This is a genomic window from Dickeya chrysanthemi NCPPB 402 (assembly GCF_000406105.1).
GTDB lineage: Bacteria > Pseudomonadota > Gammaproteobacteria > Enterobacterales > Enterobacteriaceae > Dickeya > Dickeya chrysanthemi.
In genome coordinates this window covers 171,050-286,392 of sequence record NZ_CM001974.1, presented here as the reverse complement: position 1 = coordinate 286,392, position 115,343 = coordinate 171,050, and the positions used below count along the sequence as shown (strand labels likewise).

Genomic DNA, 115,343 nt, shown 5'->3' with positions numbered 1-115,343 from the left:
GTTCGCTATGGGTGGCCTGCCATAGCCGCAACGGTTGCACCTGACCATTGTGGTAACCGATAACCGGGATATCAGTGGCTTCGCCGACGACGACCTGTTCCGGGATCCAGCGCTCGCTGCCGTCCGGCTGGGCGACCAGTTCGCCGCCGAAACCGACCTCTACCGCCAGTTCCGGACGGGGCCGCGCCCACGGGTAACTGTCGCGCAGCCAGTCATCCGGTGTTTCCCGTTGGAAGCCGGCGTCGAAATGCTGGCGGAATAAGCCGTACTGATAATGCAGACCGTAACCGATCGCCGGTTGGCCGACGGTCGCCATCGCGTCCAGATAACAGGACGCCAGCCTTCCGAGCCCGCCATTGCCAAGCGCCGGGTCGGTTTCCTGCTCCAGCACGTCGCTCAACGCCAGCCCATGCTGGGCCAGTACCTCCGCCACCGCGTTATACCATCCCAAGTTGAGCAGGTTATTCCCGGTCAGGCGGCCGGGCAGGAACTCCATCGACAAATAATTAACGTGCCGTACCCCAGACGGCCCGGCATCAGGCGGAGCTGACTCGGCAGACGTCAACGCATCCAGTTGTTCCGTCAGCGCGGCGCTCACCCATTGCCAGCACTGACGCAACGACAGCGCCTGTAACGACGGCTGAGCGCACGCCTGCAACTGACGCTGCAAGGCGGCGGCAAACTGGGAAGAATTGAATAAGGGTGACATCGTGCCTCTCTCCTCTACGGGTGATGGAAAAAGGCACGTCGGGATCAGCACAACTCCAACTGTACCTTATGTTGTTCGATGATTTTCAGCACACTGGGTGGCGGTAACTGATCGGTAAAAAGATAGTCGATCAAATCCATGTTGCCCAAATTGACCATCGCGTTACGGCCGAATTTCGAATGATCCGTCACCAGCATCACGCAACGGGAATTTTCGATAATGGCGCGCTTGGTGCGAACCTCGTGATAGTCAAACTCCAGCAACGAACCATCCATATCGATGCCGCTGATGCCCAAAATGCCGAAATCGAGCCTGAACTGGGAAATGAAATCCAGCGTGGCTTCGCCGATGATGCCGCCATCGCGGCTGCGCACCTCGCCGCCGGCCAGAATCAGGCGAAAGTCCTCTTTCGCGGTCAGTAACGTTGCCACATTCAGGTTGTTGGTGACCACCCGCAAATCCTTATGATTCATCAGCGCATGGGCCACCGCTTCCGGCGTCGTGCCGATATCTATAAAAAGCGTAGCACCATCCGGGATTTGGCTGGCGACTTGTCTCGCAATCCTGGCTTTTTCATCTGACCACATCATCTTGCGGTCATGATAGGCGGTATTGACCGAGCTGGAGGGCAATGCCGCCCCGCCATGATGACGATGGATCTTATTTTGTTCCGCCAGATCGTTCAGATCACGGCGAATAGTCTGCGGGCTGACTGCAAAATGCTCCACCAGCTCTTCGGTACTAACGTATCCCTGCCGACGCACCAGATCGATAATCGCGTCGTGCCGCTGTGTTTGCTTCACATTGTTCCCCTAAAACGCCGACATGACCTCATGCCGGCCAACCAAGAAAGCGCGCCCATGGTAAAAACGCACACGGCGATAGCCACTGCGGCTTGACGCCACGTTTAGGGCTGCAGTAAATCCGCGATCACATTGAACGACGACGCGTATCCCACCACGCCATCAATACCCCCATGACCAATCCCGCGACGTGCGCCGCGTTGGCGATAGACATGCCCAACACATCGAAATAGCCGGCCACCAACCATATCAGCGCGAACGCCATCAAACTGCGTTGAAAGTGCAGCGGTCCGTCCGGTTCACGCTCGCCGCGCAGCCAGACATACCCCATCAGGGCGTACACCACACCGGATAAGCCGCCGAAATACACACCGCTGAACCAGGACTGCACCCACCCGCTGAATGCGGACGACGCCAGCAGAATCACGCACAATCGCCGGGAGCCCAATACGCGTTCTACCGGGCCGCCGAGATACCACCACCACATCAGGTTGAACAGCAAATGCAACAGCGAGAAATGCAACAGTGCATGGCTGAACCAACGCCAGAGCTGCAGGTTCTGGGTGCTATCCGGAAAAGCCAGCAGCATCATCAGGCGATCCACGCCATACACCTTCATCAGCAGGTATACCGCGATCGCGACCACCAACAAACTCAGCGTCAGCGGTCCTGCGCGCTGGCGCAGCGTTTGCAGGTAAGAAAAGGACGGGTAACGTAGCCCGCTATTGGTCGTCCCGCTCTGCCAACTGGCGGCCTGATAGCGCTCATGCCAGGGCTCCTGCAGAAAACGCTCCAGTTCCTGCTTCACCCGCTCCTGCTGGCTTTCGTCCGGCAGCCAGATATCCACGTCGTCTCCGTTAATGCGGGCAACCAGCCTGACCTGGTGCGTGTGCATATAGTCGACAAACGCCTGTGCCAGACGCGGATTGGATAGCGCAACAATTCGGATCATGACAATAGCCCAACGCATTCCGCCAATGAATTTATGTCTTCGATTCTAAAACATTTATTGCCCGGAACGCAGCGCAATAACCGCGCATAATCTTGCTTATTTCAGTATGCGTGTGACGGTTTTCACATCGTTTATTCATATAGGATGCAAACAATGTCATCGCACTGCGCTTATCGGGTATGCCAATGTGCGATTACCCTGCCGCCACATCCTGCGGAAAGCGTTTTTGCCAGGCATCGAAACCGCCATCCACGCTATATACGGCTTCAAAGCCTAGACTAATCAGGTAACTCGCCGCATTGCGACTGCTGATGCCGTGATAGCACATCACCATCACCGGCTGCTCAAAATCAGCGTCGCGCACAAAATCCGACAGTGTTTCGTTGGTCAGGTGGGTTGAGCCTGGGACATGCGCAGCACCGAAACTCTGCGGATCGCGGATATCGACCAACGCATGACCTTGCTGCCAGCGCTGATACGCCTGCTCGATATCGATTGACTGAAACTGCTCCATTGCCTGCCTCATATTTCTTGGTGAACGAATTGCTATTAAACGAATTGTTATTAACAGGTATGCCTGAAATGACAAACATTGTAACCCACCCATTGCATGGATAGACCGGATAAACCACATGGATATAGGGCGACACAGCAGGAAGCGCGATCGCGCAGCCCAGTACAGAGACACTATTTTTTAACCAAATCAGGCGCGAAACTGTTAGCTCTATCACGCGCAAATGTTTTTAATTGGTTAACGCTTGGCTAACATGTTTGTTTTCGATTAATATCATGAGCGAAAACGAACATTATAACTTTAACGGCTATACCGCTTTTGACGTGGTGGAGGAGAAAACGTGGAAACCCAAGATCTGATCGTGATCGGCGGAGGCATTAATGGTACTGGCATCGCAGCAGACGCCGCCGGGCGCGGGTTATCCGTCTTGCTGCTGGAAGCACAGGACCTGGCCTGCGCCACCTCTTCCGCCAGCTCAAAGCTGATTCACGGCGGCTTGCGCTATCTGGAGCACTATGAGTTCCGCCTGGTGGGCGAAGCGTTATCCGAACGCGAAGTGCTGCTGAAAATGGCGCCGCACATCATTTTCCCGATGCGTTTTCGTCTGCCGCATCAGCCACATCTGCGCCCGGCCTGGATGATTCGCGCCGGTCTGTTCATGTACGACCATCTGGGGAAACGCGTTAGCCTGCCGTCCAGCCACGGGCTGCGATTCGGTCGCGAATCCGTGTTGAAACCGGAACTGACGCGCGGTTTCGAATATTCCGATTGCTGGGTGGACGATGCGCGTCTGGTGGTGCTAAACGCGCAGGAAGTGGTGCGCCGCGGCGGCGACGTGAAAACGCGCATGAAAGTGACCCGCGCTCACCGCGAAAACGGTCTGTGGATCGTTGAAGCGAAGGATACGCTGAGCGGCGAAATCCACCGCTGGCAAGCGAAAGGGCTGGTCAATGCGACCGGGCCGTGGGTACGCCAATTCTTCGACGATGGTCTGGCGCTGCCATCGCCGTACGGCATCCGTCTGATTAAGGGCAGCCATATCGTCGTTCCGCGTGTGCATCAGGAAGAGCAGGCCTACATTCTGCAAAACAAAGATCACCGCATCGTGTTCGTGATCCCGTGGCAGGACGAGTTTTCGATCATCGGCACCACCGATGTGGAGTACCACGGCGATCCGCATCAGGTGAAGATCGACGACAACGAAATCCGTTACCTGCTGGATGTGTATAACGACCATTTCAAAAAACAGCTGACGCGCGACGACATCGTCTGGACTTACTCCGGCGTGCGCCCGTTGTGCGACGACGAGTCGGATTCACCGCAGGCCATCACCCGCGACTACACGCTGTCCGTTGCGGATGAAAACGGCAAAGCGCCGTTGCTGTCGGTATTCGGCGGCAAATTAACCACCTACCGTAAGTTAGCGGAACACGCGCTGGAAAAGCTGGTGAAATACTACCCGCAAGCCGGACAAGCATGGACCCGCAACGCGATTCTGCCCGGTGGCGACATCAGCGGCAGCCGTGAAGATTATGCCGCCACATTGCGCCGCCGTTACAATCTGCCGGAAGCGCTGGCACGCCGTTACAGCCGTACCTACGGTAGCCAGAGCGAGAAAATCCTCGGCAACGCGCAAAGCCTAAACGATTTGGGCGAACACTTCGGCTATACCTTATACGAAGCCGAGTTACGCTATCTGGTAGAGCATGAATGGGTGGTGTCGCTGGAAGACGCTATCTGGCGCCGCACCAAGCTCGGCATGTGGCTGGACGACGCGCAACGCCAGCGTGTCGCCGACTGGCTGGTCAGCTACCGCAGCCAGTTAGCCAAAGCCGGTTAATCCCCAAAGTTGGTTAATACTAAAGAAAAACGGCTTCCGTGAGGAAGCCGTAGCTGTGGGCCCCACTCGATACCAAACGAGGGGGGGTTCGGCGTCAAAAACTGTGCTGAGGCTACAACCGTATCGGCTTGATGTGCCAGATGTCGTCGGCATACTCCTGAATCGTACGATCGGCAGAGAAATAGCCCATATTGGCGATGTTTTGCAGCGTTCGGCGCGTCCATTCATCTTCGTCGCGGTACACATCGTCCACCTTGTCGTGACTATCCACATAACTGCGATAATCCGCCAGCAACTGATAGTGATCGCCGAAATTGACCAGTGAATCAAACAGGTCGGCATAACGGCGCGGGTCGTCCGGGCTGAATACGCCGGTCGCTATCTGCGTCAACACCCGATGCAGCTCTTCGTCCTGATTGTAGAACTCCCGCGGGTTATAGCCGCTACGACGGAGCGCTTCCACCTCCTCCGCCGTGTTGCCGAAGATAAAGATATTGTCTTCACCTACCCGCTCACGCATTTCGACGTTGGCGCCATCCAGCGTACCGATAGTCAGCGCACCGTTCAGGGCGAACTTCATGTTACTGGTGCCGGACGCCTCGGTGCCCGCCAGCGAGATCTGTTCCGATAGATCGGCCGCTGGAATAATGATCTGCGCCAGGCTGACGCCATAGTTAGGGATGAAGACAATCTTCAGCTTGTCTTTCACCTCCGGATCGTTGTTGACCACGCTGGCCACATCATTGATCAGGTGAATGATGTGCTTGGCCATGTAGTAAGCGGAGGCCGCCTTACCGGCAAAGATGGCGACGCGCGGTACGCGATCCAGCTCCGGGTCGTCTTTGATGCGGTTATAGAGCGTTATCAGGTGCAACACGTTGAGCAACTGACGTTTGTACTCGTGAATCCGCTTGATTTGCACATCAAACAGCGCATTCGGGTCGACCACAATATCCAGATGCTGCGCGATATAGATAGCCAACCGCTTTTTATTCTCCTGCTTGGCCTTGCGCACTTTTTGCAGGAACGCCGGAAAATCAATATGCGGTTTCAGGTCCGCCAGTTGGCTCAGGTCGGTACGCCAGGTTTTGCCAATGGTGTCATCCAGTACTTTCGACAGCGACGGGTTCGCCAGCGCCAGCCAGCGGCGAGGCGTCACACCGTTGGTTTTGTTGCAGAACCGATCGGGGTAAATACGGGCGAAATCGGCAAACAGCGACTGCACCATCAGGTCGGTATGCAACTGCGATACCCCATTCACTTTGTGGCTACAGATCACCGCCAGCCACGCCATCCGGACTTTACGCCCATGCTCTTCATCAATGATGGATACCCGCTTGAACAAGTCGTGCTCATTGGGGAAACGTTCCTGTACTTCGTCCAGAAAACGGTCGTTGATTTCGAAAATCAGTTGCAGGTGACGCGGCAGAATCTTGCCCATCATGTCGACCGGCCAGGTTTCCAACGCCTCGCCCATCAGGGTGTGGTTGGTATAGGAGAACACCTTGGTGACCACATCCCAGGCCACATCCCACTTGAACTTGTGCTCGTCGATCAACAAACGCATCAGCTCGGGGATCGCCAGTACCGGGTGGGTATCGTTGAGGTGGATGGCGAATTTCTCCGTCAGATTGGCGTAGGTTTTGTGCATCGTCCAGTGACGGCTGAGGATATCCTGCACCGTGGCGGATACCAGAAAGTACTCCTGACGTAAACGCAACTCGCGCCCGGAATAGGTGGAGTCATCAGGGTAGAGTACCCGCGATACGTTTTCGGAATGGTTTTTGTCCTCCACCGCCGCGAAATAGTCGCCCTGATTGAACTTACCGAGATTGATTTCGTTACTGGCCTGCGCCGCCCACAGCCGTAAGGTGTTGGTGGCGTCGGTATCAAAGCCGGGGATTATCTGATCGTAGGCGCAGGCAATGATCTCCTCAGTTTCCAGCCAGCGGGTTTTACTCCCCTCTTGCTGGATGCGGCCGCCAAAACGCACCTTGTAACGGGTGCTGTGACGCACGAATTCCCATGGGTTGCCGTATTCCAGCCAGTAATCCGGCGATTCCGCCTGCTTACCGTCAACGATATTTTGCCGGAACATACCGTATTCATAGCGGATACCATAGCCCCGCCCCGGCAGCGCCATCGTCGCGAGCGAGTCGAGGAAACACGCGGCCAGACGGCCAAGGCCACCGTTGCCCAACGCCGGATCGTCTTCTTCTTCCAGCAGTTCGTTCAGGTCCAGCCCCATCGCTTCCAGCGCGTCGCGCAGGTCGTCAAACATGCCCATCGCCAGCAAGGCGTTGGACAAGGTGCGCCCCAACAGAAACTCCATCGACAAATAGTAAACCTGCCGAACATCCTGCGATAACTGCGCACGACTGGAACGTAACCAGCGCTCGACCATGCGATCCCGCACCGCCAGCACCGCCGCATTCAGCCAGTCATGTTTACTGGCGATGCTGGGGTCCTTGCCGATGGTAAACATCAGCTTGTAAGCGATGGAGTGTTTCAACGCGTCTACGCTGAGCGTAGGTGAGTTGTAGATAAATGGAGAGTTCATAATGTCATTCCCACTGATGCGTACTACCACAGACGTTGATAAAGCGCACGATAGGCCTGGGCTGCGACCTGCCAACTAAAATCCATTGCCATTGCCTGACGCTGAACATAACGCCAGAGCGAAGGGCGCGACCACAACACAAAGACCCGACGAATCGCCCGCGACAGCGATGCTACGTTACAATCGCTGAACACAAAACCACTCGCCAGGCCATCGGCCAGATTTTCCAGCGAGCAGTCAGCCACGGTATCCGCCAGCCCGCCAGTACGCCTGACCAGCGGTAACGTGCCGTATTTCAGGCCGTACAACTGGGTCAAACCGCAAGGTTCGAACCGACTAGGAACCATAATCACATCCGCTCCGCCAATAATGCGGTGCGAAAACGCTTCGTGATAACCAATCTGGACGCCGACGCGACCGTGATACTCCGCCGCCGCCGCCAGAAAACCTTCCTGTAGGGTGGCATCGCCCGCCCCCAGCACCACCAGTTGCCCACCTTGTTCAAGCAAATTCGTGACGGTTTGCAACGCGATATCCAGCCCTTTCTGGCTGGTAAGGCGGCTGACGATGGCGAACACCGGCACCCGGTCGTCCACCTTCAGCCCCATCGTCGTCTGCAAATGCCGTTTGTTCTCCGCCTTGCGCGCCAGCTCATCGCGGCTATACGTCGCCGTCAGCAGCGAATCGTGCGCCGGATTCCAGATATCGTCATCCACCCCGTTGAGGATGCCGGACAAGCGGCCGTCCTCTTCCCGAGACTTCAGTAGCCCTTCCAGACCGTAACCGTATTCGGGCTGGGTTATCTCATGGGCATAGGTCGGGCTGACGGTAGTGATGTGATCCGCATAGTACAGCCCGGCTTTGAGGTACGAGATCTGGCCGTAGAACTCCAACCCGTACATGCTGAAGTACTCCGGCGGCAACCGCAGTTGCGACATGTGACGAGCATCAAATAATCCCTGATAAGCCAGATTATGAACGGTAAATACCGATTTTGCCGGTCGGCCTTTCGCCGCCAGATAGGCACAGGCCAGCCCGGCGTGCCAGTCATGGGCATGAACAATGTCGGGACGCCAGAACGGATCCACGCCGCTGGCCATTTCCGCGCCCATCCAACCCAGTAAACCGAAACGCACGACATTGTCCGAATAGGCAAACAACGAGGTATCGTGATACGGGCTGCCGGCCCGGTCATACAGATGAGGAACGTCTATCAGATAGATGCCTACTCCGTTGTAATGACCGTAACGCAGCGTGACATGACCGCCAAACGTATCCAGTTCCCGCACCACTTGCGCATCCGGGATACCTTTTTTCACATCGGGAAACGCCGGCAACAGCACCCGTACATCCATCCCCGCCGCGATCTGCGCGCTGGGCAATGCTCCCACTACATCCGCCAGTCCCCCGGTTTTCAGCAAGGGGAATAGCTCTGAACACACGTGTAATACCCGCATCTTGTCTCCCATTCCGCCGCCCGCGCCAGCTCGCGGGCAGCATCAATCCTCCGGCCGACCACGGCCGGTTACGTTCAGATCAGGGTTTGAGCCTGGCCAGCATGGCGCGCGTCACCAGCACGATTCCCTCTTCGGAACGATAAAAGCGACGGCTGTCTTCTTCCGCGTTTTCGCCGATCACCATCCCTTCCGGAATATCGCAGGCGCGATCGACGATGCAGCGATGCAGGCGGCATGAACGCCCTACGTTGACATCCGGCAGCAGCACCGATGAATCAATGCTGCAAAAGGAGTTGATACGCACCCGCGGGAACAGCACCGAGTGCGTAACCACCGAGCCGGAAACGATGCTCCCGCCGGATACCAGCGAGTTCATGGTTAGCCCGTGGCTGCCGGAGCGGTCCTGGACGAATTTAGCGGGCGGCAGCGCCGCCATCGCCGAGCGAATCGGCCAGTTATGGTCGTACATATCCAGTTCCGGCATCACCGACGCCAGGTCAAGATTGGCGCGCCAGTAAGCTTCCAGCGTGCCGACATCGCGCCAGTACGGCGGCGCGTTATCCGAAGAGGTGACGCAGGAGAGCGTGAAAGGGTGCGCCCAGGCATGTCCCTGCGCGACGATTTTCGGGATCAGATCCTTGCCGAAATCATGGCTGGACTCCGAGGTGCACACATCCGCTTCCAAAATTCGGTACAGGTATTGCGCGTTGAATACGTAGATCCCCATACTGGCCAGCGCCATATCGGGGTTATCCGGCATCGGCGTTGGGTTGGCGGGTTTTTCGTCGAAACTGATAATGCGATTGTCTTTATCCACGCTCATCACGCCAAACGCGTGCGCTTCCTTGATAGGCACCGGGATGCAGGCCACTGAACACTCGGCGCCGTTCTCCACGTGGTCAAGCAACATGCGGGAATAATCCATCTTGTAGATGTGATCGCCGGCCAGAATCACGATGTACTCCGCCCCATAGCGCCGGATAATATCCAGGTTATGGCACACGGCGTCGGCAGTACCGCGATACCAGTGATCGTTTTCATCGTGCCGTTGCTGCGCCGGCAGCAAATCGACAAATTCATTCATTTCGGTATTCAGGAACGACCAGCCGCGCTGGATATGCTGCACCAACGTGTGCGACTGATACTGGGTAATCACGCCAATCCGGCGAATACCGGAGTTCAGGCAATTAGAGAGCGCAAAATCGATAATCCGGTATTTACCGCCGAAATGTACCGCGGGTTTAGCGCGGTGCGCCGTCAAATCTTTCAGCCGGGTCCCTCGTCCTCCCGCCAAAATCAGCGCGACGGATTTCAGGGGCAACTGTCTGGCCAGCATTAGAGGATCGTGTTTCTCGGTACTCACCATGTCAGACTCCTTTTTTTTATTTTTTTACCAGTACACACACCGCATTCGCCTGTCCGCGCCAAACCCGCTCATTGAGCGGATGGTCGGTAGCATCGAACGGTGGAGCGACCCGCCACTCCCCTTCGGGAAGAGAAAAATCACTCGCCTGTGACGTGGCGTTGATCAATAGCAGCCAGTATTTAGATAGCTGAATTTGTAACCGGTGTTCACCCTGTTCCCATTCGGATAGCGTCAGCGGCTCTCCCTGTGCATTCAGCCACCGTACGTCGTCTTCGCCGTCACGCCACCATCCCGCCTTCTGTAACGCCGGGATAGCACGGCGTAAGCGGATCAACCCGGCGGTAAACGCAATCAACTCGGTATCCGCCGTTTCCCAGTGCAACCAGGCCAGCGCGTTATCCTGACAATAGGCATTATTGTTGCCTTGCTGGCTGCTGCCGAACTCGTCGCCGGCCAGCAGCATCGGCGTACCCTGCGATAACAACAGCGTCGTCAGCAGCGCCTGTTGGCTGGCGCGACGCCGCGCCTGCGTAGCCGCGTCCGCCTCCAGCCCTTCGATGCCATGGTTGAAACTGAAATTGCTGTTGGTGCCGTCCCGGTTTTGTTCGCCATTGGCCTGGTTATGCTTGTGGTTGAAGCTCACCAGATCGCGCAGGGTAAAACCGTCATGGGAAGTCAGCATGTTGACCGATGCCCAGGGTAAGCGGCCGTTGCGTTCAAACACTTCGCTGGAGGCCGCGAAACGGCGGGCAAACACCCCGACAGGCAGATCGCCGTGCAGCCAGAAACGACGAATATCGTCACGAAAACGGTCGTTCCACTCGACAAACGGCGACGGAAACCTGCCCAGTTGGTAACCACCGGGGCCGATGTCCCAGGGTTCGGCAATCAGCTTGCAGTTGCGCAGCGACCGATGATTACGCAGGGCGGTAAAGAACGGGGCTGAAGAGGAAAAGTCCGGCATACGCCCCAAAATCGTCGCCAGATCAAAACGAAAACCATCCACACGGCAGGTTTCATGCCAGAACGTCAGGCAATCAATCACCCACTGCAACACGGCCGGATGTTCAAGCCGCAACACATTGCCGCACCCGGCCCAGTTGTGATAAGCGCCGTCCTCCGTCAGCCAGTAGTAGCTGGCGTTGTCGATGCCGCGCAGCGTCAGGGTCGGGCCGTCGGCATCCAGCTCCGCGCTGTGATTGAACACCACGTCCAGAATCACCTCGATCCCGGCATTATGCAGCGCCCGCACCATGTCGCGGAACTCGTTGAGCGGTTCGTCGCCGGCCGCCAGGCTGCTGTCCACCGCGAACGGCAACAACGTGTTGTAACCCCAGTAATTGCGCAGTCCCATCGCCTGCAAACGCGGTTCATCGGCGTGTTGCTGGACAGGCATCAACTCCAGCGCCGTCACGCCCAGCCTGGTCAGATAATCCAGCATCACCGGGTGAGCCAGCGCGGCGTAAGTACCGCGTATCGCCGCCGGAATACGCGGATGTCGCCGCGTCAACCCGCGCACATGCGCTTCATACAACACCGTTTGGCTCCAGGGCGTGCGCGGAAACGCATCGCCCTGCCAGTCGTAGCGCTCATCCACGACCACGCTGCGCGGCATCACCTCGGCGCTGTCTACCGCATCGGGATAGTCATAGCCGCCATGCAGCCGCTCGTCATCCACCACCCAGCCGTCCATCTGCCGAGCGCAAGGGTCAAGCAGCAATTTGTTGGCGTTAAAGCGCAGACCGCGTTGCGGATCGAACGCGCCGTCGACCCGGTAGCCGTAACACAACCCCGGTTGCGCATCCGGCAGATAACCGTGCCAGATATCGCCGGTACGGGCCGTCAACGGCAGACGCTGCTCCCGCAGCCCGTCAAAAATACATAACTCCACCCGCGATGCCCTGGATGAGAACAACGCGAAGTTCACCCCTTCGCCATCAAAATGAGAACCTAACGGTCGCGGCCGACCCGCCAGCAGCTCAACCATTACGCCTCCTTCACCAGATACAAGGTGGAGAGCGGCGGCAGCGTTAACACCAGCGACTGTGGGCGGGAATGGCTGCCCACCGCTTCGCTACGCACTAATCCCTGATTGCCAAGGTTACTACCGTGGTAATGCATGGAATCGGTATTCAGCACTTCGCGCCAGTGTCCCGGCTGGTTAATGCCGACGCGATATCCCTCTCTGGGGACCGGCGTAAAGTTGCTGATAATCAATATCTCGTTACCCTCGGCATCACGCCGGATAAAGGCGAATACCGAGTTCTCGCGATCGTCTACCACCACCCATTCAAATCCCTGATGCAGGTAGTCGCATTGATAGAGCGGCGGGTGTTGGCGATAGCAATGGTTGAGGTCGCGCACCAGTTGCTGCACGCCGGCATGCCAGCCTTCGGGCTCATCCAGCAGGTGCCAGTCCAGGCTGGTGTCGTGGTTCCATTCCCGCCCTTGTGCAAACTCGCAGCCCATAAACAGCAGCTTCTTGCCGGGATAAGCCCACATGAAACCGTAATAGGCGCGCAGGTTGGCGAATTTCTGCCAGGCGTCGCCCGGCATCCTATCCAGCAAAGAACGCTTGCCGTGCACCACTTCATCGTGCGACAGCGGCAGGACGAAGTTCTCGCTATAGGCATACAACATGCCGAAGGTCAGCAGGTCGTGGTGGTATTTACGATGCACCGGATCCTGCTGCATGTAGGCCAGCGAGTCGTGCATCCAGCCCATGTTCCACTTATAGTGAAAACCCAACCCGCTATGTTCCGGCGGCAACGTCACCCCGGCATAATCGGTGGACTCTTCGGCGATGGTGACCGCTCCGGCACGGTTCTGGCCCAGCATCTGGTTGGTGTAACGCAAAAAGCCGATCGCTTCCAGGTTCTCCTTGCCGCCGTAATGGTTCGGCACCCATTCGCCGTCGCGGCGGCTGTAGTCGCGGTAAATCATTGATGCCACTGCGTCTACCCGTAACCCGTCGACGCCAAACCGCTCCGTCCAGTACAACGCATTACCCGCCAGATAGTTACGCACCTCATGGCGATCGAAGTTATAAATCAGCGTATTCCAGTCCTGATGGTAGCCCTCTTTCGGGTCGGCATATTCATACAGCGCCGTACCGTCAAACCGCGCCAGACCGTAGCTATCCGTCGGGAAATGGCCGGATACCCAGTCCAGCAACACATTGATGCCCGCGTCATGAAAGGCATTGACCAGATAATGGAAATCCTCCGGCGAGCCGAAGCGGCGGGTCGGTGCATACAGCCCCAGCGGCTGGTAACCCCAACTGGCATCAAACGGATGTTCATGCACCGGCATCAGTTCAACGTGAGTAAACCCCATGTCTTTAACGTACGGCACCAGTTGGTCCGCCAGTTCGCGGTAACTGAGCCAGAAATTATTGTCGCTATGCCGCCGCCATGACCCCAGATGCACCTCGTAAATGGAAATCGGCGACTGTAAATCGTTGGCACGTTGCCGCGCCTCATCCACCGGCAACGCGGGCGGTAACGCACTGACCACCGAGGCGGTATCCGGCCGCATCTGGGAGGCAAACGCATACGGGTCTGATTTCACCAGCACATTGCCGTAGCAATCGATGATTTCGAATTTGTACAACTGCCCGACCCCGACGCCCGGTACAAACAGCTCCCACACGCCGTTCTCGCGCCGCAGCCGCATCGGGTGGCGGCGTCCATCCCAAAAATTGAAATCGCCCACCACCGACACCCGCTGAGCATTCGGCGCCCAGACGGCGAAGCAGGTGCCGCCGATGCCATCCAGCGTGGACGGGTGCGCGCCCAATGTTTCAAACGGCCGCAAATGGCGCCCCTCCGCCAATAGCCAGATATCCAGTTCCTGCAACAACGGGCCAAAACGATAAGGGTCGTCAATCACATGCGTATCTTGCTGCCAGGTCACCGCCAGCCGATAGCTGAACGGCTTTTTACGACGAGGGATCACCGCAGCGAAAAAACCGCGCGGGTCCAGGCGCTGCAGGTGTGCGACTTTACGTCCGCTGTGTGCGTCTACCACGTGTACATCGCTGGCCTCCGGAAGCAGCGCACGAACTTCCAGACCTGACGATGTGACGTGCATACCCAATACTGCAAAAGGATCGGCATAATGGCCGGAAAAAAGGAGATTAATGATGTTCCGATCGGAAAATCCTGACATGGCATCCGTCCTCTGAATTAACCATCTAAATAAAGTAAAGATGTTAAAGAGACAGGTCATTTCTTCATCACGCTTATTGGTATGCGAATGCCCTGCGTCAATAACAAAAAAGGAACCAGCCTGCCCCATAAAAAAGAGAACCGACCTGAAAAAATGAAACATCACAGTAATATCCAAGGCTGCGAAGTATTCTTCAGGTAAGCCTAAGATTCAGCTTAGTCAAGAAAAGGGAAAATATTTGAGATATTGGATAAATTTTTACGCCTGATAACCATAAGAAAAAATAATTAATCATAGCGTTAGCGAATATTGATCTCGTTTGGGTTACCCTGAAGCCCAACGCGTAGAATGACTTGATCAAACAGGGAGGTAGGTCGTTTATGGTCAGTCAGGTTGAGTTAATTCTGTCATTACTGCAGCAGACATGCGTCTATCTGGTCATCGCCTATCTGTTAAGTAAAACGCCGCTGTTCACTCCGCTAACGCAGGTCACGCTCCATCTGCCGCACAAGCTGATCTGCTATCTGACGTTCTCCATATTCTGCATTCTCGGCACCTGGTTCGGCCTGCATATCGACGACTCCATCGCCAATACCCGCGCCATCGGCGCGCTGCTGGGTGGTGTACTGGGCGGCCCTTCGGTCGGTATGCTGGTCGGATTCACCGGCGGATTGCACCGCTATTCACTGGGCGGCATGACGGCGATGGCCTGCATGGTGTCCACCACGGTGGAAGGGCTGGTCGGCGGGTTGCTGCACCGCTATATGATTCGGCACCACCGCATCGACCTGTTATTCCAGCCGCTGGTTATCGCCGCCGTCACCCTGTTGGTGGAAATAGTGCAGATGAGCATCATCCTGCTACTGTCGCGCCCATTTGGCGACGCGCTGATGCTGGTCAAAAGCATCGCCTTGCCGATGATGATTACCAACAGCATCGGAGCGGCAATGTTCATGCGGATCCTGCTGGACCGCCGGGCAATGTTTGAAAAGTACACCTCGGCATTTTCAGCCCGCGCGTTGCAAATTGCCGCCCGGGCGGAAGGTATACTGCGCCAGGGATTCAATCCGGGAACCAGTATGCGGGTCGCCCGCATACTGTATGAAGAGTTGGGCGTCGGCGCCGTCGCCATCACCGATCGGGAAAAACTGCTGGCGTTTATCGGCATCGGCGACGAGCACCACAGAGTCGGCGCGCTGATTACCTCGTCCTATACCCATCAGGCTATCGACAACAATGAAGTGGTGTACGCCGATGGCAACGAAATACCGTTTTGCTGCTCGGTTTCGCCGCAATGTAAGCTCGGGTCGACGCTGGTGATCCCACTGCGTGGCGAAGAACAGCGAGTGGTCGGCACCATCAAGCTGTATGAGCCGAAAAACAAGTTATTTTCCACTATCAACCGGACGCTGGGGGAAGGTATCGGCCACCTGCTGTCAGCCCAAATTTTCGCCGGCCGTTTCGAACAACAGAAGCAGTTGCTGGCGCAATCCGAAATCAAGTTGCTGCACGCGCAGGTCAACCCGCATTTCCTGTTCAATACCCTGAATACGCTATCGGCGATTATTCGCCGCAATCCGGACCAGGCCCGCCAGTTGGTGCTGTCGTTGTCGACGTTTTTTCGCAAAAATCTCAAGCGCAGCGGCGACGAAGTCACACTCGGCGATGAACTGGAGCATATCAGCGCGTACCTCGACATTGAAAAAGCGCGGTTCACCAACCTGTTGACCGTGGAGATCGCCGTTCCTTTATCGCTCCGATCCGCCAGACTACCGGCTTTTTCTTTACAGCCGCTGGTGGAAAACGCCATCAAACACGGTATTTCCCACATGCTGGATGACGGCCGCCTGCGTATCGACGCACGCACCCACGCCAATATGCTGGAACTCACGATAGAGGACAACGCCGGCGCTTATTACCCGCGCAACGGCAGCGACGGACTGGGGATGAATCTGGTGGATCGACGCGTTAAAGCACGTTACGGCCATCACTACGGCATCACCGTCACCAGCGAGCCGAATCGCTTTACCCGCGTAAAGGTACGCGTACCGCTACGGATGGCATAAGCGTGCAACGGGTCAGGGTATGGCAACTATCAGGGTGCGACAGCTATAGAGTAGCAATTTATACCCTAAATAATTCGAGTTGCAGGAAGGCGGCAACTGAGTGACAAATTCGTCTGGAACGAATTTGAACAGCCAACGGCTGGCCTGCGGTGAGAGACAGGATGTCTCTCATTTCATCCCCAGGAGCTTACATAAGTAAGTGACTGGGGTGAGCGAGGGAGGACAACGCACCTGCAACTTGAAGTATGACGGGTATAGCGACAATAAAAAACGGCTTCCCTTGTGGGGAAGCCGTTCTCAGGCTAATCTCGGCATCACATCACGTCACTGCTCCGGCTAACGCCATCTTCGCTATCGTCGGTGAGGATGACCCGGGAAATTACAGCCCTACCACGTTTTCAGCAGAAGGACCTTTCGGGCCGTTGCCGATAACGAATTCTACTTTCTGACCTTCATACAGGGTCTTAAAGCTATCGCTCTGAATCGCAGAGAAATGCACGAATACGTCTTTGCTGCCATCAGCCGGGCTGATAAAGCCAAAACCTTTAGATTCGTTAAACCATTTTACTGAACCAGTCATTTTATTAGACATCATACTACCTCGTAATTTTTTTCCAGCCCGTTCTGAGGGCAACATGGGTCTGCAATGCAGGAAATACTTATGAGCAAGAAAAAAAGAGATTCAGGGGAAGTGATATCAGGGATAACGCTTGGACTGAGTACTGCTTTAGTAAAATGCTTTGCATAAATAGGTCTGACTAACAAACCGTGGCGCTATTAACGCATTCATCCGCAATGAATGCAAGCGTTATATATTATTTCGGCGGGAAAATATTTTATATTATTTATAATTCATGGAGTTAATGGGTCGCTCCGGCGATTTTTCGCCACGCGTCGACCGCCGTTGATGCCAGCCTGACCCGCAAACCGGCTTGACGATAATACCGGTGTTGCTGCATTTATTCTTTAGCGGCGGCCTGCTCCATCGGAATCAGGTTCAGCCGGCCGTGGCGCACGCCGGTCTGGGCGATAACCGATGCGGCAAACTGTTCCACACGCTCAGTGGGGCCGCGCAGGATCACGGTTTCCACACACTCGTCATGGCTGAGATGCGTGTGCATGGTGGAAACGGTCAGGTGATGGTGTTCATGCTGCATCCCCGCCAGCCGGCTCGACAACTGGCGTTCGTGATGGTCATAAACATAGCTCAGCACCGCCACGCACTCGGCGTTTTTATCCTGCGCCACCATCATTTCACCCAGCTCGCGCCGCAGCATATCGCGAAACGCTTCCGACCGGTTGGCATAGCCTTTGCGCAGCATCAGTGCATCCAACGCCTCAGCCAGCGGGTCATCCAGAGAAATCGTCAGTCGTTGCATGTCAGTGTCAGCCTCACAAAAAAGCGAAAAAGGTCTTCCGGCGCGGTGCCGCGCAGGTCGCCCCATTATGCCGGGGTTCATCATGATGATCGTGATGCAACGCAAAGCGGCGTACAAATCCCTGAGGATAAACAGGAACGTGCGGCGTAACGGGGGGATGTCCGGAAAAAGTAAAACGCGCTCGGCAGAGCGCGTTTTAGGCAACGAGATTACAGCAGGATGCGCAACATGCGACGCAGCGGCTCGGCGGCGCCCCACAACAGCTGGTCGCCGACGGTAAAGGCAGACAGGTACTGCGGCCCCATGTTCAGTTTACGCAGACGCCCCACCGGCGTGGACAACGTACCGGTGACTGCCGCCGGGGTCAGTTCACGCATGGTGATTTCGCGGTCGTTCGGCACCACTTTCACCCAGTCATTGTGGGTCGCCAGCATCTGCTCGATTTCTGGAATCGATACGTCTTTTTTCAGCTTGAGGGTGAACGCCTGGCTGTGGCAGCGCAGCGCACCGATGCGTACGCACAGACCGTCTACCGGAATGGTGCTGGCGGTGTTGAGAATCTTGTTGGTTTCCGCCTGGCCTTTCCATTCTTCGCGGCTCTGGCCATTTTCCAGTTGTTTATCGATCCACGGAATCAGGCTGCCCGCCAGCGGTACGCCGAAGTTTTCCACGTCCAGACCGCCACGCGACAATGCCGTCACTTTGCGTTCGATATCCAGAATAGCGGAAGCCGGGTCGCTCAATTCGCTGGCGACTTCAGCGTTCAGTTGGCCCATCTGGATCAGCAACTCGCGCATATTACGCGCACCCGCGCCGGATGCCGCCTGATACGTTGCAACGGACGCCCACTCCACCAGATCATTGGCGAACAGGCCGCCCAGCGACATCAACATCAGGCTGACGGTGCAGTTGCCGCCCACAAAGGTTTTGATGCCGTTGTCCAGGCCGGATTGGATCACGCCGTGGTTGACCGGGTCCAGAATAATAATCGCGTCATCTTTCATACGCAGAGAGGATGCTGCGTCGATCCAGTACCCTTGCCAGCCACTTTCACGCAGCTTTGGGTAAATTTCATTGGTATAATCGCCGCCCTGACAGGTGATGATGATATCCAGCGCGCGCAGCGCGTCCAGATTGTAGGCATCCTGCAGGGTGCCCTGCTGGCCGCCCAACGCCGGCGCCGGTTGGCCGTGTTGCGACGTAGAAAAGAATACCGGGCGGATTAAATCAAAATCGCGTTCTTCCACCATGCGCTGCATGAGTACCGAACCGACCATTCCGCGCCAGCCAATAAAACCAACATTTTTCATGGTAACCGTCCTGCCTGGGGGTGACAAAAAGCAATCCGACTGCCGTTTCAGGCAGGGAGCATAGTTTTAAGTGATGTCCGTCAACCTTACAAAATGTATCAGAAGTCGCAAGTGAATTTATTCGATGACCCGGACGTTTTCAGCAACACACCTAATGTGTCCGACAGAAGACAAGGGATGAGAGGAGCTAACCGCCACCATGACTGAAATGATCTCGGCAACCGTCCTGTTGCTGTTAATTATGGATCCGCTCGGCAATCTGCCGGTGTTTATGTCCGTACTGAAACATCTGGATCCCAAACGGCGACGCGTGGTGCTGATTCGGGAAATGATCATCGCACTGGGAGTCATGCTGGTATTCCTGTTCGCCGGCGAAAAGATTCTGGCGATACTGAATCTACGCACGGAAACCGTGTCTATCTCCGGCGGTATCGTGCTGTTTTTGATCGCCATCCGCATGATTTTCCCAACGCAGGAAGGCTTTACCAGCGGCCTGCCGGCCGGCGACGAACCATTTCTGGTGCCGTTGGCTATCCCGATGGTGGCCGGGCCGTCGATTCTGGCGGCGCTGATGCTGTTGTCACACCAGTATCCCAACCAGTTATCGCATCTGACGCTGGCGCTGTTCATTGCCTGGGGCATTACGGTGGTCGTGCTGCTGTTGTCGAACCTGTTCTTACGCCTGCTCGGCGATAAAGGCGTGAATGCGCTGGAACGGCTGATGGGGTTGGTACTGGTCATGCTCTCTACCCAGATGTTCCTGGATGGCATTCGCGCCTACCTGAAACTGTAAACCGCGGGCCGTTCTCTCAGCCTCCGCCCGGAGACTGAGAGAGGACGGTCACATCCAGCCCGCCGCGATCGATGATATCTCGTCTATTACGCCACGGCCGTCACACTACGTGGCTCAGCAGCAGGGTGCCGACCAAACCGCATACCGCGATGATGGTTTCCAGCGCCGACCACGACTTCAACGTTTCCGGAATGCTCAGATTGAAATACTCCTTGAACAGCCAGAAACCGGGGTCGTTGACGTGGGAGAAAATCACGCTGCCGGAGCCGACCGCAATCACCATCAATTCCGGGCTGACGCCGGTGGTGGCGATCAGTGGTGCGACAATCCCGCCGGCGGTAATCGCCGCCACGGTGGCGGACCCCAGCGCGATACGCAGCGTGGCGGCAATCAGCCAGGCCAGCAGGAGCGGCGAGAAACCGCTGCCGTGCATCATGCCGGCGATATACTTGTCCACGCCGCTGTCCACCAGCACTTGCTTGAAAGCGCCGCCGCCGCCGAGGATCAACAACATCATGGCGATGATTTTAATCGAGTCGGTGATAGTCCCCATCACCTCGTCCATGCTGCGCCCACGGTTCAAACCGAAGGTGAAGATGGCGATCAACACCGCAATCAGCGTCGCCATTACCGGGTCGCCGAAGAACTCGGCGTACGGCAACAGCGGGTGTTCCTTCGGCAGCACCATTTCCGCCACGGCGCGCAGCGCCATCAGGATAACCGGCACCAGCGCGGTCATCACGCTGACCAAAAAGCTCGGCATTTCCTGCTCGGTGAACTGCTTCGGGTTATACAGCCCTTGCGGAATCGGCTTATCGATCTTCTTCAGGAAACGGGCATAGACCGGGCCAGCCAGAATGACCGTCGGGATCCCCAGCAGCGTACCGTACAGCAGGGTTTTGCCCATGTCGGCGTGGAACAGCGAGGCAATCGCCGTCGGCCCCGGATGCGGCGGCAGGAAACCGTGGGTGACGGACAACGCCGCCGCCATCGGCACACCGGCATACAACAGCGGAATACGCGCCGACGCCACAATGCTGAACACCAGCGGCAACAGCAGCACGAACCCGACCTCATAGAACAGCGCAAACCCCACGGTAAAGCCCGTCAGCACAATCGCCCACTGGATATGCTTACGGCCGAAGCGATGGATCAGCGTGGTGGCGATCCGCTGCGCGCCGCCGCAATCCGCCAGCAATTTCCCCAGCATGGCGCCAAATCCCATGATCAAGGCCAGGCTGCCCAGCGTGCCGCCCACCCCGTTCTTGATGGACGTCATCACCTTCTGCACCGGCATTCCCTGCATGATACCCACGGCCAGGGCAACCAGAATCAGTGCAATAAAGCCGTTCAGTTTAAAGCGGATCATCAGCACCAACAGCAGTGCGACACCCACAGCGACAATCACGAGTGGCATAACGATCTCCGGCAACCCCTGTCTGCGCGAATCGGGCAATAACAGGGGGATTTTCTTATGTTTTGCGAATGCTCCCGGTGTTTCATCGGCGCTTTCGCTACAGTAGGGGCATGTCTCCGGGGACACATCACCCGATGTGACAAACATCACAATGCACGATGTTACCGGTATCATGATACCGGTAACATGTTAAAATCTGAAACCAGTAAGAAGCATTTAATTTACAGTTTGCGATAGAGATCAAATTATGTCAGGACAAAGTATTATTCTGATGGGGGTTTCCGGCAGCGGAAAATCCAGCGTGGGTGCCCAACTGGCACGGGACATTAACGCCAAGTTTATCGATGGCGACGATCTGCATCCCAAAGCCAATATTCAGAAAATGGCCAGCGGCCAGCCGCTTAACGACGATGACCGTGCCCCCTGGCTTGAGCGCCTGAACGATGCCGCCTACAGCCTGCATCATAAAAACGAAGCCGGCATTATCGTCTGTTCGGCTCTGAAAAAGCGCTACCGTGATCGGCTGCGCGACGGCAACGACGGCATGGTATTCCTCTACCTGAAAGGCAGTTTTGACACGATTCTGCAACGCCATCAGGCGCGAGCCGGCCATTTTATGCCGACCGAGCTGCTGCAAAGCCAGTTTGATGCGCTGGAAGAACCGGATGAAGCGGAAACCGATGTGATCACCGTGGATATCAACGGCCCGATGGATCAGGTCGTGGCGCGATGCGTCGCGGCGTTACGTGCGCGGTTGTCACGCTGACGCCACGGTTCTAGACGCTTTCTCCCACTTGCAAGGTAAAGCCGACGTCCACGCTGGTCGTCGGCAGGGACTCGCCATGCAGACGCGCCAGCAACTGTGCCGCACCGATCTCGCCGATGCGCTTACGCGGCGTCAGCACGCTGGTAAGCCGCGGCACGGTAGTCTGCCCGATATCATGGCCGTGGAAACCGGCGATAGCGATGTGCTCGGGAACACGTAACCCTTGCCGCTGGCACTCGAACATCGCACCAATCGCCAGGTCATCATTGGTACAAAACAGACTGTCGACCTGCGGGTATTCCGCCTGTGCCTGACGCAACAATTCGCCGCCCAGCGTATAAGACGACGGACTTTCGCTCATCACGCTGTAGCTGGCAAGCCCAGCCTCCGCCATCGCCTGCTCATAGCCCTGCCGCTTTAATAGCGTGCGCTCATCCTGACGTGCGCCAAGGTAGACGACACGGCGGCGACCACGCGCAATCATGTAACGCGCCATCTGGCGTGCCGCGTCCACGTTATCGAACCCCACCGCCATATCGAGGCAGGGCGATACCGAGTCCATCAACTCCACCACCGGGATCCCGGCCACCGCGATCATCTGTCGGGTACGGGCGGTGTGATTACGCTCGGCGAGGATCAAGCCGTCAATGTTATACGCCAGCAACGACATCAAACGCCGTTCTTCCACTTCCGGCTGATAGCCGTAGTGCGCCAGCATGGTTTGATAGCCCTGCGATTCCGCCACTTTTTCGATGCCGCGCAGCACCTCGGCAAACACCTGGTTGGTGAGCGACGGCAGCAGCACGCCGATCGCCCGGCTGGTCGCATTGGCGAGAATATGCGGCGTTCGGTTGGGGATGTAGCCCAATTCATCCAACACTGCGCCGATTTTACCCCGCAACGCTTCCGATACCTGTTCAGGGTTGCGCAAATAGCGGCTGACCGTCATTTTGGTCACCCCAACCCGGTCGGCGACATCCTGAAGTCCCGGCCTTTTTTTCTTTATCATCCGTTGACATCCCCATGACTCAAAACGCCGATTGTACTAAAGAAATGATTAGCAGAATATGTACCTGAGCACAGGTTACAAAAACAGACACTATTGAATATAATATTCGTTATATTATTTTTTATTTTATTGCCAGCTTATTATTAATAAAAATATACCCGTCAGACTTCAAGTTACCAGACAACACGCAACGAGGCTCATTTATGAGCGAGATAGTTGCAATATGGCGGGTACCATAGCCTATTGGCTGATTAATATACCCAAAATAATTCGATTTGCAGGAAGACGGCGACGCAGCGAATCCCCGTGAGCTTACTCAAGTAAGTGACTGGGGTGAGCGAGGAAAGCCAACGCACCAGCAACTTGAAGTATGACGGGTATAAAAGGACGCTCATGTTTTCTCATGTTATTAGAGTAACCACGATTATCTTAACGGTTCTTATTACGACAAAAAGTTACGCAAACTGTATGCAAGAGGAGAAAGTAAAACAGGGAGTTAATTACCTCTCGCTTATTAATCACGAAAAGAAAGATTTAGCCATACTTTCTTTTTTTGATAATAATACCTCCCATCCGAATCGAGGGATGAGTTTTTATATCAAAAACAGCAATGGCTATAGCATTATTCCTGTTCCTAATAGTGATATGTTCATCTGGTTTGACTATAGCTTGTCGGCATCACGCATTAATATCTTTGATTATCGGCTTTACCATCACCCCAAAGGAAAGAAGCTGATTAGCGTACAAAAGCGAGGAGATGACTTGACCGCCATGCAACCGATCAAGATTACGGTCTACAAACTGGCTGAAAGTCATGATGACCCCGGCGTTCCCCCTTACAGTTGGGTCATCGAAAAAACGTTAACTACCCCAGAGAAATACGGTTCTGCTTATGAAGTACTGGACGATATTCGCTATCTTTGCTCTGTTCTTTAACGTGTTGTTTCCTATTGGTGCCAATGCGAAACAACCGGATCAGCTGCGTTTTCACGCACGCCTGATACAGGAATTTATCGACGGTTGGTATTCACCTTGTCTGGGAGAAAAGAAGTGGCCGGTTAAAACGCCCCGTAACGAGGCATCATGGTTATCCGGGCGGCTCAATGCGTTGGTCTCAGCCGGACTAGTCAAAAAAACCGACCAAGGTAATGAGGCCATATGGTCATTAACCCAGTCAGGACAGCGTAACTTTATGCCCTATGGTGATTTCTGTTATGGCCGCATTGCGCTTCATCAGATCACACACTATGAGTCTATTTCGCCGGAGTTGGTGTTGATTAATTACACCTACCGTATCGAAGGATTACCTGAATGGGCGAAAAATAAGGACGTTCGCTACGCCTTTTCCGAACTGGATAATTGGCTAAGTGGTATTCAACACACCCAATATCAAGTCACGATTCGCACCGCCATTGGCAGCGCGCCTAAAATACAGTCCCCACCCGAACCCTTAAATCTGGATTATTGACAAACGATATGAAACGCAATGTTGTTCTTTATGCCGTATTACTACTCAGCCAGTTCGCTCATGCGGTGCAACCCAACGTGATGCCTGATGAAATCGCCATCAAAGGCGGTGCATTTTATGTCGGTAATATTTTTGGCAACAAGGACTATGCCAGCCACACCAATACCACCCTTAAACCTTTTTATATCATGCGAACAGAAATTACCTATTCGCAATATCAGCACGTGCTCCAATGGGCGGAAAGTCACGGCTACACGTTTGAAAATGGCTGTAACGGCGGTCACTTCGATGATTGCCTGCCTGCAGAGCAGGATAATGGCAGGCACCCCGTCACAACCCTTTCCTGGTGGGACGCGGTAGTCTTCGCTAACGCGTTAAGCGCTTCACAGCAGTTAACGCCGTATTACATGACTGCCGATGGACGACCTATCACATCAGTACCGCAAGATCAGGCTCTCAATGTAGTCAGGAATCCTGCAGCAACCGGATACCGCCTCCCTTCGTTGAATGAGTGGCAAGTCGCTGCACGCGGTGGCGAAGCCGCTTTGCGCCAAGGCTTATATGGCCGAATTTATTCCGGCAGCGATAACCCGGATCACATCGCCAATATGCCCAAGGACAACAGTACGACCTTTAGTACCCAGCCCGTAGCGCGCCAGCAACCCAATGCGCTTGGCTTGTACGATATGACCGGTAATGTCTGGGAGTGGATCGACGATGATTTTCATATGACGGGCCTGAACAACATGCACTACTTCTGTGGCGGCAGTTACCTGATGCGCATTAGCAACCTGTCGGAATGTGATGTCCATACCCCCAATTTTCCTACCTCAGATATCGGTTTCAGGCTAGTCAGGTCGGCCCCTCTCTGACATCACAGCGGGAAGCGCCGTAAGTGCGGCGTCTCCCGCAATGTCATCGCAGCGTATGCTTTTCTGAATCACTTCCGACGTCAGAACGGCACTGCGCCGATTGTACTAAACAAATGGTTAGCAAGATATATATAACAATTGGATATCATGAATATAAAAATAATAAAAAACATTATTTATTGAGATTATCAAATTAGATTTAAAAATAATAGCCGGATAAAAATTTAGCTATAACCTTATTTTCCCTTCTCCCCCAAAAAGCATACTTTATTCCAGCATTTCGGGTATCACAGCATAAATCCTCCGGAGCAAAGACACACTTTAGCAGCCAAATACTCAATTAAATCTCACTTTCAGGACAACTTCGTAATAAAAAACAGAGCGCGAAGTCAGTTTTATAGAAACATTCATCTCTAACGCTTTACTTTTATTTACAAAAAAAGTAACGTAATGAGAATGCTCGCTCTAGCGATATAGAGAAAGGAAAAAGATGGAAAGGAATCGATGCATAGCTGTATGCATTCAGTATATACCCAAAATAATTCGAGTTGCAGGAAGGCGGCAATCGAGCGAATCCCCAGGAGCTTACACAAGTAAGTGACTGGGGTGAGCGAGGGCAGCCAACGCACCTGCAACTTGAAGTATGAAGGGTATAAACATGCACTTGAAGCATCTCTCAGCAAAATGATGCAAGCGCTATTGTGATGCTTCACCGTCTTTCTTCCTGATACTACTCATGTTCAATCCGTTCCGTCTTCAGGAATTTTTTAGTTATCTCAACGCGCTAAAAAGAGCATATGGAAATATTATTACGTGAAAAACCAGGCATTGTTGACGCGACATAATATTGGTAAAAATATTATTTCCACGATAATGCCTGCGTCGTCCGTCATTCACAAAATTGAAGTTTATGTGCACTGCACAATCTTTCGTTTGATTATATTTCTGTCATTTATGAAAAAGGAATTATAGAAATGAAACTCTATCGTACTGGCTTATTTTTTATAACGGCTGGACTAACATTCAGTCTCGGCTCGGCGATGGCAGAGACCACCGTCCCTGTCGAAGTAAAGGATACAAACAAACTACCCAATAAAGGTGTGGTATCCTTATTCAAGGCCCCGGATAAAATACAGCAGAAAGCATCGGATAAGTATCAATTTACTAAAAACGAAAAAGACGGGGTCATTGTTATTACCCCCGATGTCTCTGCGCCAAAGGCCGCGGCAAAAAACAAATCGCTAAAGTCCTTATCAAGCAGTCAGGCTGCGACCAGTGACAGCACATTCACCCCACTGTGTCCAACCCTTGCAGTGAATTCAATTTATACGCTAAGTGGTCTGCAAAATGGAGGAAGCGCCTGCTACCATTTTGAAATAACGCAGCCCTCTAAAACAACAACGTTCGTCACCGGTATGAGTTCGGGAACCAACGTGTCTCTGACGCTGTTTAGTGATGATGGCAAAAACAATCTGACGCCAATTTATTATTCTGACAATCCAGAGAATAGTGATGAGGCCACACTGAACTTAACCAAACCTGGACACTACTATTGGTATATAGAAGCCAATACAGCTGATGGCTCCGAGCTTAACTTTGGCGCGATTGTTAATACGAATATCGATAGTTATGAGCTCAATGATGCGCCATCGCTTGCGACTGTCGTACCTGACGGTTTGTATCAAATCAAGGGTAACTCTGACAGTGATGTCGATGTCGATTACTACACATTTACCGCAATCAGCGGCCAACAGGTTCTGCTTCAACTCGCCGGCGCTGACAATGCAGCCAATAACTATTGGCTGATTGCCTACTCGACTGATGATGGTAATACCTGGGTCACAAGCAATACTGGTCAGCAGAATACGATCACCCCTTCACAACCGAATACAACCATTCTGGTAAGAGTGTCGCCTAATCCAGCAAAATTACCGACGCCAACGCAATACTATCAGTTGTCTTTCGGTTCAAAGATTGCTTCATTTACCAATTCCGTGAAGGGTGAGAGCTCTGTTCTGAATATCCCCTATTCAGCACCGACGCCCTATGGTTCTATGACCACTCAAGCCTATCGTACGGTCACCTGGAATGTTCGCCTTGCCGACTCGACTGGAGCAGGGATTCCGAATGTTAACGCGGTTCTCTATCTCGACCAACGAGTGGATAACGATGTTTTGGAGTTTAATGCAAATACTGCGCACATTATAACTACCGATGCGAGCGGAAACGCGTCAGGGACGATAACATTAGATACCTGTCACGCCGACTGGACTACAGAGTTCAATAATTATGATCGGGGTTATCTCAACACATGGAGCACAACCTTTGATTTCGGCGCATGGCGTCTTGAAGTCCCGGTTCAAGAAGGTATTGGCGTAGGAGGAAACAACGTTAAATACGTGACTTTCGGGCATATTTGTAAGCAAACACTGGTACGTAGCGTCAAGTCCTGATAACTGATGTTGCGCCTGCCGACCGGGAGAAGAGAAGGTCGCTAACAGGCAGCGAAGCACATCATGTAAACCAGTAAGGCAGGCTCATTAGCCTGCCTTTCTTCTGCCCATTAGAACCTAAACGCTATCCAACGACTTGATTTGGGCGCGTCGTACGTCATTTGACCGGCGGTAAATCAAACAGCAGGATTTCGCTGTCTTCACCGGCACGTACGGTGATAGACGCCTCGTCCCAAATCGCCAGCGCATCGCTGGTCGTCGCTTGCTGGCCGTTGACTTCAATGGTGCCGCGCACCACCTGAATCCACAGATGACGGCCCTGCTCGGTCTGGTAGGCCGATTCTTCCTGCGATTTCAGCGCCCAGCGCCACAGCGTCATGTCCTGGAACACTTTCAGCGACCCGTCGCGCGCATCCGGCGACAACACCAACTGGCGGCCCTGCGGTGCGTCGAAGCGGCGCTGCTCGTAGCGCGGCGTCAGACCGGTTTTTTCCGGGATCACCCAGATCTGATATAAATGCAGCAGTTTGTCCTGGCTGGCGTTGTACTCCGAGTGGCGGATCCCAGTACCGGCGCTCATGATCTGGAACTCGCCCGCCGGGATCTGCTCTTTGTTGCCCATGCTGTCCTGATGTTCTACCGTACCTTCCAATACATAGGTGAGAATTTCCATATCCCGGTGCGGATGGGTGCCAAAACCCTGCCCGCCCTCAATACGATCTTCATTGATCACCCGCAGTGCGGAGAAGCCCATAAAATCGGGATCATAGTAATCGGCAAACGAAAATGTGTGCCAGCTATCCAGCCAGCCGTGATTAGCATGGCCGCGGTCTTGTGCTTTGCGTAAATAAATCATGTTGCGCTCCTCGAATGTTTTTTTCAGTCTAGCTGCCCCACCAGAGAAGAAAAAAGCTGAAAAAACTCACCGCTCTATTCAAAAAATTTCTGGGAGAAATTTTTGACGTCGCATCGCGACGGCCCATAGGGTGGCGGCCAGGGATGGCACGCAAACAAGGAAAAAAGGAATCTAGTTTCCTAAAAAATCGAGACAAAAAAAAGCCAGCACCCGAGCTGGCTAAGTAATACTGGAAGCAATGTGAGCAATGTCGTGCCTTCACAGCAAAACCGCGATGAGTCACAAGGATGGATTCATTAGGCTTTCCCGGAACGCATGGCAATAATAATCATTATCATTTGCATCTGTAAAGCGTTTTTTTGTTCAATTCAAAGAAAAATCATACCTGAGAAGGCCGCTCTGCCTGACGTTCAGGCCGTTTCGCCATAGACGTGAGAGATTACTTTTTCAGAATCAAATGGTTAACATTTAACCATTCAGAATGAAAGGGAAATGAAAAAGAGCGCCCTCTCGCAGAAAAAACAGAGAGGGCGGCAATCCACTACAGTCCGTTACGCTGGCAATGCTTTAGCCAGTAAGCTGAGAGGGTGTTCGCAGGTTTTGCTGGTAGACATTTCAATTTGCCATTTGCAGGTTTCACAATCCGTGATCACCAGATCAGCACCGCTCGCCTCTATCTGCCGGAACAAAGGGGCGCCAATCCCTTGCGCGGTATCGTAGTTTTCCTTCTTGAAACCGTAGGTGCCGGCGATACCACAGCATTGGGAATCCAATACCTGCAATTCCAGCCCCGGAATACGCCGCAGCAGTTCCAGGGTATACGCCGTCCACCCCATGCGTTCCAAATGGCAAGGGGTGTGATACACCACCCGCAGCGGCAAGGGTTGCAACGGCAATGTCCGGCCTTGATCCAACAAGCGATAAAGGTGACGAGTCGCCAGTTCAATGCCGTCGCGCACGTGGTGATTGTCCAGCCCCAGCAAATGGGGATATTCATCGCGCAGCGTGAAGGTGCAACTGGATGAGGTGGCGATTACCGGCAAGCCGCGGCTGTTGATGGCATCATCCAGCGAAGCCAGATTGAAACGAGCCTGTTTGCGCGCCTTATCGAGAAACCGGTTGGCGATCAACGCCACGCCGCAACACTTCTCTTTAGTCAGCAACTGTACCCCAACCCCCATGGCGTTAAACACGCGGATCAGGTCACGCCCCAACTGTGGGTGGTTGTAGTTGACGTAACAACCGTGGAAATAGGCCACCTGTTCTTCAAACTGCAACTGGTGCGCCGCCTGTTGGCGATACCAATTGCGGAAGGTGCCGTGGGAATAACGCGGCAGTTGGCGGCGGTGATCGATTTTCAACGCCTTGTCCAACAACTGACGCATCGGTTTCAGCCCGGTGAGGCTGTTGACCAGTGGCGCGAACGGCGTAGCGACCGACCCCATCAGATCCGTGTGGCTGAGGATGGCATCGCGCAGCGTCGGGCGGTGCTGGCTATGGCTGGCTTTGGCGCGCTGGATGATATCGCCGATTTTGACATCCGATGGGCACGCCACCTCGCAGCGCTTGCAGTTGGTGCAATACTTCAGCGCTTCATCAAATAGCGACGGGTCTTTGCGCCGTAGCCGTTCGCCATCCGGCCCCGCCTGTTTCGGCCCCGGATAGAGCGGGTTGACGCGCGCAACCGGGCAAGCGGTGGTGCAGACGGTACACTTGATGCAATTCTCGAAACTGGTGTCAGCCCGGCTCATCATGGGTTCTCCCTTATCATCATCTCGGCGGCGTATAACGCGGTCAGCAGTGAAACCCCACCACCGCATCCCTGTCGTAACGGGTCATATCCCCGCAATACCGAACCGATGGCATACAACCGGGACTGGGTATGACCGCCGATAGCCGGGTGCAACTGCGCATCCGCTACTACCCCGAATTGCAGGTACGGCTGGGCAGCAAACAGGTTGGGTTGGCTCCAGTCCTCATGAACCGGCAGAAAATCGACGTCCAGCCCAAACACCGGTTCCACCACCCGATCGCGTTCGGCCACCAGACCGTTACTGAAAAAGCTGCCGCTCGCCAATACCACATGTTCGGCCCGCAACGGCACCTCGCCGTGACTACGGGTATACAACGCCACGCCCGCTTCATGCGATTGTGCCGACAAGACTTTGTCTCCCGGCATCAGTGTCCCGCCGGTCTGACGAAAACGCCCCAGCAGCGCCTGATGCAACCGCATACCCGGCAATGATGGCGGCAACGTCGCCAGCAGCCCCACCGGTTTACCCAGCGCCGTATTCAGTTGCGCTTGCGCCTCCAGACCGATGCAGGCGGGCAGTATCACGGCATCATTACCGCTTGCCCGCATCAGCAGTTCTTCCGCCAACGCCGCGATTCCCGCCGGGGTATCCAACAGCCGGGCAATCGCCAATGAGCGAAACTCGCTGGCGTTTTGCCGCAGGGCATCCAGCAGCGGTAAGCGCAAATCGTCGGCGCGCGCCGCGATCCCCTGCGCCTGTAATTCTCCGGCGACCAGCCGGGACTGAAAATCCATAAACCCTTCAATACCGGCGACCAACGGCTGCCGCCACGCCGGCGAGCCTGCCAGACCGCGCGTCACGCTGTCCGATGGGCTCAACCAACACGAATGCCACTTGCCCAGTGGAGTAAGGCGTTGATGATTACCGCTGCTCTCCCCCCGCAACCATAGCCCGCAACGCGCCAGCAGGGCTTCAGCGTCCGCCGCCAATTGGCTGACTCGCGCCTTACCGATCAGAGTGTAAGGGTGATGCGGCGCCTGCGCGGCCAGTTCGTCCAGTGCGGTCAACGGCTGCTCGACCGCAGTGCCGTCCGGCAGTGCCGCCAGCAGGTCCAGCGCGCCGGACGCAAAGGTCAACGCGCTTTGTCCACTGCTCACTACGGCGCAACGTTTGCCTTGTTCTTGCAGGCGAATGCCGCAGACTAACCCCGCCAGCCCACCGCCAATAATCACCACGTCATAACGCATCGCCGCCCTCCTGTTCCGGGCGTTCGGTCAGTCCGCACAAGCCCTGATAAATCCAACTGGTAAATTCGCTTTCCCGCAAAGTGTTCCCCCAGGCGATGGGGCGCATACCTTTCCAGCGTTCGTTAAGGAACCGGCTCAGTTGCGATACCGCCTGTTGCGGCGTGGATTGCCCGAGCCGGCACAACAGACCGGCCGCACGGCAGGCACACAGTTCCCCCTGACAGGTCCCCATGCCGACGCGGGTGCGCCGGCGCAGGTCAGTCAGGTTATTAACCTGCAACGACTCCACCGCGTAACGCACTTCACCGGCCGTCACCGCTTCGCATTCACACACCAGACTGCTGTCCACCCGCTGGCCGGATACCAGCGGTACGGCACGCTGCCCGTGGCGGTAAATGGCGGAACCACGCAGCGGCGCCGATAGCGGCGAGGCGGCCTGCGGCGTATCCGGATCCGAGACTTCCGACCCCGGTAACGGTCGCGATGCCGTGGTACATGCAACCCGGTGGCCGAGTTTTTCGCACACTTTGTTCGTTACCCATTCCGCCATCAGCCGGTAAGTCATCAGCTTGCCACCGGTGATGGTGACGAAACCTTCCAGACCGTCGCGGCTGGCGTGGTCCAGCAGCACAATGCCGCGGCTGACGCTGCGCCCGGACGGGTCGTTATCGTTCGCCACCAGCGGCCGCACCCCGGCGTAAGCGCGCAGAATGCGGGTCTGCGCCAGTTGCGGCGCCAGCAGGCTGCCTTCACGGATCAGCGTGTCCACTTCCGCCGGCGTTACCGTCATGTTGTCTATCTGGTCGTAATCGATACGGGTTGAGGTGGTGCCGATCAGCGAAATGGTATCGCCCGGCACCAGAATGTCGGCGTCAGCCGGTGGCCGGCAGCGGTTAATCACCCGGTTATTGATGCGGTGGCCCAAAATCAGCAATGCGCCTTTGGCCGGAAACATGCGGACATTCAGGTCCGCGTACTCGGCGATGCGCTGCCCCCAGATGCCGCCCGCATTCACCACCACTTGCGCATAAATTTCGTTGGCTACCTGGCGTTTGTGGTCGAAAACGCGCACACCGACGACACGATCGCCCTGACGGATCAATCCGATGACTTCGTGGTAAGTCAGTACTTCCGCACCATGCTCGCAGGCATCGATCATATTGGCGGCGGTCAGCCGGAAGGGATCGACCGTGCCGTCCGGCACACGCACGGCGCCGATCAACGCCGGATTAGCCGCCGGTTCCAGCCGCAGCGCCTCTTGTGGTTCGATAGCCTGCGCCCGGATCCCCGCCCGCTGACAGGCGGCGATAAAGCGGGTTTGATAATCGAGGTCATCCTGCGGCAACGTCAGGAACAGGCCATCGGTCGGCTCGATACAATGGCGGGCGATGCGCCGCAGAATCTGGTTTTCCTCTATACATTCGCGGGCGGATTCCGCATCGGTGACCGCATAACGCGCCCCGCTGTGCAGCAGTCCATGATTACGGCCGGTAGCGCCGGTGGCGATGTCGTGCCGTTCCAGCAACAGGCAACGCAACCCGCGCAACGCGCAGTCGCGGGCCGTTCCCGCCCCCGTGGCGCCACCGCCGATAATCACTACATCCGTTTCTCGCCGCAAACCGTTGTTCGCCATTGCCGTTTTACCTCAATCCGGAGCCGTCTGCGTCTAGTGGGACATAAAACGCCGCCGCAATGATTGATAAAGAACAAAAACACTCAAAAAACGAAAATTAAATGGTGGTATGACGCCGAATATGTGATTCAAATCACTCAAAAATGAAAAATGGTTATTTCATTTGTGTTATCTAAAGCTCAAAATAGCGCCCTACGTCATAAAAGTGTAACAATTGCGCGTTTACTCACATCGAGGATTACGCGCATTCGCTACGCTGGCGAGCGTTATAGAAAATAACTATCGGGGATCGTTTATTTATGTTGAGTATTTTCAAGCCTGCGGCTCATCGCCCGCGCGTGGCGGAACATCAGGTAGACCCGCTCTACCGCCGGTTACGCTGGCAGATTTTTCTGGGGATCTTTTTTGGCTACGCCGCCTACTATCTGGTCAGAAAGAACTTCGCGTTAGCGATGCCGTATCTGGTCGAACAGGGCTTCTCCAAAGGCGACCTGGGCTTCGCACTGTCCGGTATTTCCATCGCCTACGGGTTTTCCAAATTCATCATGGGCTCAGTGTCGGACCGCTCTAATCCGCGCGTCTTTCTGCCCGCCGGTCTGATTCTGGCCGCCGCGGTCATGCTGTTTATGGGCTTCGTCCCGTGGGCGACCTCCAGCATCATGGTGATGTTTGTGCTGCTGTTCATCTGCGGTTGGTTCCAGGGCATGGGCTGGCCGCCGTGCGGTCGTACTATGGTGCACTGGTGGTCGCAGAAAGAACGCGGCGGTATCGTCTCTATCTGGAACTGCGCCCATAACGTGGGCGGCGGCATCCCGCCGTTGCTGTTCCTGCTGGGTATGGCCTGGTTCCAGGACTGGAAAGCCGCACTCTATATGCCGGCCTTTGCCGCCATTCTGGTCGCGCTGTTCGCCTTCGCCATGATGCGCGACACGCCGCAATCCTGTGGTTTGCCGTCGATCGAAGAATACAAAAACGATTACCCGGTGGATTACAGCGAAAAAGACGAACAGGAACTGACGGCGAAAGAAATCTTCATGCAGTATGTGTTCCCCAACAAACTGTTGTGGTACATCGCTTTCGCCAACGTGTTCGTCTATCTGCTGCGTTACGGTATTCTCGATTGGTCGCCGACTTACCTCAAAGAAGTGAAGCACTTCGCGCTGGATAAATCGTCGATAGCGTACTTCCTGTACGAATACGCGGGTATTCCGGGCACGCTGCTGTGCGGCTGGATGTCCGACAAAGTGTTCAAAGGCAACCGCGGCGCGACCGGCGTGTTCTTCATGAGCCTGGTGACCATCGCCACCGTGGTGTACTGGCTGAACCCGGCGGGCAACCCCAACGTAGACATGCTCTGTATGATCGTCATCGGCTTCCTGATCTACGGCCCGGTAATGCTGATCGGCCTGCACGCGCTGGAACTGGCGCCGAAGAAAGCCGCCGGCACCGCCGCGGGCTTCACCGGTCTGTTCGGCTATCTGGGCGGCTCAGTGGCAGCCAGCGCCATCGTCGGCTACACCGTAGACTTCTTCGGCTGGAACGGCGGTTTCATGGTGATGATCGGCGGTAGCGTACTGGCGGTGCTGCTGTTGATTCTGACCATGATCAACGAGAAAAAACATAAAGAAGAACTGGCGAAGCGCGCCTGATTCTGTCATCTCGTCATGGTTTACTTACCGTAAACCATGAGCATTATCCCCGCCGGTTCATACCGGACTGGCGGGGAGTTATCAACGACCTGTTCGTTTTCATCATCACCACTCACACAGCTTTTCTTTCTCCCACTGAAAAAGGACGCTGACATGATTCCTCCGTTCAAACCATTATTGGCCGGTGTCGCACTGGTGATGTCCCTCAGTGTGCTGGCGCAGACCAGCGATAAAATCGTCATTGCCCACCGGGGCGCCAGCGGCTACCTGCCGGAGCATACTCTGCCGGCCAAAGCGATGGCGTATGCGCAAGGCGCAGACTATCTGGAACAAGATCTGGTGATGACCAAAGACAACGCGCTGGTGGTGCTGCACGATCACTACCTTGACCGCGTGACCGACGTCGCCAGCCGCTTTCCCGGCCGGGCGCGCGCCGACGGCCGTTACTACGCCATCGACTTTACGCTGGCGGAAATCCGTTCGCTTAACTTCACCGAAGGGTTTGACCTGAAAGACGGCAAGCCGGTACAGAGCTACCCGAACCGCTTCCCGATGGGCAAATCAGACTTCCGCGTTCACACCTTTCAGGATGAAATCGAGTTTATTCAGGGGCTGAACCACTCAACCGGCAAAAACATCGGTATCTACCCGGAAATCAAGGCACCGTGGTTCCATCGTCAGGAAGGCAAAGATATTTCCCGCGCGGTGCTGGAGGTACTGAAACAGTACGGCTACCGCCAAAAAAGCGATCGGGTTTATCTGCAATGTTTTGACGCCAACGAGCTACAGCGCATCAAAACCGAACTGGAACCCGCGTTGGGGATGAACCTGAAACTGGTGCAACTGATCGCCGAAACCCGTTGGCAGGAAACGCAACAGCAACAGCCGGACGGACGCTGGGTCAACTATGACTACGACTGGATGCTCAAACCGGGCGCGATGCAGAAAATCGCCCGCTACGCCGACGGCGTCGGCCCCGATTATCACATGCTGCTCAGCGGCGAAGCGGGCAAAATCGCCATCAGCTCGCTGGTAAAAGAGGCGCACGCCAGCGGCATGGTGGTGCATCCTTACACCGTACGCGCCGATCGGCTGCCGAAGTACGTCAGCGACGTCAACGCGCTTTATGCCTTGCTCTACCGGCAAGCCGATGTGGACGGCCTGTTCACGGATTTCCCCGACAAGGCCGTCGCGTTCCTGCATTCAACGCAGGATTCCCAGCCGTCTCAGAAATAAAGACGACGCAGGTATTTTGGCACCGCGTGTTCGATGTTGGTGCCAATCACCTCGTTGTTCGGCAGCATGTCTTTCAGTCGCTGGTGGGCATTGCTCATGATGCAGCCCTTGCCCGCCATCGACAGCATTTCATAGTCGTTCATGCCGTCGCCGAAGGCGATGCAATCTTTGATGGTGTGACCGAGGATTTTCGCCACCTGTTCCAGTGCGTGGCCTTTAGATACGCCGCCCGCCATCACTTCCAGACAGCTCAGGGTGGAGAAACTGACGTTCACCCGATCACCCCAGCGCGCGTTCAGCGCTTCTTCCAGCGGCAGCAGTTTGTCGTGATCCTCACAGGTGAAAAACACCTTGCCGACGCCGTCCGTACCCAGCGTTTCCGGGTCGAACAGCTTGTAGCGGAACACCGTCTCGGTAAAAAAGCGCTCTTCCTCAGGACGAGAGCGGCACAGAAACCACTCATCGTCGCGATAAACGTGAGTCATGATTTCCGGATGGTGATAGACCATACCATATAGTTCCTGGGCGATGTCGCGGTCCAGATTGTGACTGAAAATCAGCTCGCCGTCGGTGTTATGCACCCGTGCGCCGTTCGAGGTAATCATATAAGCGCTGATCGCCAGATTATCGCGAATCTGTGCCACATCCATATGGTGGCGACCGGTGGCAAACACAAAATGAATGCCCTGTTCCGTCATCAGGCGCAGGGTTTCTTTAGCATAGGGTGACAGGGTGTGATCAGGCGACAACAGTGTGCCGTCCAGATCGGAAGCAACAATCGGGTACATACGTTGAAATTCAACCTCCGCTGGTGCCGGGCGGTATGACCGCTCAGACGTATTAATGATAATCGTTGAAATGTTGCAAAATTCGCCCGAAGGCGTCGGCCCGCATCGCATCCTTTTCCGACAGAATATCGTGACGGGCACCGCGAACGACGTAAGGTCGGCCATCCGCACACGGGTGACCGGCTGCCGCCAGCGCCCGACAGAAGGCGTCCTGGCTGCGGTTATCCACCACCCGTTCTTCTTCCGCCTGCAACAGCAGCAACGGCGTGGTGATCTCCGCCGCCTGTGGTAACAGTTGCGTTTCCACCAGCAAGGCTTCCCGCACCCAGTGATAAGTCGGGCCGCCGATACGCAAATCCGGGTCGTCGGCATAAAAACGCACATGGCGACGGTAGCGCGCATGGCTGTGGGTCAGCACATTGGCCATAAACGGCAGCGGACGCCACGGGCTGGTGCCGATGGCATAATAGTCCCGTATCGCCGGGTGGCGCTCGGCCCAGTCCAAAATGCGCCAGGCCAGCCAGCGCGGCATCGGCAGCAGGATGCCGCACATCGGCGCGCACAGCGCCACCGCATCGAACGCTTGTGGCTGACGCGCCAGAAACTGCGCCAGAATCGCACCGCCCATTGAATGCGCCAGCGCGAACCGTTTTGTATAGTGCCCCTTTGTATAGTGCCCCGGCGCCACCTGTTGCTGCCACAGCGTCGCCACATCGTCCACATAATCGCTAAAGCGCTTAACATGCCCGCGATAACGGTCTTTCAGCAACCGGCCGGAACGCCCCTGACCACGGTGGTCCATCATCAACACGTCGTAACCGCACTGGAACAGGTCGTAGGCTACCTCGGCGTATTTTACGTAGCTGTCGGTACGGCCGGGCAATACCACCACCAGATGCTGGTGCAACGGCGAGGTAAAACGAACGAAACGGATAGGCACGTCATCCACGCCGATGAACATCCCTTCCTGACGCTGTCGCCAGAAATCCAGCAGCGGCCCGGTAACAAATGCGGCGTACTGCCACTCTCTGGTCAGCAGGCATTCCGGATACGGATTCATCAGGCTCTCCCGAGGTCAATCATGCTGAGCAGTTTGATTTTTGTGAGCGGTAGCACAAAGACAGGCATTGGCGTATTGTGGCATAAAAAACCGCAATCAGGGAGCGCAGCCATGACCCAGGACTGGTGGTTAACCTACCTTGTCACCACATTAATTTTGAGCCTGTCGCCCGGCTCCGGCGCCATCAACACCATGAGCACCAGCATCAGCCACGGTTACCGCGGCGCGGTAGCCTCCATCGCCGGGCTGCAACTGGGTTTGGCTATCCACATCGTGCTGGTGGGTATCGGCCTGGGGGCGTTGTTATCTCAGTCGGTGCTGGCGTTTGACATGCTGAAATGGTTCGGCGCCGCTTACCTGATCTGGTTGGGTATTCAACAATGGCGCAGCGCCGGCTCGCTGGACTTGCAGACGCTGGCCAACAGTATGCCGCGCCGCCGTCTGTTCAAACGGGCGATTCTGGTTAACCTGACCAACCCGAAAAGCATCGTGTTTCTGGCGGCGCTGTTTCCGCAGTTTATTATCCCGCATCAGCCCCAGGCGATGCAGTATCTGGTGCTGGGCGTCACTACCGTGGTGGTCGACATCATCGTGATGATCGGCTATGCCACGCTGGCGCGGCGCATCGCGCTGTGGCTGAAAGGCCCACGTCAGCTCAAACAACTGAATCGGACCTTCGGGTCGCTGTTCATGCTGGTCGGCGCACTGCTGGCGACGGCACGCAAAGCCTGATTTGGGTTTTATCGACTCGTCGCTGCATGGGCGACGAGCATCTTCCCGCCAGAGCCAATCAACGCGAAATAATCAGGTGGATACCAAAGCCGGTAAACAGTGCGCCCGCCAAACCATCCACCCATTTCGCCAGCCGTTGATAACCGCGACGCATCACCGGCAGGGCGAACACCAGCGCTACCAGACTGAACCACAGCAAGGTTTCCAGAGAAATCAGGGCGAACAGCCCCCAGCGCGCCGCCGTACCCACGTCATCGCCGACAAACAGCGAGAACACGCTGCCGAAATAGATCAAGGCTTTAGGGTTAGACAAGTTGGTTAACAATCCGCGCATAAAGGTCTTACCCCGTTGCGGCAATGCCACCTCGACGGTGCCATCCTCCTGATGCGCGCGCTGACGCAACGCCGAGCGCAGCAATTGCCAGCCCATCCAGCACAGATACAAGCCACCACCGACGGTAACAATGCGGTGCAGCCACGCCATACGCTCCAGTAACAAATGCAACCCCAGCAAGGCGATAGCGGCCCAGACCAGCACACCCAACGTGATCCCCAGCACTCCTGCCAGCGCTTCGCGGCGGGAACGGCTAATCGCCGTTTGGGAAACAAAAAAGAAATCCGGACCCGGGCTCATCAGCGCAATCAAATGCACCAGCGCCACCGTGAGAAACAGCATCACCATGTTTATTCCTTTTTTTACGTGCCATAAAAGGCGCAGACCCCGGCTAACAGACTGAGCACGCCTCAGTCATCAGTCATCGCCGTTATCCAGATGATCACGGATCAACGTCATAAACGGGGCGCCAAATCGCTCCAGTTTCCGCTGGCCAACGCCATTGACCGCCAGCAGTTCACTGGCGGTGACCGGCAACAACTCGGCCATTTCCAACAGCGTGGCATCGCTGAACACCACGTACGGCGGAATATTGTCTTCATCCGCAATGGATTTACGCAGTTTGCGCAGTTTGGCAAACAGTTTGCGGTCGTAATTGCCGCCGTAGCTTTTCTGGCTGGCGCGCGGTTTGCTCAGGCTGATGACGCGCGGCACCGCCAGTTGCAGCGGCACTTCGCCACGCAGCACCGGCCGCGCCGACTCGGTCAGTTGCAGCGCGGAATGGTGGGCGATGTTCTGCGCCAGCAGCCCGAGGTGGATCAATTGACGCAAAATGCTGACCCACTGTTCCTGCGTTTTATCCTTACCCAGTCCATACACCGGCAGTTTATCGTGACCGAATTCGCGGATGCGCTGATTATTAGCGCCGCGCAGCACTTCAGCGATATAGCCGATGCCGAATCGTTGCCCGACGCGGTAGACGCAGGACAACGCTTTCTGCGCGTCTACCAGTCCGTCGTAGCGCCGGGGCGGGTCGAGACAGACATCGCAGTTGCCGCAGGCTTGCTGGCGGTTTTCGCCAAAATAGTTGAGCAACACCAGACGGCGGCAGGTCTGTGCTTCGGCAAACGCCCCCATCGCATTCAGTTTGTGCCGTTCGATATCCAACTGCATACCGGCCGGTTTTTCTTCCAGACAACGGCGCAACCAGGCCATATCCGCCGGGTCGTAGAACAGCGCGGCTTCGGCGGGCAGGCCGTCACGCCCGGCGCGGCCGGTTTCCTGATAGTAGGATTCGATATTACGCGGGATATCGAAATGCACCACGAAACGCACGTTAGGCTTGTTGATGCCCATGCCGAACGCCACGGTGGCGACCACCACCTGCAGGTCGTCGCGCAAAAACGCTTCCTGCACCTGGGCGCGGCGGTCGTTCTCCAGCCCGGCATGATAGGCGCCGACGCTCAAACCACGATTCTGCAACCGGGCGCACAGGTCTTCCACCTTGGCCCGGCTGTTGCAATACACGATGCCGCTCTTGCCGCGCTGTCCTTGTATAAACAACCACAGTTGATCGAGCGGTTTGAATTTTTCCACCAGCGTATAACGGATATTCGGGCGGTCGAAACTGCTGATATTGGTAAGCGGGTCGCGCAAATCCAGTAGCCGGGCGATATCCTGGCGGGTAGTGTCATCAGCAGTGGCGGTCAGCGCCACAATCGGCAGCGCGGGAAATTGCTGCTTAATCTGCCCCAGCGCGCGGTATTCCGGGCGAAAATCGTGTCCCCACTGGGAAATACAGTGTGCTTCATCGATGGCGATAAGCGCCGTATTCCAGTGCGCCAGTTGATCGAGAAACCCCTCGGTGGTGAGCCGTTCCGGCGCGATATACAGCAACTTCAGCTCGCCGCGACGGCAAGCGCTGAACACCGCCTGTTGCTGCTCACGGCTCTGGGTGGAATTGAGACAAGCCGCCGCCACACCGTAAGCCTGTAGCTGATCGACCTGATCCTTCATCAGGGAAATCAGCGGCGATACCACCAGCGTCAGCCCATCCAGCACCAACGCCGGGATCTGATAGCACAGCGATTTCCCCCCGCCGGTCGGCATGATCACCAGGCAGTCACGCCCGCTGACGGCGGCATTGATGATAGCCTGCTGGCCAGGTCGAAATTGCTGGTAGCCGAAGGTTTCGCGCAGCACCTGCATCGCCAGCATCTCTTTACTCAATACGTCCGCATTCAATACGTCTGCCGTAGACACGCCTTCACCGTTATTCACTGCCCTGAAAAAGTTAGTTACTGCTTTTGAAAACACAAACAGGCGCTATTTTCAGCGCCGTTCGTCAAAACTGCAACGTCTGTTGCCGGGTTTTCTGCGGCGGCATGCAATCACCCCGGCATCATGATGAAATGGCTAAAACATATCATTGAGCGTCACGCCAATACCGTAGCGGGTTTGGCGGTGGTTGTAGTCAATCAACGACTCGCCGTAGCCGCTGAATACCTTGGTATAGAAACGAACATGATCGGTGATCGGATAACTCCATCCCAGCTCGCCGCCGCCGTAGCCGCTGTTCCAGTTATAACGGCCTTCGGCACTGAAAATGCTGTCTCCCCAGTGGTAGCCGACCCGTACCCGATAGTGCCCCATGTAGCGGATGATATCCGGGTTATCATCTTCACTGTCGCTCAGGCGAACCCAGGGTTTCACCTCCACCTGCCAGTTACCGTTCTGCGCCATCAGGCGGGCATAAGCCCGATTCCAACTGCGCGACGTCGGGTCGGCACGTCCGTTAGATTGATGATTGAACCCCAACTCCACGTCGCGCAACGTCCAGCCGGCAAAGCGGTAGTCGGTCGCCCAGCCAAGGAACAACTGCGGTTCGTAGTTGGTTTCACGAAACGGGGTCGACTCACTTTTGTTGGACATCTGCCACCAGGAACGCTGGGTATAAGACGCCCCCAACAGCGAATTTTCTCCGGCAATACCGCGCCACAACGGGAAACCCAGGCTTATCTGAAAGTTCACTTCGTCTTTGCGGGCATGTTCGGCCCAACTGTAGCTCTGGATCGCCTGTTTATTGATATTGCTGGTGTAGGTGTAAAGCAGGTAGTTACTTTCATAAGGGTAAAGCATGAACGGCGTATCATGCTTTTGCAGCAGCCCGGCGATAATACTGCCCGGTACGGCAGGCGCATCATGAATTTCCTGAACACGGGCTTCCTGCGCCTGCGCTGTCGCCGTCAGCATCAGCGCAAGCACCATCCCACCTGATTTATACATGTGCGTCGTCTCCCAAAGGATCATGATAGTAATGTGGCTCGGATAACAAACTGAAATCAAAGTGGACAGTGTACACAGCTTGCCCATTTTTCACAGTTTTCCAGTCCTTATCACGCCCCTCAGTAGCGGGAAACCATAACGGCGCCTAAAATAATAATTCATCAACCAAAAATAACAATTCATTAACCTAAAAAAACATATAAATTAACCACCTCACCCGACCGGCGTGATTAAGGACTTACACATGCTTACTACACCGCTCACTCAGGACACGGTACGTCAGCGTGTCAGCGATATTTTCATTTATCAGATGCCGTTTAATCAGGAACTGGGGCTCACACTGGAGACATTCTCGCCGGATGCAGTCACGCTGCATTTCCGCCACCAACACAAACTGGTTGGGAACGCATTGCAACAGATTCTGCACGGCGGGGTGATCGCCGCTGGTCTGGATGTGGCGGCAGGGCTGGTATGTGTGGGCAGTGCGCTGCTGCGTCACACCACGCTGAGCGAACAGGAATTACAACACCGGCTATCGCGTATGGGCACCATCGATCTGCGGGTGGATTATCTACGGCCGGGCCGCGGCGAACATTTTATTCTGACCAGCCAGCTATTACGCAGCGGCAATAAAATCGCCGTGGCACGCGCTGAATTACACAATGAGAAACAGTCGCATATCGCCAGCGCCATCGCCACTTACATCGTTGGCTGAACGTATCTGAACGACGCGTTAGTCGGCGTGTCGTAACAAGACACCTGCGTTGTGGTCCGGTACACTGGATTTTTCATCTGCGGGTTATTGGTTCCTTATCAATGAGTATGCCACAACACCGTCAGGGGGTTTTGTTCGCCCTCGGTGCCTATATCCTCTGGGGGATTGCCCCAATCTATTTCAAACAGCTTGGGCAGGTGCCGGCTGATGAAATTCTCAGCCACCGGATCATCTGGTCGTTTCTTTTTATGTTGTTGCTGCTGAGCCTGTGCCGTAAATGGGGCGTGGTGCGCAACGCCTGTCGGCGGCCGCGCCAGTTATTGCTGCTGGCGATCACCGCCACCCTGGTGGCCTGCAACTGGCTGATTTATATCTGGGCGGTCAACCATAACCATATGCTGGAAGCCAGTCTGGGCTATTTCATTAACCCGCTGGTCAGTGTGCTGCTGGGGATGCTATTTCTTGGGGAACGCTTTCGACCGACGCAATGGCTGGCGATGCTGCTGGCGGTGTGCGGCGTACTGGTGCAGTTGTGGACGCTCGGCTCACTGCCGGTGATTGCACTCACGTTGGCCTTCAGCTTCGGCATTTACGGTTTGCTGCGTAAAAAGATCGCCATCGACGGCCAGACCGGCATGTTGTTCGAAACCCTGTGGTTGCTGCCTGCGGCGCTGGTATATCTGGAATGGCTGGCCGATTCGCCGACCAGTCACCTTAGCCAAAATCCGTTATCGCTCAATCTGCTGCTGATAGCGGCCGGCATCGTCACCACCGTGCCGCTGCTGCTGTTTACCGCCGCGGCCGTCCGCCTGCGCTTATCGACATTGGGCTTCTTTCAGTATCTGGCGCCGACGCTCACCTTCCTGTTGGCGGTGCTGGTCTACGGCGAAACCATCACGCCGGACCGACTGGTCACCTTTGCCTTCATCTGGCTGGCGCTCGGCGTATTCACGCTCGACGCGCTCTATATGCAGCGACGGTTACGCCGTGCCGGCCACAGCATGACGCGAGATGTAACGTGACAACATCGGGCTGAAAATCAGGGTAGAGAACAGGCGCATCGTCTGCATGGCGATGACGAACGCGATATCTACCCGGCTGCCGGCGGCGATAATCGCGATGGAGTCCAGCCCGCCGGGGCTGGTCGCCAGATACGCCGTCAGTATATCCACCGAGAGCAGATGCGTTAGCATCAGCGCCATCCCGCCGCACAGCAGCATCAACGTGACGATCGACATCATCATTTTCGGCAGGGTGCGCAACGCCAGCAAAAATACCGGCCGGGTAAACGCCAGCCCAACGCTCCAGCCAATCAACGCATAGGCCAGCGCCAGCAACCACTCCGGCGTTTGCAATGCCAGCGTGCCGGTTGAATGCAACATAGCGCCGATGATCATCGGCCCCAGCAATTGTCCGGAAGGAATACGCAACCGCCGACCGATCCACGCGCCGCTAAACGCGACGACCAGCGTGGCCGGGAAACGCCAGTCCAGCTCGGGGAACCAGACCAGTAAGGCGCTGTTGGCTTGCGCATCTTGCCCAAGACTGGCGCGGGCGACAAACGCCGCCGCCGCGGTCACCATCAGCACCCGCAAATACTGCATGAACGCCACCAGCCGGACATCGGCGCCGAAATCACCCGCCATCGCCACCATGGCGGAGGCCCCTCCGGGAGAAGCCCCCCAGGTGCCGGTAGTACCCGGCAGCTCGCTGTAGCGCATCAGCAACCAGCCGGATAACCCGCTGGCAACCAGCGTCGACAGCAAGATAAATAAAACCAGCGGCCACTCTTTCACCAACGGCGTCAAAATAGACAGGGAGAGACTTTGCGCCACCAGACAACCCAGCACGGCGTTACTGGCGTAAAACAACGGGCGGGGAATACGAATAGTCGCGCCATTCAGGCCCATGGTCACCCCTACCAACATCGGCCCCAGCAGCAGGGCTGCCGGCACATGGTAAATCTGCAAACCAAACCCCAATACCAACGAAACCGCCAGCAGCATGAACCATTGTGTCGACGCGGGAAACCTCTCCATGCACAGCACCTATTACAACATCAAAGCTAGAGAAGCAATTCTACCCCGGAAGCCCGTCAGGCGGACATCTATCGATGCTAAATCTGTCCGTTGTCAAACACTGTCGGGGGGAAGAGGACGGTCAGAGACTCGTCAGCCTTATGATCAACGAGTCATCCGTCAGAGAAAGGGCGGTATTACAGCCAGTTACGGCGTTTGAAATACAGATACGGCGCCAGACCGGCCAGCAACATCAGCACCAGCGCGCCAGGATAGCCGTACGTCCACTTCAGTTCCGGCATGAATTCGAAGTTCATACCATAGCTGGATGCCACCAGCGTCGGCGGCAGGAATACCACCGAAACCACCGAGAAGATTTTGATGATGCGGTTCTGCTCGATATTGATAAACCCCATCGCCGCCTGCATCAGGAAGTTAACCTTCTGAAACAGCGATTCGTTATGCGGCAGCAGCGATTCGATATCGCGCAGGATCTCGCGCGCCTGTTCCAGTTGACCGCTCGGCAAGCGGGCCCGACGCACCAGGAAGTTGAGCGCACGCTGGGTATCCATCAGACACAAGCGCACTTTCCAGCCCACGTCCTCCAGCTCCGCCAGCGTCGACAGTGCATCGTCATACTCATCGCCCTGACGGCCATCCATGATCACCCGGCTCAGGGACTCCAGATCGCTGTAGATATTTTCGATTTCGTCCGCCAGCTGTTCAATCTTGGTTTCAAACAGGTCGAGCAGCAGTTCGTAGGCGTTGCCGTCTACCAGCGTCTGAGCACGTGCGCGCATACGATAGAGGCGGAAAGCCGGTAGTTCGCGCTCACGCAACGTGTACAGACGGCCATCGCGGATAGTGAACGCCACTGTAGAGTTACCGGCATGGTCGTCCGCGTCTTCGAAAAAGAAAAATGAGTGAATATGCAACCCGTCTTCATCTTCGAAAAAACGGGCCGATGCCTCGATGTCTTCCAGTTCCGGTCGGGTCGCCAGGCTTTGTCCCAGCTGATTCTGCACGAATTCTCGCTCTTCGACGTCCGGCTCGACCAAATCCACCCATAATGAGGTGGTCAGATCGTCGCTTTCATCCAGTTCCAGGCGAGTTAAACGGCAGTTATCGAGTTTGAATGCGCTCAGCATAGGCCATGCTCCCAAAATGTAACAAAGAGGGACAAAACGCGATTGAAACACAGAAACAGGGTGAGGAAACGTCACCATCAGGTTTCAGGCCGTGAGACGGTGCTGACTCGATGCGACAAAACGATATCGCTGATCACCTCAAAGGCTATCAGCGCAGGGAAGATAGCCTTAGAAGTTATACCTAATCAGTAGGTTATTGAGCCAGTATCGACTGGGTGTGTCCAAGGCGTGGGTCCTCCGGGAATAATGATGGGCGCATGTTACGCCGAGATGAAAAAGGCTGTCAACAGACAAACAGATGATTAGTCTGTGTCCAACCCTCACATCCGATGAGCGGCGGCGGAACGATACATCATGGCGATACCTCGCAGGACAGACACAGACTAGACCGCCTCCAGACGGGCGTAAGCCGCCACCAGCCATTTGATACCCTGACCGACAAACGCCACCTGAATACGGCAGTGTTCGCCGCTGCCTTCCACGTTAACGATGGTACCTTCGCCGAACTTGGCGTGGCGCACCCGTTGCCCCAGCTTATACCCGGTGTCGCTCTGGCTGATTGGCGTCCCCAGGCGCTGATGATTGACCGGACGCGAGACGCTGGCGCGCAACCGCACCTCTTCCACACATTCGACCGGCAGTTCGCCGATGAAGCGTGACGGACGGTGGTAAGTCTCTTTACCGTATAACCGGCGGCTTTCGGCGTAAGTCAGTGTCAGTTTCTGCATCGCCCGCGTCACGCCGACATAGGCCAGCCGACGCTCCTCTTCCAGACGGCCGCCTTCATCCAACGACATCTGGCTGGGGAACATCCCCTCTTCCATACCGACGACGAACACCTGCGGGAATTCCAGCCCTTTGGCGGAGTGCAGCGTCATCAGTTGCACCGCGTCCTGATAGGCGTCCGCCTGCCCTTCGCCGGCTTCCAGCGCGGCGTGAGACAAAAACGCCTGCAACGGCAGCAAATCCTGATCTTCATCCTGATAACTGAACTGGCGGGTCGCCGTCACCAGTTCCTCCAGGTTTTCCACCCGAGCCTGGCCCTTTTCACCTTTCTCCTGCTCGTACATGCTCCACAACCCGGAATCACGAATCACCCGGTCGGTTTGCACATGCAGCGGTAAATCGGCGGTATCGCTGGCGAGCGCATCCACCAGTTCCAGAAAGCGCTGTAATGCCGCGGCGGCGCGCCCGGCCAATACTTTTTCCTGCAACAACGCGCGCGTCGCCTGCCATAACGTCAACTGGCGGTCGCGGGCCGTCTGGCGTACCACGTCCAGGGTGCGATCGCCGATGCCGCGCGTCGGGGTATTCACCACACGCTCAAAGGCCGCATCGTCGTTGCGGTTGGTCAGCAAACGCAGATAAGACAGCGCGTCCTTGATTTCCTGCCGTTCGAAAAAGCGCATACCGCCATAAATCCGGTACGGCAGACTTTGCTGCAACAACGCCTCTTCCAGTACGCGTGACTGGGCGTTGCTGCGATACAAAATAGCGCATTCGCTGAGCGCCCCGCCCGCCTCCTGCCACACCTTGATGCGGTTGACCACAAACCGCGCTTCGTCCAGTTCGTTAAACGCGCAGTAGAGCGAAATCGGCTCGCCCTCAATGCCGTCGGTCCACAGGTTTTTACCCAGTCGATCGCCGTTGTGGGCAATCAACGCGTTGGCGGCATTGAGAATATTGGCGGTGGAACGGTAATTTTGCTCCAGACGGATGGTCGTCACGTCATTGAAATCGCGCAGGAAATGCTGAATATTCTCCACCTGCGCTCCGCGCCAGCCGTAGATCGACTGGTCGTCGTCGCCGACGATCATCACTTTGGCGCTGTCGCCGGCCAGCAGGCGAATCCAGGCATACTGAATGCGGTTGGTATCCTGAAACTCATCCACCAGAATGTTGTTAAAGCGGTCGCGATAATGCTGGAGAATATGCGGTTTGTTGAGCCACAGCTCATGGGCGCGCAGCAGCAGTTCGGCAAAATCCACCAACCCGGCGCGATCGCAGGCTTCCTGATAAGCCTGATAGATACGCAACCAGGTCTGCTCCACCGGGTTGCCGTAGCTGTCGATATGTTGCGGGCGCAATCCTTCGTCTTTTTTGCCGTTGATGTACCACATCGCCTGACGGGGCGGCCATTGTTTCTCATCCAGATTCAGTGCTTTAATCAGGCGCTTGAGCAACCGCAGTTGATCTTCGCTGTCCAGAATCTGGAAATCCTGCGGTAAACCGGCATCCAGATGGTGCGCACGCAGCAAACGATGCGCCAGCCCGTGGAAGGTGCCGATCCACATCCCGCCCTGACTGGTGCCGAGTAGCTGATCGATACGGTGGCGCATTTCCGCCGCCGCTTTGTTGGTAAAAGTCACCGCCATGATCGAATAAGGCGAGCAGTTCTCCACCGTCAGCAACCAGGCGATACGGTGCACCAGAACGCGGGTTTTGCCACTGCCTGCGCCAGCCAGTACCAGCATATTGCTGCGCGCCGCCGCCACGGCGTCACGCTGTTTATCATTCAGACTGTCGAGCAGGTCAGAAACGTCCATAGGCGTCGGTTATCCGTCAAAAGGGAACCCAGCCTCCGGATCGGAGACAAATTCCACTGATCATATATACAGTAAAAGTAGCAGGATTATAGCAATGTGGTTAGCGATGCCAAACTGAAAATTTCCACATGCGGCAGCAGTCGGGAATCGTGAATCTGCATCAGGTTGCCGTCACGCAGGTTAATCCAGCAGGATTGCACGCCGCTGCGGATAGCTCCTGCCACGTCGGTGGTTAGATCATCCCCCACATGCAGCAGGTTGTGCAACGGTAAATTCAGCCGCCCGGCGGCGAGCTGGTACATATCATGGGACGGTTTGGAGCGGCCATCCGGGCCGGCGCGCAGAATAAACTGAAAATAATCGCCAAGACCGCAAGCATGGGGATCGGCATTACCGTTGGTGATCGCCACCAGCGGCCAACGTTGTCCTAATGCACGTAATGTGTCGTGGGTTTCCTGCGGCACCATGATGTCGCTGCGCCAGCGGGCAAACTCCGCCATCACCGCATCTGCGCCTGCCGCCGCTTCATTGGGAGACAGACCAACCCGGGTCATCGCCAGATGTACCGAGCGCCAGCGCCAGTGTGTGACATCGTGATAAATCTCCGGCTCCTGCACCAATAGCTCCTGCCGTAACTGCCGCAAGCCTTCGCTGGTGAATGTCTGTAAACCAGGATGGTAGTGCTGCAAGAACCGCAACGACTCCTGCTCCGTACGCCGGATAACCTCACAGTTGTCGTACAGGGTATCGTCCAAATCGAAGGTGATGGCCTCAATCCGGCCAAGCGGGCGATAAAAATACATCAGGATTTACCTCGTTTGGCGCGTGGGTGCGCGGCATCGTACACCGATGCCAGATGTTGAAAGTCCAGATGGGTATAGATCTGGGTGGTGGAGAGGTTAGCATGACCCAACAACTCCTGCACGGCGCGCAAATCGCCGCTGGACTCCAGCATGTGCGTAGCAAACGAATGCCGCAACTTATGCGGATTTACGTGGCTGTTCACGCCTTGTTTGACGCCCCATTCGGCAAAACGCTTTTGCACGTTACGCATTGAAATACGCTTGCCAAGACTGGAGATAAACACAGCATCATCCTCTGGCGCATAAATCTCGCGAATCGCCAGCCAATGCGTCAGCCAGGTCACTGCCATCGCACCGACAGGCAACCTGCGCTCTTTACTGCCTTTCCCCATCACCCACACTTCGCCGCTTGCCAGATTGATGTGCCCGCAGTCCAGCCCGACCAGCTCCGCCAGACGCAGCCCGGCGCCGTACATCACCTCCAGCATGGCGCGGTCACGCACCGCCAGCGGATCGTTAAGATCGATATCCAGCAGGCGGTCTATTTCATCCACATCCATGTTTTTGGGCAGATGCCGCCCGGCTTTCGGCGCGGGTACACCGCGGGCAGGGTTGGCCTTGAGCTCGCCACGGCCGACCAGCCAGTCAAGAAAGCTGCGTAACGCAGACAAACGTTGCGCCAGACTGGCCGCGTTCAGGCCATCGCGCTTGCTGCGCGCGACCACCGCCCGCACGCCGGCCGCATCCAACGCCTGCCACTCAGCAATGCCGGATGCCGACAGCATCTCGATAATAACCTGTAACTGATGGGCGTAGCTGCGTTGCGTCAGTGGGCTCAGTTGCCGTTCAACCCGCAGATAACGCAGAAAGGCTTCGGCCGGCGCCGACAGGGGGGAATCGGGGTTCATAGGCATTCAATCCATCGCTCCAGCAACACCGGCACGACCGTCGCCAGATGTTGCAGCAGCTCAGTGCCCATGCCGTCCTGATAATGGTGGCTATCGCGGCTGCTGAAAATCAACAACCCCAAATCGCCGTGTTTTCCCATCAGCGATAGCGCCACCGAACCGACATGACGCGCCTGAGGCAGCAGCAGCAACAGCTCCGGGCCGTTCAGCGTGCCAAGATAATGCTGTCGTTCGCCCAGTCGCTGAATGCGCAACGGCTCGAACAGCGTCCGGTTGAGCGACAGATGGGTGAAATCGGAAGGCGCACCGATACGCCAGCGGTCGGTAAACAGGCGGATAGCCGCACCCGCAAGCCCTAATTGACGTGCCCAACGGTGCAGCCTGTCGAGCAGTTCCTGCAACGAATCGGCGGTGGAAAGCGCCATTTGCAACTGCAGCAGTTGACTGAACAGTGCTTCGTTGCGGGTCGCTTGCTCCATCAGCAGGGCGATTTCTTCTTCCAGAAACTGAATGCGGTTACGCTGACGGGCGAGCTGCCACTCCACCAGCGACACGCTGCCACGCACCGGATGAGGGATATGCAAAGTCTCAACCTGGTGGGCATGGCGAATGAAAAAGTCAGGGTGCTGGCGCAGATGCTGCAACACCAGTTCGTCAGTCAGCGCCTGACGTTCAGCCTGCTCTTCCACATTTTTCATAGATGAATGAATCCATCATAAACATGGGTCGCCGGGCCGGTCATAAACAGTGGCTGGCCGGGGCCGTCCCAATGAATGTCCAGTTCGCCGCCCGGCAATTGCACTTTGACATCCGCCGCCAGCAACCCTTGCTGGATCCCTACCGCGACCGCAGCGCAAGCGCCGCTGCCACAGGCTTGCGTTTCGCCCGCGCCACGTTCGAACACACGCAGCCGGATAAGATGGGGATTGACCACCTGCATAAACCCCACGTTGGCACGCTCCGGAAAACGCTCATGGTTTTCCAGCAACGGCCCTAATTCTTCCACCGGCGCGCTATCGACATTCTCCACCTGAAGCACGCAGTGCGGGTTACCCATCGACACCACGCCGCACAATACCGTGCGTTCAGCGGCACGCAGAATATAGGTTTTTTCCGGCTTCACGGCGCGAAACGGCACCTGCTGAGGCTCAAAATTGGGCTCGCCCATATTGACCCGCACCAGTTCATCTTCCGTTACCGACAGCACCATCCGGCCGTTATGCGTACTGACATTAATCTCACGCTTGCTGGTCAACCCTTTCAGGCGGACAAAACGCGCAAAGCAGCGCGCGCCATTGCCACACTGCGCCACTTCGCTGCCGTCGGCATTGAAGATCCGGTAGTGAAAATCCAGTTCGGGATCGTAAGGCGGCTCGACGATCAACAGTTGATCAAACCCCACCCCACAATGCCGATCCGACAAGCGGCGGATCAGTTCCGGTGAAAAATAGATATTCTGCGTCACAGCATCGACAACCATAAAATCATTGCCCAGACCGTGCATTTTAGAGAACTGCATTTCCTGACCCCGCTGCGTTAAACGGGCGCGCCAGTGATTCTGTCGCAGCCCGCGAGATTACCCTCAGTCATCCTATGTATCACGGCGGCTTACTGCCGTGCGGATGATGCTTGCGGAGCCTGGGTGTTTTGCTGCTGCGTTTTTTTAGCCGGAACCGGCTGCTCCGGCGGAAAATAGAGCGGACCTTTTAAACCACAACCAGCCAGCGACAGCACCAGTAGTGCCAGTGCGCCCTGACGAAAAAGAGTTTTCATTTCGTTAAAACCTGTCATTCGGATACCTATGCTCTCTATAATCGCAGGTGGATCATGAAAATCAATAGGAATCGAATATGAACGATAGCGAGTTTCATCAATTGGCCGACGCGCTGATGCTAAAGATAGAAGAAACGCTGGACCAGTTTGATGGCGATGCGGATATCGACTACGAAACCAACGGCGGCGTGATGACACTGAGTTTTGAAAACGGCAGCAAGATCGTAATCAATCGGCAGGAACCGATGCATCAGGTCTGGCTGGCGACCAAAAGCGGCGGCTACCACTTCGACTATCAGAACGGCTGCTGGATTTGCGACCGAAGCGGCAGTGATTTCATGACTCTGCTGGCGCAGGCTTGCTCGGAACAAAGTGGCGAAGAGATTCATTTCGACTAAAACAGATTGGGGCGCGCCGCGCGCCCCAACTTCATGCATCCCGGATTTCCGGCCCTGAATCAGAGCATCTGCAAACGTTGGTTCAATACCAGACTCGTCTTGTCCTCAGACGAGGGGGTGACGCACAGATGAGACAGCGCGCTGCTGCGGAACGGGATCACCTGCGTGCGGCCGTCCAATTGAACGATCTGATAGAACTGCGGCAGGTTGAAATTGATAAAGCTGGAACCGTAGGTAAAGCGATCATGCGATGAGGAGTAGAAGCGGCTGACATCGCGCACCAGCTCTTCTTTGCTGCCTTCGCAGTGGTGATAAACTTCCACCCGGTTCGACTCATCCAGAATATAGATATTGAACCCCTGATTATCCGGCTGATCTTCAAAGAAGAACTGGATAATACCTTCACTGGCGACGCCATCCACCACCGGCGGCAGGTGAATATGGTTGGTTTCCACCTGAACCGGCAGCCCTTGCAACTTGTTATTGGAAATCGCGCCGTAGAACTCCACCGCATTTTCCAGTTTCTGCGCCGAGACGCTCAAACGCTCGAAGAACAATCCCCAGGTCTCACCCGCGACCTTCACTGCCTTAAAGCGGCCGGGCTCATGACGGGTACTGGACAGACGCAACTCAATGCATTCAGACACCAATTGCTGCACACGGGTCCGGATCAAACCGCGCAAATGCTGGCTATAACAGAACACTTCCAGCGACTCCGGCAAGGCGGCATCCTGATGCATTTTGCCAAGAATGGTTTTCAGCGCTTCCAACATCGCCTGCTCGCTGCTGAAATGCAGAGTACGCACCTCATTCCACGAATTGCGGTACAGCAAATCAATACTGCCGACCAGACATTGCTGTTGCTGGCCGAAGCTAAAGACATCCAACTGGCGGAAATCAAAATGCACCACCTGATTGCGGAATGTCGCCGTCGGGTCATGCTCCAGATTAACGATAATCGCCAGATGGCGAATCTCACACGGGCTGTACAACGCTTTCGGCGTGGGTGCCGCTACACGCAGCGGGAAGTGGCTGGACACATCCAACACCAGTTCCTGCAACCGGGTGATATCGCACAGCTCATGGCCTTTGATATGCAAGCGGGTGGCAGAGGTCAGCAGGCCATTAAAATACGCCCAGGCCACCAGCTTGTTGAGATAGCGGTTATATTCCAGCGGCTGATGACTGATGATGGCGTCCATCGACGGCGCCTGATTGTACAGATACCAGCCGGAACGATTAGCGCGCCCCGCAGGCACATAAATAAAGGTCAGATTCGGTTCCGACAGGTCGGGGGAAATCTGCGGGTTCACCAGCGTCACCTTGCCCGGCAACGCCTCGAAGGCGGCATACAGTTTGCGGGTCAGTACCCCGATATCCTGTGGACTGGCGCTAACGCTCAGATTATTGCGGCGGGCAAAGCGGATCAGGTTGCGATAGCTTTGCATCATCGCATCCAGCAGCTCGTTGTGCGCCTCGCGCACCTGCCCGATTTTCCAGTTGGCGCGGTTATCCAGCATCACCAGCCGTTCGTCGCTCCATCCCCAGGACTGTACCAACTGCGTCAGGATCTGGCGACGCCAGGCGGTACACGCGCGCTCGCGGGAGAGTTTTTCACAGACTTTGAGGTAGAAACAGCGCCGCACCAGATCCAGTCGGGTCGGGTCATTAATCGCATTCAGATACTGGGTGACGCGCTCCAACATCATGCAGTAGGGATCCAACCCGAACGAGACAATTTCGCCGTTGTGCAAACGCGCTTTGATCTCGCTCGACAACAACCGGGTATTAGGATATTCCCAGGAGTAGGCTTCCAGCAGCAGGGTTTTCAACACCGCTTTATAAGGGGAGTCAATGCTCTTATACAACTGCCACAAGCTGGCGCCAAAGTATTCTTCCGCCGACAGCGCGCTCAGCCCGCCCAAATCCAGCCATTCATTCGGCGCCAATGCGCCGCGGGCGTACAGAGAAAGCACGAATTCATCATAGTGCTCTTCTTCTTCCACCGGCACCATATTCCATAAAATGCGCTTGCCTGCCATGCGCACCGCGGTGCGGTAAAACTCGTCCAACAACAGGATATGCTGGGTGGAACCGCAATCTTCACCACCGAGGCTACCGCTCTCGTTATGGCGGAAGCGGTTTTCATCCATCAGGAAAAAGCTGACGTCGACGCCCTGGCCGGCCGCCCATTTTTCCAACAGCGAGCATTTTTGCTGTAGACGCTGGCGCTCTTCGCTATCCAGCCAGGATTGGTGGCAAACCCAAATGTCGAGATCGGAACTGCAACTCTGACCGATGGACGAGGTGCTGCCCATGGAATAGACGCCGGTGATCGGCAATTCGCCTTTGCGATCCGGCACAGACAACTCGCCCCAGCGCAATTCCACGCTATCGAGGTAGTGTTGCTGTTTTTCATCCGCGGAGAAAAGACAAATGCCGTGCGGAACCTTGCCTTCCAGATAGCCAGGCATCAGCGGATGATGATGATGTAATAAAACTGGCAAAAGACTGTAAACCTGCTGAAAAGCGGGTTTCATTGCTTCCAGAGCACGATCCACACGCAATTGGTTGATCGCATCCAGCCTTTGCTTCAGTGTCTCGATGTAGAAGTACAAGACGTTTCGCCTGCTTATCCCAGTGCCTATAAAGAAACCGTTGTTTTCCAGCCTGCCCAAGATAGATATTGGAAGAATGGCGAGCAGTTTATTGCTGGAAACGTGATCAATTTAACACCTTGCCGAAAGGGCGTAAAGAAACTAAAGAAAGTCGGATTTGTTTATTGATGCTTCAGCATTGAACATATTATCGCCGCTTTTGCGACTTCCGGCTATCCCTGCACAAGGTTTTGTCGTCTCACGCGCCCATCACCACCACGGCCGGGCAACTGACACCGGCTCGCCTTCAATGGTACGATGGAAAAAAAGGATCAATACGGTATCAAGCATGGTAGACACTATTCTAAGAATCGCCACCCGACAGAGCCCGCTGGCATTATGGCAGGCTCACTTTGTGAAGCAGCGTCTGGAAGACTGCCACCCCGGTTTACAAGTCGAACTGGTGCCAATGGTCACCCGTGGCGATGTATTGCTGGATACACCGCTGGCCAAAGTCGGTGGAAAAGGATTGTTCGTCAAAGAATTAGAGCTGGCGCTACTGGAAAACCGGGCCGATATCGCAGTGCATTCCATGAAAGATGTACCGGTCGAATTTCCTGAGGGGCTGGGGCTGGTCACCATCTGTGAGCGTGACGATCCGCGCGACGCCTTTGTCTCCAACCACTACGCTACGCTTGACGATCTGCCCGAAGGCGCTTGCGTAGGGACCTCCAGCTTGCGTCGCCAATGCCAGTTGCGCGCCTACCGGCCGGACCTGGTCGTGCGCGATCTGCGCGGTAACGTCGGTACCCGCTTATCCAAACTGGATAACGGCGACTACGATGCAATTATTCTGGCGGTTGCGGGGCTAAAACGCCTCGGTCTGGCACATCGTATCCGTACCGCGCTCAGCCCGGAACAATCGCTGCCGGCGGTCGGTCAGGGCGCGGTTGGCGTGGAGTGCCGGCTGGATGATGCTCGTACCCGCGCACTACTGGCACCGCTCAATCATGAAGATACCGCAACGCGGGTGCTGGCCGAGCGGGCGATGAATACCCGGCTCGAAGGCGGTTGCCAGGTTCCTATCGGCAGTTACGCCGAACTGCAGGATGAGACGTTATATCTGCGGGCGTTGGTGGGCGCACCGGATGGCAGCCGCATTATTTATGCCGAACGCCGCGGCTCGCGTCAGGATGCAGAAACACTTGGCATCGCCCTGGCGGACGAACTACTCGAACGCGGCGCGCGTGATATTCTGCAATCGGTTTACGGAGGAGCCTCGTCATGACGATTCTGGTTACCCGTCCCTCTCCTGCGGGTGAGCAGCTGGTAGCCCGTCTCAGAATGGCAGGCCTGCCGGCCTACCACAGTCCGTTAATCGAATTTTCTCCGGGCGACGAATTGGCGCAATTGCCTGCCATGTTACAGGCGCTACGCCCCGGTGATTTAGTCTTCGCCTTATCGCAACAAGTCGTGGAATATGCCGATCCGGCGCTGTCTCGCGCTGGAATGCGCTGGCCGGAGTCACTCACCTACTTTGCGGTAGGGCGCTCTACCGGGCTGGCTTTGCATACCGTCAGCGGTTTGCCGGTACACTACCCGCCGGAACGCGCGACCAGCGAAACATTATTGCAGTCCCAGGAGTTACAACAGGTAACGGGTAAGCAGGCGTTGCTGCTGCGCGGTAATGGCGGGCGGGAACTGCTCGGCGAAACCTTGCAGCAACGCGGCGCGCAGGTGCGCTACTGCGAATGTTATCAGCGTAACCCGGTGGTCTACGACGGCGCGGAACAATGCCAGCGCTGGCAACGCCTCGGTATCGATACGCTGGTAATCACCAGCGGAGAAATGCTGCAACAGTTTTATACTTTGGTGCCTGATTATTATCGCACGACCTGGCTGACGGGTTGTCGGGTCGTGGTGGTTAGCGAACGCCTGGCCGGCGTGGCCCGCGAGTTAGGCTGGCGCGATGTTCTGATCGCCGATAACGCGGACAACGATGCGCTGATGCGCGCGCTACAGTGATGTCGCTCATGCGGTTACGCGGCTTCGTTATGCGACTAAATCAGACCCTGGATTACTTACCATTACCCTGATCATAGGATGTACTCATATGACGGAACACATTACCTCCTCAACGCCTCCCGAAGAGGTGGTTGAACGGGCTGAATCCTCCTCACCGCAAAAACAGCCGCCTGTTTCCAGGGCGCCGCGACACGGTCTGGTCGTGGGCGCCATCGCTATCGTGGTTTCGCTGGCGCTGAGCGGCGGCGTGTATTATTACGCCCACCAGCAAATGGCCCGCCAGAATGCCGTGCTAAACCAATTACAGGAACAGCTCGCGGCATTGCAAAAACAACAATCACAAGCGCAACAGCAATGGCAGCAAACGCTGGATCAGCAGGCTAAAACCTTGAGTGCCGACGGGCAACGTCTGGCCGCCTTGACTCGGCAGGCCGGGGAAATGCAGGAAAAACTGGCGACCCTCGCCAACAACGACTCAAAAACCTGGTTGCTGGCGCAAGCTGATTTTCTGGTGAAACAGGCAGGTCGAAAATTATGGAGTGACAAAGACGTCACCACCGCCGGTGCCTTGCTCAAAAGCGCCGACGCCAGTCTGGCCGACATGAATGACCCGAGCCTCCTCGACGTACGACGAGCCATCACCCACGACATCGGTATGTTGGCGGGCGTCAGCCAGGTTGACTTCGACGGCATCATTCTCAAAGTGAATCAACTGGCTGATCAGGTAGACAATCTGCGGCTGGCCGATACCGACGCCGATGAAGCGCCGATGGAAGAAAGCGACTCTACATTATCGGCTTCGCTGAGCGAGTGGCGGCAAAATCTGAGCAAGAGCTGGCACAATTTCCTGTCGGATTTCATCACTATTCATCGCCGTGACGACAGCGCCGAACCGCTGCTGGCGCCGAATCAGGATGTCTATCTACGTGAAAACATCCGCTCTCGCTTGTTGGTCGCGGCACAAGCGGTGCCGCGCCATCAAAACGAGACCTACCGCCAGTCGTTGGAAACCGCCGCAACCTGGGTACGCGCCTACTTTGACGAAAGCGATCCAACCACCAAAGCGTTTTTGGATCAATTAGATACATTGAGCCAACAATCGGTGGCGATGGATGTGCCGAGCGAACTACAAAGCCAGCCGTTACTGGATAAACTGATGCAAACCCGGGTTCGCAACCTGTTGGCGCAGCCATCCGCCTCCGCCACATCACAGGAGGGCTGAGTATGCTGAAGGTACTTCTGTTATTTGTGGTACTGATCGCCGGTATTATCGTGGGCCCCATGCTGGCCGGTCATCAGGGTTACGTGTTGATCCAAACCGACAGTTACAACATTGAAACCAGCGTCACCGGGTTAGTGATCATGCTGGTACTGTTCATGCTGGCTTTTCTGGCGGTGGAATGGGTAGTGCGCCGGGTACTGCGTACCGGTGTACGTACTCGCGGCTGGTTCATCGGACGTAAACGCACCAGGGCGCGTCAACAGACTAAAGCCGCATTGTTGAAACTGACCGAAGGCGACTATCTGCAGGTAGAAAAATTGCTGACCCGCAATGCCGATCATGCCGAGCAGCCGGTCGTGAACTATCTGCTGGCGGCGGAAGCGGCCCAGCAACGCGGCGACGAATTCCGTACCCGGCAATATCTGGAACGGGCGGCGGAAATCGCCGACAGCAACCAGTTACCGGTGGATATCACCCGCGTACGCATCCAACTGGCACGTAACGAAGATCATGCTGCCCGCCACGGCATAGATCGTTTGCTGGAAGTGGCACCGCGCCACCCGGAGGTGCTGCGTCTGGCGGAACAGTCGTTTCTGCGCACCCACGCCTACAGCGCGTTGCTGGATATTCTGCCGGCGATGCGTAAAACCCGCTTGCATGATGAGCCGTATCTGGACGAACTGCAGCAGCGAGCCACTATCGGCCTGATGGATCAAGCGATGTCGGAAGGCGGCAGCGAAGGGCTGAAGCAATGGTGGAAAAACCAACCGCGCAAAGCGCGTCAGGCGCTACCGATGCAGGTGGCGATGGCCGAGCGGCTGATCGTGTGTGATGACCACACGACGGCGCAAGACATCATTGTCGATGGGCTAAAGCAGCAGTTTGACCATCGGCTGGTACAGTTGATTCCCCGGCTGAATGCCGGCCAGCCTGAACCGCTGGAAAAACTGTTGCGCCAACGCCTGAAGCAGCACCATAACGATGCGCTGTTACACAGTACGCTGGGGCAATTGCTGATGAAACATGGAGAGTGGCAACAAGCCAGCGATGCATTCTCCGCCGCGCTGGCGCTACGGCCGGATGCCTATGACTACGCCTGGTGCGCTGATGCCTTCGACCGGCTAAAGCGCCCCGAAGACGCCGCCCGCATGCGGCGTGACGGCTTGTTGTTGACGCTACAGACATCCCACGACGCCTGATCGACCCAAACCGGCGCCATCGCGCCGGTTCTCACTTTCATTTCTCAGATAACACCATGATTTCACTAAATAATGGCGAAAAAAAACGCTTGCCGACCAGCGACAAGCGTGTAATAAAGTTCAGGTCTGAAAGACAACTTTAAGGTGCCCCACTCAACGTTGCGTCCAACCGCAATGAAACAACACTTCATCAATAACCGAACGCCAGGCACCGTAAATGGCTCTGCGTCATTCCCAGGTTTATGAAGCCGAAGCAAACATAGAAGGTGGAATGAGCATCTACCCCCGCAATAATGCATTAATAGTGCCAACTTTAAATAAAAGTCAGATAAAAAAATCTATTCATTGATAAATAAAGAATTAATGATGACTTGGCGTTGACTACCGGTACATCCTACTTGCTGAGAAACCAGGTGCGCTCTTGTTTACACTGTCGCTAATCAGAGACATTTCCGGTGATGCTATTTATATTTATTAAAATTCAATGGGTTATATGTCTCTCATCAGCGACAACAAACCCCGACACTGTCGTCAAAAAACTACAGTCCATGTTTACCCGAGCCAGAGACAACACGGCCACGGATAACCGTGGCCGTCGTCGTCAATCATGGTATGGCTGGCAATCAGGCCGTCTGCGACAGTTGCTCCAGGCTTTGCTTCGCCAGTTGATACAGATAATGCGCTGTCGGGAACAGCGCCTTGTCATCCACGCGGAATTTGGGGTGATGCAGCGCGTACGGGCCGCCGGAACCCACCATCATAAAGGTGCCCGGCAGCTTTTGCTGGTAGAACGCAAAGTCTTCGCCGATCGGGCTGGCGTCAACGCGGCGCGCCTCAAACCCTTCGGCATCCGCCACCTGCAACGCAAAATCCACCCAGTGCGGCGTGTTCACTACCGACGGCGGCCCTGCGTGCCAGATAAATTCGATTTCCGCGCCGAAAGTGCTGGCGATACCGGCGACAATCTGGCGGAAACGCTGTTCGATCAAATCGCGCACCTCCTGACTGAACGTACGCACAGTGCCTTCCACATAGGCGGTGTCCGGAATCACATTCCAGGTGCTGCCGCTGTGTACCTGAGTTATCGACACCACTGCGTTGTTGTCTGACGGCACAGTGCGGCTGATGATAGTCTGCACCGCGGAAATCAGTTGTCCCAGAATAATGATCGGATCGTTGCCTTCATGCGGTTTAGCGGCGTGGCATCCTTTGGCGGCAATCTTGATTTCGAAACGGTCCACCCCGGCGGTCAGTGCGCCGTCTTTACCGCCAATCACGCCGACCGGTAACGTTGGGTCGTTATGAATGCCGAAAATGGCGGTCGCACCGTCCAACGCGCCGACGGCAATCACTTCCGGCGCGCCCAATCCGGTTTCTTCCGCCGCCTGAAACAGAATGCGCACAGTACCTTTCAGTTCCGGCTCGATGCGTTTAAGCAAAATCGCCGCGCCCAGCGCCGCCGATGAGTGAAAATCGTGTCCACAGGCATGCATCACGCCGGCATTCTTCGAACTGAATTCGACGTCGGACTCTTCTTCAATCGGCAGTGCATCAATATCGGAACGTACCACCACCAACGGGCCATCCTGCAAGCCGCCGACTTCCGCGACCAGACCGGTTTTCAGCGGTAGATCAAGGATGCGGATGCCTTCTTTTTCCAGTACGGCGCGAATTTTTCGCGTGGTTTCAAACTCCTGATTGGACAATTCCGGATGCTGATGCAAGTCGTGCCGAAACGCCTGAATAAACTGCGCCAACGGCGCATGCTGAGCATACTCTTTCATGTAGGGTCACTCCTCTTCTTCTGCCCCGTCATCATAGGGCTGGCCCGACGAGCCGGGCCTGCAGGTGAATACGTTATTAATCAGATATCGAACTCTGACGGTTCCTGAATCGTGGTGAGCTGCCGCAGGAAACGACGGGTCTGTGGATTATCGGAGAAACTGATCACTTTCTCTGCTGGTCCCTGCTCCACGATGTGTCCATCAGCCATAAAGATCACCCGGTCCGCCACTTCTTTGGCGAACTGCATTTCATGGGTCACGATCACCATGGTGGTGTTCTGTCCCGCCAGTTTTTGGATAACCTGCAGCACTTCATGTACACGTTCCGGATCAAGCGCCGAGGTCGGTTCGTCAAACAGGATGGCTTTCGGATCCACCGCCAGCGCACGAGCAATGCTGACACGCTGCTGCTGGCCGCCAGACAACGTCACCGGGTATTGATGCGCCTGCGGCAACAGCCCCACCAGTTCCAGCAGCGACAACCCTATCTCGTCCGCCCGCTTTTTCGGCATCTTCTTCACCACAATCAGGGCTTCGGTGATGTTTTCCAGCGCGGTTTTGTTTTTGAACAGGTTGTAGTTCTGGAATACCATCGCCGTCTGACGCCGAAGCGCATACTCTTCCTTGCCGCTATAGCGGCGGGTATCCAGCGACTGCTCACCAATGGCGATAACGCCGGACTCCGGTTTTTCCAGCAGATTCAGGCACCGCAACAGGGTGGATTTGCCCGAGCCGGAAGGCCCGATAATCGCCACCACTTCGCCCTGCGCGATATCCAGACTGATATTGTTCAGCACGACCTGGTCGCCAAAACGTTTAGTCAGGTTTTTTACACTAATCATGTCGGCTCCTTAACGCTGCCGTGAGTGGCTGAGTTTCTTCTCCAACTGAGATTGCAGCCAGGAATAGACCACGATGAGCAGCCAGTAAATCAGCCCGACCACCAGGAAGGTTTCGAAGAAGCGCAGCGATTCGGCCGCAATCATCTTACCTTCGGCAAACAACTCCGACACACCAAGCGCAAAGGCTACCGAGGTGTCTTTAATCAGTGAAATAAAGGTGTTGCCGGTCGCCGGCAGCGCATTGAGCATCGCCTGCGGCAGCACAATACGGCGGTAGATCTGCACTTTATTCATTCCCACCGACAGACCCGCTTCGGTTTGGCCGAAATCCACCGACGCCAGCGCCGCCCGGAAAATTTCCGCCATATAAGCGGAGTTTTTCAGGCTAAAACCGATAATCGCCGCCGTCATGGCAGACAGGCCGTTGAGCGACGGGAACAACTGGGGCAACCCAAAATAGATGATGAATAACTGAACCAGCGACGGGATGCCGCGAAACAGCGAAATATAGATTTCCACCAGTTTCGACACCACCACAAACCGGCTCTCACGAACCAGTGCCAGCACCAAGCCTAAAACGATGGCAATCAGCATCGACACCACCGCCAGCAGCAGTGTGGTGGGTAAGTACATCAGTACCTGGGGAAAAACCTTCAACAGGTAGGAAAGATCGATATTCATGAGCCATACCATTACAGCGAACGCCAGCCCACAATAGAGCTGGCGTTGCAGAAGTTGAGTGAGCCAGCAAGGTTATTTGCCCGCCGTAATATCCTCACCGAAGTATTTAACCGACAGGGCTTTCAGGCGGCCATCGTTGCGCATTTTGGTCAGTTCGTCATCGAACTTCTTGCGCAGTTCGTCGCCTTTCTGATCTTTATGGAATGGGAAACCGACCTGCTCGACTACCAGCGGTTCACCCACCATCTTGAACGGCAGGTTGCGTTTGTTAATTTCCGCCAGCAGGATCGGGCGGGAATTGATGTAACCTTCAACACGCTTGGCCAGCGCATCGCTCATCGCGCCATCGCGGGTTTCATAGGTGCGAATCGTCACGCTGCCGTCGGCGAAGGCTTTTTTCAGGTTGTTGACGTGGTTGGAGCCCAGCACACCCGCCACGGTTTTCCCTTTCAGGTCATCCAGCGTATTGATGCCGGTATTGTCTTTATGCGTGACAATCTGACTGCCGTAGTAGCTGTACGGTGTGGAGAAGCTGTATTTCTCCTGACGCGCCGGGGTAATCGCCACTACGTTGGCGATAGTGTCCAGCTTATTCGCTTCCAGTTGCCCCATCAGGCCGCTGAAATCCGCCGTCACCCACTCGACTTTATAGTTCAGATCCTTGGCGATAGTCTCCGCCACTTCCACGTCAAACCCGACCAGCTTGCTGTCCTGTTTGAAGGAACTCGGATAACTCTGCCCGGTGGCGCCGATACGCAGCACCTTTTCGTTGCTGTTCTGAGAATCGCAACCAGCAACCAGAATGGCGGCTGACAAGGCTAAAACAGGGAGGATAATTTTTTTCATAGTCATCGAATAACGCCTCTTAGGGGTGCTTCTTTTCCCAGTGGAGATACAGGTCCTGATCCAGGACTTTTCGCATATAAATCGTGAGGTGTCCTTTCCCTAAATCCGCCTGGCCGACTTCCTGAAAGCCATATTTCCGGTACATCTCCAGCAACCAGGGGTGCTGTTTGGCGGTACCCAGCGTCACGGCAGGCGCTTTTAACTGATCTTTCAGCACCGCCTGCTCCAGCCAGTCCAGCATCTGTTTACCCAGCCCTTGCTGTTTAAAATCCGGATGCGTGGCGAACCAGCCGATGTGCGGCAACCCGTAAGGACCGGGATTCGGCCCCCACGGATAGCGAAGGGTGACAGACGCGGCCAGACGCCCGTCTTTCTCCATCACGTACACCCCATTGCTGCGCAGATGGCGGCGCACCATGTCGATGTCCGCATAGGCGGCGTCAAACTTGATGCCGAGCTCGCGCACCGGTGCATAGGCGGCCAGCGCCAGCGCCAGAAACGCGTCATCATCGGCAAGCGTCGCCTGACGAAATACGGTAGTCATTGTGTCTCCCGTCATTCGGCCAGCAAGCCGGTGTTATCCGCGTACTGGATCACCTCATCCACTTTTTGCGGCGCACTGCCAACGTAATTCGCCGGGTCCAGCCAGGTATCCAGCGTATCCGCCGTCAGGTGCTGCGACAGTACCGGGTGTTCCAGCAGCAACGCTTTAAATTCACGGTTCTGCTCAAATGCCGCCATAGAGCACTCGTACACCAGATGATGGGCCGTTTGCTTACCAAGCAGTTTGCCGATTTCAAACATCACCTTTTCCGACAGCAGCAGGCCGTTTTGCAAATCCAGATTGGCACGCATCTGCTTTTCATTCACCGACATACCACGCAGAATACCAAGCGCGTTCTGCAATTGCGCCGACAGATAGATGTTGATTTCCGGCAGGGCTATCCACTCCGCACGCCAGCTCATGGCATCACGTTCGTGTTCGACTTTCATCGATTCGTGGATCAGGGCGGCGCTCTTGAACAGCGGCGCCGTCAGGCTGGCCAGCCCTTCCAGCGCGGCCGGATTGCGTTTGTGCGGCATGGTGGTAGAGCCGATCTTCCCTTCGGAGAACGGTTCTTCGATTTCGTTGATTTCGGTACGCATCAGGTTGTACAGCTCGTTGCCGATTTTACCGAGCGTACCGCTTACCAGCACCGCCACCGACGCGTACTCCGAGAAGCGGTCGCGGGCAGACTGCCAGCCAATATTCGGGGTATTCAAGCCCAGACGGGTCAGGGTGTGGCGTTCGATTTCCGGCCCCAATTCGCCAAAAGAGGCGTAGGTGCCGATAGCGCCGTTGATATTGCCTACCAGCACCCGATCGCGGATTTCATTCAGGCGTTGCAGGTGACGCACGAACTCGTCCAGCCATACCGCCAGCTTGAAACCGAAGGTGGTCGGCAACGCCTGCATACCGTGGGTACGGCCGGTCATCAACGTATACTGGTATTTCTTCGCCAGCCGTTTCAGTTCAATAGCGACCAGCCGGGTGTCACGTACCACAATGTCGAATGCCTGACGCAGTTGCAGCACGGTGGCGGTATCCACCACATCCTGCGTGGTCACGCCATAATGGATATACTCGCCGGCTTCGCCGCACTGCTTTTGAATCGCGGCGATAGTCGGCATCAGAGAGTGCTTCATGCGCACCACATCCTGGGCGATCTCTTCAATATTCAGGGCACTGGCGTTGGCGTGGGAAGCAATGGTGTTGGCCGCGTCCTGCGGAATGACACCCAGTTCGCCTTCTGCCAGCGCTAACGCGATTTCCACGTCAACCTGGCGGGTCAGACGATTTTGCTCTGACCATACGGCGCGCATTTCTGGTGTGCCAAAATTATTTCCAATAAGAAGAAAATCAATCAGATGTGATGCCATAACTCACTCGTTTACATTGTAATAATGGGGGAAAGAGAGGCGGGTCAAGACGACGCTGTTGTTTGTTGGCGACTATATCACCGGCGATATTCCCGCCTATATACCCGATCGATCTAACATATGCTTTATTGTTTTATGATTTCGCTCACAATTATTTATTTTGCAACCACATTGACGGGCGGGTCATGGCGGAAACCACAGCATCTGCATAACTACGCAATGATGGCGCCTCCGCGAACATGACGACTAAGCGGCGACTAGGCAAAGTAGAACCATGCCGTCGTAATCAACCCGTCTTTCACTTCAAACACGGCGATACTTTCGACAGGCTCAGGGCTGAGGCCGTAAATCTTTTCATGATCAAAAACCTGGTTACCCAGTACCGTACGGGACACCAGTTCAGCACGCAGTGCCGGATTACTGAAACGGTGATCGCGATAAAACGCCGTCAACGCGGCTTTCCCCACTATGGACGGACTTTCCGACGGCATGCGATAAGCCCGGAAGTTCTCATGAAAACAGGCGGAAAAAGCCGCCAAATCATGGGCGTTATAAGCAGCAAACTGTTTTTCTACCGGCGCAATAATCGACATCTCAATCCCCATTTAAATGCAATTTAAGTGAATAAAAATTCAAATAAAGAGATACTCCAATCGGGGATGAAAAGCAAATCAGGCGCTGTACTGCGTCGCAAGCACCGCGTGCCGAATTGTCTCTGGTGTGAGCGAAAATGGCAGCAAAGCGGCACTCGTCTCTGGAAATTTAAATGTTTCAGACAGTGTTTCTGCCAGTTCGACATAACGCGCCTCCGACGCCGGTAAACGTGCGGGAGCATCATAACGCTGTAAGTGTGCCAGCAAATCGGGATCAACCGAGCCGTCGCCACGCGCCAACAGCGACTGTACCCGTAATCCGTATCCTACTTTCTCGCCGTGTAGCCAGTCATGCAATTCAGGAAGGTGTGTCATGCGATTATGAATCGCGTGGGCGACGCCAGGCGAAGGTGAATCATCACGCATACTGTTAGCCAGTCCTGCCAAGGCAATATTGGCATCGATCACCTTTTGCAATGCCCGTGTGACCCGCTGTTCTGCATTGTCATGCAAAGCCTGTTCGCCCCATTGTACAAAAGTGTCTTTCGCGAGCGCCGCCGCCTGTATTTTGAGGTTCAGCGCCAGATTATCGCTGTTTTTCGCCAGATAGGGTTGAAACTCATACCATTTGGCAAGGGCATCGACGATCCCTGCTTTCAAATAGCGCACACCGCTACGGGCAATCACATCACTGTCCACCAGCACCATCTCAGGCATACGCTGTAATACCTGCGTTCCCTGATGCCCGCCCCGTTCATCATACAAGATACTGATAGGAGACCAGGCAGCACAGGTGGCAGCAATCGTCGGCAAAGTCGCGACCTGGCCGTTGTCCAATCCGTCAGCAACCGCTTTGGCGCAGTCCATCACTCGGCCACCGCCGACACCCAGCACAAAATGAACGCCCTGTTGGGCAATTTGATGCCGATGGTATGCGATAGCATCGCGCGTACATTCACCTTCCAACAGATGCACGGCAAACTGTACGTCAGCCTTCGTCAAACTCTCAGACAGCCTACTTTGCACCGCATCCCAAGCTCGCGGGCTGGTTAATACCGCGATACGACCCGAAAACGGTGCAATTAACTCACCGATGCGTGACAGCAAACCTGACTGATGGTGATAGACCCCAGGGGATTTTATGGCAAACATAGCAGTTCCTTGATGTCTCTATGCTGTACCAACCCATTCGCACAGCCTACAGAACACAATAGTAAAATCCTGTCTGCGCGTTGTAACCACTCAAATAATGATAAGATATAATATGATGGTATAAATTCTCCTTTATTTTGAATGATATAGTCCCTTCTACAAACAACGATCCATCACCGTTTTTAATGCTTATCCCACTGTTTTTACCTGTAATTACCCCAGAGCTGATGAATACGTTGCGACAGATACCGCTATCAAACCCGACCCTATCCAAACCAGGAATGTTCATACAGGAATCACATAATGAGAACCCGATTGACTCGCTACCTCAGTACTGCACTATTCCCTCTTCTTGCCGCCGTAATGCTGGTTGGCTGCGATAACAACAGGAGTGCGGAGACGCAGAATAAAGTGCTACGCGTGGGCACCACAGGTCAAAGTTTTCCGGGTTCTTATAAAGAGAACGGCACATTAGTAGGTTATGATGTGGAAGTGGCAGAAACCATCGCCCATAAACTGGGTTACCGGATAGTCTGGACCACTGCTGATTTCAGCGGACTGATGGGCCAACTGGAAGCAGGAAAATTGGATACTGTCGCCAATAATTTTGTGAAAACAACCGAGCGTCAGAAAAAATACGACTTCACCAACACGTATCTCAACTACGCATCGCAAGTCGTCACCAGTATTAACAACAAAGACATTCAATCTCTGGATGATCTTAAAGGTAAAACGGTATCTGGCGTGCTGGGTTCTACTCATGTCACCAATCTGCGCAACGCTTTCCCCAATAATGACGTTACCATTCGCACCTATGAAACCCGCGATGGTGCCATTAATGATGTTATCAATAACCGTGTTCAGGGCTATGTTAACTCGCGCCCCATCCTGCTGGCAGAAATTAACAAGCGTCACTTGCCGCTAAAACTGGTCGGTAGCCCCATCTCAAACGAACAAGTTTCCTTCCCGTTCGCCAAGACAACGGAAGGTAACAAATTACTGGCGGAGTTTAACCAACAAATACAGGAACTGCGTCAGAATGGTCAGCTAAAAGCGCTGGCAGAGAAATATTTCGGTAGCGATAAGGTGCTTGAAAACAGTAAAGCGGAATAAGTGACTTGTTTCGCCTCAACCACGACGTTTTTTACCGTGAGCTAAAAGCAAAAAACGGCAGTCCGTATGGACTGCCGTTTCTTAAGAATGGGATGGTCGGCGAGAGAGGATTCGAACCTCCGACCCACTGGTCCCAAACCAGTTGCGCTACCAAGCTGCGCTACTCGCCGATCATGATGTCATGCTAATCGTCTGTGTGGTGCGAAGAGAGGGACTTGAACCCTCACGTCCTAAGGACACTAACACCTGAAGCTAGCGCGTCTACCAATTCCGCCACCTTCGCGCGTCACAAACTTTAAAACTGGGGTGGCTAATGGGACTCGAACCCACGACAACTGGAATCACAATCCAGGGCTCTACCAACTGAGCTATAGCCACCATATACCACTGCTTTACTACGTATTCCGGTACTCGATTTACGGGGTAATAAGTACCTCCGCAGCTCCCGCGCCCAACTTAATGGCGCGCCCGACAGGATTCGAACCTGAGACCTCTGCCTCCGGAGGGCAGCGCTCTATCCAGCTGAGCTACGGGCGCGTAGCGCCGTTGCGGGTGGGGATAGTACGGATTTAATAGGGGGCTGTCCAGTGCTTTTTTCACAGAAATGATGCGTTTGCTTATGCTTTGCTCATTTACGGTCAAAAGCCGCTTCAATCCACCGTCACCACCCGCCGCCAGCCACGATTACTCTGCTTCGGTCTGCATTTGCATCTGTTTCTTACCTAACCCCAGCGCCACATAAATCAGGCTGACCGCCGCCAGGAAAATACCGCCGACCACCAGCGACATGCGCGTGTCTTCGTTGATATACATCCCGACCAGCACACAGAGGAGAAACGCCATCGTCAGGTAATTCACCCACGGGAACAGAATGGACTTGAACGGATGGCCGGCAATCGCCGACTGGTGTTGCTGGCGAAAACGCAACTGGCTGATCAGCACCACAAACCAAGGAATCATGCCCGGCAATACGCTGGCGCTGTAGACGTACACGAACACTTTTTCCGGGTTAGGAATAACGTAGTTCAATGCAGAACCCGCCACCAGGCACAGAATCGACACCATGACGCCGATGGCCGGCACACCGCCTGCCGTTACACGGCCCAATGCCGCCGGCAACTGGCGGTTGTTAGCCAGCGAATAGAGCATACGCCCACAGCTATACATACCGCTGTTGCAACCGGACAACGCCGCAGTCAGCACCACGAAGTTGATGATGCCGGCGGCGGCAGTAATGCCGATTTTGGCAAAGGTCAGCACAAACGGACTGCCGGACGTGCCGATTTCATTCCACGGGAAAATGGTCACAATCACGAAAATGGCGCCGACATAGAAAATCAGAATACGCCACAGGATATTGTTGATCGCCCGTTTCAGCGTCACCTGCGGATTGCGCGCTTCACCGGCGGTAATACCGACCAGCTCTACCCCCTGATAAGACGCCACTACCAGACAGAGCGCAAACAACAACCCTTTCCAGCCGCCCGCCAGAAAGCCGCCATGTTCGGTCAGGTTGGTGAACCCGGTCGCCTGGCCGTGATTGCCGATGCCAAAGAAAATAATGCCCACACCCACCACGATCATCACCACAATGGTGGTGATCTTGATCATCGAGAACCAGAACTCAATTTCACCGTACAACCGAACGGCAGCCAGATTAGCGGCAGCCACCAGCGCCACCGCGCCAATCGCCGGTATCCACTGCGGTAGCGTCGGGAACCAGTACTGTACATACACGCCGATAGCGGTAATTTCCGAAATCCCCACCGCCATCCACATGAACCAGTACCCCCAGGCCGTGAGATAGCCGAAGAACGGGCTCAGGTAATTGTGGGCGTAAACCGCGAACGAACCGGTTACCGGCTCCAGAAACAGCATTTCGCCCATCGAGCGCATAATAAAGAACACAAAAACGCCCGCCACGATATAGGCCAGCAGCACGGACGGCCCGGCCCATTTCAGGGCGCTTGCCGCTCCCATGAACAACCCCACACCAATGGTGCCGCCCAGCGCGATAAGCTCGATATGTCGCGCTTCCAGCCCACGGTGGAGCTTGTCCTGTTTTTCTGTATTTGCCATATAACCTCTGTCTTCAATGGATCCTTTTTACGCCGGTATCAAAAGCGTTATTGTTTTATACCCATCATGCTTTAAAGGGGATACCGACTCTCTCCCGGCAAGGCATAACAGCTCCCCGACCGAAAAAACGGCCGAGAAGATACCGCAATGCAAACCGGATTCCTACCTTTCCCGTACCTGAATATGATGAAATAAACAGCGCGGACAGATCTTGATCACAACGATAAAGCCGGGAAAAAAGTGGGGCGGTATGAAAAAAACCAGGTTGATATCGCGATAAGGCGAGCCTAAAGTCTGCCGCCGACATGCCAGGCCAGATAGCGTAATAGTTTGAGTTGGCGGCGAAAACGGCTGGGTTGCGTCAACAAGCGATACAGCCATTCCACCCCATAACGCTGCCACGTCAGCGGGGCGCGCTTAACCTGACCGGTAAACACATCATAGGTGCCGCCCACCCCCATATAGAGCGCATCAGGGTATAGCTGGCGGCAATCACGTATCAGCAACTCCTGCCGGGGCGAACCCAGCGCCACCGTCACCAGTTGAGCGCCGCTGTCACGTACGCGCGCCAGAACGGACTGACGCTGTTCCGGCGCAAAATAACCGTCCTGCACACCCACAATGTTGACCTGCCACTGCTCGCGCAACTTGCGTTCGGTTTCCGCCAGCACCGCGGGTTTGCCGCCCAGCAAAAACACCGGCGTTCCCATCTGTCCGGCGCGCTGCATCAACGCTTCCCACAAGTCAGCGCCGGCGATACGTTCCACCTGCGCGCCCGGATACTTGCGGCGAATAGAGCACACGACGCTGATACCGTCGGCATAGTTACAGTGCCCTTCCTGTCCCATCAGTTCACGCAATGTCGCATCGTGCTCGGCAGCCAACACCTTTTCAGCATTGATGGCAATCAGCGTTCCCGCCTGCGGCGAGCCGCCCGCAAACAGCGTCGACACACACTGTTCCCGGTCCCGAAACCCCTGCACCGGGATGCCGCGAATGGCGTACTGCGGCACATCATTCATTCCACTTCTCCTTGACTCACCACCACACCGGCACGCAACAGCAGCCAGTACAACAACTTGGCCGCCAGCAGGCAGGCAGCGAAGATCAGACAGAAAAACACCACCCGCGAGACAAACGCATCGACGCCTTCTCGCACCAGCACGATCAGATTGAACACCGCACCAAAGCAGAACGCCTGCAATACGGCCGACAGATAACGGTTTTCCGCCTGCCGCCCGTAACGGTAAAGGCTATCAAACCCTCTGATGAGCAACCCGACCGCGACGGCGCCCGGCGGGATAAGCAGCGGTCCGCCCATGATCAACAACGAGCCGAGCAAGGTCGGCGATATCGCCAGCCCGGCATGGTAATTCAGCACTTCCCAGGTGAAATAGTTGGCGCTATTCAGCACCAGCGGCGGCCGCTCCGGCCACAGCCAGGTGGGAATAAAGACATAAAAATCCCGCACGATGGGTGCCAGACCCTGCAAGGTAATCTGGTCAAGATGTTGCCACAACGTCGCCAGATTTTCCCACGGCGAAAAGGTATCCCGCGTTAAATACAAGAACGTATAAAACGCTTGCTCACCGCGCACATCCAGCCCGTATCGTTTGAGCGCCAGCCAGAACATCGCCACAATACCGACGCAGCCTGCCGCCGCCAGCATCCACAGCGCAATCCAGCCGCGTTGCAGGCCGATAAACAGAAACAGAGCGAAAGCGATGATGATATTGGCGCGAGTCCCCCCCACCAGCAGGTAGGTCAACCCGCCAAACGCGACCGTCGCCAACAGGAAAATCAGCCAGGCACGTCGGGTCTGGTGCAGGAAATACCACATCAACATGGCGGGAATAAAGAAATAGAAGAAGCGCTTCAGGGCGACGCCGGCGATATCGCGAGAAAAGATCTGGCTGTAGGAGCTGAGCTTGAACAGCAACAGGCCGTTGTTGGCAAAAAACACCGCTGCGGTCGTCAGCGCCACCAGCGCCAGCAACCCACCGGTGAGAAGCGCTTCCAGCCGCGTCATAGTCAGCGGCAACGGACGCGATGCCGGCGGCACCGGCCGTAGCCGGGTGTGATAGCTGACATAATAGATGACATAAAATGCCGTGGCGGACAGCAGCGCCAATAACAAATTCAGCGGTGAGGCCGTCTCCACGCCAAAACGAAATATCAGCACGGCGGTCAACGGAAAGCCGAAGTAGAACGTCAGTAAGTACAGCAACGAAAACAGCACGTTGAAGTTGAAACGCCAGCGGCGAAACTCGCATCCGCACAGCCACAGCACCACGCCGCCGCCACACAGCCAGACCAGCCACAACCCGAAAAACGTCCACTCAGTCATCGTCGTCTCCCGCTGCTAACGCCAATGCCTGTCGCCATCCTGATTCATAGCCGGGGCTAAAGAACGCAATCTGCCGGGTATCTACCCGCCTCAGTTGTTCACGTGCATCACGCACCATGATTTCGTTCAGCTTCTCCTCGCCCAGCAACACCGGCAAGCGCTGTTCCGCCAAATCCTGCCGGAACGGGTTATGACGGCTGATAACGAACGGCACACCCAGTTGGATCAACAAACACAAGGTGCCGATCCCCTGCTGACGGTGAAACAGGAAGTAGCCCAGATCGCAAGTGCGCAACAACGCCAGATAGTCGTCGAACGCCAGTGATTCACGCAGGACACGGCAGCGTTCAGCGCCGAACAACGCCAGCCCATGCTGCGATACTTGCTCAACGTAGGCATGATTACCGGCCGGGTAACCCATCGGCACGATCACCCACACCTGCATGCCAAACTGACGATGGATGGCGTCAAGCGCCGCCAGATGACGGTTGCTGCGATCGCCGGAGTTGCCGACCAGAATAGTCAGCGGCGCATCCGGCGCTTTTTCATCTGGACTCGCCGCGTACGAGCCCATGCGGGTGGGAAAATAGAGCTGCGATGTCGCCGCGGCCGGATAACGCCGCCGGAAATAATCGATATCGCCGCGCGTGGCGAACACCCGAGCGAGCCGTCGTTGCGCCAGTCGCCGCAGGCGGTAAAACCAGCGGTAGCGCCAGCCACGGGCTTCTTCATACAGGTCTGCGCCCCAGATATGCCAGTAGGCCTGCGTCGGGCGGATACCGCCACACAGCAACGCCAGCCACAACCAGGGGTTAAACTGGCCGTGAAAAAAGAAACGCACTGACCGATCTTCCCGTGCCTGCGCCACCACGGCACGCGCCAGCGCTTTCTGGTCAGCGAAACGCGCTATCTGCAACATCGGATAGGCCGGCACGGAGAGTTCCGCCGCCGAAACGACCATGAACCGACGGACCTGATACAACGGCAGCGACGTCGCCAACGTGTCATTAAAGAAACGCAACACCGTTTGATTATGGTGGGGTATGTCCGCCCCCAGGACATGAATAAGTGTGGTCATGCTCGCCTGCAATACAGCATGAAAACGCCGCAACACAACAAAAAATAGACCGCATAGGTTGCCAGATACGCCTGCGATGCGCCCAGCGCGCCATGCAATGGAATCAGCCAGCGGGCAAACCCGGTCAACAGCAGAAACTGACTGAGTTCCGCCAGCACATAGAACCGCAGCGAGGCTTTGGCGATCACCAGATAACCAAAAACGTAAGCACCCACTTTCAATACATCACCCGCCAGTTGCCATGCAAACAGCCCTCGCATGGACGAAAACGCGCCGGAAAACAGGATATGAATCGCCACATCGCGGGCCAGCCAAATCGCCGCGGCCACCAGCGCCGCCACCGGCAGCACCCACCGCAATGCGCTGAAAATCTCATATCGGACGGCATTTTTATCCTGCAGGCGCGCCAGCGCAGGCAGCAGATAAACGGTAAACGAAGCGGTAATAAACTGCAGCCAGGCATCGGAAATGGTCGTCATCCCCTGCCATAGCCCGACCTCCTGCCAGGTGTAATGAGCGGCCAGCAGGTTTCGCATCATTACGTAACCGACGGGCAGCGTCACGGCAGTCATCAACGTCATCAGGCTGAACCGGGTTAACTGAGCCGCCAACGGCCATGACCAGAACGGTGTGAGTGCTCGCAAATATAGCGGCGTTCGCCGTAATAACAGTACCAACGCAGGCACGCACACCAACGCCGGCATCAGCGCCAGGCCCACCAGCGCACCGGTATAAGCCCCGAGCCAGAAACTCACGCCATATGCCACGGCACCCAGCAGGCTGCCAGCTATCACAGCCAGCGCATTGCCTTGCACATCCCGATACCCTTTCAGTATCGCCAGTAGCAGGCTGGCCAGCGCGATCCCCAGTTGCAGACAAGCCAGCGCCCGCATGACCGGTTGGTAGGCATCATCACCAAACAGCAGGCGCGATAACGGCGCAGACAGCAACCATAGCGACAACGCCAGCAACAACGAGAACCCCATCGACAGTGATACCGCCGTTCCCAGCAGCGGATTGGGGCGGTCTGGGTCCGGCGGTGTGGCGGCCACCGCCCGGGTCACGCCGTTGGCGATGCCCGCGCCGGCCATCACCCCCAGTACGGTGATCAACTGGCGGTAGTTACCGGCCAGCCCCACGCCTTCCGGGCCGAACGTCATCGCCAGCAGTTTGACGACCACCAGCCCCGCGCCGATTTTGACCAGTGTGGAGGCCGCCGTCCACAGCGATGCCCGCGCCAGCGACATCAGGAAAAGAAACTCAGCACCGAATGGATGACGGTACGCTGGTCAGCATCAGACAAGTTGTAGAACAGCGGCAGGCGCACCAGCCGTTCGCTTTCCCGCGTGGTATGGCGGTCTTCGCCGACAAAGCGGCCAAACCGCCGCCCCGCCGGGCTGGCGTGCAACGGAATGTAGTGAAACACTGTTAGTATGTCCGCGGCTTTCATATGGCTGATAAACGCCGAGCGCTCCGCTTCATTACCCAGGCGCAGGAAAAACAGATGACCGTTGTGACGGCAATCCGCCGGGATCACCGGCAATGTTACGCGACCCGACGCCGCCAGCGGCGCGAAGGCGTGCGCATAATGTCGCCATAACGCCAGACGCCGGTCATGGATGCGCTGCGCCGCCTCCAGTTGCCCCCACAGATACGCCGCCTGAATATCCGCCATCAGATAACTGGAGCCGATATCGCGCCAGGTGTACTTATCCGCCTGGCCACGAAAGAACTGGCTGCGGTTGGTGCCTTTCTCACGGATGATCTCGGCCCGCGCCGCCAGCTCGGGGTCGTTGATCAGCGTCGCGCCGCCTTCTCCGCCTGCGGTGTAATTCTTGGTTTCATGGAAACTAAAGCAACCGATATGGCCGATAGCGCCCAACGGCCGGTCCTGATAGTGCGACATCATCCCCTGCGCGGCGTCTTCCACCACAAACAGCCCGTGTTGCTGCGCCAACGTCATAATGGCGTTCATGTCGCAGCCCACACCGGCGTAATGCACCACGACGATGGCACGCGTCTTGTTCGTAATCGCCGCTGCAATGCGGTTTTCATCCAGATTGAGGGTATCCGGTCGGATATCGACAAACACAATGGTGGCGCCACGCAGCACAAAGGCGTTGGCGGTGGAGACAAAGGTATAACTCGGCATGATCACTTCATCGCCGGGCTGGATATTCAGCAACAACGCCGCCATTTCCAACGACGCGGTACAGGAAGGCGTCAACAGCACTTTGCAACTGCCCGAGTAATGCTCCAGCCACTGCTGACAACGGAGGGTAAACATGCCGTCGCCGCTAAGTTTGCCGCTACGCATCGCCGCCTGCATATACTCCAGTTCCGATCCCACTACCGGGGGGGCGTTAAAAGGGATCATCTCGTCACCCGCGGGGCCGTCATCAGCACAACCTTTATCGATAAAACCAGTAAGCGGTGCTCTCCACCCGCGCACCGCTGCGCAGATAGAGCCGTAATGCCGCCAGATTGCTGGTTTGGGTCGCCACCGTCAACCGGCGAATGCCGCGCTGCTGGCACCAGACCCGCGCCACCTGCATCAACCGCTGACCAATCCCCTGGCCGGTCATCCCCGGCCAGGCGGATAACACGCCGATGCGCGCCGCGTTCGGTGATGTCTGGCGTAGCGTCACAAAACCTTGCAGCGGGCCGCCTTGTCCCCCCAGCACCAGACAGGCGTCATCAAAAGTGCCATAGACCGCCTTCTCCACCCAACGGGCGTAAAACCGCCCGCAATCATCCGGTCGATACCACGGCGATCGGAACCGGCTCAGCACAAAACTTTTCGCCGCCGCCGCCCGCAGCGCCGGGATATCGCCCACTTCAGCCTCACGCACGCCGACGGCAAACACGGCACGGGCGGCGGGTACAACCGGCATACTGAAATCCACTTCGCCTTCCGCTAACCGGAATCCCAGCGCTGACAACGCATCGGCCGTTGCCAAATCGCCTGCCGCCAGTTTGGCCTGGCATAACTCATAGCGATCCAGATCCGCGGAGGTTAACGGCGGTGCGGCGTCGGCGAAGCTCAGTCTTCCGCTAATACGCTGAAAAAACTCACTTTCCCAAACCAGCGGTTCAATTTCGGCACAAATCTCAGCACGAACAGGCATAGGTCACTCCGGTTAACGCAGAATCAACAGAGGTCACCGACGCCGCTTCACCGCCAGACGCCTTTGGTGTCCACCACCCAACGTTGCGCTACCTGTTCAGGGGCAATCGCCCTGAACTGCCGGTGATCCACCAGCAACACCAGCATATCCGCCTCACTCAGCGCGCGATCGCTATTCACCAACTCCGCTTTTCCCTGCAAACCCGGCGGTAACTGCCGGATATAAGGCTCAACCACCCAGGTTGGGCCGACATGCCATTCGGCAACCTGTTCCGCGATTGCCAGCGCCGGGCTCTCGCGCAGGTCTTCCACATCGGGCTTGAATGTCAGCCCCAGACAGGCAATGCGCAGCTCACGAGCGGATTTCCCTTCCTGCGCCAGCGCGTCCGCCACCCTGATTTTCACCTGATCCACCACCCAGCCCGGTTTGGCGTCATTCACCTCGCGGGCGGTACGAATAAGACGTGCCTGCTGCGGGTGCTGCGCCACGATAAACCAGGGGTCAACCGCGATGCAGTGACCGCCCACACCCGGCCCCGGCTGCAAAATATTGACGCGCGGGTGGCGGTTAGCCAGTTGAATCAACGCCCACACATCGATCTGCTGTTCGGCGCAAATCAGCGATAATTCATTGGCAAATGCAATATTCACATCCCGAAAGCTGTTTTCCGTCAGCTTGCACATTTCTGCCGTTCGCGCATCCGTCATCACACATTCCCCGTCAAGGAAAAGGCGATACAACTCGCTGGCCCGCGCTGCGCAACGCGGCGTCATTCCGCCAATCACCCGATCCTGACTAAGCAGCTCCGCCATGATGCGGCCGGGCAACACCCGTTCCGGACAATAAGCGATGCGGATATCTGACGCAACGCCGGCCTGCTGGGGAAAGCTCAGGTCCGGGCGCGCCTGCGCCAGCCTGGCAGCCATCCGCTCGGTGGTGCCGACCGGCGAGGTGGATTCCAGAATCACCACATCTCCCGGCTTCAACACCGGCGCCAGCGACAACGCGGCGGCGTCAATAAACGAGACGTCCGGCTGATGGCCCGCTGTTAACGGGGTCGGCACTGCGATGAGAAAGGCCTGTGCCGATACCGGATGACTGCCGGCCTGTAAATATCCTTGCGCCACTGCCTGCTGCACCGCCTGCGCTAATCCCGGCTCTGCGATATGAGTATGGCCCCGGTTGATAGTCTCCACCACGTGCGGGTTCACATCCACGCCAAAAACAGCCTGTTGCCGTGCAGCCAACACCGCAGCAGTCGGCAGGCCGATATATCCCAGCCCCAGCACACAGATACGATTAAAACTCATGCAGTCACCCGGTGTTGTTTCAAAACGGAAAGAATTCGCTGGCTGGCCACTCCATCGCCATAAGGGTTGTGGGCATAGCTCATCGCCTGATACAGGGCGGCATCCGCCAACAGCCGGGACACCTCACGCACAATCGTGGCGGTATCGGTTCCCACCAGTCGCACGGTGCCGGCCGCCAGCGCCTCCGGCCTCTCGGTTGTCTCGCGCATCACCAGCACCGGTTTTCCAAGTGAAGGCGCTTCCTCCTGAATCCCTCCGGAGTCCGTCAGAATCAGCCAGGCACGATGCATAAGATAGACGAACGGCAAATAGTCCTGCGGCGTTATCAGAAATACGTTATCAATGCCGTGGAGGATACGCTGAACCGGCTCCCTGACATGGGGATTACGGTGTACCGGATACACAATCTGAATATCCGGATGATGATGGGCCAGCGCCGCCAGCGCGTGACAAATTCGCTCCATCCCTTCGCCGAAACTTTCCCGCCGATGGCTGGTGACCAGCATCATTTTTCGCGCCGGGTCCAGAAAGCGATACCTTTCCTGCAACTGAGCGTGCAATGCCTTGTCATCGGTGATCCGATCCCGAACCCAGAACAAGGCGTCAATGACCGTATTGCCCGTTACCCAGATACGGGAAGACGGCACCTGCTCTCGCCGCAAATTGCGTCGCGCAGTGGTCGTCGGTGCAAAGTGATAGGCAGCCAGGCGGCCCGTCAGTAGCCGGTTAGCCTCTTCCGGCCACGGAGACGTCAGCATGCCGGTACGCAACCCGGCCTCGACATGAGCAACCGGAACATGGTGGTAAAACGCCGCCAGGCTGGCCATCAGCGTGGTCGTGGTATCACCGTGCACCAGCATCAGGTCAGGCTGGAACGCGGTTAATACCGGCCCCAAACCCGAGAGAATACGAGAGGAAATCTCCACCAGCCCCTGATCCGGCTGCATAATATTCAGGTCGTAATCCGGCGTAATCTCAAACAGACGCAGTACCTGATCAAGCATGTCACGATGTTGCGCCGTCACACAGACGCGGGATTCAAAGAAAGTATCCTGCGACATCGCCCGTATTATCGGCGCCATTTTTATCGCTTCAGGGCGAGTGCCGAAGACCGTCAAGACTTTCACTGATGACTCTCTTTATTCCGGTTTGCCGCCACGGCAAAAAAGGGATGACCGGCCCATATCGCCATCAACACCCTGTTCACTTAACGGGTACGCCGCGCCAGCGCCAATCCGGCGCCGACCAGCAGGCCGATACTGCCCCACATCAGCAGCAGAAAACCACGGCGCGGACTCTCGCGCTGAACCGGCTCTTCCGGCGTATGCAGATAGCGGTAGGTCTGATACCGCTCAGCCAGCGCCGGGCCGCTTTCCAGCATCGCCAGCACCGCCTGACGCGGCGCGTAATCGGCATCGAATACCGGCCCGTTCGCTTTCAGCACATCCAGACGCACCTGTAACCCGCTCACGCCCTGCAAAAACAGCGCCGAGTCTGGCGGCGCTTCATCCTTCGGCTGCGAAATGCCTTGCTGACGGGCAATGGCGAGTGCTTGCATCACGCGGCGCAGATCCTGGTCATAGGCCGCACGCGCGACCGCTTCTTCCCGCTGCAACCAGGCATGTTCAAACCGAATGCGTGCCGCCCAACGCCCAGCCAGATTTTGATTCAAATGATTAACCGCACGCTGGTTGGCAAACTGCACATATTGTCGCAACAGGTTGCTGGCGTCTTGCGGGTTATCGGCCGCCAGCCTGAGGGTATCGTTGGTTTTTTTGGCGTCATCGTGCGGCACAAACTGAATATCGTTGATAAGCGTATCCAGCAGAACGGCATCCGCCTTGCCATCCCCTTGCTGACGCTCGCGGTAATAAGGCGACTGTAGCCAGAACTCACGACGGGTATCGTAAGCGCCAGCCTGCATCGCGAATTCGGTATAGGCATCCGCTACGATGGCATTACCATCCGACACGGCGGTAGCCGACGTATCCAACGAGCGTAGCCACTGTTGTTGCTCGAAAAACGTCGACAACATGGCCGCCGCCGGTTTATCGGTAACTGCGGTAGCGCGCCACACCGGCAACACCATCCAGGAATACACCAGCGCCGACAGAATAAACAACGCCGCCGAGCCGACAATCCAGCGCTTGCCTTGCCAGAGCACGCGGCAGAGCCGACGAATGTCCAGTTCATTATCCAACGACACCGCCTGAGGGGATATTTCCCGTTTCATTACGTTTCCCGCATTGATTCATCAACAATAACGATGACTTCGCCAGCGCCGGACAACACGCGCCACCCGCCACGCCCGCTTAATACAGTAGCCATAACCGCCGAACACCAACAGAAACAGCACGAACATCACGGACTCAGGCACAGCCAACATCTCGCCGACGATGCCCACGCCAGCCAGCAACGCCGCAACCAGCGTAATCAACAAACAAGCCTGACCGGGCGTCAACCCCGCCCGCATAAGCAAATGGTGGATATGCTGGCGATCCGGCGAGAACAGGCTCGTGCCTTTACGCAACCGGCGATAGACAATCGCTACCATATCCATCAACGGAATAGCGATAACCCACAACGCGGTAACCGGCCGGATGACGCTGACCGGCCCCTGAGAACCCTGCAACAGCAACCAGATAGCGGTAAAGCCAATCATGGTACTGCCCGCGTCCCCCATAAACACTTTATAACGCCGCCCCAGACACTCAAGATTCAACAGAATGTACGGCAAGGTGGCGGCAAGCATGGCGAAACTCCATAACGCCAGCACACGATTACCGTGGTGATAAAACAACAAACCGAGCCCTGCGAACAACACACCGGACACCCCGCCCAGCAAGCCATCGATACCATCGACCATGTTAAAGGCATTGATAGCCGCCCACACCACCACCAGCGTCATAAAATAACGAACCGGCCCCAGCGCGATATCCCAGGCCGGCCCCAAAATAGACCCCAGGTGCTGTAACATAAGGCCAGCCAGCGCCATCATCAATATGGCCACGACGGCCTGTACGGCAAGCCGTACGCCAATGCTGAGATCAAAGCGATCATCAAGCACACCCACCATCACCAGCAGACCTGAACACATCAGGTAAATCAGGAAATGGGGAATCGGTTCAGGAATAAGCAACGGCAACAGGCAAACGCCGATGTAAACAGAGATTCCACCAACCAACGGCACGGCGCCATGGTGGCGTTTACGGTGGTTTGGTCTGTCAACCAGACCGGTTTTTCTCGCCACGTTGCGCGCCAGCAGCAGAGAGCAGAAAGAACACAGGAATACGGCGACTAATTGAGCATTCATCATGATTTATTCACGCTTATCAGTGCCTGATGATACTACCGGGAATTATGCCAGCCGCCGCTAATTTACCAAATTTTTCAGAAAGTTCCTGCGCGTTCGGGTAACAAAACATGATGAGGTGCGAGCTCAAAGACACTGCATGTCCGCCAACACAGATAAAACCGCCCGGACAGAAACAAAAAAAACGCCACGGTATCGTGGCGTGTGGCGTTTTCTTTTATGGCATCTATGGCATAACCGGTTACGAACGTTTCATCATATCGAAGAATTCGTCGTTGGTTTTGGTCATCGCCAGTTTGTTGATCAGGAACTCCATCGCATCGGTTTCACCCATCGGATGGATAATCTTGCGCAGAATCCACATCTTCTGCAGCTCTTCGGACGTGGTCAACAGCTCTTCCTTACGGGTACCGGAGCGGTTGTAGTCGATGGCCGGGAACACGCGTTTTTCAGCAATCTTACGAGACAGGTGCAATTCCATGTTACCGGTGCCCTTGAACTCTTCGTAAATCACTTCGTCCATCTTCGAGCCGGTATCGATCAGCGCGGTGGCGATGATGGTCAGGCTGCCGCCTTCCTCAACGTTACGGGCCGCACCGAAGAAACGCTTCGGACGATGCAGGGCGTTGGCGTCGACACCACCGGTCAGCACTTTGCCGGATGCCGGCACCACGGTGTTGTAAGCACGGGCCAGACGGGTGATCGAGTCCAACAGAATAATCACGTCTTTTTTGTGCTCAACCAGGCGCTTGGCTTTCTCGATCACCATTTCGGCAACCTGAACATGGCGTGAGGCGGGTTCGTCGAAGGTTGACGCGACCACTTCCCCTTTCACCAGACGCTGCATTTCCGTCACTTCTTCAGGACGCTCATCAATCAGCAGCACCATCAGCACACAATCAGGATGATTGTAAGCGATGCTCTGAGCGATGTTTTGCAGCAGCATGGTTTTACCGGCTTTCGGCGGCGCGACGATCAAGCCACGCTGCCCACGGCCGATCGGGGCGGCCAGATCCAGCACGCGAGCGGTCAGATCTTCGGTAGAACCGTTGCCGCGCTCCATACGCAGACGCGAATTGGCGTGCAGCGGCGTCAGGTTTTCAAACAGGATTTTGCTGCGGGCATTTTCCGGTTTGTCATAGTTAACTTCGTTAACCTTCAACAGCGCGAAATAGCGTTCACCTTCTTTCGGAGGACGAATCTTACCGGAAATGGTGTCGCCAGTGCGGAGGTTGAAGCGTCGGATTTGGCTGGGGGAAACGTAGATATCATCAGGGCCGGCGAGGTAGGAACTGTCTGCGGAGCGGAGGAAACCAAAACCATCCTGCAATATTTCCAGTACGCCATCGCCAAAGATGTCTTCACCACTTTTCGCGTGCTGCTTGAGGATAGCGAAAATAATATCCTGTTTACGCATGCGAGCCAGATTCTCCAGCCCCATATTTTCGCCAAGAGTAATTAACTCAGACACTGGCGTATTTTTTAATTCGGTAAGATTCATAATGGTGGGTTCTTAAACTCGGGGTAAATCTCGAACTATTAACGTGAATGGTATGGCAGGAACATCCATGCCGCTTAACAGCCTTCAATCGTCGGCATTGTGTTGCGTGTTGCTCAGGCTCAATGGCACTGATGCTACGCACACACATGACAAAAGGTCGAAGACACCGTAAAACTAAATTAATGTAAAACTATCAGATCGCCAGAAAGGGCACTAACGCATTGAAAATTAATGATTTCCGAATCTGATATGGGATAAAACTTTAGATTCTAACTTCAGGCTCAAGCCTAAGGGCTCAAACTATAAGGTAAGTACGATATGCAGTATTGACGAATCTAGCACGCTTCCCGGTGGGCGTCCAGCGGTCAGAATGAGAAAATCTCATCCCCCCCTGCCGCCCAGGAAAGCGTAGGTGACGGATTACAGATTAGCGTTCAGAAACTCTTTCAATTGGCCCTTGGACAACGCGCCGACTTTTGTTGCGGCGACTTCGCCGTTTTTGAACAGCAACAGCGTCGGGATACCACGGATACCGTATTTCGGCGCGGTAGCCGGGTTGTCATCGATGTTGAGCTTGGCGATTTTCAGTTTGCCATCGAACTCATCGGCGATCTCATCCAGAATCGGAGCAATCATTTTACAGGGACCACACCAGTCAGCCCAGAAATCAACCAGTGTTGCATGTTCAGACCGCAATACGTCCGTCTCGAAGCTGTCGTCTGTCAGATGAATAATTTTATCGCTCATGTTTTACTCCGCAGGATTGTCTCTACCCAGTTGGTGTAGCATTAACCAACTATGAGGTTGACTTTATTTCACTGGATACGCTTTCGTAAAGCAATAGTTAACTGATATTCTACCACGCTATGAGCAAAACACACTTAACCGAACAGAAGTTTTCCGACTTCGCACTGCATCCGCAGGTTATTGAAGCTCTTGAAAAAAAAGGCTTTCATAACTGCACGCCCATTCAGGCGCTGGCGTTGCCGCTGACCCTGTCAGGCCGTGACGTAGCGGGCCAGGCGCAAACAGGAACAGGCAAGACGCTGGCGTTTCTGGCGTCTACATTTCATTATTTGTTAACTCACCCCAATTCCACCGAACGCCAGGCCAATCAACCCCGCGCCCTGATTATGGCGCCGACACGTGAACTGGCAGTACAGATCCATACCGATGCCGAAGCGCTGGCAAAGGCGACCGGCCTGCGGTTGGGGCTGGCTTACGGCGGCGACGGCTACGACAAACAGCTGAAAGTGCTGGAAGACGGCGTCGATATTCTGATTGGCACCACCGGTCGTTTAATCGATTACACCAAGCAGAACCACGTTAATATGGGCGCCATTCAGGTGGTGGTGCTGGATGAAGCCGACCGCATGTACGATCTTGGCTTTATCAAGGACATCCGCTGGTTGTTCCGCCGCATGCCGTCGGCCAATCAACGCCTGAACATGCTGTTTTCCGCCACCTTGTCCTACCGCGTGCGGGAACTGGCGTTTGAGCAGATGAACAACGCCGAATACGTCGAAGTGGAACCGGAGCAGAAAACCGGTCATCGCATCAAGGAAGAACTATTCTACCCTTCCAATGAAGAGAAGATGCGCCTGCTGCAAACGTTGATCGAGGAAGAGTGGCCGGATCGCTGCATCGTGTTCGCCAACACCAAGCACCGTTGCGAAGATATCTGGGGCCATCTGGCCGCCGATGGTCACCGCGTCGGCTTGCTGACCGGCGACGTGGCGCAGAAAAAACGGCTGCGTATTCTGGAAGAATTCACCCAGGGCAATCTGGATATTCTGGTGGCTACCGATGTGGCGGCGCGTGGCTTGCATATTCCGGCCGTCACCCATGTATTCAACTACGACCTGCCCGACGATTGCGAAGATTACGTCCATCGCATCGGCCGTACCGGACGTGCGGGTGCCAGCGGTGTGTCCATCAGCCTGGCCTGTGAAGAATACGCGCTGAATCTGCCCGCCATTGAAGACTATATCGGCCATCATATCCCGGTGAGCAAATACAGCAGCGAAGCGCTGATGACCGGATTGCCTGAGCCTAAACGCTTGAGCCGTCCGCGTACCAGCGGTGGTCCTCGTCGTCCCGGCGCGCCTCGTCGCAGCGGTGCGCCCCGTAACAATCGAAAACGACCGGGTTGAGTTGCCGATGCCGAGCGCTTCTTCTCTTTACGCCGCGATTGATTTAGGGTCCAACAGTTTTCATATGCTGGTGGTGCGCGAGGTGGCAGGCAGCGTACAGACGCTGGCTCGCATCAAGCGCAAAGTCCGGCTTGCCGCCGGGCTGGATGCCAATAATCGTCTCTCACCCGAGGCAATGCAGCGCGGCTGGCAATGCCTGGCGCTGTTTTCCGAACGGTTGCAGGATATTCCGGCGCAACAGGTGCGGGTAGTGGCGACGGCCACGTTGCGGCTGGCCACCAACGCCGACGAATTCCTTGATCGAGCCCGGCACATCCTGGGCCTGCCGATTCAGGTTATCAGCGGCGAAGAAGAAGCACGGCTAATCTATCAGGGCGTTGCCCATACCACCGGCGGGCCGGAACAGCGGCTGGTGGTGGATATCGGCGGCGGCAGCACCGAGCTGGCGACCGGCACCGGCGCCCACCACACCCAGCTATTCAGCCTGCCGATGGGGTGCGTCACCTGGCTGGAACGCTACTTTACCGATCGCGATCTGACCGTGGCGCATTTTGATCGGGCCGAACAAGCCGCCCGTGAAATGCTACAACCGGTGAAAGATATCCTGCGCCGACAGGGCTGGCAGATTTGCGTCGGCGCATCCGGTACCGTACAGGCGTTGCAGGAAATCATGGTGGCGCAGGGGATGGACGAATACATCACCCTCGGTAAACTGCGCCAGTTGAAACAGCGCGCAATTCAGTGCAGCAAACTGGAAGAGCTGGAAATTGAAGGGCTGACGCTGGAGCGAGCGTTAGTGTTTCCCAGCGGTTTGTCGATCTTGCTGGCAATCTTTCAGGAACTGGACATCGATTCGATGACACTGGCAGGCGGCGCGCTGCGGGAGGGTCTGGTCTACGGTATGCTGCACCTGCCGATTGCGCAGGATATTCGCCACCGTACATTGCAAAACTTGCAACGCCGTTACCTGCTGGATGGCGAACAGGCACAACGAGTCAGGCAGCTGGCGGACAATTTTCTGCAACAGGTTGCGCGTGATTGGCAATTGGATGGACGATGTCGAGAATTACTGAGTAGCGCCTGTCTGATTCATGAAATCGGCCTGAGCGTCGATTTTCGTCAGGCGCCGTTGCATGCCGCCTATCTGGTTCGCAACAGCGATCTACCCGGTTTTACACCCGCCCAGAAAAAACTCCTGGCGACGCTCCTGCAAAACCAAAGCAATACCATCGATCCTATTCCGCTAACTCAACAAAACGCCCTGCCGGTTAATCTGGCACAGCGGTTATGCCGCCTGCTGCGACTGGCGATTATCTTTGCCAGCCGCCGACGCGACGACACGCTGCCAGCCGTTCGGCTACGGGTGGAAGGCGAAAGCCTGCGCGTCATCCTACCCGCTGGCTGGCTCGATCAACACCCGCTGAGAACCGAAGCCCTATCGCAGGAAAGCCTGTGGCAGAGCTATGTTCACTGGCAGCTCACCATCGAAGAACACGCCATCTGACGGCAAGAAGGGGTAACAATTGGTTACCCCTCTCTTCATCTCATTGACTATTATTTACTCGATTTCTGAAATAGGAATGCGATGCCTATTTTGTCGAACACGACGTCTTAAAAATATGCATCTCTCTGTATGAAATACTGATCAGCTACTTGATTTCGGGAAAAAGGGAAAACAGATGAAAGCCATCAGATTTTCACAGCACCATACTCTGGTGTTGATAACGTCGGTATATCTGTTCAGCAATCAGGTTCAGGCTATGCCGACAAGTGAGCCAATAACGCCAGTCTTACAGGCGCTTGCGCCGTCTCTCGATGACCACAGCGTGGTGTTAGTCTGGCATACGCCAGAAGATACATCCGCTATCGCCGATTACCAAATCCTCCGAAATGGCCTACCTATCGGGCCCGCTAGCCAGAATAACGACCAGCACTCGCCGGCCAAACCATATATCAATGCATTTTATAAAAACGATGTCGGCCATTTTCACCACAGAGTGGTGATGCAAAGCTCGAAAATCGAAGGACTACAACCCAGTACCAGCTACCAGTTTACGGTACGGGCAGTCCATACCGACGGCAGTGTCTCTACTGACAGCAATGGGGTCACGGTCACCACCACCGCTAGACCACTGGTTATCGACATTACCCATTACGGTGCCAAAGGCGATGGCACCACGTTGAATACCAGTGCGATCCAACGAGCGATTGATGCCTGTCCGCCAGGCTGTTGGGTTAATGTACCACCTGGGATATACAAAACCGGTGCCCTGTGGGTGAAAAGCAACATGACGCTGTATCTGTCAAAAGGTGCGACCCTGTTTGGTTCCGACCAAGCCGCAGATTACCCAGACGTTTACACCATGAGCAATAATTCAGCAAAGATGCTACCAGTCTCGCTGCTAAATGCTGACAGTAAACCCGGTTCTAAAGCTGGAGTGTTTCAAAATGTCCGTATCGTCGGCAACGGTATCATTGACGGCAGCGGCTGGAAACACGGCATCGATAGCCAAGATGAATTGGGTAACAGCCTGCCGCAATATGTAAAGAGCAACAATAGCAATGTCAGCCAGGACGGCATTCTGGCAAAAAATCAGGTAGCGGCGGCGCTGGCGAAAGGCATAGCCCTCAAAACCGCTTACAGCCAGTATCGTTCCAACCTGATCACCCTGCACGGCGTCCAGAACGCCTACCTTGCCGATATCACGATCCGCAATCCGTCCAATCACAGCATCGTGTTCATTGGTGGCCGGAACTTGATTGAAAATGGCGTCACTCACCAGACCTTCAATGCCAATAACAGCGATGGCGTCGAGTTCACAAACAGTCAGGATATCATGGTGTTAAACAGTGTGTTCGATACCGGTGATGACTGTATCAATTTTGCGGCGGGCCTCGGGCAAGAGGCCCAAAAACAAAACCCTGCCCAAAATGCCTGGCTGTTTAATAACTACTTCCGCCACGGCCACGGTGCCGTAGTCATGGGCAGCCATACCAGTGCAGGCATTATCAATGTACTGGCGGAGAATAACGTGATGAATCAAACCGATATTGGCTTGCGTGCCAAAAGTTCGCCAGACATCGGCGGCGGCGCGCACGACATTATCTTCCGTAATAACGCGATGGCAAATCTGGCGACGCAGGCGGTTTTAGTCACATTGAATTACGTGGATGCCAATAGTTCTACTAGATATACCCCAGCCAGCGTACCGGCCAGCTTCCATCACTTTACCGTCAAAAATGTCACGGTACAGAATATCATCGACAGCAGCCCGTCAATTCAAATCGAGGGCAACAGTACTCACGAAGTCTGGAACAGCCAGTTGAATTTCTTCAACATGAAGCTCACCAACATCATGCCGACCTCAATCAGCCATTTGACGGATAGTCAGTTTAATAATGTTACCTTCAGCAACCTGAGAGCAGGCTCATCACCGTGGAAATTCAGCGCAGTGAAAAATGTCACGGTAAATGGACAAGCCGTACCCCCTGCTCATTGATGGCAACAGTACGACCTGATGACTGACAACTGTAGGGGCAGACCCGGCGTTTTTCTTTAAACGCCGTCGCGGGCTTGTGCTGGTGGTGGCATCACCAGCACAAGCTCGTCGGATCGGCCTGTCGACGCCAACGGCCATCTTAACCGCAAGAAGGGGTAACAATCGGTTAGGGGTAACAATTGGTTACCCCTTTCTTTTATCCCCTCGATTGATTTGTGATCCCTTCCGGGGAAAAAAGAAATACGGGATGTATTTTTATAAAATAGTATTTTGAAAAAAACATCCCACACGGATAAAACACCGCCATCAATTTAAAAGAGAACTAAGGAACAAGGATGAAAGTCATCACATTTTCACGTCGTTCGGCCCTTGCCTCGATAGTAGCCACATGCCTGATGAGTACACCAGCACTGGCGGCAACGGCTCAGGCACCGCAAAAACTCCAGATTCCCACACTGTCTTACGACGACCATAGCGTCATGCTGGTGTGGGACACGCCGGAAGACACGTCCAACATTACCGACTATCAGATTTACCAAAATGGCCAGTTGATTGGACTCGCCAGCCAAAATAATGACAAAAACTCGCCGGCCAAACCGTACATCAGTGCGTTCTACAAAAGTGACGCCGCGAATTTTCACCACCGAATTGTCCTGCAAAACGCTAAAGTCGATGGTCTGAAAGCCGGCACCGATTATCAGTTTACCGTTCGTACAGTCTATGCCGATGGCACAACTTCGAACGACAGTAACACAGTTACCACCACCACCACCGCTGTACCCAAAGTCATCAACATCACCCAGTACGGCGCCAAAGGCGACGGCACTACGCTCAATACCAGCGCGATTCAGAAAGCGATTGACGCCTGCCCAACCGGTTGCCGTATCGACGTTCCGGCCGGGGTGTTCAAAACCGGCGCTCTGTGGCTGAAAAGCGATATGACGCTGAATCTGTTGCAAGGTGCAACGCTGCTGGGGTCGGATAATGCGGCCGACTATCCCGATGCGTATAAAATTTATAGCTACGTCTCGCAGGTACGCCCTGCTTCACTGCTGAACGCTATCGATAAAAACAGCTCGGCTGTGGGCACCTTTAAAAACATCCGTATCGTCGGTAAAGGCATTATCGACGGCAACGGCTGGAAACGCAGTGCGGATGCCAAAGATGAACTGGGCAATACCCTGCCGCAGTACGTGAAGAGTGATAACAGCAAAGTGAGCAAAGATGGCATTCTGGCGAAAAACCAGGTTGCGGCGGCCGTGGCTACCGGCATGGATACCAAAACCGCCTACAGCCAGCGCCGCTCCAGTTTGGTCACCCTACGCGGCGTCCAAAACGCTTATATCGCCGATGTCACCATCCGCAACCCAGCTAACCACGGCATCATGTTCCTGGAAAGCGAGAATGTGGTGGAAAACAGCGTTATCCACCAGACGTTCAATGCCAACAATGGCGATGGCGTCGAATTTGGCAACAGCCAAAACATCATGGTATTCAACAGCGTGTTCGATACCGGGGACGATAGCATCAACTTCGCAGCAGGGATGGGCCAGGACGCACAGAAGCAAGAGCCTTCGCAAAACGCCTGGTTGTTCAACAACTTTTTCCGTCACGGCCACGGCGCTGTGGTGTTAGGCAGCCACACCGGCGCAGGGATTGTCGATGTTCTGGCGGAAAACAACGTGATAACCCAGAACGATGTGGGTCTGCGCGCCAAGAGCGCCCCGGCCATCGGCGGCGGCGCACATGGCATCGTGTTCCGCAACAGCGCGATGAAAAACCTGGCCAAACAGGCCGTCATCGTGACGTTAAGTTACGCCGACAACAACGGCACCATCGACTATACCCCGGCCAAAGTGCCCGCACGATTCTATGACTTCACCGTCAAAAACGTCACCGTGCAGGACAGTACCGGCTCAAACCCGGCGATTGAGATCACCGGCGACAGCAGCAAAGATATCTGGCATAGCCAGTTTATCTTCAGCAACATGAAACTCAGCGGCGTAAGCCCGACGTCAATCAGCGACCTGAGCGACAGCCAGTTCAACAACCTGACGTTCAGCAATCTGCGCAGCGGCTCTTCACCGTGGAAATTCGGTACCGTGAAAAACGTGACCGTAGACGGTAAAACCGTCACCCCCTGACGGTAAGCCTCAACACGCCGGGCCATGGCGCCCGGCGTATCCGCTTCCCGTGTTAGCCTTTGTCTCTGGCCTTCGCCAATTGAGCGCGTAGGTTCGCCAGATGGTTCTGCCCTTTCTGCATCCGCTCCTGCGGGCTGACGACTTTGCGTTCGGTTTCCCACATCACATCATCCTGCGGCAGTTCCAGCAAAAAACGACTGGGCTCCGGGCGGATCAACTCGCCGTATTGCCGCCGCTCGCGGCACAGGGTGAACGTTAACTCTTTCTGAGCCCGGGTGATACCGACGTAGGCCAGACGGCGCTCCTCGTCGACATTGTCCTCGTCGATGCTGGTCTGGTGCGGCAACAATCCTTCTTCCATGCCGACCAGATACACGTAAGGAAACTCCAGCCCTTTGGAGGCGTGCAGCGTCATCAGTTGCACCTGATCCAACTCCTCCTCGGCTTCGTTACGCTCCATCATATCGCGCAGGGTAAACCGGGTGACCACCTGAGTCAGCGTCATCGGCTCGTCCAGATCGCTGCCCTCCAGCATTTCCGTCATCCAGGTAAACAGCGTATTGACGTTTTTCATGCGCATTTCCGCGGCCTTCGGGCTGGGCGAGGTTTCGTACAACCAGCTTTCGTAATCCAGCCCGTGGATCAGATCGCGCACCGCCTTCACCGGCTCCTGCTCCGCCAGGCGGGCAATGTCACCCATCCACTGGGTGAAACGCTGCAATGACTCCAGCCCGCGCCCGCTCAGAGTCTGGCTCAGCCCCATATCGAAGCTGGCATTAAACAGGCTGCGGTTACGCTGCCTGGCCCACTCGCCCAGTTTTTGCAGCGTCGCCGGGCCGATTTCACGTTTAGGCGTATTCACGATGCGCAAAAACGCGCTGTCGTCTTCCGGGTTGGTCAGCACACGCAAGTAAGCCAGCAAATCCTTGATTTCCGGGCGAGAGAAAAACGACGTACCGCCGGAAATGCGATAGGGGATACGGTTCTGCATCAGCACCTTTTCGAACAGCCGGGACTGATGATTACCGCGATAGAGAATAGCGTAATCGCCATATTGGGTTTTCTGGATAAAGTGGTGGGCAATCAGCTCGCCCACCACCCGCTCGGCCTCATGATCTTCGTTATTGGCGGTGATGATTTTCAGCTCTTCGCCGTACCCCAGCTCTGAGTAAAGCCGTTTTTCGAACACATGCGGATTGTTGGCGATCAGGATGTTAGCGGCCTTGAGAATGCGCCCGGACGAGCGGTAATTCTGTTCCAGCTTGACAACCTGCAACTGCGGAAAATCCTGCTGCAACAGCGACAAGTTCTGCGGGCGAGCCCCTCGCCAGGAGTAAATCGACTGGTCGTCGTCGCCCACCACGGTAAAACGCGCCCGGTTGCCCACCAGCAACTTCACCAGTTCGTACTGGCTGGTGTTGGTGTCCTGATATTCATCCACCAGCAGATAACGCAGACGGTTTTGCCAGCGCTCGCGCACCTCTTCATTACGTTTGAGCAGCAACGTCGGCAGCAGAATCAGGTCATCAAAGTCCAGCACGTTGCAGGCACGCAGATGATCGTCATACAACCGGTAGCAATGCGCGAACAACCGGTCCCGCTCCGAACGCGCCTGTGCCGCCGCCTGCGCCGGGTCAATCAGGTCGTTTTTCCAGTTAGACAGGGCGGACACCAGCTGTTGCAGCAAATCTTTGTCATTTTGCAGCCACAGCTCCGTCAGCTCTTTGAGCAGCGCCAGTTGATCCTGATCGTCAAACAACGAAAAGTTGGATTTCATGCCCAGCGCCGCGTATTCGCGCTTGATGATCTCCAGCCCCAGTGTATGGAAGGTCGCAATCAGCAGACCACGCGTTTCCTGACGACCCAGCGTCTGCGCCACACGTTCTTTCATTTCCCGGGCGGCCTTGTTGGTAAAGGTCACCGCGGCGATATGACGCGCCTGATAGCCACAGCCTCGGATCAGGTGGGCAATTTTCTGGGTAATCACGCGGGTTTTGCCGGATCCCGCCCCGGCCAGCACCAGACAGGGACCGGTTACAAATTCAACGGCGTGTTGTTGGCTGGGATTCATGCGCATGGTATTTCGTGCTCGACGTTCAAACAGAAGGGGATTGTAACAGAAGAGGAGTGTAGCAAAAGTCCGGGCCGGCGCGAGGCTCCGCTAATCCGTTTCTGAACGCGCCCCGCATTTCCTTTCCTGATAAGGGGGTGCTAGGCTGTGCCTTGCAACATCGGCTTTCCCTTTGCTCAAGGAGCGTACTATGGCAAATACCGCGGCAGCATTGCACATTCTGGTGGATACCGAACAACAGGCCACCGACATTCTGGCTCAACTGGAGAAGGGAGCAGATTTCCAGCAGTTAGCAAAAAAACACTCGACCTGCCCGTCAAAGCGTAATGGCGGTGATTTGGGAGAATTCCGTAAAGGCGACATGGTGCCGGATTTCGACAAGGCGGTGTTTTCCTCCGAGCTGCTCAAACCCTTCGGCCCGGTAAAAACCCAGTTCGGCTACCACATCATCAAGGTGTTGTACCGTAACTAACCGAAGTAGAGGCGGCGAATGCCGCCTGCCATTATCCAATCGTCATCAGGCTGGCGTTACCGCCGGCTGCGGCGGTGTTGATACTGAGCGAGCGCTCAAGCAGCAACCGTTCCAGCACAATGTCGGTTTCTCCGCGGGATAACCCTTGCACGCCGACAATCGCGCCGTCGCGCTGCGCCAGTTGTTCGCACAAGTGACGCAACTGATCGGCATCGCCGTGAAAAATCACGGCGTCAAACCGGCTGCCGTCCGTCACTCCATCGCGGCAAAATGCCACCCGTGTCTGTACCTGTTCAGGCAGTTGCCGATACCGTACCTGCCGCTCCGGCGTATCAAACCACAACGCCCGGCTGCCCACCGCCAGCACCGCCGCCAGTTGCACCAGCGCATCATCGTCGTTATCTGCTACGCACAGCACCTGCTCGCGCGGCAGCAGCGTATAGGTATCACGCTCGCCGGTGGGGCCGGGCAACACCCGAACGGTGCCGCTCTGCGTCAGTTCGCCGTAACGCTGGCAGCATGAAACCAGTGCGTCACGCTGAACCTGTCCCGCCCAGGTTTCCAGCGCCTGTAATCCCGCCAACAGCGTCTGGCGTGCGGTGAAATCTGCCGGGCGCTCGCTGTCCTGACGTGCCAGCGTCTGTATCGCCGCATCATCCGGGCGGTGCGACAGCAAACGGTGAAGATAGAGTGGCCCGCCCGCTTTAGGTCCGGTACCGGACAACCCTTCGCCGCCAAACGGCTGCACGCCGACCACCGCCCCGACCATATTACGGTTTACATACAAGTTGCCCACCTTCGCCTGACTGGTCACCCGGGTAATCGTCTCGTCAATACGGGTATGCAGGCCCAGCGTGAGCCCATAACCGGCGGCGTTGATTTGCCCGATCAACGCATCCAGTTGACTACGGGAGTAGCGCACCACATGCAGCACCGGACCGAACACCTCCTGTTGCAACTCCTCCACGCTCTCCAGTTCAATCAACGTCGGGGGAATGAAATGCCCGCGGGTCCATTCCGCTTCGTCCCGGCCGTTCGTCCAGGCGGTCTGAAACACCGGCCGTCCTTTCGTTCTCAGAGTTTGAATATGGCGCGCAATCTGCTGTTTCGCCTCAGCGTCGATCACCGGCCCAACGTCGGTAGAAAGCCGCTCCGGGTTCCCCATACGGCACTCCGCCATCGCCCCACGCAGCATCGCCAGAGTTTTTTCCGCCACCTCTTCTTGCACGCATAACAGCCGCAACGCCGAACAACGCTGACCGGCGCTATCGAACGCCGAGGTCACGACATCCGCCACCACCTGCTCGGTCAGCGCGGAGGAATCGACAATCATCGCGTTGATGCCGCCGGTTTCGGCGATGAACGGCGTGGTACGCCCTTGCGGGTCGAGCCGTCCGGCCAGCACTCGCTGCAACTGCGCGGCAACAGCGGTGGAGCCGGTAAACATCACCCCGCGTACCCGCTCGTCACGCACCAGTGCTGCGCCGACGGTTTCGCCGGCGCCCGGCAACAATTGCAACGCCCCGGTCGGCACACCGGCCTCATGCAGTATCTGCACCGCCTGCGCGGCAATCAGCGGGGTCTGTTCCGCCGGTTTGGCCAGCACGCTGTTACCCGCCGCCAGCGCCGCCGCTATCTGGCCGGTGAAAATCGCTAATGGAAAGTTCCACGGACTGATGCACACCACCGGCCCCAGCGGGCGATAGTCATGATTGTTGAACGTCTCGCTGACCTGAGCGGCGTAATAACGCAGGAAATCCACCGTTTCACGCACTTCCGCCACCGCGTTCGCCAGCGTTTTGCCCGCTTCGCGTACCAGCAACCCCAACAAATGCTGTTGCTGATTTTCCAGCAAGTCGGCGGCACGCGACAGAATCGCCGCCCGTTCGGCAGCCGGTGTGGCAAACCAGATATCGCCGGCGCTGGCAGCCTGTTCCAGCGCCGGCGCGATGTCCTGCGCTTGCGCTTCGCGCACATACCCCACCACATCACGCGGTTCAGCCGGGTTAATCACCGGCCGGTCTTCGCCACCGCCAGCGCCCTCAACGGCCAGTATCGGTTGCGCTTGCCACAACCGGGCGGCGCCGCTCAGCAACGCACTGGACAACGACGCCAGCCGGTGTTCGTTGGATAAATCCAGCCCGCCGGCATTGCGCCGCGTGCCGCCATATAGCGCTCGCGGCAACCGAATACGCGGATGCGGCTGTCCGACCTGCCCATCCCGCGCGGCCAGCACTTCCGCTTCGCTGACCGGGTCGGCCACCAGCGTCTCCAGCGCTACCGACGGGTCGGCAATCCGGTTGACAAACGAGGTGTTGGCGCCATTTTCCAGCAAACGGCGCACCAGATAAGCCAGCAGCGTTTCATGGGTGCCGACCGGGGCGTAAATTCGACACGGGCGGTTCAGTTTGCCGTCCGCCGCCTTACCCACCACCTGCTCATACAGCGGCTCGCCCATGCCGTGCAGACACTGGAACTCGTACTGCCCCGGGTAGTAATTGTTGCCCGCCAGATGATAAATGGCGCTGAGCGTATGGGCGTTGTGGGTGGCGAACTGTGGGTAGATCAGGTTCGGCACCGCCAGCAGGCGGCGGGCACAGGCCAGATAGGAAATATCGGTATACAGCTTGCGGGTATAGACGGGGTAACCTTCCAGCCCATCCATCTGGGCGCGCTTGATTTCGCTGTCCCAGTAAGCGCCTTTCACCAGCCGAATCATCAGCCGCCGCTGGCTGCGGCGCGCCAGGTCAATCAATGCGTCTATCACGAACGGGCAACGCTTCTGGTAAGCCTGAATCACAAAACCGATGCCGTTCCACCCCGCCAACTGCGGGTCGAAACACAACCGCTCCAGCAAATCGAGCGACAGCTCCAGCCGGTCCGCCTCTTCGGCATCAATGTTAATGCCGATATCGTATTGCCTCGCCAGCCGCGTTAGCGATAACAGGCGCGGATAAAGCTCATCCATCACCCGTTCGTATTGCGCCCGGCTGTAACGCGGATGCAACGCCGACAGTTTGATGGAAATACCCGGCCCTTCGTAAATACCGCGCCCGCCGGCCGCTTTACCGATAGCGTGAATCGCCTGCTGGTAGGAAGCTAAATAGGCCTCGGCGTCATCTGCGGTCAGTGCCGCTTCACCCAGCATGTCATAGGAATAGCGAAAACCTCGCGCTTCCATCTTACGGGCATTCGCCAGCGCCTCGGCGATGGTTTCCCCGGTGACGAACTGTTCGCCCATCAGCCGCATCGCCATGTCCACGCCTTTGCGTACCAGCGGCTCGCCACTTTTGCCGATGATACGGTTAAGCGCGCCGGACAGATGGGATTCATTATGGGTCGAAACCAGCTTGCCGGTGACCAGCAGCCCCCAGGCCGCGGCGTTGACGAATAACGATGTACTGCGCCCAACGTGTGACTGCCAGTTGCCGGTACTGATTTTGTCGCGAATCAATGCGTCCCGCGTCGGCTTATCCGGGATACGCAGCAGCGCCTCCGCCAGACACATCAATGCCACCCCCTCCTGCGATGACAGCGAGAATTCTTGTAACAGGCTCTGCACCATGCCCGCGCGACCGCCGCTGTTTTTCTGATTGCGCAGCGTCGCCGCGAGACGAGCCGCCAGCGTGCTGGCGGCGTGCGACATCGCCTCCGGCATACGCGCCTGTTCCAGCAACATCGGCACCATTTCTGTTTCCGGCCGTCGGTATGCGGCGGTGATAGCGGAACGCAATACCGACTGCGGCAACACCTGTTCAGCAAAGTCCAGAAACGGCTGGTGGGTTTCTTCTTGCGGCGATTGCGGCATAATCTCTGCCGCCTCAATCGGGTCCTGCCCGGCTGGTTGAGGAATTTCAGGCGTGTCCGCACCACTTTCAAGGCGTTCGAGATAGCTGAAAATGGCCTGTTTAATCAGCCAGTGCGGCGTACGATCGATACGCTGCGCCGCGGCTTTGAGACGCTCGCGCGTGGCCTCATCAAGCTTGACGCCCATGGTGGTGGTGCCCATATCCGCTCCTGTTATATACCCTCAATAATTCGGCTTGCGGGAAAGTACAACGCGCCTGCAACCTGAAATATGACGGGTATAAGAAAGTTATGTTGGAAAGCAAAGCTACTATCCGGCATGTTGCAACTTTGTGCAACCTTGTTAATAAACTACGCTTTTCACCATATTTGCCGCCCATTTCGCTGATAGCGACAGTCGGCCTTTTCGGCAAACCAGGCCAGATTGGTACTGATGTCGGCTCAACCATCAGCAGAAAGGTGCAACCCGTAGCAACTAAATCGCGAATCCGTTCCGGCAAGCCGGACAGTGCCCGGCCTACCGGAGCGCAGGACTGACGGATAGCATCACAATGGAGAAAATAATGACGACGATGAGCACACCATTGCTGGTCACCTTTCTGGTGTACATCTTCGGGATGGTGTTGATCGGCCTGATGGCCTATCGCGCCACCCACAATTTTGGCGACTATATTCTGGGTGGTCGCCGTATGGGGAGTGTGGTCACCGCGTTATCCGCCGGAGCGTCCGACATGAGCGGCTGGCTGCTGATGGGGTTACCGGGCGCCGTGTTTTTGTCGGGTATCTCCGAAAGCTGGATAGCGATTGGCCTGACCATCGGTGCTTACCTGAACTGGACCTGGGTAGCCGGGCGCCTGCGGGTACACACCGAGGTTAACCATAACGCGCTGACGCTGCCGGATTATTTCAGTCATCGCTTTGAAGATAAAAGTAAATTGCTGCGGGTGATTTCAGCGCTGGTGATCCTGGTGTTTTTCACTATTTATTGCGCCTCCGGCATTGTGGCGGGGGCCCGCCTGTTCGAAAGCACCTTTGGCATGAGCTACGATACCGCCCTGTGGGCGGGTGCCGCGGCAACCATTGCTTATACCTTTATCGGCGGTTATCTGGCAGTCAGTTGGACCGACACCGTGCAGGCCAGCCTGATGATTTTCGCGCTGATCCTGACGCCGGTGATCGTCATCCTGTCGGTGGGCGGCATCACGCCGTCGCTGGCGGTGATCGAAAGCAAGAGCCCGGCTAATCTGGATATGTTCAAAGGGTTGGATACCATCGCCATCCTGTCGTTGCTGGGCTGGGGGCTGGGTTATTTCGGCCAGCCGCATATTCTGGCGCGTTTCATGGCCGCCGATTCACACCACACCATTCGCAACGCCCGCCGTATCAGCATGACCTGGATGGTGCTCTGTCTGGCCGGTGCCGTTACCGTCGGGTTCTTCGGCATTGCTTACTTCACCGGCAATCCTGAGCAGGCCGGCAACGTCACCCAGAACGGTGAGCGCGTCTTCATCGAACTGGCGCGTCTGCTGTTTAACCCGTGGATCGCAGGCATATTGCTCTCCGCGATTCTGGCGGCCGTCATGAGTACGCTCAGTTGCCAGTTGCTGGTGTGTTCCAGCGCCATCACCGAAGATTTGTACAAACCGTTTCTGCGCAAAAACGCCAGCCAGAGAGAGCTGGTGTGGGTCGGCCGCGCGATGGTGCTGCTGGTATCGGTCATCGCGATTGCGCTGGCGGTGAACCCCGAAAACCGGGTTCTGGGGCTGGTCAGTTACGCCTGGGCCGGCTTCGGCGCCGCCTTCGGCCCGGTCATTCTGATTTCCCTGCTGTGGCCGCGCATGACCCGTAATGGGGCGCTGGCTGGCATGTTGGTCGGCGCCACAACCGTGATCGTCTGGAAACAGTACGGCTGGCTGAATTTGTATGAAATCATCCCCGGCTTCTTGCTGTCCTGCGCCGCGATTATGGTGGTGAGCTTGCTGGGCCGGGCGCCGTCCGCCGTCGTGACCGAGCGCTTCCATCAGGCCGAGCGGGAATTCAAATCCGCACCGGCGGATGCCTGATCCTTTGATAACAATTCGGCCCGGGTCATCGGGCCGTATTATGGGTGAGTCACGGTAATGCGGGTTTTCAGTATTTCATGCTTGTTATGTAACCGAATGCGGTTATCCAGTTTATAAACTTCACCCGTGAGGCTAATGTTTAAGACCCCATTATTCATCGTAATTTCTGCATCACGAGTATTCGTTTTGAGGATTTCTACCGGTACTCCACCTTCAATACTTACTGTATAAGAATACACAAAGCCTACCGTAGCACCACCACTTTCAAGCTGTAAAACATTTACCCTAATATTATTACCACCAAATCTATATTCACTTACCTGACTATATTCCTCACTCGGGAAATAGATAAACCAAAAGAAAAAAAGCGCCACAAAAAGAATAAACAAAACAATAAAAGAGAGCAGCCATTTCAATATATTAGTAACCTTTACTTTTGGCATACTCTATTCCTAACTTAATATATTCCTGATCATTAGGGTCATCACCATAAGGTTCATCATCCCAACAAACGCTATTATCTGGCTGATAATTCCCTGCGCGCATCTGCGCACACCCTGCGGCTCTTAACAAAATATTTTCAGGTATGCCAGCAGCATAACCAACTGCGCCGTAATGAAAGTTACCGAAGTTCTCATACTTCCGCCCTTTCTGCTTAAAATCCCAGGGGCCTTTATTTCGGACTAATTTGTAAAAATCATAATAATCTAGCGGCCCCACAATTCTTCCATATTTCTGCCTAAGATAAGACATATTGGCATCGACAGACACGCCTTCTGTCGCAGTTGGATATCGCATACTAATTCCTTCCATGGAGTCTCATCAAAAATTTATTTATAAACCCATTCTGGCTGAAAATTTTTCGGTTATATCAAAAAGACTTAACCAGATTAACCTGAAAAACTTAATATATTGCTTTTCATTTAAACAAGCAAAAAAACGGGGCGCAATCCACGCCCCGTTTTGATATGCGATAGGTGCTAATGGTCTTAGCCGGCGACCGCAATACGTTTCATGTCGGTCATGTAGCCACGCAGTTTCTTACCAACGGTTTCGATCGGGTGGTTACGGATGGCTTCGTTCACGTCACGCAGTTGCGCGTTGTCCACACTGTTCGCCGCAACCGGTTTGCCCAGATCGCCCGGCTGCAGGCTGTCCATGAATGCGCCTTTCAGCAGCGGAACCGCCGCGTTGGCAAACAGGTAGTTGCCGTACTCTGCGGTGTCGGAAATGACCACGTTCATTTCATACAGGCGCTTACGGGCGATAGTGTTGGCGATCAGCGGCAGTTCGTGCAGTGATTCGTAGTAGGCGGACTCTTCGATGATACCGGCGCTCACCATGGTTTCGAACGCCAGTTCTACACCGGCTTTCACCATCGCGATCATCAGTACGCCGTTGTCGAAGTATTCCTGCTCGTCGATTTTACCTTCGAACTGCGGCGCGTTTTCAAACGCGGTTTTGCCGGTTTCTTCACGCCAGGTCAGCAGTTTCACGTCGTCGTTAGCCCAGTCGGCCATCATGCCGCTGGAGAACGCACCGGAGATGATGTCATCCATGTGTTTCTGGAACAACGGCGCCATAATGCCTTTCAACTGTTCAGACAGTGCGAACGCACGCAGCTTGGCCGGGTTGGACAAACGGTCCATCATCAGGGTGATGCCGCCCTGTTTCAGCGCTTCGGTGATGGTTTCCCAGCCGAACTGAATCAGTTTTTCCGCGTAAGCCGGGTCAACGCCGTCGGCCACCAGCTTGTCGAAACTCAACAGCGAACCCGCCTGCAACATACCGCACAGAATCGTCTGCTCACCCATCAGGTCAGATTTCACTTCAGCGACAAAAGAGGACTCCAGTACGCCGGCACGGTGACCGCCGGTCGCCGCCGCCCAGGCTTTGGCAATCGCCATGCCTTCGCCTTTCGGGTCGTTTTCCGGGTGAACGGCGATAAGCGTCGGCACGCCGAAACCACGTTTGTATTCTTCACGCACTTCGGTGCCCGGACACTTCGGCGCAACCATCACCACGGTGAGGTCTTTACGAACCTGTTCGCCCACTTCAACGATGTTGAAACCGTGGGAATAACCCAGCGCCGCACCCTGTTTCATCAACGGTTGTACCGCCTGAACTACGGCAGAGTGCTGTTTGTCCGGCGTCAGGTTAACCACCAGATCCGCCTGCGGGATCAGCTCTTCATACGTACCGACTTTAAAGCCGTTTTCAGTCGCCTTGCGCCATGACGCACGTTTTTCGGCGATGGCTTCGGCACGCAGAGCGTAGGCGATATCCAGACCGGAATCGCGCATGTTCAAACCCTGGTTCAGCCCCTGAGCGCCACACCCTACGATGACCACTTTCTTGCCTTTCAGGTAGCTGGCTTCATCCGCGAATTCGTCGCGGCTCATGAAACGGCATTTGCCTAATTGCGCCAGCTGCTGACGCAGGTTCAGTGTATTGAAGTAATTGGCCATGAGGCGTGCTCCATTTGATATTGTGTTTGCATTGGCTTTATGTTCGGGACGGCGATAACCACCGCCATCAGAATGTCATTATGATATGACAGGAAATACATTGCTTAAATTGATATATTAACAACGTCATATTGCAAGAATTGCAACACTAAAACGAGACACTGCGCGCATGGACTTACGGGATCTGAAACTGTTTTTGCATCTGGTGGAGAGCCGCCACTTCGGCCGCACCGCCAAAGCGATGCACATCAGCCCCTCCACGCTGTCGCGCCAGATTCAGCGGCTGGAAGAGGATATCGGTCAGGCGTTGTTTCTGCGCGACAACCGTACCGTGCGCCTGACCGATGCCGGCGAACACCTGAAAACCTTCGCGCAGCAAACCCTGCTGCAATACCAGCAATTGCGCCTGATTTTGCAGCAGCAAGGCCAGTCGCTCAGCGGCGAACTACGGCTATTTTGCTCGGTAACCGCCGCCTATAGCCACTTGCCGCCGATTCTCGACCGTTTCCGGGCGCGACACCCGCTGGTGGAAATCAAACTGACCACGGGGGATGCCGCCGACGCGCTGGATAAAGTGCAGTCCAACGAAGCGGATCTCGGCATCGCCGGCCACCCGGAAACGTTGCCGACCAGTGTGGAGTTCATGCCTATCGGCAAGGTGCCGCTGGTGCTGATCATTCCGGCACTGCCCTGCCCGGTACAAACGCAGGCGTTGCAACCGCATCCGGACTGGTCGCAAATTCCGTTTATTCTGCCGGAGCACGGCCCGGTGCGGAAAAGAATTGACGTCTGGTTCCGCCGTCAACACATTACCAATCCGCCTATTTACGCCACCGTATCCGGACACGAAGCGATGGTGTCGATGGTCGCACTGGGCTGCGGTATCGCATTGATCCCTGATGTGGTACTTGAAAACAGCCCTGAACCGGTGCGTAATCGTGTATCAATATTAGAAGCACAGGCGATGGAGCCGTTCGAATTGGGCGTCTGCGTACAGAAAAAACACCTTAGCTCCCCGTTGATCGCAGCATTTTGGGAAACCTTACAGGAAAAATGATGAAACGATTGCTCGCTACGTGGCTGCTGCCATTGGTTGTGGGGGGCAGTGCGCTCCCGGCGCTGGCCGCCAGCTTTCCCTGCCAGCAAGCCAGTTCGGCGCAGGAAAAGCTGATTTGCCAGACACCGGCGCTCAGCCAGTTGGATGACGAGCTGGCGAAAGAGTGGCAGAAATCACGTGCGTTTCTCACCGGCAACCCCGAACGCGTCGCGCAGGAAAAAATCCTGACTCAGTTTCAGCGCAGTTGGCTATCCAGCCGTAATACCTGTCGGGATGAAGAGTGCCTGCGGCTGAGCTACCAGCAGCAGCTCAACCGCCTGCGCTACCTGAACGACGTCACCCAGCATCCCCTGCCGGACCCGATCGCCCTGTCACGTCGCAGCGGTTGCTTTGACGGCGACTACAGCTACGAGTACTACCTGCAGCTATCCACTCAGGAATACGACGAGCTCAGCGATTACTTCAAAGAAATGTACGATCAGAAAGCGCCATATCATCTGGTCAACCTGACGCTGAATACCGAAGACGGCGATATTACCGGTACCGGCTCGGTGGCGTTTCGTTATGCCAATAAACTGGATGACATCACGCTCAGCGCCCGCCAGATGACCGACACGCAAGCCATCGGCCAGACCGAAAGCAGCTTCGGCGGTCAGAAAAAACTGTTGTTAACCTGCGTGGATAACCGGCAGTTGCAAATCACCGTGTTTGACGCCGCCGGTGAAAGCTATCTGTTTGATTATTTGATGGCAAAGGGGAAATAACCCTCAGCGGCTAAACCACTTCTCATCCAGAAAGGCGGGGCTGACTTTTTCAGGTTCCGCCGCTTTCTTCATCGCTTCGATCTTCATCAGATAATGGTACAGCGGCTCCAGCCGGGTAAAGCCTTTCGCCAGCAGCGGCACCAGCTCACCGCTAAACAACGGCTCCTGATCCTGCCGGGTGGCTATGACCGCAAACGATTTACGGTTGTACCAGGTTGCCAGTTCCGCGGGTTGCTCTTTAATCAGCGGCCGTTTGTAACTCTCGCCCACCAGCTCAAACTCGTGCCCCAGGCAGGCCGCCACCTTCAGAAAACCCAGCGGGTTATCACGCAGCGTCTGCCGGAACAGCTCCATGGTGGTGCGGCTGGCGCTGTAATACCCCAAACCGTAGCTCCAGTCGGTCGGCGTCAGCTCGAAAAAGTAGACTGGTGCATCGGTCCAATCTTTATGGGTGCGTTTAAAGGTGAACCACATCTTGTCGCGATAGCGGGATTTGTCATGGGAAAAGCGGGTATCGCGGTGAATGCGGGATAAGGTTTTGCCCACCGCCGGTTTGGTTTCAAAATGGTCGTCAATTTGCAGCATGGCGATGGACAGCGTATCGACCAGCGAGCGAAACGGCGTCAACAATTGGTCTTCATACGTTTGCCGGTGATCTTCAAACCATTCTTTACTGTCCTGCTGACGTACCTGCTGCAAAAACGTCAGCGTATGCGGTGAAAAACCGTTAAATCCCGTTGCCATGATGTGTGTCCCTGACTGATGAGACATCAAGCCTACCGCAGCACGCCCTAAAATAAAATGCGCCCGGCGGCGTAACACCGTCGGGCGCATTCGGCGCAGCTTACTGCTTTAGCCTTGCAGGAAGAACCGAAACGCCGGATTCTGCGTCTCGTCGTGGCACTCATACCCCAACGCCTGCAAATGTTGCTCGAACGCCGGGTCATGCTCCGTACGTTCGAAAGCCGCCAGCACCCGACCAAAGTCGGTGCCGTGGCTGCGATAATGGAACAACGAGATATTCCAGTACGTTCCCAGCGTATTGAGGAACTTCAGCAGCGCACCCGGCGATTCCGGAAATTCGAAGCTGTACAACCGTTCTTTCAGCGGTTTGGACGGTCGGCCGCCGACCATGTAACGCACATGCAGTTTCGCCATCTCGTCGTCGGACAGATCCACCACCTGATAGCCGCCCGCCTGCAACTCCGCCAGAATCTCATGACGTTCGACGTTGCCGCGCGTCAGCCGTACGCCGACAAAAATACAGGCGTTGTCGGCATCCGCGTAACGGTAGTTGAACTCGGTGACGGAACGCCCACCCAGCAACTGGCAGAACTTGAGGAAACTGCCCTTCTGCTCCGGAATCGTCACCGCCATCAGCGCTTCACGTTGTTCACCCAGCTCACAGCGCTCGGAGACGTAACGCAGCCCGTGGAAGTTGACGTTAGCGCCGGACAAAATATGCGCCAACCGTTCGCCCTGAATATTGTGCTGCTGGATGTATTTTTTCATCCCGGCCAGCGCCAGCGCCCCGGACGGCTCGGCAATCGCACGAACATCCTCGAACAGATCTTTGACCGCCGCGCAGATAGCGTCGCTGTCGACGGTGATGACATCGTCCAGATACTCCCGGCACAGACGGAAGGTTTCGTTACCGATGCGTTTCACCGCCACCCCTTCGGCAAACAGCCCGACGCGCGGCAAATCTACCGGCTGGCCGGCATCCAGCGCCGCCCGCAGGCAGGCGGAGTCTTCCGCTTCGACGCCGATCACCTGGATCTGCGGCATCAACTGCTTGATCAACACCGCTACGCCCGCCGCCAGCCCGCCGCCGCCTACCGGCACGAATACGCGGTCCAGATGCGCATCCTGTTGCAGCAGCTCCATCGCCAGCGTCCCCTGCCCGGCGATAACCGCCGGGTGGTCGAACGGCGGCACAAAGGTCATGTGCTGCTGTTGCGACAGTTCGATGGCTTTGGCTTTGGCTTCATCGAAATTGGCGCCGTGCAACAACACTTCGCCGCCGAAATCACGCACCGCATCGACCTTGATGTCTGCGGTGGCGACCGGCATTACGATCAACGCGCGAATGCCGAGGCGGCTGGCGGACAGCGCCACGCCTTGCGCGTGGTTACCGGCCGAGGCCGTCACCACACCGTGCGATTTCTGCTCGTTGCTGAGACTCGCCATCATGGCGTAAGCGCCGCGCAGCTTGAAGCTGTGCACCGGCTGACGATCCTCACGCTTAACCAGAATGACGTTACCCAGCCGCGAGGAGAGTTTATCCATTCGCTCCAGCGGCGTGACCTGCGCCACTTCGTACACCGGCGCGCGCAACACCGCGCGCAGGTACTCCGCTCCGCCGGGTTCGGCGGGAAGAGGTTGTGATACAGCCATGGCGTTTAGCCTCCCAGCTTGCTCTTGTCTCGGACCGCGCCTTTGTCGGCGCTGGTAGCCAGGCTGGCGTAAGCGCGCAGCGCAAAGGAAACCTGACGATTACGGTTTTTCGGCGTCCAGGCGGCATCGCCGCGCGCCAGTTCCTGCTCGCGACGACGGGCCAGCTCGTCGTCGCTCACGTCCAGCGCGATGCTGCGTTTAGGAATGTCGATAGCAATCATGTCGCCATCCTGTACCAGACCGATAGTTCCGCCATTGGCCGCTTCCGGCGACGCATGGCCGATAGACAAACCAGAGGTGCCGCCGGAGAAGCGGCCATCGGTGATCAGCGCACAGGCTTTGCCCAACCCCATCGACTTCAGGAAGCTGGTCGGATAGAGCATTTCCTGCATGCCGGGGCCGCCTTTCGGGCCTTCGTAGCGAATCACCACCACGTCGCCGGCCTGCACGCGGCCGCCCAGAATCGCGTCTACCGCGTCATCCTGGCTTTCATAGACCTTGGCTGGCCCGCGAAACACCAGGCTGCCTTCGTCTACGCCGGCCGTTTTCACGATACAGCCGTCTTGCGCCAGATTGCCGTACAACACAGCCAGACCGCCATCCTGACTGTAAGCATGTTCGCGAGAGCGGATGCAGCCTTCCTGACGATCGGTATCCAGCGACTCCCAGCGGCAGTCCTGCGAGAACGCCTGCGTGGTGCGAATGCCCGCCGGGCCGGCGGCAAACATTTTTTTCACCGCTTCATCCTGCGTCAACATAACGTCATAGGCAGCCAGCGTTTCCGGCAGGGTCAGGCCCAGTACGTTTTTCACGTTCTTGTTCAGCAGGCCGGCGCGATCCAGCTCGCCCAGAATGCCGATGACGCCGCCGGCGCGGTGCACATCTTCCATGTGGTATTTCTGGGTGCTCGGCGCCACCTTGCACAATTGCGGTACTTTGCGCGACAGGCGATCGATGTCGTCCATGGTGAAGTCCACTTCCGCTTCCTGCGCCGACGCCAGCAGGTGCAGCACGGTGTTGGTGGATCCACCCATGGCGATGTCCAGCGTCATGGCATTTTCAAACGCCGCCTTGGTGGCGATATTGCGCGGCAACGCGCTGGCGTCATCCTGCTCGTAGTAACGCTTGGTCAGTTCAACGATGCGTTTGCCCGCGTTGAGGAACAGCTGTTTGCGGTCGGCGTGGGTCGCCAGCAGCGAGCCGTTGCCCGGTTGGGACAAGCCCAGCGCTTCGGTCAGGCAGTTCATGGAGTTGGCGGTGAACATGCCGGAACAGGAACCGCAGGTCGGGCAGGCGGAGCGCTCAATCTGATCGCTGTCGGCATCGCTGACGTTCGGGTTGGCGCCCTGAATCATGGCATCCACCAGATCCAGCTTGATGAGCTGATTGGAGAGTTTGGTCTTCCCGGCTTCCATCGGACCGCCGGAGACGAAAATCACCGGAATATTCAGGCGCAGCGACGCCATCAGCATCCCTGGGGTTATCTTGTCGCAGTTGGAGATGCACACCATGGCGTCCGCGCAGTGCGCGTTGACCATGTACTCCACCGAGTCGGCGATCAGCTCGCGGGACGGCAGGGAATAGAGCATACCGCCATGCCCCATGGCGATGCCGTCATCCACCGCGATGGTATTGAATTCTTTAGCGACGCCGCCGGCGGCTTCAATCTGCTCGGCGACCAGTTTACCCAGATCGCGCAGGTGAACGTGTCCAGGTACGAATTGTGTGAACGAGTTCACCACGGCGATGATGGGCTTGCCGAAATCGGCGTCGGTCATCCCTGTGGCGCGCCACAGGGCTCGCGCTCCAGCCATATTACGACCATGCGTGGTAGTGGCTGAACGGTACTTAGGCATACTCTGATTACTCCAGTTTAAACGGGTAGCCGGTGGCGGCACGCCACCGGAAAAAAGTCTGATATTGATCGATTAACGGTTTACCGGGTCCAGCCAGCCCCATTTGTCTTCCGTCTCACCAGTGAACAGGCCAAAGAACGCCTGTTGTAACTGTTTGGTGACCGGACCGCACTTGCCGATGCCGACCTGAATGCCGTCCACGCTGCGAACCGGGGTGATTTCCGCCGCGGTGCCGGACATGAATACTTCATCCGCCAGATACAATGATTCGCGCGACAGCACTTGTTCACGCACTTCAAAGCCTTTGTCTTTTGCCAGCTTGATGATGGCATCGCGGGTAATGCCCGGCAGCGCGGCGGAAGTAAACGGCGGGGTGAAAATCACGCCTTCTTTTACTTCAAACAGGTTTTCGCCTGCGCCTTCGGAGACATAACCATTCACATCCAGCGCGATCCCTTCCTGATAACCATGACGACGCGCTTCGCTGCCCACCAACAAGGAAGACAGATAATTACCGCCTGCTTTGGCCGCGGTCGGAATGGTATTGGCTGCAACACGATTCCAGGACGACACCATAGCGTCGATGCCCTGATCCAGCGCCTCTTCACCCAGATACGCACCCCACGGGAACGCGGCGATAATTACATCGGTATTGTAGCCGGCCGGCGGGTTAACCCCCATGCCGACATCGCCGACAAATACCAGCGGACGGATATAAGCGCTGGTCAGATTATTGCGACGCAGTGTTTCTCGGCAGGCGTCCATCAGCTCATCAACGCTGTAGGAGATCGGCATACGGTAAATTTTGGCTGAATCATGCAGACGCTGCATGTGTTCACGGTGACGAAACACCACCGGACCCTTATGGGAACTGTAGCAACGTACCCCTTCAAACACCGACGTACCGTAGTGCAAAGCGTGGGACATCACATGTACTTTGGCGTCCGCCCAGGGAACCATCTCGCCATTGAACCAAATATAGTCTGCTTTCTTCGTCATTATTGCTTTCCTTACCGATGCCGTCAGGCACGTATTTGTTGTGATGTGAGCGGCTGGATCTCCACACAGGCGATGTCCAGCAGTTTGCTTAATTGGGTTGACAATAAATCCACCGGTCTGTGACTGGCAACCGTCATGTCAATTTGTACCTGATCGTCACTGTTCGCCTGCGTCATATTCATGGCGCACACCTGAAAGCCGCGGTGGCGGGCCACGCGCAATACACGCTCCAGAACTTCAGGGCGATAGCGGGCCTGAATGGAAAGCTGATGATGTGTCATGGGAACGTCTCCTGCCATTATTCTGTGTTATCGAACTATTCTGTCTTATCCAACATGGTTTCATTACCGGCACCGGGTGGCACCAGCGGCCAGACATTCTCATTCTCGTCGATGGAAACATGCAGCAGATAAGGGCCTTCGCTGTTCAGCAGCGCATCCAGGGCGGAGTCAATCTGGTCTTTACGGGTGATTTGCCGGCCGGGAATGCCGAAGGCGCTGGCCAGCATCAGGAAATCGGGGTTATCGGAGAGGTTGGTTTCACTGTAGCGTTCGTCGAAAAACAGTTGCTGCCATTGTCGAACCATACCCAGCCGCTGATTGTCCAGCAAGACTATCTTCAGCGGCAGACGTTTTCGTTTGATGGTGCCGAGCTCCTGCACATTCATCATGAAAGAGCCGTCACCGGAAATACAGATTACAGTATCGTCAGGACGCGCCACCTGTGCGCCAACCGCTGCCGGCACGCCAAATCCCATGGTGCCCAGCCCACTTGAGGTGATGAAATTTTCCGGGCGGGTGAAGTGCATATGCTGAGCGGCCCACATTTGGTGCTGGCCGACATCGGTGGTGATCACCGTCTCAGCCGGCATACGATCCGCCAAGGTACGGAGCAGCGCCGGAGCGTAAATAGCCTCGCCTGGGTGGTCATAGCGCCATTCATATTCGGCTCTCATCATCGCGGCCTGCTGACGCCAGTCGGCGATATTCAGCGGCTGTTGCAGCGCCGGCAGCAACTGATTCAGATCACCGCGCAACGCCACGTGCGCCTGACGCAGTTTGTTCAGTTCCGCCGGGTCGATATCCATGTGGATTACACTGGCATGGGGCGCAAACGCGCTCAGCTTGCCGGTCACGCGGTCATCAAAGCGCGCGCCAACGGCAACCAATAAATCGCATTCCTGTACCATCAGGTTAGCCGCACGGGTGCCGTGCATACCGATCATGCCGAGATAGTAAGGATAGTCTTTCTCCACCGCACCCAACCCTTTCAGGGTCGCCACTGCGGGAATATGGGTCGTCTCGATAAAGGTGCGCAGCGCCGGAACCGCCTGCGCCATACCTACCCCGCCACCGATGTACAGCACCGGTTTTTTCGCCTGCGCCAGCATCGCCCGCGCTTCTGTGACCTGCTGGATCGAAAAAGGCATGGCATCATCCACCGGCATAAAACAGGGAGAGAAATCCCCCTCAGCCAGTTGGATATCCTTGGGAATGTCGATCAATACCGGGCCGGGACGCCCACTACGCGCCACGGCAAACGCTTCCGCCATGATTTCCGGTAATGAGTCGATAGACTCAACCAGAAAACTATGTTTGGTACAAGCCAGCGACAGGCCGAGTACATCGATTTCCTGGAACGCATCGGTTCCGATCAACGCGGAGCCAACCTGCCCGGTAATCGCCACAATGGGAACGGAATCCAGCAAGGCATCCGCCAGACCGGTAATCAGGTTGGTCGCGCCGGGGCCGGATGTCGCGATGCAAACCCCGACCTTGCCGGTAGAACGAGCATAACCGATGGCGGCCATGGCAGCCCCCTGCTCATGACGGCAGAGCAGGTGTTCCACGCCACCGTCATACAACGCATCATAGACCGGCATGATTGCACCACCAGGATAACCGAATACGGTCTCCACTCCCTGCGCCCGCAACGCTTGTACCACCCACTGTGCACCATTCATAGTTATTTCCCCGACTCTGCCTGAGGAAACCAGGATTTTATGCTACTCGGCATGTTTTGCTCCCTTATTGCCATTACCGGCCCATAAAAAAACCCCCGACCTTTCGGTGCGGGGGTTTTCTTGAATTCGGCCTTGATTTTTAAGCCATTCTTCGTCCAAGTGCTGCCCCGCACGGTGGGATAATAATCACCACCACGCTAATCACGACTAGGCTAATCACCAGGTTGAAGGCTTTCATTTCAGGTTGTTCATTAATCTATTGTCGAACGAATACCTACAGAGTTATCACAGTAAGCCGTACTGTGACAACTCTTTTTTTCCGTGATTATCGGGTCAACAAACCGAGCAACATCACAAAAAAACTTATTATTCAGTTACTAATCTACGACATATCCAGGTTGGTTTTTTTGTCAGCCAACCGCTATCGGCAAATGCCGCCGACGCCGCGATCACGATGGCGACTATACCGGCCACCGCCGCCATAGCCAGCGAAATCTGCGCCATGCTGACGAAAGGCCTGGGCAAGTTCACTAAGCAGGAAAACCAGAATGAAGAAATTGAATGCATCCAGCGCCCAGCTCAAAAAGCTGGCAATCGCGGCATTACGCTGCTGGGAAGTCCAACCGAACATAATTTTTAATCCTGATAATAAAGACAATAACATGTCATTAGCAGGCTGAACGGCAGGCAATGCTGTGCCCGGCATAAATCTGTTGCGAACACAGTCTCCTTGTAACATTCCCTCAACAACGAACGGAAGGGCACACACAATTTTATGAATCCCATCTGAAAGAGCAGATTGTTTTATGACAACGTCTCACAAAATGACCATCTCCGCCGTGTGGCAAAACTCTCGAACAGGCATGATGCCCACGCTACAGGGAGGAATGAGTCATGACATTGGCAGTGACCTATACGCGAGCCACTATCGGCATGCAGGCACCGGAAGTCTCGATTGAAGTGCATATCAGTAACGGCCTACCGGCACTGACGCTGGTCGGCCTACCAGAAACGACGGTTAAAGAGGCCCGAGATCGGGTACGCAGTGCATTGATCAACTGCGGTTTTACCTTTCCAGCCAAACGAATTACCGTCAATCTGGCACCGGCGGATCTACCTAAAGAGGGAGGGCGCTATGATCTTCCCATCGCGTTGGCTATTCTGGCGGCGTCAGAACAGATTGCCGGCGAAAAGCTGGCACAATATGAATTCCTCGGCGAACTCGGGCTGTCAGGTAGCCTAAGAGGCGTTCATGGCGCAATTCCAGCAGCACTGGAAGCGCAGAAAGTAGGCCGGAGCCTGATTCTTCCGGAAGACAATAAAATGGAGATGACACTGGTTCCTCATGGAGATACCTTTCTCGCTAATCATCTATTGCAAGTTTGCGCTTTTCTGCAAGGTGAAGCCACCCTACTGCGTGGCGATAACATCGCCTACAACGCGCCAGCCCACACGCCAGCACCGGATTTGAAAGAGATAATAGGGCAGGAACAAGCGAAACGTGCGTTGGAGATTGCCGCCGCAGGCGGACATAATCTGCTATTACTCGGCCCACCGGGAACCGGTAAAACCATGCTGGCCAGCCGTTTATCCGGTTTGTTGCCTGAGCTTAACGACGACGAAGCGTTGGAGAGCGCCGCCATTAATAGCCTGATTGATATTCAGTCAGGCCTTTCACAGTGGCGTAAACGGCCGTTCCGTTCCCCTCATCATACCGCCTCTATTACGGCGCTGGTCGGTGGAGGGGCGCTGCCCAAACCAGGTGAAATATCTCTGGCACATAACGGCGTATTATTTCTGGATGAACTGCCGGAATTTGAACGGCGAGTGCTGGATTCGCTGCGTGAACCACTGGAGTCCGGCGAGATAGTGATTTCCCGCACCCGTGCCAAGGTCTGTTATCCTGCGCGTTTTCAGTTAGTCGCAGCCATGAATCCCAGCCCATCAGGCCACTATCAGGGCATCCACAACCGCATGCCAGCACAACAAATCCTGCGTTATCTCAACCGGCTTTCGGGCCCATTTCTGGATCGTTTTGATTTATCTATCGAGGTGCCATTGCTGCCGCCGGGTATTCTTCAACAGCAAACACGTATCGGTGAAGATAGCGCGACCGTAAGGGAACGGGTTTTTGAGGCCAGAAAACGACAACTGGACCGCGTCGGCAGAATCAACGCACAGATGAAATCGGATGATATCGCCAGCCACTGTAGACTAAAGAGTGAAGATGCCGCCTATCTGGAAGAGGTGATGAGTAAACTGGGACTATCAGTCAGGGCCTGGCACCGCATACTAAAAGTCTCACGTACGATTGCTGATCTAGGAGGAGAAGAGCAGATACGTCGAGCTCATTTATCCGAAGCACTCAGTTACCGCAGCATGGACCGTCTATTAATTCAGTTACATAAAAGTCTGGCATGAATCTACGTTTATCTTCGGTAACTAACAGCAGATATGAAAATGGGGCCGGAGCCCCATTCAGATTAATCATCGCTTTCCGTGTATTCTTCCACAGCGTCCATTTGCGGCTTGCCGCCAGACAGCGTGTGGAAGCGTTTGGGACGACGAATACGACTGGTATACTTCGCCCAGATTTTTTCCAATTCGGTCTGTGCAGCACGCTCACCACGGCATACAGCAACAAACTGGGTTTCTTCTTCCGTCACCGGATGGCGCTTACCCGAATCAAGTTCGTTAAATGCATGTCCATAACGCTCCAGCAGTTGAGCTTCTTTAATCGTAAAGTCACCATGCCTGGAAAAACCACGTGGATAAAATCTGTTATCAAAAAAACGACTAGTTGTTGAGAAGCTTTCCGCCATCTTACACGCTCCTAATTCTCATATGGTCGTGCCGTTTATGGCGCGGAGTATTAGATAGGCTTGACTTCCTGTAAAACAAAACATTTAAATCATGACGACAAAAAATTTTTGGAGAAAAGCATGGATACCGACTTACTGAAAACCTTTCTGGAAGTCAGCCGGACCAGACACTTCGGCCGGGCGGCCGAATCATTGTATTTGACACAATCAGCAGTGAGTTTCCGCATCAGACAGTTAGAAAATCAATTGGGCGCCAATCTGTTCACTCGGCACCGCAACAATATTCGCCTGACGCCTGCAGGTGAACGCCTGCTGCCCTATGCTGAAAGCCTCATTGGTACCTGGCAAATTGCCAAGAAAGAAGTCGCACGCTCTCAGCAGCATAGTCAGCTATCTATAGGTGCTACAGCTTCGCTATGGGAAGCATTTCTGACCCCTTGGTTAAATGAACTCTATCAGCAACGGCCGCTATTGCAGCTAGAAGCAAGAATCGCGTTGCGGCAAACGCTGATTAAGCAACTGCATGAGCGTCAACTGGATTTACTGATAACCACAGAATCACCGAAGATGGACGAACTTTCCTGTCAGTTATTAGGAAACTTTTCTTTGTCTTTATTCGCGTCAGCCAACAACACACTAACCGAAGAAAGACCCTATATCAGACTGGAGTGGGGGGCAGACTTTCACCAGCATGAAACACCTTGGCTACCGAGTGATCAGGCACCATCGCTCACAACATCCTCCGCACACCTGACGCGCCAATTGATGTCTTCTATTGGTGGTTGTGCGTTTCTCCCCAGCGAATGGTCACAGCATTATCCCGAGCTCCTCTTAATTTCTGAAGCTAACACGATAGTCCGGCCCTGCTATGCTGTCTGGCTTGAAAATAGCGATCAACAGGAATTGATTAAACAGTTACTGAAAACTCCCCTCAACATAGCCTCTTAACGTTGATGCGCTCAACGATCTACCTGAAAGTCCTACGGACTTTCGGAAGATCGATAACCCTAACATCCCCACAAAAACCGGTACCATCATAAAACACACAGGGATCTTATATTTCAGTACTGATCTTACTGAAAATAGATCAGCTATTTATGCTGCCTGACAAGGTATTGTTGGCATGTGCGCCCAAATGGGAATAGGTGGAATGAAAATCAATGGACGAAAAAAAACCCTTCACGTTACCATGAAGGGTTTAATTTGTTTGGCAGGGGCGGAGAGGCTCGAACTCCCAACACCCGGTTTTGGAGACCGGTGCTCTACCAATTGAACTACGCCCCTAAATAG

General features: G+C 55.7%; 95 protein-coding genes, 5 tRNA genes and 1 pseudogene (1 of these 101 cut by a window edge). 29 read left to right on the top strand and 72 right to left on the bottom strand.

Features of this window, described 5'->3' with window-relative positions; all coding sequences use genetic code 11:
- From malP to glpE, 4 genes are all read right to left on the bottom strand, one after another.
- Positions 1–709 carry the 5' portion of a maltodextrin phosphorylase gene (gene malP / locus DCH402_RS01380; RefSeq protein WP_039999201.1) on the bottom strand. Its footprint begins 1,709 nt before the window's first position, so 709 of the gene's 2,418 nt are visible here — the first part of the coding sequence; its start codon is at positions 707–709; its stop codon lies beyond the left edge, outside the window.
- Positions 710–753: 44 nt separating this feature from the next.
- The gene (locus DCH402_RS01375) at positions 754–1,512 is read right to left on the bottom strand and encodes a DeoR/GlpR family transcriptional regulator (protein WP_012768014.1); all 759 of its coding nucleotides are present in this window, start codon (positions 1,510–1,512) and stop codon (positions 754–756) included.
- A gap of 127 nt (positions 1,513–1,639) precedes the next feature.
- Positions 1,640–2,464 carry a rhomboid family intramembrane serine protease GlpG gene (glpG, locus tag DCH402_RS01370; RefSeq protein ID WP_039999199.1) on the bottom strand — a complete coding sequence of 275 codons (825 nt, stop codon included), beginning with the start codon at positions 2,462–2,464 and terminating at the stop codon, positions 1,640–1,642.
- 193 nt (positions 2,465–2,657) lie between these two features.
- Positions 2,658–2,978 carry a thiosulfate sulfurtransferase GlpE gene (gene glpE, locus DCH402_RS01365; protein WP_027710695.1) on the bottom strand — a complete coding sequence of 107 codons (321 nt, stop codon included), beginning with the start codon at positions 2,976–2,978 and terminating at the stop codon, positions 2,658–2,660.
- 340 nt (positions 2,979–3,318) lie between these two features.
- On the opposite strand from glpE, the gene glpD reads away from it, so the two are divergent.
- The gene (gene glpD / locus DCH402_RS01360) at positions 3,319–4,818 is read left to right on the top strand and encodes a glycerol-3-phosphate dehydrogenase (RefSeq protein WP_039999197.1); all 1,500 of its coding nucleotides are present in this window, start codon (positions 3,319–3,321) and stop codon (positions 4,816–4,818) included.
- A gap of 112 nt (positions 4,819–4,930) precedes the next feature.
- Here the strand turns inward: glpD and glgP are convergent, their stop codons facing one another.
- From glgP to glgB, 5 genes are all read right to left on the bottom strand, one after another.
- Complete coding sequence (glgP, locus tag DCH402_RS01355) at positions 4,931–7,378, bottom strand: glycogen phosphorylase (protein ID WP_039999196.1); 2,448 nt, start codon at positions 7,376–7,378, stop codon at positions 4,931–4,933.
- Positions 7,379–7,401: 23 nt separating this feature from the next.
- Complete coding sequence (gene glgA / locus DCH402_RS01350) at positions 7,402–8,835, bottom strand: glycogen synthase GlgA (protein WP_039999194.1); 1,434 nt, start codon at positions 8,833–8,835, stop codon at positions 7,402–7,404.
- A gap of 79 nt (positions 8,836–8,914) precedes the next feature.
- The gene (gene glgC, locus DCH402_RS01345; RefSeq protein WP_039999193.1) at positions 8,915–10,201 is read right to left on the bottom strand and encodes a glucose-1-phosphate adenylyltransferase; all 1,287 of its coding nucleotides are present in this window, start codon (positions 10,199–10,201) and stop codon (positions 8,915–8,917) included.
- Between the two features lie 16 nt (positions 10,202–10,217).
- A complete protein-coding gene (gene glgX, locus DCH402_RS01340; protein ID WP_039999191.1) occupies positions 10,218–12,188 on the bottom strand; it encodes a glycogen debranching protein GlgX in 1,971 nt (656 codons plus the stop codon).
- Positions 12,188–14,371, bottom strand: coding sequence for a 1,4-alpha-glucan branching protein GlgB (gene glgB / locus DCH402_RS01335; protein WP_039999190.1), 2,184 nt, complete (start codon positions 14,369–14,371; stop codon positions 12,188–12,190). The genes glgX and glgB overlap by 1 nt, the downstream gene beginning before the upstream one ends.
- A gap of 380 nt (positions 14,372–14,751) precedes the next feature.
- On the opposite strand from glgB, the gene DCH402_RS01330 reads away from it, so the two are divergent.
- Positions 14,752–16,437, top strand: a complete 1,686-nt coding sequence (locus tag DCH402_RS01330; protein ID WP_039999189.1) for a sensor histidine kinase — start codon at positions 14,752–14,754, stop codon at positions 16,435–16,437.
- 379 nt (positions 16,438–16,816) lie between these two features.
- Here the strand turns inward: DCH402_RS01330 and cspE are convergent, their stop codons facing one another.
- The 3 genes from cspE to asd form a co-directional block, all read right to left on the bottom strand.
- Positions 16,817–17,029 carry a transcription antiterminator/RNA stability regulator CspE gene (cspE, locus tag DCH402_RS01325; protein WP_012768004.1) on the bottom strand — a complete coding sequence of 71 codons (213 nt, stop codon included), beginning with the start codon at positions 17,027–17,029 and terminating at the stop codon, positions 16,817–16,819.
- Positions 17,030–17,396: 367 nt separating this feature from the next.
- A complete protein-coding gene (gene nikR, locus DCH402_RS01320; RefSeq protein ID WP_039999188.1) occupies positions 17,397–17,816 on the bottom strand; it encodes a nickel-responsive transcriptional regulator NikR in 420 nt (139 codons plus the stop codon).
- Positions 17,817–18,025: 209 nt separating this feature from the next.
- The gene (asd, locus tag DCH402_RS01315; RefSeq protein WP_033575474.1) at positions 18,026–19,126 is read right to left on the bottom strand and encodes an aspartate-semialdehyde dehydrogenase; all 1,101 of its coding nucleotides are present in this window, start codon (positions 19,124–19,126) and stop codon (positions 18,026–18,028) included.
- Positions 19,127–19,325: 199 nt separating this feature from the next.
- Here asd and DCH402_RS01310 point away from each other — a divergent pair, with 199 nt between their 5' ends.
- Positions 19,326–19,919 (top strand): YhgN family NAAT transporter, encoded by a 594-nt coding sequence (locus DCH402_RS01310; protein WP_039999187.1) that lies wholly within the window; start codon positions 19,326–19,328, stop codon positions 19,917–19,919.
- Positions 19,920–20,019: 100 nt separating this feature from the next.
- Here DCH402_RS01310 and gntT read toward each other — a convergent pair whose 3' ends face one another.
- Positions 20,020–21,336, bottom strand: coding sequence for a gluconate transporter (gene gntT / locus DCH402_RS01305; protein ID WP_039999186.1), 1,317 nt, complete (start codon positions 21,334–21,336; stop codon positions 20,020–20,022).
- Between the two features lie 247 nt (positions 21,337–21,583).
- On the opposite strand from gntT, the gene DCH402_RS01300 reads away from it, so the two are divergent.
- A complete protein-coding gene (locus DCH402_RS01300; protein WP_027710685.1) occupies positions 21,584–22,102 on the top strand; it encodes a gluconokinase in 519 nt (172 codons plus the stop codon).
- Positions 22,103–22,112: 10 nt separating this feature from the next.
- Here the strand turns inward: DCH402_RS01300 and gntR are convergent, their stop codons facing one another.
- Positions 22,113–23,108, bottom strand: a complete 996-nt coding sequence (gntR, locus tag DCH402_RS01295) for a gluconate operon transcriptional repressor GntR (RefSeq protein WP_040003283.1) — start codon at positions 23,106–23,108, stop codon at positions 22,113–22,115.
- A gap of 471 nt (positions 23,109–23,579) precedes the next feature.
- On the opposite strand from gntR, the gene DCH402_RS01290 reads away from it, so the two are divergent.
- The 4 genes from DCH402_RS01290 (at position 23,580) to DCH402_RS01275 (ending at position 27,904) form a co-directional block, all read left to right on the top strand.
- Complete coding sequence (locus tag DCH402_RS01290) at positions 23,580–24,047, top strand: carbapenem self-resistance protein CarG family protein (protein ID WP_226052076.1); 468 nt, start codon at positions 23,580–23,582, stop codon at positions 24,045–24,047.
- Positions 24,004–24,579, top strand: coding sequence for a hypothetical protein (locus DCH402_RS01285; RefSeq protein WP_039999184.1), 576 nt, complete (start codon positions 24,004–24,006; stop codon positions 24,577–24,579). The genes DCH402_RS01290 and DCH402_RS01285 overlap by 44 nt, the downstream gene beginning before the upstream one ends.
- Positions 24,580–24,587: 8 nt before the next feature.
- Entirely contained in the window at positions 24,588–25,451 is an 864-nt protein-coding gene (locus DCH402_RS01280; RefSeq protein WP_039999182.1) for an SUMF1/EgtB/PvdO family nonheme iron enzyme, read from the top strand.
- A gap of 974 nt (positions 25,452–26,425) precedes the next feature.
- On the top strand, positions 26,426–27,904 hold the full coding sequence (locus tag DCH402_RS01275; RefSeq protein ID WP_039999181.1) for a hypothetical protein: 1,479 nt from the start codon (positions 26,426–26,428) through the stop codon (positions 27,902–27,904).
- Positions 27,905–28,061: 157 nt separating this feature from the next.
- Here the strand turns inward: DCH402_RS01275 and DCH402_RS01270 are convergent, their stop codons facing one another.
- From DCH402_RS01270 to glpA, 4 genes are all read right to left on the bottom strand, one after another.
- Positions 28,062–28,760, bottom strand: coding sequence for a pirin family protein (locus DCH402_RS01270; protein ID WP_039999178.1), 699 nt, complete (start codon positions 28,758–28,760; stop codon positions 28,062–28,064).
- Between the two features lie 551 nt (positions 28,761–29,311).
- Entirely contained in the window at positions 29,312–30,514 is a 1,203-nt protein-coding gene (gene glpC, locus DCH402_RS01265; protein ID WP_039999177.1) for an anaerobic glycerol-3-phosphate dehydrogenase subunit GlpC, read from the bottom strand.
- Complete coding sequence (gene glpB, locus DCH402_RS01260; RefSeq protein WP_039999176.1) at positions 30,511–31,761, bottom strand: glycerol-3-phosphate dehydrogenase subunit GlpB; 1,251 nt, start codon at positions 31,759–31,761, stop codon at positions 30,511–30,513. The genes glpC and glpB overlap by 4 nt, the downstream gene beginning before the upstream one ends.
- A complete protein-coding gene (gene glpA / locus DCH402_RS01255; RefSeq protein WP_039999174.1) occupies positions 31,751–33,394 on the bottom strand; it encodes an anaerobic glycerol-3-phosphate dehydrogenase subunit A in 1,644 nt (547 codons plus the stop codon). The genes glpB and glpA overlap by 11 nt, the downstream gene beginning before the upstream one ends.
- A 299-nt stretch (positions 33,395–33,693) precedes the next feature.
- On the opposite strand from glpA, the gene glpT reads away from it, so the two are divergent.
- Both glpT and glpQ read left to right on the top strand, forming a co-directional pair.
- Positions 33,694–35,043, top strand: coding sequence for a glycerol-3-phosphate transporter (gene glpT / locus DCH402_RS01250; RefSeq protein ID WP_012767982.1), 1,350 nt, complete (start codon positions 33,694–33,696; stop codon positions 35,041–35,043).
- Positions 35,044–35,196: 153 nt separating this feature from the next.
- Positions 35,197–36,279, top strand: a complete 1,083-nt coding sequence (gene glpQ / locus DCH402_RS01245; protein ID WP_039999171.1) for a glycerophosphodiester phosphodiesterase — start codon at positions 35,197–35,199, stop codon at positions 36,277–36,279.
- Here glpQ and yigL read toward each other — a convergent pair.
- Positions 36,270–37,067 (bottom strand): sugar/pyridoxal phosphate phosphatase YigL, encoded by a 798-nt coding sequence (gene yigL, locus DCH402_RS01240; RefSeq protein ID WP_039999170.1) that lies wholly within the window; start codon positions 37,065–37,067, stop codon positions 36,270–36,272. The two genes, glpQ and yigL, sit on opposite strands and share 10 nt — an antisense overlap.
- A gap of 52 nt (positions 37,068–37,119) precedes the next feature.
- Positions 37,120–38,127 (bottom strand): lysophospholipase L2, encoded by a 1,008-nt coding sequence (gene pldB, locus DCH402_RS01235; protein WP_039999169.1) that lies wholly within the window; start codon positions 38,125–38,127, stop codon positions 37,120–37,122.
- A 111-nt stretch (positions 38,128–38,238) separates the two neighbouring features.
- Here pldB and rhtB point away from each other — a divergent pair, with 111 nt between their 5' ends.
- The gene (rhtB, locus tag DCH402_RS01230) at positions 38,239–38,859 is read left to right on the top strand and encodes a homoserine/homoserine lactone efflux protein (RefSeq protein ID WP_027710667.1); all 621 of its coding nucleotides are present in this window, start codon (positions 38,239–38,241) and stop codon (positions 38,857–38,859) included.
- A gap of 58 nt (positions 38,860–38,917) precedes the next feature.
- On the opposite strand, the gene rhtC is transcribed toward rhtB, so the two are convergent.
- From rhtC to pldA, 3 genes are all read right to left on the bottom strand, one after another.
- The gene (gene rhtC / locus DCH402_RS01225; protein ID WP_039999167.1) at positions 38,918–39,541 is read right to left on the bottom strand and encodes a threonine export protein RhtC; all 624 of its coding nucleotides are present in this window, start codon (positions 39,539–39,541) and stop codon (positions 38,918–38,920) included.
- Between the two features lie 69 nt (positions 39,542–39,610).
- Entirely contained in the window at positions 39,611–41,455 is a 1,845-nt protein-coding gene (gene recQ / locus DCH402_RS01220) for an ATP-dependent DNA helicase RecQ (RefSeq protein ID WP_040003279.1), read from the bottom strand.
- A 153-nt stretch (positions 41,456–41,608) separates the two neighbouring features.
- Entirely contained in the window at positions 41,609–42,478 is an 870-nt protein-coding gene (gene pldA, locus DCH402_RS01215) for a phospholipase A (protein WP_039999165.1), read from the bottom strand.
- Positions 42,479–42,722: 244 nt separating this feature from the next.
- On the opposite strand from pldA, the gene DCH402_RS01210 reads away from it, so the two are divergent.
- Both DCH402_RS01210 and rarD read left to right on the top strand, forming a co-directional pair.
- Positions 42,723–43,193, top strand: a complete 471-nt coding sequence (locus tag DCH402_RS01210) for a thioesterase family protein (RefSeq protein WP_012767974.1) — start codon at positions 42,723–42,725, stop codon at positions 43,191–43,193.
- A gap of 101 nt (positions 43,194–43,294) precedes the next feature.
- Complete coding sequence (gene rarD / locus DCH402_RS01205; protein ID WP_039999164.1) at positions 43,295–44,215, top strand: EamA family transporter RarD; 921 nt, start codon at positions 43,295–43,297, stop codon at positions 44,213–44,215.
- Here the strand turns inward: rarD and DCH402_RS01200 are convergent.
- The 8 genes from DCH402_RS01200 to lptM form a co-directional block, all read right to left on the bottom strand.
- A complete protein-coding gene (locus DCH402_RS01200) occupies positions 44,174–45,232 on the bottom strand; it encodes an AbrB family transcriptional regulator (RefSeq protein WP_039999163.1) in 1,059 nt (352 codons plus the stop codon). The genes rarD and DCH402_RS01200 overlap by 42 nt on opposite strands.
- Positions 45,233–45,408: 176 nt before the next feature.
- Entirely contained in the window at positions 45,409–46,359 is a 951-nt protein-coding gene (gene corA / locus DCH402_RS01195; RefSeq protein ID WP_039999162.1) for a magnesium/cobalt transporter CorA, read from the bottom strand.
- A gap of 383 nt (positions 46,360–46,742) precedes the next feature.
- Positions 46,743–48,905 (bottom strand): DNA helicase II, encoded by a 2,163-nt coding sequence (uvrD, locus tag DCH402_RS01190; RefSeq protein ID WP_039999161.1) that lies wholly within the window; start codon positions 48,903–48,905, stop codon positions 46,743–46,745.
- 86 nt (positions 48,906–48,991) lie between these two features.
- Entirely contained in the window at positions 48,992–49,708 is a 717-nt protein-coding gene (yigB, locus tag DCH402_RS01185; RefSeq protein ID WP_039999160.1) for a 5-amino-6-(5-phospho-D-ribitylamino)uracil phosphatase YigB, read from the bottom strand.
- Positions 49,708–50,616: a tyrosine recombinase XerC gene (gene xerC / locus DCH402_RS01180; RefSeq protein ID WP_039999159.1), complete on the bottom strand. Its 909-nt coding sequence runs from the start codon at positions 50,614–50,616 to the stop codon at positions 49,708–49,710. The genes yigB and xerC overlap by 1 nt, the downstream gene beginning before the upstream one ends.
- Positions 50,613–51,314, bottom strand: coding sequence for a DUF484 domain-containing protein (locus DCH402_RS01175; RefSeq protein ID WP_039999158.1), 702 nt, complete (start codon positions 51,312–51,314; stop codon positions 50,613–50,615). The genes xerC and DCH402_RS01175 overlap by 4 nt, the downstream gene beginning before the upstream one ends.
- Entirely contained in the window at positions 51,311–52,135 is an 825-nt protein-coding gene (dapF, locus tag DCH402_RS01170) for a diaminopimelate epimerase (protein ID WP_039999157.1), read from the bottom strand. Before dapF ends, DCH402_RS01175 begins: the two co-directional genes overlap by 4 nt.
- A gap of 89 nt (positions 52,136–52,224) precedes the next feature.
- Positions 52,225–52,389 carry an LPS translocon maturation chaperone LptM gene (gene lptM, locus DCH402_RS01165; protein WP_193745562.1) on the bottom strand — a complete coding sequence of 55 codons (165 nt, stop codon included), beginning with the start codon at positions 52,387–52,389 and terminating at the stop codon, positions 52,225–52,227.
- Positions 52,390–52,466: 77 nt separating this feature from the next.
- On the opposite strand from lptM, the gene cyaY reads away from it, so the two are divergent.
- Positions 52,467–52,787, top strand: coding sequence for an iron donor protein CyaY (cyaY, locus tag DCH402_RS01160; protein ID WP_039999156.1), 321 nt, complete (start codon positions 52,467–52,469; stop codon positions 52,785–52,787).
- A 59-nt stretch (positions 52,788–52,846) separates the two neighbouring features.
- On the opposite strand, the gene DCH402_RS01155 is transcribed toward cyaY, so the two are convergent.
- A complete protein-coding gene (locus DCH402_RS01155) occupies positions 52,847–55,405 on the bottom strand; it encodes a class I adenylate cyclase (RefSeq protein WP_039999155.1) in 2,559 nt (852 codons plus the stop codon).
- 328 nt (positions 55,406–55,733) lie between these two features.
- Here DCH402_RS01155 and hemC point away from each other — a divergent pair, with 328 nt between their 5' ends.
- The 4 genes from hemC (at position 55,734) to hemY (ending at position 59,830) form a co-directional block, all read left to right on the top strand.
- Complete coding sequence (hemC, locus tag DCH402_RS01150) at positions 55,734–56,672, top strand: hydroxymethylbilane synthase (protein ID WP_027710655.1); 939 nt, start codon at positions 55,734–55,736, stop codon at positions 56,670–56,672.
- Positions 56,669–57,409, top strand: a complete 741-nt coding sequence (gene hemD, locus DCH402_RS01145) for a uroporphyrinogen-III synthase (RefSeq protein WP_039999154.1) — start codon at positions 56,669–56,671, stop codon at positions 57,407–57,409. The genes hemC and hemD overlap by 4 nt, the downstream gene beginning before the upstream one ends.
- An 88-nt stretch (positions 57,410–57,497) precedes the next feature.
- A complete protein-coding gene (hemX, locus tag DCH402_RS01140; RefSeq protein WP_039999152.1) occupies positions 57,498–58,631 on the top strand; it encodes a uroporphyrinogen-III C-methyltransferase in 1,134 nt (377 codons plus the stop codon).
- Between the two features lie 2 nt (positions 58,632–58,633).
- Positions 58,634–59,830, top strand: a complete 1,197-nt coding sequence (gene hemY, locus DCH402_RS01135; RefSeq protein WP_039999150.1) for a protoheme IX biogenesis protein HemY — start codon at positions 58,634–58,636, stop codon at positions 59,828–59,830.
- A 623-nt stretch (positions 59,831–60,453) separates the two neighbouring features.
- Here hemY and DCH402_RS01130 read toward each other — a convergent pair.
- The 8 genes from DCH402_RS01130 to DCH402_RS01095 all read right to left on the bottom strand — a co-directional run bounded on the left by DCH402_RS01130 (position 60,454) and on the right by DCH402_RS01095 (position 67,648).
- Complete coding sequence (locus tag DCH402_RS01130; RefSeq protein WP_039999148.1) at positions 60,454–61,614, bottom strand: M20 peptidase aminoacylase family protein; 1,161 nt, start codon at positions 61,612–61,614, stop codon at positions 60,454–60,456.
- An 80-nt stretch (positions 61,615–61,694) separates the two neighbouring features.
- Positions 61,695–62,456, bottom strand: a complete 762-nt coding sequence (locus DCH402_RS01125; protein ID WP_039999146.1) for an amino acid ABC transporter ATP-binding protein — start codon at positions 62,454–62,456, stop codon at positions 61,695–61,697.
- 9 nt (positions 62,457–62,465) lie between these two features.
- Positions 62,466–63,137 (bottom strand): amino acid ABC transporter permease, encoded by a 672-nt coding sequence (locus DCH402_RS01120; RefSeq protein WP_039999144.1) that lies wholly within the window; start codon positions 63,135–63,137, stop codon positions 62,466–62,468.
- A gap of 72 nt (positions 63,138–63,209) precedes the next feature.
- Positions 63,210–63,989: an amino acid ABC transporter substrate-binding protein gene (locus DCH402_RS01115; protein WP_039999142.1), complete on the bottom strand. Its 780-nt coding sequence runs from the start codon at positions 63,987–63,989 to the stop codon at positions 63,210–63,212.
- Between the two features lie 13 nt (positions 63,990–64,002).
- Complete coding sequence (locus DCH402_RS01110) at positions 64,003–64,527, bottom strand: GNAT family N-acetyltransferase (protein WP_039999140.1); 525 nt, start codon at positions 64,525–64,527, stop codon at positions 64,003–64,005.
- A gap of 11 nt (positions 64,528–64,538) precedes the next feature.
- Positions 64,539–65,903: an adenylosuccinate lyase gene (gene purB, locus DCH402_RS01105; protein ID WP_039999138.1), complete on the bottom strand. Its 1,365-nt coding sequence runs from the start codon at positions 65,901–65,903 to the stop codon at positions 64,539–64,541.
- A gap of 257 nt (positions 65,904–66,160) precedes the next feature.
- Positions 66,161–66,496: a nuclear transport factor 2 family protein gene (locus DCH402_RS01100; RefSeq protein WP_039999136.1), complete on the bottom strand. Its 336-nt coding sequence runs from the start codon at positions 66,494–66,496 to the stop codon at positions 66,161–66,163.
- 78 nt (positions 66,497–66,574) lie between these two features.
- Positions 66,575–67,648 carry an iron-containing alcohol dehydrogenase family protein gene (locus DCH402_RS01095; RefSeq protein WP_039999134.1) on the bottom strand — a complete coding sequence of 358 codons (1,074 nt, stop codon included), beginning with the start codon at positions 67,646–67,648 and terminating at the stop codon, positions 66,575–66,577.
- 303 nt (positions 67,649–67,951) lie between these two features.
- Here DCH402_RS01095 and DCH402_RS01090 point away from each other — a divergent pair, with 303 nt between their 5' ends.
- Positions 67,952–68,761 (top strand): amino acid ABC transporter substrate-binding protein, encoded by an 810-nt coding sequence (locus DCH402_RS01090; RefSeq protein ID WP_081642115.1) that lies wholly within the window; start codon positions 67,952–67,954, stop codon positions 68,759–68,761.
- Between the two features lie 93 nt (positions 68,762–68,854).
- Here the strand turns inward: DCH402_RS01090 and DCH402_RS01085 are convergent.
- From DCH402_RS01085 to trxA, 17 genes are all read right to left on the bottom strand, one after another.
- Positions 68,855–68,931, bottom strand: a tRNA-Pro gene (locus tag DCH402_RS01085).
- 27 nt (positions 68,932–68,958) lie between these two features.
- A tRNA-Leu gene (locus DCH402_RS01080) sits at positions 68,959–69,044 on the bottom strand.
- A 19-nt stretch (positions 69,045–69,063) separates the two neighbouring features.
- Positions 69,064–69,139 (bottom strand) — tRNA-His (locus tag DCH402_RS01075).
- Positions 69,140–69,221: 82 nt separating this feature from the next.
- Positions 69,222–69,298, bottom strand: a tRNA-Arg gene (locus tag DCH402_RS01070).
- A 147-nt stretch (positions 69,299–69,445) separates the two neighbouring features.
- Positions 69,446–70,840: a bifunctional threonine/serine APC transporter ThrP gene (gene thrP, locus DCH402_RS01065; protein WP_039999133.1), complete on the bottom strand. Its 1,395-nt coding sequence runs from the start codon at positions 70,838–70,840 to the stop codon at positions 69,446–69,448.
- 287 nt (positions 70,841–71,127) lie between these two features.
- Entirely contained in the window at positions 71,128–71,862 is a 735-nt protein-coding gene (gene wecG / locus DCH402_RS01060; RefSeq protein ID WP_039999131.1) for a lipopolysaccharide N-acetylmannosaminouronosyltransferase, read from the bottom strand.
- Positions 71,859–73,187 (bottom strand): ECA oligosaccharide polymerase, encoded by a 1,329-nt coding sequence (wzyE, locus tag DCH402_RS01055; RefSeq protein ID WP_039999129.1) that lies wholly within the window; start codon positions 73,185–73,187, stop codon positions 71,859–71,861. Before wzyE ends, wecG begins: the two co-directional genes overlap by 4 nt.
- Complete coding sequence (locus DCH402_RS01050) at positions 73,180–74,265, bottom strand: TDP-N-acetylfucosamine:lipid II N-acetylfucosaminyltransferase (RefSeq protein ID WP_039999127.1); 1,086 nt, start codon at positions 74,263–74,265, stop codon at positions 73,180–73,182. Before DCH402_RS01050 ends, wzyE begins: the two co-directional genes overlap by 8 nt.
- Positions 74,262–75,512 (bottom strand): lipid III flippase WzxE, encoded by a 1,251-nt coding sequence (gene wzxE, locus DCH402_RS01045; protein ID WP_039999125.1) that lies wholly within the window; start codon positions 75,510–75,512, stop codon positions 74,262–74,264. The genes DCH402_RS01050 and wzxE overlap by 4 nt, the downstream gene beginning before the upstream one ends.
- On the bottom strand, positions 75,512–76,642 hold the full coding sequence (rffA, locus tag DCH402_RS01040; RefSeq protein ID WP_039999123.1) for a dTDP-4-amino-4,6-dideoxygalactose transaminase: 1,131 nt from the start codon (positions 76,640–76,642) through the stop codon (positions 75,512–75,514). The genes wzxE and rffA overlap by 1 nt, the downstream gene beginning before the upstream one ends.
- Positions 76,643–76,676: 34 nt before the next feature.
- Complete coding sequence (rffC, locus tag DCH402_RS01035; protein WP_039999121.1) at positions 76,677–77,393, bottom strand: dTDP-4-amino-4,6-dideoxy-D-galactose acyltransferase; 717 nt, start codon at positions 77,391–77,393, stop codon at positions 76,677–76,679.
- A gap of 47 nt (positions 77,394–77,440) precedes the next feature.
- Complete coding sequence (wecC, locus tag DCH402_RS01030; protein ID WP_039999120.1) at positions 77,441–78,703, bottom strand: UDP-N-acetyl-D-mannosamine dehydrogenase; 1,263 nt, start codon at positions 78,701–78,703, stop codon at positions 77,441–77,443.
- On the bottom strand, positions 78,700–79,830 hold the full coding sequence (gene wecB / locus DCH402_RS01025) for a non-hydrolyzing UDP-N-acetylglucosamine 2-epimerase (protein WP_039999118.1): 1,131 nt from the start codon (positions 79,828–79,830) through the stop codon (positions 78,700–78,702). The genes wecC and wecB overlap by 4 nt, the downstream gene beginning before the upstream one ends.
- Before the next feature lie 80 nt (positions 79,831–79,910).
- On the bottom strand, positions 79,911–80,936 hold the full coding sequence (wzzE, locus tag DCH402_RS01020; RefSeq protein WP_039999116.1) for an ECA polysaccharide chain length modulation protein: 1,026 nt from the start codon (positions 80,934–80,936) through the stop codon (positions 79,911–79,913).
- A gap of 21 nt (positions 80,937–80,957) precedes the next feature.
- A complete protein-coding gene (gene wecA / locus DCH402_RS01015; RefSeq protein ID WP_040003277.1) occupies positions 80,958–82,016 on the bottom strand; it encodes a UDP-N-acetylglucosamine--undecaprenyl-phosphate N-acetylglucosaminephosphotransferase in 1,059 nt (352 codons plus the stop codon).
- Between the two features lie 241 nt (positions 82,017–82,257).
- Positions 82,258–83,517: a transcription termination factor Rho gene (gene rho, locus DCH402_RS01010; protein ID WP_039999114.1), complete on the bottom strand. Its 1,260-nt coding sequence runs from the start codon at positions 83,515–83,517 to the stop codon at positions 82,258–82,260.
- A 420-nt stretch (positions 83,518–83,937) separates the two neighbouring features.
- On the bottom strand, positions 83,938–84,264 hold the full coding sequence (trxA, locus tag DCH402_RS01005; RefSeq protein WP_039999112.1) for a thioredoxin TrxA: 327 nt from the start codon (positions 84,262–84,264) through the stop codon (positions 83,938–83,940).
- 119 nt (positions 84,265–84,383) lie between these two features.
- Here trxA and rhlB point away from each other — a divergent pair, with 119 nt between their 5' ends.
- The 4 genes from rhlB to DCH402_RS00985 all read left to right on the top strand — a co-directional run bounded on the left by rhlB (position 84,384) and on the right by DCH402_RS00985 (position 91,314).
- Entirely contained in the window at positions 84,384–85,670 is a 1,287-nt protein-coding gene (gene rhlB, locus DCH402_RS01000) for an ATP-dependent RNA helicase RhlB (protein ID WP_039999110.1), read from the top strand.
- Between the two features lie 7 nt (positions 85,671–85,677).
- Positions 85,678–87,174 (top strand): exopolyphosphatase, encoded by a 1,497-nt coding sequence (gene ppx / locus DCH402_RS00995; protein WP_039999108.1) that lies wholly within the window; start codon positions 85,678–85,680, stop codon positions 87,172–87,174.
- Positions 87,175–87,349: 175 nt separating this feature from the next.
- Complete coding sequence (locus DCH402_RS00990; protein ID WP_039999106.1) at positions 87,350–89,170, top strand: glycosyl hydrolase family 28 protein; 1,821 nt, start codon at positions 87,350–87,352, stop codon at positions 89,168–89,170.
- A gap of 335 nt (positions 89,171–89,505) precedes the next feature.
- Positions 89,506–91,314 carry a glycosyl hydrolase family 28 protein gene (locus DCH402_RS00985; RefSeq protein WP_039999104.1) on the top strand — a complete coding sequence of 603 codons (1,809 nt, stop codon included), beginning with the start codon at positions 89,506–89,508 and terminating at the stop codon, positions 91,312–91,314.
- Between the two features lie 52 nt (positions 91,315–91,366).
- Here DCH402_RS00985 and rep read toward each other — a convergent pair whose 3' ends face one another.
- A complete protein-coding gene (gene rep, locus DCH402_RS00980; RefSeq protein ID WP_039999101.1) occupies positions 91,367–93,391 on the bottom strand; it encodes a DNA helicase Rep in 2,025 nt (674 codons plus the stop codon).
- A 166-nt stretch (positions 93,392–93,557) separates the two neighbouring features.
- Between rep and ppiC the strand changes: the two genes are divergently transcribed.
- Positions 93,558–93,857 (top strand): peptidylprolyl isomerase PpiC, encoded by a 300-nt coding sequence (gene ppiC / locus DCH402_RS00975; protein WP_071604647.1) that lies wholly within the window; start codon positions 93,558–93,560, stop codon positions 93,855–93,857.
- A gap of 31 nt (positions 93,858–93,888) precedes the next feature.
- Here ppiC and putA read toward each other — a convergent pair whose 3' ends face one another.
- Positions 93,889–97,866, bottom strand: a complete 3,978-nt coding sequence (putA, locus tag DCH402_RS00970) for a trifunctional transcriptional regulator/proline dehydrogenase/L-glutamate gamma-semialdehyde dehydrogenase (RefSeq protein ID WP_039999097.1) — start codon at positions 97,864–97,866, stop codon at positions 93,889–93,891.
- 361 nt (positions 97,867–98,227) lie between these two features.
- Here putA and putP point away from each other — a divergent pair, with 361 nt between their 5' ends.
- The gene (putP, locus tag DCH402_RS00965) at positions 98,228–99,727 is read left to right on the top strand and encodes a sodium/proline symporter PutP (RefSeq protein WP_039999095.1); all 1,500 of its coding nucleotides are present in this window, start codon (positions 98,228–98,230) and stop codon (positions 99,725–99,727) included.
- 38 nt (positions 99,728–99,765) lie between these two features.
- On the opposite strand, the gene DCH402_RS00960 is transcribed toward putP, so the two are convergent.
- From DCH402_RS00960 to ilvC, 3 genes are all read right to left on the bottom strand, one after another.
- A complete protein-coding gene (locus DCH402_RS00960) occupies positions 99,766–100,170 on the bottom strand; it encodes a hypothetical protein (protein ID WP_226052046.1) in 405 nt (134 codons plus the stop codon).
- Positions 100,148–100,540: a polymorphic toxin type 44 domain-containing protein gene (locus DCH402_RS00955; protein WP_233276309.1), complete on the bottom strand. Its 393-nt coding sequence runs from the start codon at positions 100,538–100,540 to the stop codon at positions 100,148–100,150. Before DCH402_RS00955 ends, DCH402_RS00960 begins: the two co-directional genes overlap by 23 nt.
- Positions 100,541–100,716: 176 nt before the next feature.
- Positions 100,717–102,195 (bottom strand): ketol-acid reductoisomerase, encoded by a 1,479-nt coding sequence (gene ilvC / locus DCH402_RS00950; protein ID WP_039999091.1) that lies wholly within the window; start codon positions 102,193–102,195, stop codon positions 100,717–100,719.
- A 169-nt stretch (positions 102,196–102,364) separates the two neighbouring features.
- Between ilvC and ilvY the strand changes: the two genes are divergently transcribed.
- Positions 102,365–103,252 carry an HTH-type transcriptional activator IlvY gene (ilvY, locus tag DCH402_RS00945; protein ID WP_039999089.1) on the top strand — a complete coding sequence of 296 codons (888 nt, stop codon included), beginning with the start codon at positions 102,365–102,367 and terminating at the stop codon, positions 103,250–103,252.
- The gene (locus DCH402_RS00940) at positions 103,252–104,016 is read left to right on the top strand and encodes a lysozyme inhibitor LprI family protein (RefSeq protein ID WP_050583238.1); all 765 of its coding nucleotides are present in this window, start codon (positions 103,252–103,254) and stop codon (positions 104,014–104,016) included. The genes ilvY and DCH402_RS00940 overlap by 1 nt, the downstream gene beginning before the upstream one ends.
- A gap of 3 nt (positions 104,017–104,019) precedes the next feature.
- Here DCH402_RS00940 and DCH402_RS00935 read toward each other — a convergent pair whose 3' ends face one another.
- From DCH402_RS00935 to DCH402_RS00905, 8 genes and pseudogenes are all read right to left on the bottom strand, one after another.
- Complete coding sequence (locus DCH402_RS00935) at positions 104,020–104,760, bottom strand: DUF2461 domain-containing protein (protein ID WP_039999087.1); 741 nt, start codon at positions 104,758–104,760, stop codon at positions 104,020–104,022.
- A gap of 108 nt (positions 104,761–104,868) precedes the next feature.
- Positions 104,869–106,413 carry a threonine ammonia-lyase, biosynthetic gene (gene ilvA, locus DCH402_RS00930; protein ID WP_027710623.1) on the bottom strand — a complete coding sequence of 515 codons (1,545 nt, stop codon included), beginning with the start codon at positions 106,411–106,413 and terminating at the stop codon, positions 104,869–104,871.
- A 5-nt stretch (positions 106,414–106,418) separates the two neighbouring features.
- Positions 106,419–108,269, bottom strand: a complete 1,851-nt coding sequence (ilvD, locus tag DCH402_RS00925) for a dihydroxy-acid dehydratase (RefSeq protein WP_039999085.1) — start codon at positions 108,267–108,269, stop codon at positions 106,419–106,421.
- 72 nt (positions 108,270–108,341) lie between these two features.
- Positions 108,342–109,268 (bottom strand): branched-chain-amino-acid transaminase, encoded by a 927-nt coding sequence (gene ilvE / locus DCH402_RS00920; RefSeq protein WP_039999083.1) that lies wholly within the window; start codon positions 109,266–109,268, stop codon positions 108,342–108,344.
- Positions 109,269–109,291: 23 nt separating this feature from the next.
- A complete protein-coding gene (gene ilvM / locus DCH402_RS00915) occupies positions 109,292–109,549 on the bottom strand; it encodes an acetolactate synthase 2 small subunit (RefSeq protein WP_012767922.1) in 258 nt (85 codons plus the stop codon).
- A gap of 35 nt (positions 109,550–109,584) precedes the next feature.
- Positions 109,585–111,231 carry an acetolactate synthase 2 catalytic subunit gene (gene ilvG / locus DCH402_RS00910; protein WP_039999081.1) on the bottom strand — a complete coding sequence of 549 codons (1,647 nt, stop codon included), beginning with the start codon at positions 111,229–111,231 and terminating at the stop codon, positions 109,585–109,587.
- Positions 111,232–111,370: 139 nt separating this feature from the next.
- Positions 111,371–111,469, bottom strand: coding sequence for an ilv operon leader peptide (gene ilvL, locus DCH402_RS20925; RefSeq protein WP_071526243.1), 99 nt, complete (start codon positions 111,467–111,469; stop codon positions 111,371–111,373).
- 273 nt (positions 111,470–111,742) lie between these two features.
- A pseudogene (locus tag DCH402_RS00905) lies at positions 111,743–111,862 on the bottom strand (hypothetical protein); the annotation flags it as partial.
- A 263-nt stretch (positions 111,863–112,125) separates the two neighbouring features.
- Here DCH402_RS00905 and DCH402_RS00900 point away from each other — a divergent pair.
- The gene (locus DCH402_RS00900; RefSeq protein WP_039999077.1) at positions 112,126–113,652 is read left to right on the top strand and encodes a YifB family Mg chelatase-like AAA ATPase; all 1,527 of its coding nucleotides are present in this window, start codon (positions 112,126–112,128) and stop codon (positions 113,650–113,652) included.
- 62 nt (positions 113,653–113,714) lie between these two features.
- On the opposite strand, the gene DCH402_RS00895 is transcribed toward DCH402_RS00900, so the two are convergent.
- Positions 113,715–114,053, bottom strand: coding sequence for a MaoP family protein (locus DCH402_RS00895; RefSeq protein ID WP_012767918.1), 339 nt, complete (start codon positions 114,051–114,053; stop codon positions 113,715–113,717).
- Between the two features lie 120 nt (positions 114,054–114,173).
- Here DCH402_RS00895 and hdfR point away from each other — a divergent pair, with 120 nt between their 5' ends.
- A complete protein-coding gene (gene hdfR / locus DCH402_RS00890) occupies positions 114,174–115,001 on the top strand; it encodes an HTH-type transcriptional regulator HdfR (RefSeq protein ID WP_039999074.1) in 828 nt (275 codons plus the stop codon).
- Between the two features lie 260 nt (positions 115,002–115,261).
- On the opposite strand, the gene DCH402_RS00885 is transcribed toward hdfR, so the two are convergent.
- Positions 115,262–115,337, bottom strand: a tRNA-Trp gene (locus DCH402_RS00885).
- Positions 115,338–115,343: the final 6 nt, after the last annotated feature.

Bases quoted from the DNA above. Each gene is read 5' to 3' on its own strand.
- glpG (WP_039999199.1), bottom strand. From the start codon at position 2,464: ATGATCCGAATTGTTGCGCTATCCAATCCGCGTCTGGCACAGGCGTTT.
- glpE (WP_027710695.1), bottom strand. From the start codon at position 2,978: ATGGAGCAGTTTCAGTCAATCGATATCGAGCAGGCGTATCAGCGCTGG.
- glgP (WP_039999196.1), bottom strand. From the start codon at position 7,378: ATGAACTCTCCATTTATCTACAACTCACCTACGCTCAGCGTAGACGCG.
- glgA (WP_039999194.1), bottom strand. From the start codon at position 8,835: ATGCGGGTATTACACGTGTGTTCAGAGCTATTCCCCTTGCTGAAAACC.
- glgC (WP_039999193.1), bottom strand. From the start codon at position 10,201: ATGGTGAGTACCGAGAAACACGATCCTCTAATGCTGGCCAGACAGTTG.
- glgX (WP_039999191.1), bottom strand. From the start codon at position 12,188: ATGGTTGAGCTGCTGGCGGGTCGGCCGCGACCGTTAGGTTCTCATTTT.
- glgB (WP_039999190.1), bottom strand. From the start codon at position 14,371: ATGTCAGGATTTTCCGATCGGAACATCATTAATCTCCTTTTTTCCGGC.
- DCH402_RS01330 (WP_039999189.1), top strand. From the start codon at position 14,752: ATGGTCAGTCAGGTTGAGTTAATTCTGTCATTACTGCAGCAGACATGC.
- cspE (WP_012768004.1), bottom strand. From the start codon at position 17,029: ATGTCTAATAAAATGACTGGTTCAGTAAAATGGTTTAACGAATCTAAA.
- nikR (WP_039999188.1), bottom strand. From the start codon at position 17,816: ATGCAACGACTGACGATTTCTCTGGATGACCCGCTGGCTGAGGCGTTG.
- asd (WP_033575474.1), bottom strand. From the start codon at position 19,126: ATGAAAAATGTTGGTTTTATTGGCTGGCGCGGAATGGTCGGTTCGGTA.
- DCH402_RS01310 (WP_039999187.1), top strand. From the start codon at position 19,326: ATGACTGAAATGATCTCGGCAACCGTCCTGTTGCTGTTAATTATGGAT.
- gntT (WP_039999186.1), bottom strand. From the start codon at position 21,336: ATGCCACTCGTGATTGTCGCTGTGGGTGTCGCACTGCTGTTGGTGCTG.
- DCH402_RS01300 (WP_027710685.1), top strand. From the start codon at position 21,584: ATGTCAGGACAAAGTATTATTCTGATGGGGGTTTCCGGCAGCGGAAAA.
- DCH402_RS01290 (WP_226052076.1), top strand. From the start codon at position 23,580: ATGCAAGAGGAGAAAGTAAAACAGGGAGTTAATTACCTCTCGCTTATT.
- DCH402_RS01285 (WP_039999184.1), top strand. From the start codon at position 24,004: ATGAAGTACTGGACGATATTCGCTATCTTTGCTCTGTTCTTTAACGTG.
- DCH402_RS01280 (WP_039999182.1), top strand. From the start codon at position 24,588: ATGAAACGCAATGTTGTTCTTTATGCCGTATTACTACTCAGCCAGTTC.
- DCH402_RS01275 (WP_039999181.1), top strand. From the start codon at position 26,426: ATGAAACTCTATCGTACTGGCTTATTTTTTATAACGGCTGGACTAACA.
- DCH402_RS01270 (WP_039999178.1), bottom strand. From the start codon at position 28,760: ATGATTTATTTACGCAAAGCACAAGACCGCGGCCATGCTAATCACGGC.
- glpC (WP_039999177.1), bottom strand. From the start codon at position 30,514: ATGATGAGCCGGGCTGACACCAGTTTCGAGAATTGCATCAAGTGTACC.
- glpB (WP_039999176.1), bottom strand. From the start codon at position 31,761: ATGCGTTATGACGTGGTGATTATTGGCGGTGGGCTGGCGGGGTTAGTC.
- glpA (WP_039999174.1), bottom strand. From the start codon at position 33,394: ATGGCGAACAACGGTTTGCGGCGAGAAACGGATGTAGTGATTATCGGC.
- glpT (WP_012767982.1), top strand. From the start codon at position 33,694: ATGTTGAGTATTTTCAAGCCTGCGGCTCATCGCCCGCGCGTGGCGGAA.
- glpQ (WP_039999171.1), top strand. From the start codon at position 35,197: ATGATTCCTCCGTTCAAACCATTATTGGCCGGTGTCGCACTGGTGATG.
- yigL (WP_039999170.1), bottom strand. From the start codon at position 37,067: ATGTACCCGATTGTTGCTTCCGATCTGGACGGCACACTGTTGTCGCCT.
- pldB (WP_039999169.1), bottom strand. From the start codon at position 38,127: ATGAATCCGTATCCGGAATGCCTGCTGACCAGAGAGTGGCAGTACGCC.
- rhtB (WP_027710667.1), top strand. From the start codon at position 38,239: ATGACCCAGGACTGGTGGTTAACCTACCTTGTCACCACATTAATTTTG.
- rhtC (WP_039999167.1), bottom strand. From the start codon at position 39,541: ATGGTGATGCTGTTTCTCACGGTGGCGCTGGTGCATTTGATTGCGCTG.
- pldA (WP_039999165.1), bottom strand. From the start codon at position 42,478: ATGTATAAATCAGGTGGGATGGTGCTTGCGCTGATGCTGACGGCGACA.
- DCH402_RS01210 (WP_012767974.1), top strand. From the start codon at position 42,723: ATGCTTACTACACCGCTCACTCAGGACACGGTACGTCAGCGTGTCAGC.
- rarD (WP_039999164.1), top strand. From the start codon at position 43,295: ATGAGTATGCCACAACACCGTCAGGGGGTTTTGTTCGCCCTCGGTGCC.
- DCH402_RS01200 (WP_039999163.1), bottom strand. From the start codon at position 45,232: ATGGAGAGGTTTCCCGCGTCGACACAATGGTTCATGCTGCTGGCGGTT.
- corA (WP_039999162.1), bottom strand. From the start codon at position 46,359: ATGCTGAGCGCATTCAAACTCGATAACTGCCGTTTAACTCGCCTGGAA.
- uvrD (WP_039999161.1), bottom strand. From the start codon at position 48,905: ATGGACGTTTCTGACCTGCTCGACAGTCTGAATGATAAACAGCGTGAC.
- yigB (WP_039999160.1), bottom strand. From the start codon at position 49,708: ATGTATTTTTATCGCCCGCTTGGCCGGATTGAGGCCATCACCTTCGAT.
- xerC (WP_039999159.1), bottom strand. From the start codon at position 50,616: ATGAACCCCGATTCCCCCCTGTCGGCGCCGGCCGAAGCCTTTCTGCGT.
- DCH402_RS01175 (WP_039999158.1), bottom strand. From the start codon at position 51,314: ATGAAAAATGTGGAAGAGCAGGCTGAACGTCAGGCGCTGACTGACGAA.
- dapF (WP_039999157.1), bottom strand. From the start codon at position 52,135: ATGCAGTTCTCTAAAATGCACGGTCTGGGCAATGATTTTATGGTTGTC.
- lptM (WP_193745562.1), bottom strand. From the start codon at position 52,389: ATGAAAACTCTTTTTCGTCAGGGCGCACTGGCACTACTGGTGCTGTCG.
- cyaY (WP_039999156.1), top strand. From the start codon at position 52,467: ATGAACGATAGCGAGTTTCATCAATTGGCCGACGCGCTGATGCTAAAG.
- hemC (WP_027710655.1), top strand. From the start codon at position 55,734: ATGGTAGACACTATTCTAAGAATCGCCACCCGACAGAGCCCGCTGGCA.
- hemD (WP_039999154.1), top strand. From the start codon at position 56,669: ATGACGATTCTGGTTACCCGTCCCTCTCCTGCGGGTGAGCAGCTGGTA.
- hemX (WP_039999152.1), top strand. From the start codon at position 57,498: ATGACGGAACACATTACCTCCTCAACGCCTCCCGAAGAGGTGGTTGAA.
- hemY (WP_039999150.1), top strand. From the start codon at position 58,634: ATGCTGAAGGTACTTCTGTTATTTGTGGTACTGATCGCCGGTATTATC.
- DCH402_RS01130 (WP_039999148.1), bottom strand. From the start codon at position 61,614: ATGAAAGAGTATGCTCAGCATGCGCCGTTGGCGCAGTTTATTCAGGCG.
- DCH402_RS01125 (WP_039999146.1), bottom strand. From the start codon at position 62,456: ATGATTAGTGTAAAAAACCTGACTAAACGTTTTGGCGACCAGGTCGTG.
- DCH402_RS01120 (WP_039999144.1), bottom strand. From the start codon at position 63,137: ATGAATATCGATCTTTCCTACCTGTTGAAGGTTTTTCCCCAGGTACTG.
- DCH402_RS01115 (WP_039999142.1), bottom strand. From the start codon at position 63,989: ATGACTATGAAAAAAATTATCCTCCCTGTTTTAGCCTTGTCAGCCGCC.
- DCH402_RS01110 (WP_039999140.1), bottom strand. From the start codon at position 64,527: ATGACTACCGTATTTCGTCAGGCGACGCTTGCCGATGATGACGCGTTT.
- purB (WP_039999138.1), bottom strand. From the start codon at position 65,903: ATGGCATCACATCTGATTGATTTTCTTCTTATTGGAAATAATTTTGGC.
- DCH402_RS01100 (WP_039999136.1), bottom strand. From the start codon at position 66,496: ATGTCGATTATTGCGCCGGTAGAAAAACAGTTTGCTGCTTATAACGCC.
- DCH402_RS01095 (WP_039999134.1), bottom strand. From the start codon at position 67,648: ATGTTTGCCATAAAATCCCCTGGGGTCTATCACCATCAGTCAGGTTTG.
- DCH402_RS01090 (WP_081642115.1), top strand. From the start codon at position 67,952: ATGAGAACCCGATTGACTCGCTACCTCAGTACTGCACTATTCCCTCTT.
- thrP (WP_039999133.1), bottom strand. From the start codon at position 70,840: ATGGCAAATACAGAAAAACAGGACAAGCTCCACCGTGGGCTGGAAGCG.
- wecG (WP_039999131.1), bottom strand. From the start codon at position 71,862: ATGAATGATGTGCCGCAGTACGCCATTCGCGGCATCCCGGTGCAGGGG.
- wzyE (WP_039999129.1), bottom strand. From the start codon at position 73,187: ATGACTGAGTGGACGTTTTTCGGGTTGTGGCTGGTCTGGCTGTGTGGC.
- DCH402_RS01050 (WP_039999127.1), bottom strand. From the start codon at position 74,265: ATGACCACACTTATTCATGTCCTGGGGGCGGACATACCCCACCATAAT.
- wzxE (WP_039999125.1), bottom strand. From the start codon at position 75,512: ATGTCGCTGGCGCGGGCATCGCTGTGGACGGCGGCCTCCACACTGGTC.
- rffA (WP_039999123.1), bottom strand. From the start codon at position 76,642: ATGATCCCTTTTAACGCCCCCCCGGTAGTGGGATCGGAACTGGAGTAT.
- rffC (WP_039999121.1), bottom strand. From the start codon at position 77,393: ATGCCTGTTCGTGCTGAGATTTGTGCCGAAATTGAACCGCTGGTTTGG.
- wecC (WP_039999120.1), bottom strand. From the start codon at position 78,703: ATGAGTTTTAATCGTATCTGTGTGCTGGGGCTGGGATATATCGGCCTG.
- wzzE (WP_039999116.1), bottom strand. From the start codon at position 80,936: ATGAAACGGGAAATATCCCCTCAGGCGGTGTCGTTGGATAATGAACTG.
- wecA (WP_040003277.1), bottom strand. From the start codon at position 82,016: ATGAATGCTCAATTAGTCGCCGTATTCCTGTGTTCTTTCTGCTCTCTG.
- rho (WP_039999114.1), bottom strand. From the start codon at position 83,517: ATGAATCTTACCGAATTAAAAAATACGCCAGTGTCTGAGTTAATTACT.
- trxA (WP_039999112.1), bottom strand. From the start codon at position 84,264: ATGAGCGATAAAATTATTCATCTGACAGACGACAGCTTCGAGACGGAC.
- rhlB (WP_039999110.1), top strand. From the start codon at position 84,384: ATGAGCAAAACACACTTAACCGAACAGAAGTTTTCCGACTTCGCACTG.
- ppx (WP_039999108.1), top strand. From the start codon at position 85,678: ATGCCGAGCGCTTCTTCTCTTTACGCCGCGATTGATTTAGGGTCCAAC.
- DCH402_RS00990 (WP_039999106.1), top strand. From the start codon at position 87,350: ATGAAAGCCATCAGATTTTCACAGCACCATACTCTGGTGTTGATAACG.
- DCH402_RS00985 (WP_039999104.1), top strand. From the start codon at position 89,506: ATGAAAGTCATCACATTTTCACGTCGTTCGGCCCTTGCCTCGATAGTA.
- rep (WP_039999101.1), bottom strand. From the start codon at position 93,391: ATGCGCATGAATCCCAGCCAACAACACGCCGTTGAATTTGTAACCGGT.
- putA (WP_039999097.1), bottom strand. From the start codon at position 97,866: ATGGGCACCACCACCATGGGCGTCAAGCTTGATGAGGCCACGCGCGAG.
- putP (WP_039999095.1), top strand. From the start codon at position 98,228: ATGACGACGATGAGCACACCATTGCTGGTCACCTTTCTGGTGTACATC.
- DCH402_RS00960 (WP_226052046.1), bottom strand. From the start codon at position 100,170: ATGCCAAAAGTAAAGGTTACTAATATATTGAAATGGCTGCTCTCTTTT.
- DCH402_RS00955 (WP_233276309.1), bottom strand. From the start codon at position 100,540: ATGGAAGGAATTAGTATGCGATATCCAACTGCGACAGAAGGCGTGTCT.
- ilvC (WP_039999091.1), bottom strand. From the start codon at position 102,195: ATGGCCAATTACTTCAATACACTGAACCTGCGTCAGCAGCTGGCGCAA.
- ilvY (WP_039999089.1), top strand. From the start codon at position 102,365: ATGGACTTACGGGATCTGAAACTGTTTTTGCATCTGGTGGAGAGCCGC.
- DCH402_RS00940 (WP_050583238.1), top strand. From the start codon at position 103,252: ATGAAACGATTGCTCGCTACGTGGCTGCTGCCATTGGTTGTGGGGGGC.
- DCH402_RS00935 (WP_039999087.1), bottom strand. From the start codon at position 104,760: ATGGCAACGGGATTTAACGGTTTTTCACCGCATACGCTGACGTTTTTG.
- ilvA (WP_027710623.1), bottom strand. From the start codon at position 106,413: ATGGCTGTATCACAACCTCTTCCCGCCGAACCCGGCGGAGCGGAGTAC.
- ilvD (WP_039999085.1), bottom strand. From the start codon at position 108,269: ATGCCTAAGTACCGTTCAGCCACTACCACGCATGGTCGTAATATGGCT.
- ilvE (WP_039999083.1), bottom strand. From the start codon at position 109,268: ATGACGAAGAAAGCAGACTATATTTGGTTCAATGGCGAGATGGTTCCC.
- ilvM (WP_012767922.1), bottom strand. From the start codon at position 109,549: ATGACACATCATCAGCTTTCCATTCAGGCCCGCTATCGCCCTGAAGTT.
- ilvG (WP_039999081.1), bottom strand. From the start codon at position 111,231: ATGAATGGTGCACAGTGGGTGGTACAAGCGTTGCGGGCGCAGGGAGTG.
- ilvL (WP_071526243.1), bottom strand. From the start codon at position 111,469: ATGAAAGCCTTCAACCTGGTGATTAGCCTAGTCGTGATTAGCGTGGTG.
- DCH402_RS00900 (WP_039999077.1), top strand. From the start codon at position 112,126: ATGACATTGGCAGTGACCTATACGCGAGCCACTATCGGCATGCAGGCA.
- DCH402_RS00895 (WP_012767918.1), bottom strand. From the start codon at position 114,053: ATGGCGGAAAGCTTCTCAACAACTAGTCGTTTTTTTGATAACAGATTT.
- hdfR (WP_039999074.1), top strand. From the start codon at position 114,174: ATGGATACCGACTTACTGAAAACCTTTCTGGAAGTCAGCCGGACCAGA.